General features: G+C 69.4%; 99 protein-coding genes (1 of these 99 running past the window's edge). 49 read left to right on the top strand and 50 right to left on the bottom strand.

The window, feature by feature from the left end; translation table 11 throughout:
• Positions 1-254 carry the 5' portion of a hypothetical protein gene (locus tag ABD866_RS16295; protein ID WP_345067665.1) on the bottom strand. 19 nt of this gene lie to the left of the window's left edge, so only the first 254 of its 273 coding nucleotides appear in the window; the start codon lies at positions 252-254; its stop codon lies off the left edge, out of view.
• A 300-nt stretch (positions 255-554) separates the two neighbouring features.
• Between ABD866_RS16295 and ABD866_RS16290 the strand changes: the two genes are divergently transcribed.
• The 9 genes from ABD866_RS16290 to ABD866_RS16250 all read left to right on the top strand — a co-directional run bounded on the left by ABD866_RS16290 (position 555) and on the right by ABD866_RS16250 (position 5,412).
• Positions 555-941, top strand: a complete 387-nt coding sequence (locus tag ABD866_RS16290) for a VOC family protein (RefSeq protein ID WP_345067662.1) — start codon at positions 555-557, stop codon at positions 939-941.
• A gap of 76 nt (positions 942-1,017) precedes the next feature.
• A complete protein-coding gene (locus tag ABD866_RS16285; protein WP_345067659.1) occupies positions 1,018-1,323 on the top strand; it encodes a hypothetical protein in 306 nt (101 codons plus the stop codon).
• A 180-nt stretch (positions 1,324-1,503) separates the two neighbouring features.
• Positions 1,504-1,854, top strand: coding sequence for a hypothetical protein (locus tag ABD866_RS16280; protein ID WP_345067656.1), 351 nt, complete (start codon positions 1,504-1,506; stop codon positions 1,852-1,854).
• A gap of 132 nt (positions 1,855-1,986) precedes the next feature.
• The gene (locus ABD866_RS16275) at positions 1,987-2,388 is read left to right on the top strand and encodes an MAPEG family protein (protein ID WP_345067653.1); all 402 of its coding nucleotides are present in this window, start codon (positions 1,987-1,989) and stop codon (positions 2,386-2,388) included.
• Between the two features lie 12 nt (positions 2,389-2,400).
• Positions 2,401-2,817: a hypothetical protein gene (locus tag ABD866_RS16270; protein WP_345067651.1), complete on the top strand. Its 417-nt coding sequence runs from the start codon at positions 2,401-2,403 to the stop codon at positions 2,815-2,817.
• A 251-nt stretch (positions 2,818-3,068) separates the two neighbouring features.
• Positions 3,069-3,608 carry a hypothetical protein gene (locus tag ABD866_RS16265; protein ID WP_345067648.1) on the top strand — a complete coding sequence of 180 codons (540 nt, stop codon included), beginning with the start codon at positions 3,069-3,071 and terminating at the stop codon, positions 3,606-3,608.
• A 113-nt stretch (positions 3,609-3,721) separates the two neighbouring features.
• The gene (locus tag ABD866_RS16260) at positions 3,722-4,090 is read left to right on the top strand and encodes a VOC family protein (protein WP_345067645.1); all 369 of its coding nucleotides are present in this window, start codon (positions 3,722-3,724) and stop codon (positions 4,088-4,090) included.
• A 345-nt stretch (positions 4,091-4,435) separates the two neighbouring features.
• Entirely contained in the window at positions 4,436-4,909 is a 474-nt protein-coding gene (locus ABD866_RS16255) for a GNAT family N-acetyltransferase (RefSeq protein WP_345067642.1), read from the top strand.
• Between the two features lie 53 nt (positions 4,910-4,962).
• The gene (locus ABD866_RS16250) at positions 4,963-5,412 is read left to right on the top strand and encodes a YiiD C-terminal domain-containing protein (RefSeq protein WP_345067639.1); all 450 of its coding nucleotides are present in this window, start codon (positions 4,963-4,965) and stop codon (positions 5,410-5,412) included.
• Between the two features lie 216 nt (positions 5,413-5,628).
• On the opposite strand, the gene ABD866_RS16245 is transcribed toward ABD866_RS16250, so the two are convergent.
• Positions 5,629-7,221 (bottom strand): ABC transporter substrate-binding protein, encoded by a 1,593-nt coding sequence (locus ABD866_RS16245; protein WP_345067636.1) that lies wholly within the window; start codon positions 7,219-7,221, stop codon positions 5,629-5,631.
• Between the two features lie 278 nt (positions 7,222-7,499).
• Here ABD866_RS16245 and ABD866_RS16240 point away from each other — a divergent pair, with 278 nt between their 5' ends.
• From ABD866_RS16240 to ABD866_RS16225, 4 genes are all read left to right on the top strand, one after another.
• Positions 7,500-8,591 carry a ligase-associated DNA damage response exonuclease gene (locus ABD866_RS16240; RefSeq protein ID WP_345067633.1) on the top strand — a complete coding sequence of 364 codons (1,092 nt, stop codon included), beginning with the start codon at positions 7,500-7,502 and terminating at the stop codon, positions 8,589-8,591.
• Positions 8,588-10,285, top strand: a complete 1,698-nt coding sequence (locus tag ABD866_RS16235) for an ATP-dependent DNA ligase (protein WP_345067630.1) — start codon at positions 8,588-8,590, stop codon at positions 10,283-10,285. The genes ABD866_RS16240 and ABD866_RS16235 overlap by 4 nt, the downstream gene beginning before the upstream one ends.
• A 134-nt stretch (positions 10,286-10,419) precedes the next feature.
• Positions 10,420-10,836: a hypothetical protein gene (locus ABD866_RS16230; RefSeq protein ID WP_345067627.1), complete on the top strand. Its 417-nt coding sequence runs from the start codon at positions 10,420-10,422 to the stop codon at positions 10,834-10,836.
• Between the two features lie 35 nt (positions 10,837-10,871).
• Positions 10,872-13,484 (top strand): ligase-associated DNA damage response DEXH box helicase, encoded by a 2,613-nt coding sequence (locus ABD866_RS16225; protein ID WP_345067624.1) that lies wholly within the window; start codon positions 10,872-10,874, stop codon positions 13,482-13,484.
• Between the two features lie 180 nt (positions 13,485-13,664).
• On the opposite strand, the gene ABD866_RS16220 is transcribed toward ABD866_RS16225, so the two are convergent.
• Positions 13,665-17,993, bottom strand: coding sequence for an IPTL-CTERM sorting domain-containing protein (locus ABD866_RS16220; protein ID WP_345067622.1), 4,329 nt, complete (start codon positions 17,991-17,993; stop codon positions 13,665-13,667).
• 305 nt (positions 17,994-18,298) lie between these two features.
• Positions 18,299-21,853: an IPTL-CTERM sorting domain-containing protein gene (locus ABD866_RS16215; RefSeq protein WP_345067619.1), complete on the bottom strand. Its 3,555-nt coding sequence runs from the start codon at positions 21,851-21,853 to the stop codon at positions 18,299-18,301.
• 279 nt (positions 21,854-22,132) lie between these two features.
• On the opposite strand from ABD866_RS16215, the gene pdeM reads away from it, so the two are divergent.
• A complete protein-coding gene (gene pdeM / locus ABD866_RS16210; RefSeq protein WP_345067616.1) occupies positions 22,133-22,840 on the top strand; it encodes a ligase-associated DNA damage response endonuclease PdeM in 708 nt (235 codons plus the stop codon).
• Positions 22,841-23,017: 177 nt separating this feature from the next.
• Here the strand turns inward: pdeM and ABD866_RS16205 are convergent, their stop codons facing one another.
• The 3 genes from ABD866_RS16205 to ggt all read right to left on the bottom strand — a co-directional run bounded on the left by ABD866_RS16205 (position 23,018) and on the right by ggt (position 27,485).
• Positions 23,018-23,566, bottom strand: coding sequence for a DUF3455 domain-containing protein (locus ABD866_RS16205; protein ID WP_345067613.1), 549 nt, complete (start codon positions 23,564-23,566; stop codon positions 23,018-23,020).
• A 277-nt stretch (positions 23,567-23,843) separates the two neighbouring features.
• On the bottom strand, positions 23,844-25,271 hold the full coding sequence (locus ABD866_RS16200; protein WP_345067610.1) for a hypothetical protein: 1,428 nt from the start codon (positions 25,269-25,271) through the stop codon (positions 23,844-23,846).
• 336 nt (positions 25,272-25,607) lie between these two features.
• Positions 25,608-27,485 carry a gamma-glutamyltransferase gene (gene ggt / locus ABD866_RS16195; RefSeq protein WP_345067607.1) on the bottom strand — a complete coding sequence of 626 codons (1,878 nt, stop codon included), beginning with the start codon at positions 27,483-27,485 and terminating at the stop codon, positions 25,608-25,610.
• A 214-nt stretch (positions 27,486-27,699) separates the two neighbouring features.
• Here ggt and ABD866_RS16190 point away from each other — a divergent pair, with 214 nt between their 5' ends.
• A complete protein-coding gene (locus tag ABD866_RS16190) occupies positions 27,700-28,161 on the top strand; it encodes an Lrp/AsnC family transcriptional regulator (RefSeq protein ID WP_345067697.1) in 462 nt (153 codons plus the stop codon).
• Between the two features lie 16 nt (positions 28,162-28,177).
• Here ABD866_RS16190 and ABD866_RS16185 read toward each other — a convergent pair whose 3' ends face one another.
• Positions 28,178-29,455 carry an MFS transporter gene (locus ABD866_RS16185; protein WP_345067604.1) on the bottom strand — a complete coding sequence of 426 codons (1,278 nt, stop codon included), beginning with the start codon at positions 29,453-29,455 and terminating at the stop codon, positions 28,178-28,180.
• A 91-nt stretch (positions 29,456-29,546) separates the two neighbouring features.
• Between ABD866_RS16185 and ABD866_RS16180 the strand changes: the two genes are divergently transcribed.
• From ABD866_RS16180 to ABD866_RS16170, 3 genes are all read left to right on the top strand, one after another.
• Positions 29,547-30,533: an AraC family transcriptional regulator gene (locus ABD866_RS16180; protein ID WP_345067601.1), complete on the top strand. Its 987-nt coding sequence runs from the start codon at positions 29,547-29,549 to the stop codon at positions 30,531-30,533.
• An 85-nt stretch (positions 30,534-30,618) separates the two neighbouring features.
• Positions 30,619-31,236 (top strand): flavin reductase family protein, encoded by a 618-nt coding sequence (locus ABD866_RS16175; protein ID WP_345067599.1) that lies wholly within the window; start codon positions 30,619-30,621, stop codon positions 31,234-31,236.
• A 276-nt stretch (positions 31,237-31,512) separates the two neighbouring features.
• On the top strand, positions 31,513-32,592 hold the full coding sequence (locus tag ABD866_RS16170) for a calcium/sodium antiporter (protein WP_345067597.1): 1,080 nt from the start codon (positions 31,513-31,515) through the stop codon (positions 32,590-32,592).
• Positions 32,593-32,596: 4 nt separating this feature from the next.
• On the opposite strand, the gene ABD866_RS16165 is transcribed toward ABD866_RS16170, so the two are convergent.
• From ABD866_RS16165 to mnmG, 15 genes are all read right to left on the bottom strand, one after another.
• The gene (locus ABD866_RS16165; protein ID WP_345067594.1) at positions 32,597-33,640 is read right to left on the bottom strand and encodes an alpha/beta fold hydrolase; all 1,044 of its coding nucleotides are present in this window, start codon (positions 33,638-33,640) and stop codon (positions 32,597-32,599) included.
• 355 nt (positions 33,641-33,995) lie between these two features.
• Positions 33,996-34,964 (bottom strand): hypothetical protein, encoded by a 969-nt coding sequence (locus tag ABD866_RS16160; protein ID WP_345067591.1) that lies wholly within the window; start codon positions 34,962-34,964, stop codon positions 33,996-33,998.
• A 166-nt stretch (positions 34,965-35,130) separates the two neighbouring features.
• Entirely contained in the window at positions 35,131-35,745 is a 615-nt protein-coding gene (gene lpoB / locus ABD866_RS16155) for a penicillin-binding protein activator LpoB (RefSeq protein WP_345067588.1), read from the bottom strand.
• Positions 35,746-35,925: 180 nt separating this feature from the next.
• A complete protein-coding gene (locus ABD866_RS16150) occupies positions 35,926-36,333 on the bottom strand; it encodes a YcfL family putative periplasmic lipoprotein (protein ID WP_345067585.1) in 408 nt (135 codons plus the stop codon).
• Positions 36,334-36,358: 25 nt separating this feature from the next.
• Positions 36,359-37,903, bottom strand: coding sequence for a COG3014 family protein (locus ABD866_RS16145; protein ID WP_345067582.1), 1,545 nt, complete (start codon positions 37,901-37,903; stop codon positions 36,359-36,361).
• 260 nt (positions 37,904-38,163) lie between these two features.
• A complete protein-coding gene (locus ABD866_RS16140; RefSeq protein WP_345067694.1) occupies positions 38,164-38,898 on the bottom strand; it encodes a class I SAM-dependent methyltransferase in 735 nt (244 codons plus the stop codon).
• Between the two features lie 460 nt (positions 38,899-39,358).
• Entirely contained in the window at positions 39,359-40,282 is a 924-nt protein-coding gene (locus ABD866_RS16135; protein WP_345067579.1) for a ParB/RepB/Spo0J family partition protein, read from the bottom strand.
• Positions 40,283-40,324: 42 nt separating this feature from the next.
• Complete coding sequence (locus ABD866_RS16130; RefSeq protein ID WP_345067576.1) at positions 40,325-40,621, bottom strand: cupin domain-containing protein; 297 nt, start codon at positions 40,619-40,621, stop codon at positions 40,325-40,327.
• A 25-nt stretch (positions 40,622-40,646) separates the two neighbouring features.
• Positions 40,647-40,931: a hypothetical protein gene (locus ABD866_RS16125; protein WP_345067573.1), complete on the bottom strand. Its 285-nt coding sequence runs from the start codon at positions 40,929-40,931 to the stop codon at positions 40,647-40,649.
• A complete protein-coding gene (locus ABD866_RS16120; protein ID WP_345067570.1) occupies positions 40,928-41,479 on the bottom strand; it encodes an RBBP9/YdeN family alpha/beta hydrolase in 552 nt (183 codons plus the stop codon). Before ABD866_RS16120 ends, ABD866_RS16125 begins: the two co-directional genes overlap by 4 nt.
• Positions 41,480-41,542: 63 nt before the next feature.
• Positions 41,543-42,358, bottom strand: coding sequence for a ParA family protein (locus tag ABD866_RS16115; protein WP_345067567.1), 816 nt, complete (start codon positions 42,356-42,358; stop codon positions 41,543-41,545).
• Between the two features lie 85 nt (positions 42,359-42,443).
• Entirely contained in the window at positions 42,444-43,058 is a 615-nt protein-coding gene (locus tag ABD866_RS16110) for a LysE family transporter (RefSeq protein WP_345067565.1), read from the bottom strand.
• A gap of 161 nt (positions 43,059-43,219) precedes the next feature.
• On the bottom strand, positions 43,220-43,909 hold the full coding sequence (gene rsmG / locus ABD866_RS16105; protein ID WP_345067563.1) for a 16S rRNA (guanine(527)-N(7))-methyltransferase RsmG: 690 nt from the start codon (positions 43,907-43,909) through the stop codon (positions 43,220-43,222).
• On the bottom strand, positions 43,899-44,141 hold the full coding sequence (locus ABD866_RS16100) for a helix-hairpin-helix domain-containing protein (protein WP_345067560.1): 243 nt from the start codon (positions 44,139-44,141) through the stop codon (positions 43,899-43,901). Before ABD866_RS16100 ends, rsmG begins: the two co-directional genes overlap by 11 nt.
• The gene (gene mnmG / locus ABD866_RS16095) at positions 44,122-46,098 is read right to left on the bottom strand and encodes a tRNA uridine-5-carboxymethylaminomethyl(34) synthesis enzyme MnmG (protein ID WP_345067558.1); all 1,977 of its coding nucleotides are present in this window, start codon (positions 46,096-46,098) and stop codon (positions 44,122-44,124) included. The genes ABD866_RS16100 and mnmG overlap by 20 nt, the downstream gene beginning before the upstream one ends.
• A 137-nt stretch (positions 46,099-46,235) precedes the next feature.
• On the opposite strand from mnmG, the gene ABD866_RS16090 reads away from it, so the two are divergent.
• The 6 genes from ABD866_RS16090 (at position 46,236) to gstA (ending at position 49,801) form a co-directional block, all read left to right on the top strand.
• Entirely contained in the window at positions 46,236-46,820 is a 585-nt protein-coding gene (locus ABD866_RS16090; protein ID WP_345067555.1) for a Crp/Fnr family transcriptional regulator, read from the top strand.
• Between the two features lie 54 nt (positions 46,821-46,874).
• Positions 46,875-47,402, top strand: coding sequence for an anthrone oxygenase family protein (locus ABD866_RS16085; protein WP_345067552.1), 528 nt, complete (start codon positions 46,875-46,877; stop codon positions 47,400-47,402).
• Positions 47,399-48,046: a LysE family translocator gene (locus tag ABD866_RS16080; protein ID WP_345067549.1), complete on the top strand. Its 648-nt coding sequence runs from the start codon at positions 47,399-47,401 to the stop codon at positions 48,044-48,046. The genes ABD866_RS16085 and ABD866_RS16080 overlap by 4 nt, the downstream gene beginning before the upstream one ends.
• Positions 48,047-48,093: 47 nt before the next feature.
• On the top strand, positions 48,094-48,690 hold the full coding sequence (locus tag ABD866_RS16075) for an NADPH-dependent FMN reductase (RefSeq protein ID WP_345067546.1): 597 nt from the start codon (positions 48,094-48,096) through the stop codon (positions 48,688-48,690).
• A 9-nt stretch (positions 48,691-48,699) separates the two neighbouring features.
• Positions 48,700-48,954, top strand: a complete 255-nt coding sequence (locus ABD866_RS16070; protein ID WP_345067544.1) for a YkgJ family cysteine cluster protein — start codon at positions 48,700-48,702, stop codon at positions 48,952-48,954.
• Positions 48,955-49,195: 241 nt separating this feature from the next.
• Entirely contained in the window at positions 49,196-49,801 is a 606-nt protein-coding gene (gene gstA / locus ABD866_RS16065; RefSeq protein ID WP_345067540.1) for a glutathione transferase GstA, read from the top strand.
• A gap of 9 nt (positions 49,802-49,810) precedes the next feature.
• Here gstA and ABD866_RS16060 read toward each other — a convergent pair whose 3' ends face one another.
• Complete coding sequence (locus tag ABD866_RS16060; protein ID WP_345067536.1) at positions 49,811-51,058, bottom strand: YbfB/YjiJ family MFS transporter; 1,248 nt, start codon at positions 51,056-51,058, stop codon at positions 49,811-49,813.
• Between the two features lie 316 nt (positions 51,059-51,374).
• Between ABD866_RS16060 and ABD866_RS16055 the strand changes: the two genes are divergently transcribed.
• The gene (locus tag ABD866_RS16055; protein ID WP_345067534.1) at positions 51,375-52,487 is read left to right on the top strand and encodes an alkene reductase; all 1,113 of its coding nucleotides are present in this window, start codon (positions 51,375-51,377) and stop codon (positions 52,485-52,487) included.
• On the opposite strand, the gene ABD866_RS16050 is transcribed toward ABD866_RS16055, so the two are convergent.
• The 3 genes from ABD866_RS16050 to ABD866_RS16040 all read right to left on the bottom strand — a co-directional run bounded on the left by ABD866_RS16050 (position 52,460) and on the right by ABD866_RS16040 (position 57,279).
• The gene (locus tag ABD866_RS16050; protein ID WP_345067531.1) at positions 52,460-53,116 is read right to left on the bottom strand and encodes a hemerythrin domain-containing protein; all 657 of its coding nucleotides are present in this window, start codon (positions 53,114-53,116) and stop codon (positions 52,460-52,462) included. The two genes, ABD866_RS16055 and ABD866_RS16050, sit on opposite strands and share 28 nt — an antisense overlap.
• A gap of 122 nt (positions 53,117-53,238) precedes the next feature.
• Positions 53,239-54,876 carry a methyl-accepting chemotaxis protein gene (locus ABD866_RS16045; RefSeq protein WP_345067528.1) on the bottom strand — a complete coding sequence of 546 codons (1,638 nt, stop codon included), beginning with the start codon at positions 54,874-54,876 and terminating at the stop codon, positions 53,239-53,241.
• A gap of 105 nt (positions 54,877-54,981) precedes the next feature.
• On the bottom strand, positions 54,982-57,279 hold the full coding sequence (locus tag ABD866_RS16040; RefSeq protein WP_345067524.1) for a heavy metal translocating P-type ATPase: 2,298 nt from the start codon (positions 57,277-57,279) through the stop codon (positions 54,982-54,984).
• 149 nt (positions 57,280-57,428) lie between these two features.
• Between ABD866_RS16040 and ABD866_RS16035 the strand changes: the two genes are divergently transcribed.
• Together ABD866_RS16035 and cueR are read left to right on the top strand one after the other, a co-directional pair.
• On the top strand, positions 57,429-57,632 hold the full coding sequence (locus ABD866_RS16035; RefSeq protein ID WP_345067521.1) for a heavy-metal-associated domain-containing protein: 204 nt from the start codon (positions 57,429-57,431) through the stop codon (positions 57,630-57,632).
• A 10-nt stretch (positions 57,633-57,642) separates the two neighbouring features.
• Positions 57,643-58,071, top strand: coding sequence for a Cu(I)-responsive transcriptional regulator (gene cueR / locus ABD866_RS16030; RefSeq protein WP_345067518.1), 429 nt, complete (start codon positions 57,643-57,645; stop codon positions 58,069-58,071).
• Here the strand turns inward: cueR and ABD866_RS16025 are convergent.
• Positions 58,060-58,830, bottom strand: coding sequence for a TetR/AcrR family transcriptional regulator (locus ABD866_RS16025; protein ID WP_345067516.1), 771 nt, complete (start codon positions 58,828-58,830; stop codon positions 58,060-58,062). The two genes, cueR and ABD866_RS16025, sit on opposite strands and share 12 nt — an antisense overlap.
• A gap of 392 nt (positions 58,831-59,222) precedes the next feature.
• Here ABD866_RS16025 and ABD866_RS16020 point away from each other — a divergent pair, with 392 nt between their 5' ends.
• Together ABD866_RS16020 and ABD866_RS16015 are read left to right on the top strand one after the other, a co-directional pair.
• Positions 59,223-60,410, top strand: coding sequence for an acetyl-CoA C-acyltransferase family protein (locus ABD866_RS16020; protein ID WP_345067513.1), 1,188 nt, complete (start codon positions 59,223-59,225; stop codon positions 60,408-60,410).
• 92 nt (positions 60,411-60,502) lie between these two features.
• Entirely contained in the window at positions 60,503-61,669 is a 1,167-nt protein-coding gene (locus tag ABD866_RS16015; RefSeq protein ID WP_345067510.1) for an acyl-CoA dehydrogenase family protein, read from the top strand.
• A 28-nt stretch (positions 61,670-61,697) separates the two neighbouring features.
• On the opposite strand, the gene ABD866_RS16010 is transcribed toward ABD866_RS16015, so the two are convergent.
• From ABD866_RS16010 to ABD866_RS16000, 3 genes are all read right to left on the bottom strand, one after another.
• Positions 61,698-62,159 (bottom strand): hypothetical protein, encoded by a 462-nt coding sequence (locus tag ABD866_RS16010; protein WP_345067507.1) that lies wholly within the window; start codon positions 62,157-62,159, stop codon positions 61,698-61,700.
• 128 nt (positions 62,160-62,287) lie between these two features.
• Positions 62,288-62,539, bottom strand: coding sequence for a DUF3297 family protein (locus ABD866_RS16005; protein WP_345067504.1), 252 nt, complete (start codon positions 62,537-62,539; stop codon positions 62,288-62,290).
• A gap of 44 nt (positions 62,540-62,583) precedes the next feature.
• Positions 62,584-63,678: a recombination-associated protein RdgC gene (locus ABD866_RS16000; RefSeq protein WP_345067501.1), complete on the bottom strand. Its 1,095-nt coding sequence runs from the start codon at positions 63,676-63,678 to the stop codon at positions 62,584-62,586.
• Between the two features lie 300 nt (positions 63,679-63,978).
• Here ABD866_RS16000 and ABD866_RS15995 point away from each other — a divergent pair, with 300 nt between their 5' ends.
• Positions 63,979-64,497: a Spy/CpxP family protein refolding chaperone gene (locus ABD866_RS15995; RefSeq protein WP_345067499.1), complete on the top strand. Its 519-nt coding sequence runs from the start codon at positions 63,979-63,981 to the stop codon at positions 64,495-64,497.
• A gap of 1,241 nt (positions 64,498-65,738) precedes the next feature.
• Here ABD866_RS15995 and ABD866_RS15990 read toward each other — a convergent pair.
• The 4 genes from ABD866_RS15990 to phnF are packed head-to-tail and all read right to left on the bottom strand — an operon-like array spanning position 65,739 to position 68,574.
• On the bottom strand, positions 65,739-66,494 hold the full coding sequence (locus tag ABD866_RS15990) for an endonuclease/exonuclease/phosphatase family protein (RefSeq protein ID WP_345067497.1): 756 nt from the start codon (positions 66,492-66,494) through the stop codon (positions 65,739-65,741).
• Between the two features lie 34 nt (positions 66,495-66,528).
• Positions 66,529-67,101, bottom strand: a complete 573-nt coding sequence (gene phnN / locus ABD866_RS15985) for a phosphonate metabolism protein/1,5-bisphosphokinase (PRPP-forming) PhnN (protein WP_345067495.1) — start codon at positions 67,099-67,101, stop codon at positions 66,529-66,531.
• Entirely contained in the window at positions 67,098-67,790 is a 693-nt protein-coding gene (locus ABD866_RS15980) for a DUF1045 domain-containing protein (protein WP_345067494.1), read from the bottom strand. Before ABD866_RS15980 ends, phnN begins: the two co-directional genes overlap by 4 nt.
• Positions 67,791-67,797: 7 nt before the next feature.
• Positions 67,798-68,574 carry a phosphonate metabolism transcriptional regulator PhnF gene (gene phnF, locus ABD866_RS15975; protein ID WP_345067491.1) on the bottom strand — a complete coding sequence of 259 codons (777 nt, stop codon included), beginning with the start codon at positions 68,572-68,574 and terminating at the stop codon, positions 67,798-67,800.
• A gap of 75 nt (positions 68,575-68,649) precedes the next feature.
• Here phnF and phnG point away from each other — a divergent pair, with 75 nt between their 5' ends.
• From phnG to ABD866_RS15915, 12 genes are all read left to right on the top strand, one after another.
• Positions 68,650-69,165, top strand: coding sequence for a phosphonate C-P lyase system protein PhnG (gene phnG / locus ABD866_RS15970; RefSeq protein WP_345067488.1), 516 nt, complete (start codon positions 68,650-68,652; stop codon positions 69,163-69,165).
• A complete protein-coding gene (phnH, locus tag ABD866_RS15965) occupies positions 69,162-69,800 on the top strand; it encodes a phosphonate C-P lyase system protein PhnH (RefSeq protein WP_345067486.1) in 639 nt (212 codons plus the stop codon). Before phnG ends, phnH begins: the two co-directional genes overlap by 4 nt.
• A gap of 2 nt (positions 69,801-69,802) precedes the next feature.
• The gene (locus ABD866_RS15960; protein WP_345067482.1) at positions 69,803-70,915 is read left to right on the top strand and encodes a carbon-phosphorus lyase complex subunit; all 1,113 of its coding nucleotides are present in this window, start codon (positions 69,803-69,805) and stop codon (positions 70,913-70,915) included.
• Positions 70,912-71,820 (top strand): alpha-D-ribose 1-methylphosphonate 5-phosphate C-P-lyase PhnJ, encoded by a 909-nt coding sequence (locus tag ABD866_RS15955; RefSeq protein WP_345067480.1) that lies wholly within the window; start codon positions 70,912-70,914, stop codon positions 71,818-71,820. The genes ABD866_RS15960 and ABD866_RS15955 overlap by 4 nt, the downstream gene beginning before the upstream one ends.
• A complete protein-coding gene (locus ABD866_RS15950) occupies positions 71,817-72,278 on the top strand; it encodes a GNAT family N-acetyltransferase (RefSeq protein WP_345067477.1) in 462 nt (153 codons plus the stop codon). The genes ABD866_RS15955 and ABD866_RS15950 overlap by 4 nt, the downstream gene beginning before the upstream one ends.
• Positions 72,275-73,063, top strand: a complete 789-nt coding sequence (gene phnK, locus ABD866_RS15945) for a phosphonate C-P lyase system protein PhnK (RefSeq protein WP_345067474.1) — start codon at positions 72,275-72,277, stop codon at positions 73,061-73,063. Before ABD866_RS15950 ends, phnK begins: the two co-directional genes overlap by 4 nt.
• On the top strand, positions 73,060-73,773 hold the full coding sequence (gene phnL, locus ABD866_RS15940) for a phosphonate C-P lyase system protein PhnL (RefSeq protein ID WP_345067471.1): 714 nt from the start codon (positions 73,060-73,062) through the stop codon (positions 73,771-73,773). The genes phnK and phnL overlap by 4 nt, the downstream gene beginning before the upstream one ends.
• Positions 73,770-74,927, top strand: a complete 1,158-nt coding sequence (locus ABD866_RS15935) for an alpha-D-ribose 1-methylphosphonate 5-triphosphate diphosphatase (protein ID WP_345067468.1) — start codon at positions 73,770-73,772, stop codon at positions 74,925-74,927. The genes phnL and ABD866_RS15935 overlap by 4 nt, the downstream gene beginning before the upstream one ends.
• A 105-nt stretch (positions 74,928-75,032) precedes the next feature.
• Positions 75,033-75,890 carry a phosphonate ABC transporter ATP-binding protein gene (phnC, locus tag ABD866_RS15930; RefSeq protein ID WP_345067465.1) on the top strand — a complete coding sequence of 286 codons (858 nt, stop codon included), beginning with the start codon at positions 75,033-75,035 and terminating at the stop codon, positions 75,888-75,890.
• Positions 75,891-75,935: 45 nt separating this feature from the next.
• Positions 75,936-76,880, top strand: a complete 945-nt coding sequence (phnD, locus tag ABD866_RS15925; protein ID WP_345067462.1) for a phosphonate ABC transporter substrate-binding protein — start codon at positions 75,936-75,938, stop codon at positions 76,878-76,880.
• A gap of 28 nt (positions 76,881-76,908) precedes the next feature.
• The gene (gene phnE, locus ABD866_RS15920) at positions 76,909-77,712 is read left to right on the top strand and encodes a phosphonate ABC transporter, permease protein PhnE (RefSeq protein ID WP_345067459.1); all 804 of its coding nucleotides are present in this window, start codon (positions 76,909-76,911) and stop codon (positions 77,710-77,712) included.
• A 9-nt stretch (positions 77,713-77,721) separates the two neighbouring features.
• On the top strand, positions 77,722-78,297 hold the full coding sequence (locus ABD866_RS15915; protein WP_345067456.1) for a phosphonate degradation HD-domain oxygenase: 576 nt from the start codon (positions 77,722-77,724) through the stop codon (positions 78,295-78,297).
• 34 nt (positions 78,298-78,331) lie between these two features.
• Here the strand turns inward: ABD866_RS15915 and ABD866_RS15910 are convergent, their stop codons facing one another.
• The 9 genes from ABD866_RS15910 to dinG all read right to left on the bottom strand — a co-directional run bounded on the left by ABD866_RS15910 (position 78,332) and on the right by dinG (position 97,327).
• A complete protein-coding gene (locus ABD866_RS15910; protein ID WP_425549604.1) occupies positions 78,332-83,209 on the bottom strand; it encodes an EAL domain-containing protein in 4,878 nt (1,625 codons plus the stop codon).
• A gap of 211 nt (positions 83,210-83,420) precedes the next feature.
• Positions 83,421-84,527 (bottom strand): 3-deoxy-7-phosphoheptulonate synthase, encoded by a 1,107-nt coding sequence (locus tag ABD866_RS15905; protein ID WP_345067450.1) that lies wholly within the window; start codon positions 84,525-84,527, stop codon positions 83,421-83,423.
• A gap of 100 nt (positions 84,528-84,627) precedes the next feature.
• Positions 84,628-85,137 (bottom strand): C40 family peptidase, encoded by a 510-nt coding sequence (locus tag ABD866_RS15900; protein ID WP_345067447.1) that lies wholly within the window; start codon positions 85,135-85,137, stop codon positions 84,628-84,630.
• Between the two features lie 50 nt (positions 85,138-85,187).
• Positions 85,188-89,216, bottom strand: a complete 4,029-nt coding sequence (locus ABD866_RS15895) for an IPTL-CTERM sorting domain-containing protein (protein WP_345067691.1) — start codon at positions 89,214-89,216, stop codon at positions 85,188-85,190.
• 243 nt (positions 89,217-89,459) lie between these two features.
• Positions 89,460-92,579 carry an EAL domain-containing protein gene (locus ABD866_RS15890; RefSeq protein ID WP_345067444.1) on the bottom strand — a complete coding sequence of 1,040 codons (3,120 nt, stop codon included), beginning with the start codon at positions 92,577-92,579 and terminating at the stop codon, positions 89,460-89,462.
• Entirely contained in the window at positions 92,579-93,574 is a 996-nt protein-coding gene (locus ABD866_RS15885; protein ID WP_345067441.1) for a TRAP transporter substrate-binding protein, read from the bottom strand. Before ABD866_RS15885 ends, ABD866_RS15890 begins: the two co-directional genes overlap by 1 nt.
• Positions 93,575-93,665: 91 nt before the next feature.
• Positions 93,666-94,247 (bottom strand): NnrU family protein, encoded by a 582-nt coding sequence (locus tag ABD866_RS15880; RefSeq protein WP_345067438.1) that lies wholly within the window; start codon positions 94,245-94,247, stop codon positions 93,666-93,668.
• A 199-nt stretch (positions 94,248-94,446) separates the two neighbouring features.
• A complete protein-coding gene (locus tag ABD866_RS15875) occupies positions 94,447-95,058 on the bottom strand; it encodes a 3'-5' exonuclease (protein WP_345067435.1) in 612 nt (203 codons plus the stop codon).
• Positions 95,059-95,134: 76 nt separating this feature from the next.
• Complete coding sequence (dinG, locus tag ABD866_RS15870; RefSeq protein ID WP_345067432.1) at positions 95,135-97,327, bottom strand: ATP-dependent DNA helicase DinG; 2,193 nt, start codon at positions 97,325-97,327, stop codon at positions 95,135-95,137.
• A 122-nt stretch (positions 97,328-97,449) separates the two neighbouring features.
• Here dinG and ABD866_RS15865 point away from each other — a divergent pair, with 122 nt between their 5' ends.
• Positions 97,450-98,820 (top strand): hypothetical protein, encoded by a 1,371-nt coding sequence (locus ABD866_RS15865; protein ID WP_345067429.1) that lies wholly within the window; start codon positions 97,450-97,452, stop codon positions 98,818-98,820.
• A gap of 33 nt (positions 98,821-98,853) precedes the next feature.
• Here the strand turns inward: ABD866_RS15865 and ABD866_RS15860 are convergent, their stop codons facing one another.
• Together ABD866_RS15860 and pdxR are read right to left on the bottom strand one after the other, a co-directional pair.
• Entirely contained in the window at positions 98,854-100,779 is a 1,926-nt protein-coding gene (locus ABD866_RS15860; RefSeq protein WP_345067426.1) for a B12-binding domain-containing radical SAM protein, read from the bottom strand.
• 27 nt (positions 100,780-100,806) lie between these two features.
• Complete coding sequence (gene pdxR / locus ABD866_RS15855) at positions 100,807-102,321, bottom strand: MocR-like pyridoxine biosynthesis transcription factor PdxR (protein WP_345067423.1); 1,515 nt, start codon at positions 102,319-102,321, stop codon at positions 100,807-100,809.
• 97 nt (positions 102,322-102,418) lie between these two features.
• Here pdxR and ABD866_RS15850 point away from each other — a divergent pair, with 97 nt between their 5' ends.
• Together ABD866_RS15850 and ABD866_RS15845 are read left to right on the top strand one after the other, a co-directional pair.
• Complete coding sequence (locus ABD866_RS15850; protein ID WP_345067421.1) at positions 102,419-102,904, top strand: OsmC family protein; 486 nt, start codon at positions 102,419-102,421, stop codon at positions 102,902-102,904.
• A gap of 1 nt (position 102,905) precedes the next feature.
• Positions 102,906-103,634, top strand: coding sequence for an FMN-binding negative transcriptional regulator (locus tag ABD866_RS15845; RefSeq protein WP_345067418.1), 729 nt, complete (start codon positions 102,906-102,908; stop codon positions 103,632-103,634).
• 133 nt (positions 103,635-103,767) lie between these two features.
• On the opposite strand, the gene ABD866_RS15840 is transcribed toward ABD866_RS15845, so the two are convergent.
• The 3 genes from ABD866_RS15840 to ABD866_RS15830 all read right to left on the bottom strand — a co-directional run bounded on the left by ABD866_RS15840 (position 103,768) and on the right by ABD866_RS15830 (position 107,678).
• A complete protein-coding gene (locus ABD866_RS15840) occupies positions 103,768-105,186 on the bottom strand; it encodes a homoserine dehydrogenase (RefSeq protein ID WP_345067415.1) in 1,419 nt (472 codons plus the stop codon).
• Positions 105,187-105,480: 294 nt separating this feature from the next.
• Entirely contained in the window at positions 105,481-105,735 is a 255-nt protein-coding gene (locus tag ABD866_RS15835) for an ATP-binding protein (RefSeq protein ID WP_345067412.1), read from the bottom strand.
• Positions 105,736-105,737: 2 nt separating this feature from the next.
• On the bottom strand, positions 105,738-107,678 hold the full coding sequence (locus tag ABD866_RS15830; protein ID WP_345067409.1) for a sigma-54-dependent Fis family transcriptional regulator: 1,941 nt from the start codon (positions 107,676-107,678) through the stop codon (positions 105,738-105,740).
• 290 nt (positions 107,679-107,968) lie between these two features.
• Between ABD866_RS15830 and exaC the strand changes: the two genes are divergently transcribed.
• From exaC to ABD866_RS15810, 4 genes are all read left to right on the top strand, one after another.
• Positions 107,969-109,489, top strand: coding sequence for an acetaldehyde dehydrogenase ExaC (gene exaC, locus ABD866_RS15825; protein ID WP_345067687.1), 1,521 nt, complete (start codon positions 107,969-107,971; stop codon positions 109,487-109,489).
• A 37-nt stretch (positions 109,490-109,526) separates the two neighbouring features.
• Positions 109,527-109,925 (top strand): DUF779 domain-containing protein, encoded by a 399-nt coding sequence (locus ABD866_RS15820; protein WP_345067406.1) that lies wholly within the window; start codon positions 109,527-109,529, stop codon positions 109,923-109,925.
• 57 nt (positions 109,926-109,982) lie between these two features.
• Positions 109,983-110,294: an acylphosphatase gene (locus ABD866_RS15815; protein ID WP_345067403.1), complete on the top strand. Its 312-nt coding sequence runs from the start codon at positions 109,983-109,985 to the stop codon at positions 110,292-110,294.
• A gap of 89 nt (positions 110,295-110,383) precedes the next feature.
• Positions 110,384-111,352: a class I SAM-dependent methyltransferase gene (locus ABD866_RS15810; protein WP_345067400.1), complete on the top strand. Its 969-nt coding sequence runs from the start codon at positions 110,384-110,386 to the stop codon at positions 111,350-111,352.
• On the opposite strand, the gene ABD866_RS15805 is transcribed toward ABD866_RS15810, so the two are convergent.
• On the bottom strand, positions 111,342-111,764 hold the full coding sequence (locus tag ABD866_RS15805; RefSeq protein ID WP_345067398.1) for a GreA/GreB family elongation factor: 423 nt from the start codon (positions 111,762-111,764) through the stop codon (positions 111,342-111,344). The genes ABD866_RS15810 and ABD866_RS15805 overlap by 11 nt on opposite strands.
• Between the last annotated feature and the right edge of the window lie 597 nt (positions 111,765-112,361).

Genomic DNA, 112,361 nt, shown 5'->3' with positions numbered 1-112,361 from the left:
AGCCCGGCCAGGCTGACCAGCACACCGGCCTTTTGCATGGGCATGCCGAAGGTGAGGTGGGGGGCTTTGCCGTCGTCGTCGGTGTCGTCCCCGTTGAGGCGGTTGCCCACCACCCACACGGTGATCGCGGCCAGCACAAAGGCCACGCGGAATGCGCCAAACGCCATGTGCCCAAACAACACGGCCGCGAGGCCCCAGAACGCAAACGGGATCATGAACCCGAGGTAGCCAAGTCGTCGCCAGGTCAGTGTCATGTCGCCCTCTCCTTGTCGTGCTCCGCATGGTATCCGGGCTGGGGCCACGGTCTTAAGCTACGGCGGTATCGCTGATGCCAGCGCGCTACAGCACCTGGCCGCTGCGCCGCCGCCGTGCGCGGGTCGCCCGGTGCGCTGCGGACACGCGCATGCCCGCAGCGCGGCAAAGGCCAAACCGGCTGCCTGGGCATGGATTCAAGGCATTTGGGCTGCTCATGTAGCAAAATCAAGCACGAGCCGCTACGATTTCAATAGCAAAAGCAGCCGTTACTGCCCCAGTTGACAAACGGACTCCCGCCCATGCACATCGACCATCTGGACCATCTGGTGCTCACCGTTGCAGACGTTGACGCAAGCTGCGACTTCTACGCCCGTGTGCTGGGCATGACCCCGATCACCTTTGGCGCGCAGCGCCGGGCGCTGGCGTTTGGGGCGCAAAAGATCAACCTGCACCCGCATGGGCGCGAGTTCGAGCCCAAGGCCCACCGGCCTACGCCCGGCTCGGCCGACCTGTGCTTCATCACGTCCACACCCATTGAGGCGGTGCTGGCGCACCTGCAGACCTGCGGCGTGCCAGTGCTGGAGGGGCCTGTGCCCCGCACGGGCGCCACCGGGCCGATTCTGTCGGTGTACTTCCGCGATCCGGACGGCAACCTCATCGAGGTGTCGAATGCCGCCCAGGCCTGACTGCTGCAGCCACCCGCGCCACTGCGCAGACACCTGCACCGCCAGCACCGCAGGCCATCCACCCACCGCAGCTGCCATGCCACAACACCCCTGGACAGCCGGCCTTGCGCGTGACCGCTGGCTGGTGGTGGCCGCCTTCTTGACGCTGGCGCTGTACGCAGCGTTGCTGGCCATGCGCGCCACCGGCGAGGGCTGGGGCCGGGGCTGGAACCTGGTGGCCTTCTGGCTCTACGCCAGCCCCAGCGCCCTGGTGCTGGCCGGCGTGTGCGCATGGCGGGCGGTGCGGGCGTCGGGCGCGCACCGCCTGTGGGCCGCTGTGGTGGCGGGCCTGGGCGCTGTGTTTCCGCTGGTGGCGATGCTGGTGATCCGGGCCAAGGGCTGAGCACAGGCGCATCGCCAGCAGGGTACGCCACCAAAACGCTTGCCAACCGGCATCGCGGGTTTTATGGTGCGGTCGGCTGGCGGCCGTGCTGCCGCGTAGATCGCCTCGCGCAGCCGTCGCCCTGCCCTGGCATTGCCTGACACCGTGGCACCCGCCACATCGCCCCAAGGACCCGTTGGCATGAACACCACCCCCCACCCCGCCAAAGACCTGGCCAGCGCTGCGGCGGGATTTGGGTTGTCGTTTATTGGCCTTGGATTGTTGTGGGCGGGCGTGCCCTGGAGTGGGCAGTTTCTGATGGCGCTGCCCATGGCGGGCGCGGGATACCTGTGCCAGCGCTGGGGAGGTTCTGCCGCGGCGGTGGTGGTGGGCGTGCTGCCGCTGAGTCTGCTGCTGGTGCAGTTTCGCGACGCCAGTGGATCGCACGCCATGCCGATCGCGCTGGTGCTGAGCTGGGCGGCCGCCATTGCACTGGGCGGCTGGCGCGCCTGGCGGTCGGCCGCCCGCACAGACCCGGCGCAGGGCCGCTGACGCGTGCGCGGCCGACATCGGCCCGGCTGGCCCTGCGCCGCCCGCACAAGGCCCCCACGCGCACGCTTACCATCGGGCAGCGCCGCTGCACCGTTGGCTGCGTCTGGTTGCACCTGACAGGACCTTCACCCCATGCCATCCATCCACCCCCTTGCCGTGGCCTGCGCGTGTGCGCTGGGTCTGTTGCTGTTTGGCCTGGGCACGGCCGTGTCGCTGGCGCGCATCCGCAGCCAGCGCCTGATCGGCGTGAGCGACGACCCCGACGCCTGGCTCAACCGCCTGGTGCGCGCGCACGGCAACACCGCTGAATACGCGCCCATGCTGGCCCTGCTGTGCCTGGCCCTGGGCATGCTGGCTCCCAGCACCCCGGCCCTGGTGGCCATGGTGCTGGCCACGCTGGCGCGTGTGCTGTTTGCGGTGGGCATGCTCACTGCAACCACGCTCTCGCGCCCCAACCCCATCCGATTTGCCGGAGCCCTGGGCACCTACGTCGCGGGTGTGGCGCTGGTGGTACTGCTCGCGCTGGCGGTGTAGGGACTGCACGCCATGCTCCACCTGCGCCGCGCGCTCATCACCACAGCCTGCTACCTCCTGTCGGCCTACGGGCTGCTGGGCTCGCTGGTGGTGGTGGGCACGTCGGGCGCCCATGGGCTGCCCGGCGTGCTGGCGGGCCTGACCGTGCTACTGGCCTGGGTCTGCCACGCGCTCATGGGCCTGCGCTGGGTGCTTGATGCGCCTGCGCCACGGTGGATGCCGGTGCTGGGCACCGCTGCGGGGTGTGCGGGCCTGCTGCTGTGGCCGCTGGCGGCCCCGGGCGGTGGTGCTGTCGCATGGGCCGACCTGCCGCGCGCCGCAGCGGTGGGGCTGGTGCTCACGCTGCCCTGCGTGCTGCTGGCGGTGTACCTGGTGCGGTTTCACATGCGGCGGGCAGCACCTGGGGCCACCATGCCTGCGGCAATGTGACGGGCGGCCTCGCTGCCGCACAATGCCACGGCCCCATCGGACAAGGCCCACCACGATGCTGTTTTCGATTCCTTCAGTCGCACCGTATGAATGCTGATGCACACCCGGCCCGCGGTGCGAGGATGCCGCACCACAGACGGCCGCCGTGGGCGACCCCTGCGCGCGCGGCGTGCGTACTGTGGGCGCTGCTGGGGGCCGTGGGGGGCGCAGGCACTGCGGGCGCTGCCCACGCGGCCCCGCTTTGCTATCTGGTGACCTGCGCCCAGGGCGAGACCTGCGACATCAGCCCGCCCGGCGTGACGGCGGCGCTGCCGCCGGGCCTGCGCCTGCACCTGCTGCGCGGCTTTACCAAGGTGTACCCGGGCGAGGAGGCAGAGCCCAACGGCTGCACCCGCGTGCTGCGCCTGCCGCAGACCGTGTCGCTGGACGTGGGGCACCTGTACGGCGGGCTGGCCATCACCGGGCGGCTGCAGGTGCCGGGCGTGCTGCGGTACGAGCCCAACGACGGCGGCGAATGGATGTTTGTGCCCGATGCGTCGGCCCTGGCCGGGGGCGGGCGCTTCTTCCGGGCCAAGTTTGCGCAGATCAAGCTCGACGAAGCCCTGCCCGCACGGCCGGTGCCGCCCACGGCGGCCCTGCGCCAGGCCGATTGCTGGCAGGCGCGCGGCCAGCTCGATGCGACCGACTTCGACGTGGTGGTGGGCGACACCTCGGCCGCGGGCACCTATGCGCGCCGGGCGCGTGTGAGCGGCCTGCACGGCTTTGCGGCCTGCCGCTGGGGCGGGCCTTAAGGGCCTGCGGTGCGCACTGGGGTACTGCCCTGGGCGCAGCCAGACGCCGCTGGGCAAGCGCTGCGCAAACCGCTACGCTGTGCGGCATCCCTTGTCCACTGGAGCGCCTTGCCATGGCCCATACGCTGAACTGGTTCGAGATCCCTGTGACCGACTTTGCCCGCGCCAAGCGGTTTTATGAGGCGGTGCTGGGCACCGAGATCGGCACCGTGTCGATGGGCGACAGCACCATGGGCATGCTGTCCAGCGACCCTGAAGCGGTGGGCGGCGCGATCGTGCAGGGCGAGGGCAGCCGCCCCGCGGCCGACGGCACGATGGTGTACCTCAACGGCGGGGACGACCTGGCCCCGATGCTCGCCCGCGCAGCGGCAGCCGGTGGCACCGTGGTGGTGCCCAAAACCGAGATCGGCAACGGCTACGGCTACTTTGCGCACTTCATCGACACCGAAGGCAACAAGGTGGGCCTGCACTCCATGGCATGACGGCGGGCTCACGGCCCCCCCGCCTTGCGCCCCCGTGGCCGTGCGCACTGGTCCCGGCAGCCCACCGGCCCGCAGCCCAGCAGGGGCAAGCACAAGCAGCTCTGTTTTTTATAGCAACTGCGCACGGTTTCCCGGCTTTTGGGGGCCATGCCGCAAGGCACGCCCTGCGGCCGGCGGGCCCGCTGGCGCCGCTTGCTGTTCCATGCACGAACGCAAGCCCCCGGCCCGGTTCATGGCCGCCGCGCTGGCTGAAATCGTCGGCTGCTGCCTGCCCGGGCCTTGCCAGCCGTGCCCGGCCTTGCCGGCCCGTACCGTCTCTGGCTCACCCCCCTCCACATTCCTCCCATGACCGCACCCTGCACCATCCGCCCCGCCACCGCGGCCGACCTGCCCGCTGCTGCGCAGCTGTTCGACCTGTACCGGCAGTTTTACGAGCAGCCGCCCGACGCCGCACGCGCGCTGGCCTTTTTGCAGGCGCGGCAGGCGCGCGGCGAGTCGGTGCTGCTAGTGGCGCAGGGCAACGCGCAACAGCTCGTGGGGCTGTGCCAGCTCTATCCCAGCTTCTGCTCGGTGGAGGCGCAGCCCATCTATGTGCTGTACGACCTGTTCGTGCACCCGGCGGCCCGGCAGCAGGGCGTGGCCCGGCAACTGCTGCAGGCCGCCGAGGCGCGCGCAGCAGCCGACGGCATGGCACGCATGGACCTGACCACCGCCCACACCAATACCGCCGCCCAGGCGCTGTACGCCGCCATGGGCTGGGTGCGCGACACGGTGTTTTGCACCTACACCCGACGCGTGGCCGCTGCGCCGCGGGCCTGAGCCACCGACAGCGCCTGCGCACCACCCCACACCACGCCCCGAAAGCCCTGCCCATGCACGCCGACGCCCTTGCCCAGTATCTGCACGACCACATTCCGCTGTCCCGCGCCATGGCGGTGACGGTGCAGACCGTGGAGCCCGACACCGTGGTGCTGGCCGCGCCGTTGGCGCCCAACATCAACCACCGCGACACGGTGTTCGGCGGCAGCGCGTCAGCGGTGGCGATCCTGGCGGCGTGGTCGCTGCTGCACACGCGGCTGCGCCGCGAGGGGCTGGCGAGTCGGCTGGTCATCCAGCGCAACCAGATGGAGTACCTGCAGCCCATCGTGGGCGACTTCAGCGCGCAGGCCACGCTGGATGCGGACACGCCCTGGCCAGGCTTTGTGCGCATGCTCGCGCGCAAGGGCAAGGCGCGCGCCACGGTGCGCGCGGTGCTGCGCTGCCAGGGGCTGGTGGTGGGGGAGCTGGTCGGGGAGTTTGTCGCGCTGGACGTGGGCGGCTGAAGCCCTTCACCGGTCTGGCCTCACTCAGCGGGCTGCACCGGCAGGCTGCGCGGCCCCTGCAAAGCTTCAGGCCATTTTTGGCTGCTCGTGCTTAATAATCAAGCACGAGCAGCTATCAAAATAATAGCAATTGCCCGGCAGCATCTCGCGGCCGAGGGGCGCACATCACGCCAGCGCTGCGCGGCACCGGGCACCGCGCAGCGCGGGCGCGCGGCCTCAGTTCACCTTGATCAGCCGCCAGTCGATGCGGTTGTCCGGGCGCTGCACGAGGTCGATGTTTTTCTTCATCGCCCAGGCCAGCATCTGGTGGTGCAGCGGAATGTGGGCCACGGTGTCGCTGTGCAGCTGCAGGCCTTCGGTGAGCAGGCGGTTGCGCACGGGCAGGTCGGTTTCGGTCTTCACACGGTCCACGATGTAGTCCATGCGCTCGTTGCTGTAGCGGCCCAGGTTGTAGTTGCCGTCGGCGCCGCTGGTTTTGGTGCGCGCGAGCGACTGCAGCGTGTAGAGCGCATCAAACGTGGGCACGCCCCAGCTCAGCAGGGCAATGGTGGCCTCGTGCCGCTGGGCCATGGGGTAGTAGCTCACGGCGGGCATGGTGCGCAGCTTGGCCTTGACGCCCACGCGCGACCACATCGACGTAATGGCCTGGCAGATTTCCTCGTCCTGCACGATGGCGTTGTTGCTGCAGGCAAAGTCCACCTCGAAGCCGTCTTTGTAGCCGGCCTCGGCCAGCAGGTTGCGCGCGGCGGTGGCGTCAAACGGCAGGCGCTTGTCCACGGCTTCGGTCCAGCCGTTGACCAACGGCGACACGATGGCCCCAGTGGGCTTGGCCATGCCGCGCATGGTCACGCGCTGCAGCGTGGCGCTGTCGATGGCCTGGTACAGGGCCTTGCGCACGCGCAGGTCTTTGAGCGGGTTCTTGCCCTTGATGTTGCTGCCCGGCAGCTCGTCGCGGAACTGGTCGAGCGCCAGGTACACGGTGCGGTTTTCCACCATCTCCATGACCTTGAGGTTGGGGTTGCTCTTGAGGCGCCCCAGATCCTGGATGCTGGTGTCGCGGACCATGTCCACCTCGCCCGACAGCAGCGCGGCAATGCGCGTGGCCTCGGACTTGATGGGCGTGTAGGTGATCTCGGTCACGTTGCCCTCAACCTTGCCCGCGTTCCACCAGTGGGGGTTGGCGGCAAACACCAGCTTCTGGTCGGGCACCCATTCCTTGAGCACGTAGGGCCCGGTGCCCATGGCGTTGCGGTGCGAGAAGGTTTCGTCCTTGCTCTTGATGTCTTTGGGCTCTACCGCGTTGTGCTTTTCGGCCCAGGCCTTGCTCATCACGCGCAGCTCGGTCAGCTGGTTGAGCAGCACGGGGTTGGGGTTCTTCAAGAAGATGTCCAGCGTCTCGGCGTCCACCCGGGCCACGCGGTCGATGCCCTGGGTGTAGATCGAATACGTGGAGGTGCGCGCCATGGCCCGCTGCAGCGAGAACACCACGTCGTCCACGGTCATGGTCGAGCCGTCGCTGAACTTCACGCCCTGGCGCAGCTTGAAGCGCATCTGCGTGGGCGAGACTTCCTTCCACGACACGGCCAGCAGCGGCTCGACCTTGAGCGTACGGCTGTTGAACATGACCAGCGACTCGTACACCGCGGCGTGGATGCCGTTGCCCAGAGCGCTGTTCTGCGAATGGATGTCCATGGTCTGGATGTCGGACGAGCCGGCCCAGCGGAACGATTTGGCGTGGGCCGGGGCGAAGGCCGCGCACAGGGCCAGAGTGAGGGCGCTGGCGCAGGAGAGCAGATGCTTGGTGGGCATGGGAGCATTCAAATCAGTTGTGAAGCGGCCGACGATGCCCGAGCCGCGCGGCCACGGCAAGCGGTTTGCGGCCTGGTTGTGGCATGGAGCGCACGCCCGCAGGCCGTGCAGGCTGGGCATTTGCAACCGGTTGCAACCGCACCCCGACCTGCGCAGGGTGCGCAGCGCAATCCCGGCGCTGGCACCCCGGTATCGCGCAGGCCTGCAGCAGCGCGCGGCGCGCCTGCGTACGATGCCCCCCAGCGCTGCGCCCATGCCCGGGCCGCCGCACCCACCGCATGCCTGCAGACCTGATCGTCCTGCGCCCGCAGGGGCTGTACTGCCCCGTGGGCGACTTCTACATCGACCCCTGGCGGCCCGTGGACCGCTGCGTGATCACGCACGCGCATTCCGACCATGCACGCCGCGGCTCGGGCCATTACCTGGCCCACACCGACAGCGCAGGCACGCTGCGCGCGCGCCTGGGCGAGGGCATCGCGCTGCAGACGCTGGCCTACGGCGAGGTGGTGGAGCACCAGGGCGTGCGCATTTCGCTGCACCCGGCCGGGCATGTGCTGGGCTCGGCCCAGGTGCGGCTGGAACACGGCGGCCAGGTCTGGGTGGCCTCGGGCGACTACAAGCTCGAAGCCGACGGCACCTGCCCGCCGTTTGAGCCCGTGCGCTGCCACACCTTCATCACCGAATCCACCTTCGGCCTGCCGATTTACCGCTGGCCCGCCCGCGCCGAGCTGGAGGCCGAGATCAACGCCTGGTGGCAGGTCAACGCCGCCGCAGGCCGCGCCAGCGTGCTCTACGGCTACGCCTTCGGCAAGGCCCAGCGCGTGCTGCGCGGGGTGGATGCAGGCATCGGCCCCATCGTGGCGCATGGCGCGGTGGAGCCGCTCAACGCCGTGTACCGCGCAGCCGGCGTACCCCTGCCGCCCACGCTGCGCGCCACCGACCCATCGCTCACCAAGACCGACCTCAAGCGCGCGCTGGTGATTGCGCCGCCCTCGGCCGCGGGCACGCCCTGGCTCAAGCGCTTTGGCGAGCATTCCGACGCCTTTGCCAGCGGCTGGATGCTGGTGCGCGGCGCGCGCCGCCGCCGTGGGGTGGACCGCGGCTTCGTGATGAGCGACCACGCCGACTGGCCGGGCCTGCAGCGCGCCATCGGGGCCACCGGGGCCGAGCGCATCATCGTCACCCACGGCAGCACCGAGGTGATGGTGCGCTGGCTGTGCGAACAAGGCCTGGATGCCCAGGTGTTTGCCACCGAGTACGGCCAGGACGACGCCACCGAAGACGCCGATGCTGCAGCGCCCGACACGGCCACACCGGCCGCCGCACCGGAGCCCACCCCGGACCCCGCCGCGCCGGAGGCCGCGCCATGAAGGGCTTTGCCGCGCTGTTCCAGCAGCTCGACGCCACCACCTCGCAAAGCGCCAAGCTGGCCGCGCTGGTGGCCTACCTGCGCAGCGCCGACGCAGCCGATGGCGCCTGGGCCGTGTACTTTCTGGCTGGCGGCAAGCCGCGGCAGATGGTGCCCACGCGCCAGCTCAAGGCCCTGGCCCAGGCCGCCGCAGGACTGCCCGAGTGGTTGTTTGAGGAAAGCTACCAGGCCGTGGGCGACCTAGCCGAAACCCTGGCGCTGTTGCTGCCCCCGCCCACCGCACCCGATCCCGACCTGCCCCTGGCCGCCTGGATGCAGCGCCTGCTGCCGCTGCGCGCCCTGCCGCCTGACGCGCAGGCCGAGGCCCTGCGCGCGCAGTGGGCGGCGCTCGTGCCCGGGCAGCGTTTTGTGTACTTCAAGCTCATCACCGGCAACTTCCGCGTGGGCGTGTCGCGCCTGCAGGTGGTGCAGGCGCTGGCCCAGGTGAGCGGTGTGGACGCCAAGCGCATCGCCCACCGGCTCATGGGCTACACGCAGGTGGGCCGCCAGCCGGCTGCGCACGACTACGCCGCGCTGGTGGCCACCGAAGCCGACACCCTGCCCGGCATGGAGGCCAGCAGCCCCGAGCTGGCCAGCCAGCCCTACCCGTTCTTTCTGGCCCACCCGCTGGCCGCGCCGGTGGACGCGCTCGCCGCGCAACTCGGCCCGCCCGGCGACTGGCAGGTGGAATGGAAGTGGGACGGCATCCGCGCGCAGGTGGTGCGCCGCGCAGGCGGCGTGTGGATCTGGTCGCGCGGCGAAGAACTGGTGACCGACCGCTTCCCCGAACTGGCCGCCGCCGCCCAGGCCCTGCCCGACGGCACGGTGCTCGACGGCGAGATCCTGGTGTGGCCCGGGGGCAGTGCCCTGCCCCGCCCCTTTGCCGACCTGCAAAAGCGCCTGGGCCGCAAGACGCTCTCAGCCGCCCTGCTGCGCGATCTGCCCGTGGCGCTGGTGGCCTACGACCTGCTCGAACACGCGGGGCAAGACCTGCGCGGCCAGCCCCAGCATGTGCGCCGCGCGCTGCTGGAAGCCCTGTTGCCGCCCCCTGAGGCCATCGCGGCAGCACCCGAGGGCACCCTGCGCCTGAGCCCGCTGCTGCACGGCCCCGACTGGCAGGACCTCGCCCGCCAGCGCGAGGCCGCGCGCAGCCTGGGCACCGAAGGCTTCATGCTCAAGCACCGCACCGCCGCCTACGGCGTGGGCCGCACCAAAGACGTGGGCGTGTGGTGGAAGTGGAAGATCGACCCCATGAGCGTGGACGCCGTGCTCCTCTACGCCCAGCGCGGCCATGGGCGGCGCGCGAGCCTCTACACCGACTACACCTTTGCGGTGTGGAGCGGGCCGCCCCAAGATCCCGCACGCCAGCTCGTGCCCTTTGCCAAGGCGTATTCGGGGCTCACGGACGCCGAGATCGCACAGGTGGACGCGATCATCCGCAAGACCACGCGCGAGACCTTCGGCCCGGTGCGCAGCGTGGAGGCCACGCTGGTGTTCGAGCTGGGCTTTGAAGGCATTGCCCGCAGCCCGCGGCACAAAAGCGGCATTGCGGTGCGCTTTCCGCGCATGCTGCGCTGGCGGCAGGACAAACCCGTGGCCGAGGCCGACACGCTGCAAACGCTGGCGGCATTGCTCCCACCCGAGGCGAGCGCATGAACGGCCTGTTGCGGCCCTCCCGCGCGGCGCTCACTGCCCTGCAGCGCCAAAGCATCAGGGTTTCCACGGGGATTCTGGGCACCGCCGCCGCAGGGTGCGATGCTTGGCGCACCCCGTTGAACCGGAGACCCACCATGCCCCGCAGCCGCAAGACCTGGACCGAGAAAATGTGCGCCAAGCCCCCGCATACGGTGGTGCTCGACAAGGCCTTTGCAGGCGTGCCACAAGGCGCTCGCCTGCTGATCTCCAGCCCCCAGGAGATCGACGCCTTCGTGCGCACGCTGCCGCCAGGGCGCAGCCTGCCCATCCAGCAGCTGCGGCGCGAACTGGCCGCACGCCACGGGGCAGATGCCGCCTGCCCAGTGTCGACCTCGCTGTTCCTGCGCATCGTGGCCGAGCACGCGTTCGAGCGTCTGCAGGCGGGCGACGACATCTGCCACATCGCCCCGGTGTGGCGCGTGATCGAGCCCGACTCGCCACTGATGCGCAAACTCAGCTTTGATGTGCGCTGGATCACCGAAAGGCGCCAACTCGAAGGCCTCCCTGCCTGATCGACCGGCCGACTCCCCACGACCTGCCGCCGCGCATGACCGACCATCGCCCCATCGACGCCGCCGCCTGGATGGCTGCGCGCGGCTGGCAGCCGTTTGCCTTTCAGCAAGAGGTGTGGGATGCGCTGGCCCAGGGCGCCAGCGGCCTGCTGCACGCCACCACCGGATCGGGCAAAACCTATGCCGTGTGGCTGGGCGCCCTGCAGCACCTGGCCGCCGCGCCCGCCGACCCCGCCACCGCCCCGCCGCTTGCGGTGCTGTGGATCACGCCCATGCGCGCACTGGCCGCCGACACGCTGCAGGCGCTGCGCGTGCCCCTGGCCGCGCTGGCCCCGCACTGGAGCAGCGGCCTGCGCACCGGTGACACCGCCAGCAACGAACGCGCCGCGCAGGACAAGCGCCTGCCCACCGTGCTGGTGACCACACCCGAAAGCCTGTCGCTGCTGCTGGCGCGGGCCGACGCGCGCGAGCGCCTGTCGCGCGTGCGCCTGGTGGTGGCCGACGAATGGCACGAGCTGCTGGGCAACAAGCGCGGCGTGCAGGTGCAGCTGGCGCTGGCCCGGCTGTCGGGCTGGAACCCGCAGCTCCAGGTCTGGGGCATGTCGGCCACGCTGGCCAACCTGGACGAAGCCCTGGCCACGCTGGTGCCCGCCCCGGCTGTGGGCGCGTGCACACCGGCTGCCCCGCCGCCGCGGCTGGTGCAGGGCCGTATCGACAAGCCCCTGGCCGTGCAGGTGCTGCTGCCCGAGCGCATCGAGCGCTTTCCGTGGGCCGGGCACCTGGGCCTGGCGCTGCTGCCGCAGGTGGTGGCCGCCATCGGGCAGGCCGCCACCACGCTGGTGTTCACCAACACGCGCTCGCAGGCCGAGCGCTGGTACCAGGCCCTGCTGGAGGCGCGTCCCGACTGGGCCGGGCTCATTGCGCTGCACCACGGCTCGCTCGACCCGGCCGTGCGCGCCTGGGTGGAAGACGGCCTCAAGCACGGGCAGCTCAAGGCGGTGGTGTGCACGTCCAGCCTGGACCTGGGCGTGGACTTCCTGCCCGTGGAGCAGGTGCTGCAGATCGGCTCGGCCAAGGGCGTTGCGCGGCTGCTGCAGCGCGCCGGGCGCTCGGGCCACGCGCCCGGGCGCAGCTCGCACATCACGCTGGTGCCCACGCACAGCCTGGAGCTGGTCGAAGCCGCCGCCGCGCGCCTGGCGCTGGCCGGTGGGCGGGTGGAGGCCCGCCACAGCCCGCGCGCGCCGCTCGACGTGCTGGTGCAGCACCTCGTCACGGTGGCGCTGGGCGGCGGGTTTGAGCCCGCCGCGCTGCTGGCCGAGGTGCGCCGCGCCCCGGCCTATGCGCGCCTGAGCGACGCCGAATGGCAGTGGGCGCTGCAGTTCGTGCGCCAGGGCGGGGCCTCGCTTGCGCAGTACCCCGACTTTCACCGCGTGGTGCCCGACGAGGACGGCGTGTGGCGTGTGCCCGATGCGCGCCTGGCGCGGCGGCACCGCAGCAACATCGGCACCATCGTGAGCGATGCGAGCCTGCGCGTGCAGTTTGTGGGCGGGGCCACGCTGGGCACGGTGGAAGAAAGCTTTGTGGCGCGGCTGCGCGCAGGCGATGTGTTCCTGTTTGCAGGCCGCCTGCTGGAGCTGGTGCGCATCGAACAGATGACCGCCTACGTACGCCGCGCCGCCAGCGGGCAAGCCGCCGTGCCGCGCTGGAGCGGCGGGCGCATGCCGCTGTCCAACACCCTGGCCGATGCCATGCTGGTGCAGTTCGAGCGCGCCGAGCAGGGCCTGTTCGACAGCCCCGAAATGCGCTGCGCCCAGCCGCTGCTGGCGCTGCAGGCCGCGTGGTCGGCCCTGCCCACGCCCGGGCGGCTGGTGGCCGAAACCCTGCACACGCGCGAAGGCTGGCACCTGTTTCTGTACCCGCTGGCCGGGCGGCTGGTGCACCAGGGCCTGGCCGGGCTGCTGGCCTGGCGCGCCGCGCAGCACGAGGCCAACACCTTCTCCATCGCCGTCAACGACTACGGGCTGGAACTGCTGTCGGCACGCCCCATCGACTGGGCGGCGCTGCTGCCCCGCCTGCTGGCCGCACCGCCCGACACCGCCGCGCTGCAGACCGAGGTGCTGGCCAGCCTGAACGCCACCGAAATGGCCCGGCGGCGCTTTCGCGAAATCGCACGCATCGCGGGCCTGGTGTTTCAGAGCCACCCGGGCGAGCAGCGCAGCAGCCGGCAGCTGCAGGCCTCGGCCTCGCTGTACTACGACGTGTTTGCGCAGTACGACCCGGACAATCTGCTGCTCACACAGGCCCGCACCGAACTGCTGGCCCACGAGCTGGACCTGGACCGCCTGCACCGCACCCTGGACGCCTTGCACACCCGCAGCCTGGCGTTACACGCACTGCAACGGCCCACACCGCTGGCCCTGCCGCTGATGGTGGAGCGGCTGCGCGAGCGCCTGTCCACCGAATCGCTGGGCGACCGCCTGGCCCGCATGGTGCAGGCCCTGGAACAAGCCGCCGACGCCACCATGGGCACGCAGCTGGCCGGCACACTCACCACCGCCCACTGGGACCTGGCCCGCGACGCACCCGACACACGCCCCAGCGCCCGGGCCCGCCGGGGCCGCACGCCACGCCCCCCGCGCGCCGGGTGAGGGGCCGCCCGACACGCAACCCGGGCCTCTGGCGCATCAGACATCAAGCCATCGAATGCTATGCATTTGATAGCTGCTCGTGCTTGACTTTGCTGCACGAGCGGCCAGTTGGGCTTGGGCTTGGGCTTGGGCTTGGGCTTGGGCTTGGGCTTGGGCTTGGGCTTGGCGCCCGCACCCGCCTCACACGCCGCGCCTGCGCAGCGCCCCCATGCCCAGCGCCGCCGCCAGCAGCGACATCAGCATCAGCCCCCACTGGCTGAGCGTCGGGATGGCCGCCGCACCACCCGGCGCAGGCACCAAGAGCGGCGCAAACGGGTCGCTGATGCTGCCGCTGGCCGCGTCGTTGTCGCCCACGCCGTTGTCGATAACGGTGTAGCTCACGCTGTCGCCGCTGACGCTGCCGTGCGCAAACCAGGTGGCTGCCGCGCCCGCGGTGGCCGGGCCGAACTTGTAGGGCGTGAGCCCGGCCAGACGGCCTGCAGGGTAGTCGATGCGCACGGACAGGCTGGCCGTGCCGCAGCCCGCACCCGAGGCCGTGAAACGCAGCACCCCGGCCGGTGCCGTGGCGCCTGCGGGCGCACCGGCGGGCACGGTGCTGTTGATGCTCACACTGCCCACGGTGCAGCCCGGGGGGGTGCCGATCTGCACGCTGGCGGTGCCGCCGCCGGGCAGGGCGATGCCGCTTTGGCTGTAGGGCTGGGGGGTGGCCGACGCACTGGTGCTGGCCGTACTGTCGCCCACGGCGTTGGTGGCTTTGACGGTAAAGCTGTAGGCGGTGCCGTTGGTCAGGCTGCCGATGGTGCAGCTGGTGGCCGGGGCGGCCACGGTGCAGCTGCCGCTGGGGCTGCCGGTGACGGTGTAGCTTTGGAGGGCGCTGCCGCCGTTGCTGGCCGGGGCGCTCCACGACAAGGCCACGGCCCGGTCGCCTGCGGTGGCCGTGAGGCCGGTGGGGGCGCCGGGGGCGCCCAGCGGGGTAGCGCTGGCGCTGGCCGAGGCGGGGCTGTTGCCCACGGCGTTGGTGGCCTGCACGGTGAAGCTGTAGGCGGTGCCGTTGGTCAGGCTGCCAATGGTGCAGCTGGTGGCCGGGGCGGCCACGGTGCAGCTGCCGCTGGGGCTGCCGGTGACGGTGTAGGTCTGGAGGGCGCTGCCGCCGGTGTCGGCCGGGGCGCTCCAGCTGAGCTGCACCTGGCCGTTGCCCGCCGTGGCGGTGAGGCCCGTGGGGGCGCCGGGGACCGTGGCCGGGGTGGCGCTGGCGCTGGCCGAGGCGGGGCTGTTGCCCACGGCGTTGGTGGCCTGCACGGTGAAGCTGTAGGCGGTGCCGTTGGCAAGGCTGCCAATGGTGCAGCTGGTGGCCGGGGCGGCCACGGTGCAGCTGCCGCTGGGGCTGCCGGTGACGGTGTAGGTCTGGAGGGCGCTGCCGCCGTTGCTGGCCGGTGCGCTCCAGCTGAGTTGCACCTGGCCGTTGCCCGCCGTGGCGGTGAGGCCGGTGGGGGCGCCGGGGACCGTGGCCGGGGTGGCGCTGGCGCTGGCCGAGGCGGGGCTGTTGCCCACGGCGTTGGTGGCCTGCACGGTGAAGCTGTACGCGGTGCCGTTGGCCAGGCTGCCGATGGTGCAGCTGGTGGCCGGGGCGGCCACGGTGCAGCTGCCGCTGGGGCTGCCGGTGACGGTGTAGGTCTGGAGGGCGCTGCCGCCGGTGTCGGCGGGTGCGCTCCAGCTGAGTTGCACCTGGCCGTTGCCCGCCGTGGCGGTGAGGCCGGTGGGGGCGCCGGGGGCGGTGGCCGGGGTGGCGCTGGCGCTGGCTGAGGCGGGGCTGGTGCCCACGGCGTTGGTGGCCTGCACGGTGAAGCTGTACGCGGTGCCGTTGGCCAGGCTGCCGATGGTGCAGCTGGTGGCCGGGGCGGCCACGGTGCAGCTGCCGCTGGGGCTGCCGGTGACGGTGTAGCTTTGGAGGCTGCTGCCGCCGTCGCTGGCCGGTGCGCTCCAGCTGAGCTGCACCTGGCCGTTGCCCGCCGTGGCGGTGAGGCCGGTGGGGGCTGCGGGGGCGGTGGTCAAAAAGAGTTGGCGCACCGATTGGACGACCGACGTCGCGTTACTCGCCAACCCGGCTGTCGCGATGCCTTGCGCTCGCACCCACAGGCGCTGACCCGATGGCAAGGACAGCCCGTCCAGTGCCCACCCACCCGGCACGCGGGTGGCAGCGCCCAGGTCTGTCCAGCTGCCTGCGGGCGCGTCTTCGGTCAGCGCGTAGGCAAAGCGCACCTGCTGCACCTCGGGGCCTGCGCCGCTGCGCTGCCAGCGCAGGCCGTCGGCACTGGCGGTGGCCTGCAGCGATTGCAGGGCGGACTCGGGCACGCTCAGCCGCCCGATGTAGTTGCGTGACTGCCCTCCCAACATGGTGAACCACCCGGCAACCAGCACCTTGCCGTCGGCTTGCACGGCGATGCTATCGACCCGGTTGTTGGCGCCTGGATTGAAAGCGGTGTCCAACGTCCCATCGGCATTCAGGCGGGCAATGCTGTCGCGCGTCTGCCCGCCCACGGCGGTGAAATTCCCCCCCACCAGCACTTTGCCATCGACCTGCAAGGCCACAGTGCGAATTTGCGCGTCGAACCCAGGGTTGGTGAAGCCCGTATCCACCACCCCGTCGGCGTGAAGGCGCGCGATGTAACGGCGTGGATCCCCCCCCAGGTTGATGAAAAAGCCGCCCACCAGAATCTTGCCGTCTGGTTGCACCACAAAATTGCGCACAGTGCCATTGGCGCCCGGGTTGAAGCTGGTGTCGAGCGTACCGTCTGCGTGCAGTCGCCCCACTCTGCTCCGCGGCTGCCCATTCAGGCTTGTGAAATCGCCCCCGACCAGAATCTTGCCGTCGGGCTGCACGGCCAGGCCGTAGACCCAGTCGTCAGCGCCCGGGTTGAAGCCGGTGTCGAGCGTACCGTCGGCATTCAGCCGCGCGATGCGGTCGCGAGGCTGCCCAGCCAGGGTGGTGAAATTGCCTCCCACCAGCACCTTGCCGTCGGGCTGCAGGGCCAGGCTGTAGACCACATTGTCGGCCCCCGGGTTGAAGCTGGGATCCAGCGTGCCATCGGCGTTCAGGCGGGCAATGCGGTTGCGCGGCTGTCCGTTCGCGGCGGTGAATGCCCCCGCCACCAAGATCTTGCCGTCGGGCTGCACGACGATGCTGAGCACGCCGATAACCGCCACGGAGCTAAAACTGGTGTCTAGCGTGCCGTCAGCGTTCAGTCGGCCCAGGCCGTTTTGCGGCTGCCCGCCCAGGCTGCTGAATAAGCCTGCCACAAGAATCTTGCCATCTGCCTGCACCGCGACGTTGTCGAGGAAGCTGCTGGCCCCCGGATTCAGGTTGGCGTCGGCCGAGCCATCGGCGTGCAGACGCGCCACCCGGCTACGTGGCAGTCCGTTCACCCACCGGAAGTCACCACCTAGCAATACCTTGCCATCTGCCTGGACCGCCAAGCCAGAAACCCCAGCATCGACGTTCGGATTGAACCCCATGTCGAGCGTGCCGTCGGCGTTCAGGCGAGCGACGCTCGTGCGCGACTGCCCGGCAACAGTCCCGAACTGCCCCGCCAGCAGCACTTTGCCATCGGGCTGTACCGCCATCGCATTCAGAAAACCAAGCAGGCCCGGATTGAAGCCCGCGTCGAGCGATCCGTCCGCGTTCAGCCGTGCCACACGCTCGCGGGTCTGCCCACCCAGGCTGGTAAACCACCCGCCTGCCAGCACCTTTCCGTCTACCTGCACGACCAGATGGGACACCACGTCATTGGCTCCAGGATTGAAGCTGGCATCCAGCGTTCCATCGGCATTCAGACGCGCCAGCCGATTGCGTGCCTGACCGTCCACACTCGTGAACTCCCCCCCCACCAGGATCTTGCCATCGGCCTGCACGGCCACGCTGTACACGCGATTGCTGAAGTCCGGGTTGAAACTGCTGTCAACGCTGCCGTCGCTGTTCAGGCGTACCAGATAGCTGACCGGCCTGCCGCCCACACCGGAAAATGCGCCTGCCACCAGCAGCTTGCCATCGGCCTGCAGAGCCAGGGCTGCGACCTCACTGCCCAGGCTGGGATTGAAGCCGGTATCCAGCGTGCCATCGGGATGGAGTCTGGCCAGATAACTGCGCGGCTGACCAGACAGGCTCGTGAATGCCCCACCGACGATCACTTTGCCGTCGGACTGCAACAGCAGGCTCGTCACGGCAGCATTGGCGGCCGGATCGAAGCCCGTGTCCAGGCTGCCATCGGCATGCACGCGCGCAATCCGATCGCGAGGGGTAAGGCCTACTGCGCTGAAGGTGCCTGCCAGCAGCACCTTGCCATCGGGCTGCACCACCAGCTGTAGGACCGACGAGTTGGCATTTGGATTGAACCCGTCGTTCACGTTCTGCGCCCCAGCAGACACCGCGACGCAGGCGCACCACAGTACCACCGCCGCCTGCAGCAGCGGCCGCCCGAGACGCTGCCAGCAGGCAGTCAGCGAAACCAACAAGACACAAGGCAGAAAGGCAACAGGGTGTGGGCAGAGGGTAGCGCGCATGAAACAGCAAACAAGCAAGACCAGGCCATGCGAAGCCAGTACCCGCAGGCACGACCGCGCATGCACCAAAAGGAGGCCGATGCTACGGGAACTGTGCGCGCCTGTCGCGTCCCAAATGACCACGGCGGCGCCACTCCGCCGTCAGAGACTCAGCCCACTCAACCGCTATGCATTTGATAGCTGCTCGTGCTTGACTTTGCTGCACGAGCGGCCAGTTTGGCTTGGGCTTGGGCTTGGGCTTGGCGCCCGCCCCCGCCTCACACGCCGCGCCTGCGCAGCACCCCCATGCCCAGCGCCGCCGCCAGCAGCGACATCAGCATCAGCCCCCACTGGCTGAGCGTCGGGATGGCCGCCGCACCACCCGGCGCAGGCACCAAGAGCGGCGCAAACGGGTCGCTGATGCTGCCGCTGGCCGCGTCGTTGTCGCCCACGCCGTTGTCGGTGACGGTGTAGCTCACGCTGTCGCCGCTGATGCTGCCGTGCGCAAACCAGGTGGCTGCCGCGCCCGCGGTGGCCGGGCCGAACTTGTAGGGCGTGAGCCCGGCCAGGCGGCCTGCAGGGTAGTCAATGCGCACGGACAGGCTGGCCGTGCCGCAGCCCGCACCCGAGGCCGTGAAACGCAGCACCCCGGCCGGGGCCGTGGCGCCTGCCGGTGCGCCTGCGGGCAGGGTGTTGTTGATGGTCACGCTGCCCACGGTGCAGCCCGGGGGGGTGCCGATCTGCACGCTGGCGGTGCCGCCGCCGGGCAAGGCGATGCCGCTTTGGCTGTAGGGCTGGGGCGTGGCAGACGCACTGGCGCTGTCGGTGCTGTCGCCCATGCCGTTCGTAGCCTTGACGGTGAAGCTGTACGCCGTGCCGTTGGTCAGGCCGTTGACGGTGCAGCTGGTGGCCGGGGCGTTCACGGTGCAGGTGCCGCCGGGGTTGCCGGTGACGGTGTAGCTTTGGATGCTGCTGCCGCCATTGCTGGCTGGGGCCGTCCACGACAGGGCCACGGCCCGGTCGCCTGCCGTGGCACTCAGCCCGGTGGGGGCGCTGGGCACCGTGGCCGGGGTGGCGCTGGCGCTGGCCGAGGCGGGGCTGTTGCCCACGGCGTTGGTGGCCTGCACGGTGAAGCTGTAGGCGCTGCCGTTGGTCAGGCCGCTGATGGTGCAGCTGGTGGCCGGGGCGGCCACGGTGCAGCTGCCGCTGGGGCTGCCGGTGACGGTGTAGCTTTGGATGCTGCTGCCGCCGGTGTCGGCGGGTGCGCTCCAGCTGAGCTGCACCTGGCCGTTGCCGGCCGTGGCGGTGAGGCCGGTGGGGGCGCCGGGGGCGGTGGTCAGGTACAGCAAGCGCACCGATTGCACCAGGGACGACGAGCCATTGAAGTACCCCCCGGTAGCTACCCCCTGGGCGCGCACCCACAGGTTCGTCCCCTTGGGCAGGGCCAGGCCATCGAGCGCCCAGCCCCCGGCCACGCGGGTGGCAGCGCCCAGGTCTGTCCAGCTGCCTGCGGGCGCGTCTTCGGTCAGCGCGTACGCGAAGCGCACCAGGTTCACTTCGGGCCCTGCGCCACTGCGCTGCCAGCGCAGGCCGTCGGCCCCTGCGGTGGCCTGCAGCGATTGCTGCGCCGCCTCGGGCACGCTCAGGCGGCCCAGGTAGGCGCGGGCCTGTCCGCCCAGGGTGGTGAATTGCCCCCCCACCAGCACCTTGCCGTCGGACTGCACAGCCAAGCCGATCACTGTGTTGTCAGCCCCCGGGTCGAACCCGGTATCGAGCGTGCCGTCGGCATTCAGGCGCGCGATGCGGTTGCGGGCCTGCCCGCCCAAGGTGGTGAAAGCGCCCCCCACCAGCACCTTGCCATCGGGCTGCACGGCCAGGCTTACGACGAAACTGGAAGCCCCCGGATTGAAACCGGCATCCAGCGTGCCGTCGGCATTCAGCCGCGCAAGTCGGTCGCGCGGCTGACCGCCCAAGGTCGTAAATTGTCCTCCCACCAGCACCTTGCCGTCGGGCTGCAGGGCCAGACTGGCAATCACGCTGTCAGCCCCGGGGTCGAAGCCCGTGTCGAGCGTGCCGTCAGCGTTCAGCCGCGCAATGCGGTTGCGCGGTTGTCCGTTCACGGTAGTGAATACCCCCCCCACCAGCACCTTGCCGTCGGGCTGCACGACCACGCTCCCGACGTTGCCATCGAGTACTGGGTTGAAGCTGGCATCGAGCGTGCCGTCGGTATTCAGGCGCGCAAGACGGCTGCGCGCTTGCCCGTTCACGGTGCCAAAGAAGCCGCCCACCAGGACTTTGCCGTCGGGCTGCAAGGCCAAGCCGACTACTGTGTTGTCAGCCCCAGGGTTGAAAGCGGTATCGAGCGTGCCGTCAGCGTTCAGGCGTGCAATGCGGTTGCGCGCCTGCCCCGCCACGGTAATGAATTCCCCCCCCACCAGCACTTTGCCGTCGGGCTGCACGGCCAGGCTGTAGACAACGTTGTCGGCCTCAGGGCTGAAGCCCGTATCCAGCGTGCCGTTGGCATTCAAACGCCCGATGTTGCTGCGCGGCTGCCCACCCAGGGTGGTGAATTGACCTCCCACCAACACCTTGCCGTCCACTTGGGGCACCAAAGTGACGACCGGTCCGCTCGCGCCCACATTCATCGTGTCGTCCAGCGCACCGTTGGCATACAGCCGCCCGATGCGGTTGCGCGTCTGCCCGCCCAGCGTGGTGAATTGGCCGCCTACCAGCACCTTACCGTCGGGCTGTACGGCAAAGCTGATGACCGTATTGCCCGCCCCCGGGTTGAAGCCCGTGTCGAGCGTACCCTCGGCGTTCAGGCGTGCAATGCGGTTGCGCGTCTGCCCGGCCAGGGTAGTGAACTGCCCCCCCACCAGCACCTTGCCGTCGGGCTGCACGGCCACGCTAAAGACCAGGCCATCAGCCCCTGGGTTAAAGCCCGTGTCGAGAGTACCGTCGGCGTTCAGTCGCGCGATGCGACTGCGCGACTGCCCGCCCAGAGCAGTGAAGGCGCCGCCCACGAGCACCTTGCCGTCGGGCTGCACGGCAAGGTTGAGGACGGTACCGTTGGCCCCCAGATTGAAGCCTGTATCGAGCGAACCGTCGGCGTTCAGCCGCGCGATGTTGCTGCGAGGCTGCCCGCTCAGGGTGGTGAAATCTCCTCCCACCAATACCTTTCCATCAGGCTGTACGGCCAAGCTGTAGACGACGCTACCACCACCCGAATTGAACCCAGTGTCGAGCGAGCCGTCGGCATTCAGCCGTGCAATGCTATTGCGAGGCTGCCCACCCAGGATGGTGAAAAAGCCGCCCACCAGTACCTTGCCGTCGGGCTGCACGGAAAGGCTGTGGACGGGCCCGTTGGCCCCCAGGTTGAAGCCGGTGTCCAGCGTGCCGTCGGTGTTCAGGCGCGCAATGCGGTTGCGCGTCTGCCCGCCCAAGGTGGTGAACAAGCCCCCTACCAGCACCTTGCCGTCGGGCTGCACGGCCAAGCTGAGGACCGCGTTATCAGCCCCTAGGTTGAAGGCTGTGTCCTGCGTGCCGTCGGCGTGCAGCCGCGCAATGCGGTCGCGGGGCTGCCCACCCAAGGTGGTGAATTCGCCTCCCACCAGCAACTTGCCGTCGGGCTGCACGGTGATCGCCCGCACCAGGCCGTTGGCATCGGGATTGAACCCGTCGTTCACGTTCTGCGCACGTGCGGGCAGCGCCCACAGCAGCATGCACAGCATGGCCAGGGCCAACGCCCACCAGCGCCGAACGGCACTGCGGGCAGGCTGCGGCTGCAGCGGAGTGGCCCGCAGCGGGGCGGAGGCAAAGGCGGAAGGAAGCATGGCCATGGCGAGAGGATCGGAAACGTGTCGAAACATGCTATCGAATAATCAGGTCCATAGCATTCAACAAATTACCAATTCCCAGTGCGCCGCTCGCCCATCGGCACAGGCAACGCGGGGCACCGTGCTGCCAGGGCAGGCCCTTCGGCCCCTTGCTACAAGATTCATAGCTGCTCTTGCCTGATTCTGCAGCGCGAATCGGCCCAAAGCCCCCAATCCTCTCGATTGCCACCGCAGCCCGGTATGCTCGCCGCGCCGCCAGCGCCCTGGCCCGACGTCATGCCGCCCACCACCCCACCCCCACCCGGCGCCTGCGCCCTCACCCTGCCCTGCGGCACAGCGCTGTGGCTGCTGCCCGGGCGCGGCGTCTGGTGGCCGCAGGCGGGCTGCCTGCTGGTGGCCGATGTGCACTTTGGCAAGGCGGCGAGCTTTCGGCACGCGGGCCAGCCGGTGCCCACGGGCACCACGGCCGACAACCTGGCGCGGCTCGATGCGCTACTGGCCACCACCGGCGCGCAGCGGCTGGTGTTTTTGGGGGACTTTTTGCACGCGCGCAGCGGCGCGCAGCCCGCGCTGTGGCGGCAGCTGGAGGCCTGGCGCGCGCGGCACGCCGCTGTGGCCATGGACCTGGTGCTGGGCAACCACGACCGCCACGCAGGCACGCCGCCCGCGGCGCTGCAGATCGCGCTGCAGGAGGAGCCCTGGGCCCCGGTGCCCGGCGTGCCGGTATGCGCCGCGCACCACCCGCATGCCGTGCACGGCCACACCGTGCTGGCGGGCCACCTGCACCCCACCGTGGCCTTGCAGGGGCCCGCGCGCGACCGGCTGCGCCTGCCCTGCTTTGCCTGGCAGGCGGCCCTGGGCTTGCTGGTGCTGCCCGCGTTCGGGGCCTTCACGGGCAGCCATGCGCAGTCGCTGCCAGCGGGTGCGCAGGCCTATGCGATTGCTGGGCCGCGCGTGCTGCCGGTGCCCGCGCCGCTGGCCTAGGGAAGCTCTGCCTGGCGCCCTGCGGTCTGCAGAGCCTCCCTAAGCGCGGCGCACAGGCGCACCGCCGCGCAAGCCCGCAAGACGCAGGCTGGGTGCAGGCACGGCGCACACGGCGACAACGCACCGGCCTGCCACCGGCGCGCTGTGGCCGCCGGGTCGATCGCGCCTGGCGTGCGCTTACTGTGCGGCCCAGAAGATGTAGTCGGCCTGGTACTTCACGATCTGCTTCTGGCCGGCATTGCCCGCCGCGCAGGCCGTGGCCGGGGCCACGCCGCCCTTGGTGTCCACGCGCTGGATGTAGGCCACGCCCTGCATCGCCCCCATGCCCATGGCGGGGTTGGCCTTGACCAGTTGCAGCGGAATGTTGCCCATGCCGCCCGGTGCCACGGCCAGCTGGGTGGCGGTGAGCTTGGAGCCGTCGTTCGACGCCCAGGTGGCGGGCGGGCCGTAATACGTGCCGACCTGCTTGCCCCCGCGGTCGAGCAACTTGGCATCGGGGCCGACAAACGCCCATTCAAACTGGTCGGCCATGTCCTTCTTGGCACGGCATTCGTAGGTGATCTCGCCCACGCCCACGGTTTCCATGGTGACCTTGTGGCCAGCGGGTACCTTCACGGCATCGGGCAGGCTGGTCTGGTCGAACGCGGCCTGCGCGAGCGGCGCGGCCAGCAGCGTGGCCGCGGCCACAACGGAGGACAGAAGAACGGGGGAGCGGAGAGCGTGCATGGGATTCCCTTGGAGGTTGGCAATGAAACAGTCACCAGGCCTGCTGGGGCCTGATGCAAGGGAATACGCGGCGAAGCGGCGGGTGGATGCAGGGGGCTTCTGTAAAGTTGTGTGAAGGGGGTGCGCGGCGGGGCCGCAGGCGGGCACTGTCGATGCTGCGTGCTGCGAGCACCTGGACACACCCGCGGGAATGACCCCGAACCGCCCGCACATCCGCGCTTTACTCCGCGCCGGATGGGCCACGCCGCAGCCCGAGCGCACCCTCCGGCCTGCGCCCTCAAGGCCGTTCGCGCCGCGCCACGCGCGACTCCAGTGGCGCGGGCGTGTAGTCGGGCACAAAGGCGCAGCCCTGGCCAAAGCGGGCCTCGGCCGCGGGGCAGGCGGCGGCGATGCCTGCGGGGGTGGGCTTGTCGCCCCGCTCCACCCAGCGCAGCAGCGCGTCGAACAAGGTGGCGTAGGTGGCGTCGCTCAGGTAGCTATGGCCGCTGTGGCGGGTGAAGGTCTGCACCAGGCGCTCGCCGTTGCCGGCGGCGTGCACCGTCTGGCGGAAGTGGTGGTCCAGCTCGACAAAGGCGATCGGGTCGTCGATGCCTTTGGTGGTGAGCATGGGCACGGGGATGCGGCCCGTGGGGTCGGTGTCGTGCGCGAAGCGGGCCACGGCGGCCGGGTCGGCGCGGTAGCGCAGCACGGCGGCGTTCAGCGCTTCGTCGTCGCCCGAGCCGGTGTAGCGCGCGCCCAGGTTGCCAAACGGGCTGGCCCCGCCCGTGCGGTGCTGCACCACGTCGCGGAAGTGGAAGGTGGCCCAGGCCATGTGGCCCTGGATGCTGCTGGCCGGAATGCGGATCACGTCGGTGATGCGCTGCACCTTGCGCTGCTGCTCGGCGCTGCGCTGGGCGGCGGGCTTGTCCAGGCCCAGGCATTCGTTCACGCGGGCCTGCAGGTCGGCGCTGGTCATCTGGGCGGTGGCGGGCAGGCCGATGTTCAGCGGGTACGCGGGCTCGGTGGGCCGTGGGTGGTTGCCGCACAGGTGCTGGTACACCACGCGCAGGTCGGTGCGGAAGTCGTACGAGCGCGTGCCCCCAGCCAGCACGCCGCTGGTAAGCAGCACAGCGTCGTAGGGCCGCTGGCCGGTTTCGGTGCGGGTGAACATCTCGGCCCCCTTGGCGGCCACGCTCGCGCCCCACGACTGCCCGTGCAGCAGCGTGCGCTGCGGCGTGGCCACATGGCGCACAAAGATGCGGCGCAGGCGCTCGGTGTCTTCGGCGGCGGCGCGCACCTCGACCCCGCCCTGGCGGAAGGTGCTGCCCGCCCAGGCGTAGCCCGCGCGCACGGCGATGGACCAGCGCTCCAGGTCTTCTACCGCGCGCTCGGGCCGGGGCGCGCCAAGCGCCGGGCCGCCGTGGGCATGCAGCATGAGGTGGCCGTTCCAGGCCTGCGGCACGGCGATCAGGTAGTACGCGCCCTGCCGGTCTTCCCCGGCCAGGCAGCGCGCGATGGGCGCCAGCGCCGCCGGGCAGGCCGTGGGCTGGGGCGCGGGCTCGGTGGCGGCGTCCACCATCGGCGGCACCGGGGCCTGCGGGGCGCTGGCACAGCCCGCCAGGGCCACCGCCAGCAGCAGCCAGGGCGTGGCGCGGGCGATGGATGGGTGTGCAGGGCCGCGCGCGGGGGCAGTGGTGGGAGCGGTGGGAGCGGCGCAAGCAGTCATGGCGGGCCTTTCGCGTGGGGGCGGTGGGGTTGTGCGGCAGCGCAGTGCGATGCTACGCGCGGGGCGCACAACGAGCACGTCGTGTACGTCGCACAAGCGGCAGTGCATGCCCGGCGGTGTGGCACGTGGCGGAGCCTGCAGGCTCTTGTCGGCGGGCCAGATGCTATTAATTTAGTAGCTGCTCGTGCTTGATTTTGAAGCACGAGCACCGGTTTTGACTGCCGTCCACCGCCACGGCCTGCCCATAAAAAACCCCGCAGCGCGGGCGCATGCGGGGCCGTGTGGCGGCCCATGCACCGGGCCGGGGCCAGGCGCATGGGCAGGGGGCGGGCTGCGTCAGTCGTTGCCCTTGGCAATGCCTTCGCGGCGCGGGTCGGCGCCACCGGCGTAGGTGCCAGCGCCGGGGTTGCGCGACAGCAGGCCGGCCTGGCCGTTGGCGCGCAGGCCGTTGTAGACAACGCCGTGCAGGCCGCTGGTGAAGGTGTCGGTCTGCGCCACGGTGTGGCCGCGGGCGCGCAGGCCGTCGCGGATGGCGGCGGTGTCGATCAGCGAGCCTTTTTCGAGCGAGGTGGTGGCATTGGTCTGCGCGCCGAAGTTGGGCAGGTTGATGGCCTGCTGCACGTTCAGGCCCCAGTCGATCATGCCGATCAGGCTCTTGGCCGTGTACTGGATGATGGCGCTGCCGCCGGGCGATCCGATCACGGCTTCGACGTCACCCGTGCTGGCGTTGAACACCACCGTGGGCGCCATGGAGCTGCGCGGACGCTTGCCCGGCTGCACGCTGTTGGCAATGGGCTTGCCGGCGGCGTCGGTGGCGGTGAACGAGAAGTCGGTGAGCTGGTTGTTGAGCAGGAAGCCGCGCACCATCTGCAGGCTGCCGAAGCCGTTTTCGATGGTGGTGGTCATGGACACCACGTTGCCGTTGCGGTCCACGATGGACAGGTGGCTGGTCGAGGGCAGGTTCAGCGAGTTGTCCTGCCCGCGCGCGGCGCTCACGCCTGGGGGCGTGCCGGCGGTGGGCGTGCCGATGGTCTGGTCCATGCGGATGAGCTTGGCGCGCTCCTTGAGGTAGTCGGCATTCACCAGGCCGGCCTGGGGCACGCTCACGAAATCGGGGTCGGCCACATACAGGGCGCGGTCTGCGTAGGCCAGGCGGTAGGCCTCAGACACCAGGTGCACCGAATCCAGCGTGTTGGGCTTGAGCGCCGCCACGTCGAAGTTCTGCAGCAGGCCCAAGGTCTGCAGCACGGCAATGCCGCCCGAGCTGGGCGCGGGCATGCCGCAGACGCGGTACTGCACGCGGTAGGTGCCGCACACGGGCTCACGCACCTTGTGGGTGTAGTTGGCCAGGTCGGCCTCCGACAGGCGGCCCGGGTTGGTGGGGTGCTTGGTGACCTTGGCGACGATGTCGCGCGCAATGTCTCCCTTGTAGAAGGCGTCGGCCCCGCCCGCGGCAATGGCGCGGAAGGTGGCGGCCAGCTCGGGGTTCTTGAGCAGCGTGCCCGCCGCCTTGGCTGTGCCGTCGGCGTTGAGGAAGTAGCTCGCCGCGGGCTCGCCCTGGGCCTTGATGCGCGCGGCCGAGCCGGCAATCGACACGCTCATGCGCGGCGAAATCGCAAAGCCGTCCTCGCTGAGCTTGATGGCGGGCTCGAACAAGTCCTTCCAGGGCAGCTTGCCGTGGGCCTTGTGCGCGGCTTCGAGCATGCGCAGCAAGCCCGGCGTGCCCACCGACAGGCCGCCGTCCACCGCGGCCAGAAAGCCCAGCGGGCTGCCGTTGGCGCCGATGAACAGGTTGGGCGTGGCGGCTGCGGGCGCGGTCTCGCGGCCGTCGTAGGCCAGCAGGCTGTTGGCCCCCTTGTCAAAGTGCAGCAGGAAGGCCCCGCCACCGATGCCCGAGGACTGCGGCTCCACCAGGTTCAGCACCATCTGCACGGCAATCGCGGCATCCAGTGCCGAGCCGCCCTTGGCCAGGATGTCCACCCCCGCCTGTACCGCCAGCGGGTTGGCGGCCGAGACCATGTCTTTTTGCGCGTAAGTGATGGCCTTGGGCGTGTAGCCCGACGGCGGCTCGGGCGGCACGTACTGCTCGGACGGCTCGGGCGAGGCCACCGGGCCGCTGTTGCTGCCGCCGCAGGCAGACAGCGCCGCAACAAGGGCCAGGCTCAGGGCCGCCAGCAACGGATGCCGGCGTGTGACAGAAGAGGACAGGGTCATGGCAGAACACAAGCAAAGAGGAATCGGAACCAGCGACCCGGCGCACACGCCCGGCCGCCGTGCGGCACTTCACAGCGGTTACGGAGCGCCAATGCCCCCAAACGCTGTAAGGAGTCATCAGTATGAAACGAAGCCGTGGGAAGCGCATTGCTTTGAAAGCACGGATGCGCTACGTTTGAAGAAACGATTTCTACCAACCGGCATGAAACAGCAACTGGATTCCATTGACCGGCAGCTGCTGGCCCTGCTGCAACAAGATGCCGAGACACCGCTGGCCGTGCTGGCCGAGGCCGTGCACCTGTCCACCACCCCCTGCTGGCGGCGGGTGCAGCGGCTGCGCGAGCGCGGCTACATCACGCGGCAGGTGGCGCTGGTGGACCGCCAGCGCGTGAACCTGGGCGTGACGGTGTTCGTGTCGGTGCGCACCAACCAGCACCGCGCCGACTGGCTCGAGCGCTTTCGGGCCACGGTGGCCACCATCCCCGAGGTGGTGGAGTTCTACCGCATGGCCGGCGAGGTGGACTACCTGCTGCGCGTGGTGGTGCCCGACATCCAGGCCTACGACTCGGTGTACCAGCGCCTGATCCGCGGGGTGGACCTGTCGGACGTGAGTTCGAGCTTCGCCATGGAGGAAATCAAATTCACCACGGCCGTGCCGCTGGACTACGCCGACTGAAGGCGGGGCGGCGCCCTCAGCGCGCGCCCACGGGCTGCATGCGCACGGCCCGTGCCGCCACGCCCGCGCCCACGAGCGTGGCCGAGCCCACGCCCAGCACCATCGCCAAGGCAGCACCATAAAAAATCGCGCCGTGCACCCCACGGTCGAGCAGCGCGCCAAACACCGGCGCCGCCAGCGAGAAGCCCAAATCCAGCCCCGAATACACCGTGCCGTACACGCGGCCCGTGGCGCCCGGGGGCGCGGCGCGCTTGATGAGCATGTCACGCGAGGGCCCGGCCAGGCCGGTGCCCAGCCCCGCCAGCGCCGCCACCGACAGCGCGGCCATGCCCGGCAGCCAGCCGGTGCCGGCCAGCGCCAGCAGTGCGGCCGCGGCTAGCATGCACACGGCAATCACACGTTCGAGGCGCTGCACGCGGCCCACCAGAAAGCCGCCCACAAACATGCCCGCCGCGCCAAACAGCATGTAGCCCGTGACCACCATGGCTGTCATGGCCAGCGGCAGGCCGTACATCGCCTGCAGCGCCGGGCTGGCAAAGCTCTGGATGGCGCTGAGGCCGCAGGTCGTCCAGAAAAAGAACGAGAAGCACAGCCACACCGAGGGCAGGCGCAGAAAGGCCAGCGGGTGTTCGGCCGCGTGCGCATGCGCCGCGGCGCTGGCCGGGGCGGCGGCGGTGCCGGCCGCCCCCTGGGCGCCCTGGCGGTCGTCCAGCGCGTCGCGGTTGAACCACATCACCGCCAGCACGGTGGCCGCCAGCAGGCCACCGCACAGGCAGGCCACACGCCACGACCCGGTGGCCGCGGTGATGCCCGCCATGAACACCGGCGCTGTGGCCCAGCCCAGGTTGCCGCTGATGCCGTGCACCGAAAAGCCATGCCCCAGCCGCTGGGGCGACACGCGCTTGTTGAGGATGGTGAAGTCCACCGGGTGGAAGGGCGCATTGCCCAGCCCGGCCAGCGCCGCAGCCGCCAGCAAGCCGGTGTAGCCCTGCGCGAGCGAGGCCACCACGCCTGCGGCGGTAAAGCTCGACAGCGCAAAGAACAGCACCGGCCGCGCGCCAATGCGGTCCACCACAAAGCCCGACAGCGCCTGACCCACGCCCGAGATCACGAAGAACACCGACACCAGAAAGCCCAGCTCCGAATAGCTGAAGCCGAAGTCGCGGATCAGCCACGGAAACAGCGGCGGCAGCAGCATGTGGAAGAAGTGCGAACTGCCATGCGCAAGGCCAATGAGGCCAATGGTGCGCGCGTCCTGGCGCAAAGGCACAGGCGAGGAAGGGGATTGCGTCATGCCCGCATGGTAGGCACGACGCGCGCGGCAGGTTTACGATAGCCGGACAAGTTTTGTCGCCAAACTGCCAAGTGCACGGCAGCTCTCCGCCATGCCCCACCCCCCTGCCCCCACGCACCTGGCACCGGCCCGCCGCTCGCCACCGCAACCCACGGCTGCCGCGGGCCCACCGCCCCGCGAGACCCGCCCCACCGAGGCCGCACCCCGCAGCACGCCGCCCGCCCGGCGCACGCTGCCCGCGCTCACACCGCACCTGTTCGTGCCCAGCCGCGAGCGTCCGGTGCGCGCCAAAACCCGCCAGCTGGCCGCGGCCACGCAGGTGCTGCCGCACCAGCACCCGTGGGCGCAGGTGGCGTTTTCCACCACCGGGGTCATCCGCCTCACGGCCGACCGGGGCACCTACATCGTGCCGCCCACGCGCGCGCTGTGGATTCCGCCCGGGGTGGAACACGCCGTGACCACGGTGGAAGACGCCGAGGTGCTCACGCTGTACGTGCACCAGCCGCGCGGGCGCTGCGGACCGGGCGCTGCCTGCGCGCACGACACCGCCTGGCGCCAGTGCCGCGTGCTGGAGGTGTCCGAGCTGCTGCGCGCGCTGGTGCGCGAGATGCCCACCACGCCCGACGACGGCCCGCCGCTGCCCGCTGCCGAGCGCACGCGCGAACGCCACCTGAGCGCGCTCATCTGCGACGAGCTGGCCCGCGCGCCCGCGGTGCGCCTGGGCGTGGACCTGCCACACGACAAGCGCCTGCGCCACCTGTGCGAAGCCGTGCTGGCCGACCCCGCGCGCCACGAAACCCTGGCCGACTGGGCGCAGGACACGGGCGCGAGCCCGCGCACCGTGGCGCGGCTGTTCCGGCAGGAGCTGGGCTGTACCTTCACCCAGTGGCGCCAGCAGGTGCTGCTGGCACGCGCCGTGGCGCTGGCCGCGGGCGGGCGCCCCATGGGCCACATTGCCAACGAGCTGGGCTACAGCGCCAGTGCCTTCAGCGCCATGGTGCGCCGCGCCGTGGGCCAGCCGCCCGGGCGCTTTCTCGCACCCCATGCGCACAGCGCAGCGGGCCCGGCGCGGGCCTGACACCGGCCGTGCGGTGCCCGAGCGCGGCAGCGGGCTGTCGCGTGCGCAGCGCACGGCGCGCCCGGGGCTGCGCTAAGGTGGTGCCATGACACGCGACACCCACAGCTACGAACCCCGCCTGGGCCACGGCCTGCCGCACGACCCGTTCAACGCCATCGTCGGGCCGCGGCCGATTGGCTGGATCTCCACACGCAGCGCGGACGGGGTGCTCAACCTCGCGCCCTACAGCTTCTTCAACGCCTTCAACTACGTGCCGCCGATCATCGGCTTTGCCAGCATCGGGGCCAAGGACACGCTGCGCAACATCGAGGCCACGGGCGAGTTCGTGTGGAACCTGGCCACGCGCCCGCTGGCCGAGGCCATGAACCAGAGCTGCGCCGCGGTGGGCCCCGAGGTGGACGAGTTTGCGCTCGCGGGCCTCACGCCGCTGGCCTCCACCCGCGTCGCGCCACCGCGCGTGGCCGAAAGCCCGGTCACCATGGAATGCCGCCGCACGCAGGTGCTGCAGCTCACCGGTGCCGACGGCCAGGCGGTGCCCACCTGGCTGGTGCTGGGCGAGGTGGTGGCGGTGCACATCGACCGCACGCTGCTTACCAACGGCCTCTACGACACCGCCGCCGCCCAGCCGGTGCTGCGCGGCGGTGGCGCGGGCGACTACTTCATGCTGGGCGAGCGCTTCCAGATGTTCCGCCCCGGGCTGTAACGTGCGCAGCACAGGGGAAAAATAGGCTGTGAGCCAGCAAAGTTGAGCACGAGCAGCTATTAAATTAGTAGCGTTCAGTGCTGGGGTCCGGGCCTGACCGGAGCCTCCTGTCGCGGTGGCGGGTCTGGCGGCATCCATGCACAAGCCGTGGCGCGGGCAGCGCCCTTCCATCCGCGCGGGTCTTGGCGATGCCCCACGGCGGGCAACGCAGCACAATGTGCAGACCCCCCTCTTTTGCGCGGCACCGCGCGCCTGTTGTTTGAACTGGAGATGCCCATGCTGACCCTTGCCATGTTCGTTGGTGGACTGATCGCCCTGGTGGCGGGCGCAGAGCTGCTGGTGCGGGGCGCCTCGCGCATGGCGCTGGCGCTGGGCATTGCGCCGCTGGTGGTGGGCCTGACCATCGTGGCCTTTGGCACCAGCGCTCCCGAGGTGGCGGTGTCGGTGGGCGCGGTGCTGCAAGGCCAGACGCAGATGGCCATCGGCAATGTGGTGGGTAGCAACATTTTCAATGTGCTGTTCATCCTGGGCCTGAGCGCGCTGATTACCCCACTGGCGGTACACCTGCAGGTGATCCGGCAGGAGGTGCCGATCCTGATCGGCAGCTCCGTGCTGCTGCTGGTGCTGTCGCTGGACGGGACGGTCGGCTTGTTCGACGGCGCTCTGCTGCTCGGGCTGCTGCTTGCGTACACCGTGTTCCTGATCGTGCAGTCGCGCAGCGCTGGCAGCGACACCAACGACTACGACCGCGAGGCCCCGGCCCCAGGCGGCTGGGACGCCCGGCTGCCCGTGCAGATCGCCATGATCGTGGCCGGGCTGGCCCTGCTGGTGCTGGGTGCGCAGTGGCTCGTGGATGCGGCGGTGGTCTTCGCACGCGCCCTGGGCGTGAGCGAGCTGGTCATCGGCCTGACCATCGTGGCCGCAGGCACCTCCATGCCCGAAGTCGCCACCTCGGTCATGGCGGCGATCAAGGGCGAGCGTGACATTGCCGTGGGCAACGTGGTGGGCAGTTGCACCTTCAACATCCTGGGCTGCCTGGGCCTGTCGGGCATGGTGGCGGGTGCGCAGGGCGTGCCCGTGCCCCCAGCGCTGCTGGCCTTCGACCTGTGGGTGATGCTGGCCACCACCCTCGCCTGCCTGCCCATCTTTCTGTCGGGCCGCGAGATCGCCCGCTGGGAAGGCCTGGTGTTTCTGGGCTACTACGCGGCGTATGTGGCGTACCTGATCCTTGCGGCCCAGCAGCACGCCACCCTGCCGGCGTTTTCGTCGGCCATGCTGGGCTTCGTGATTCCGCTGACGCTGGTCACGCTGGTGGTGTCGCTGATCCGCCGCCCTGCCGGCACCGGCCCAGGCTGAGGCCTCACGGCGCTGGCACCGGGGCGCACAGGCCGCGCGCGGGCGCGCGGGCCCAGGCTTCCAGCCGTGCCCACACACGCTGCACACCGTCGCCCGCCGGGCCTTGCAGGCCGTGGTCGGCCCCGGACAGGCGCAGCACGCACCAGGGCGCGGCACGGCCTTGCATGCGCTGGGCAAAGGCTTCGTAGGCGGCCGGGGGCACCAGCGCGTCGGCATCGCCCCAGGTCTGCAGCAGCGGCCAGGGGCCGTCGCGCAGCGGCTGGGCAAGCGGCCAGGCCCACAGGTCGCGCCAGTAGCCCAGGCTGCGGCCTTGCAGCGCCTGGCTGTCGGGCGCGGGCGATGCCACGGCCTGGCCGATGCGCCGCCAGTCGGCGCTCGCGCCCAGGCGCTCGGCCTGCAGCGCCCCGGCCTCGCGCGGGTCCAGCCCGCTGCCCGACAGCAGCACCAGCGCGGCCACCGGGGCCGTGCCCTGCACGGCGGTCGCCAGGCTAGGCAGCAGCTCGGCCCCTTCCGAAATACCCACCAGCACCAGCGGCAGTGCAGGCTCGCCCTGGCGCTGCACCGCGTCGGCGCGCAGCGCCGCGCGGGCGTGGGCCAGCCAGGTGGACAAACGGTCTTGCTGCACGAAGCCACGCGTGCAGTCGCCCGGCGCAGTGCGGGCGCGCGGATCGACACCGGGTTTGTGCAGCACCAGCACCTGGGCATGCAACAGGCCGGCGAAGTAGCGATCGGCGATGGGCGCCAGGCCCGCACAGCCCGAGCCGGGCACCACGACAACGCGGTAGCGCAGGGGCGGCGTGCGCTCGGCCCGCTGCAGGGCCTGTAGCACGGCCCCGTCGGTGCCCGGCAGCGGACGGAGCATGAACGAGGTGGCGTCCGCTGGCGCGCCCTCCTGCCCGGGCGCGCGCACATGCACATCGGCCACGGATGCGGCGGGGGGCGCTGCGGAGAAGGCCGGCGGCCGCGCGCAGCCCGCCAGCAGCAGGGCCGCAACGCAAAGGGCCAGCGCAGGGCCGACCCGGGCGTGCGCCGGCGCAGTGGAGGTCAATCGGAGCTTCAGAGCAAACACCCACCGAAGTCTGGCAGGAATACAGCGCGCCCTCGGACGCCGTGAATCCGCCACGCCCCTGGGGAGCCTCTGCACGATTCGCGCGGCACGTGTGCGCTGCGGATCGGGATGGGCTGCACGGCGCAAAGCGCAGCAACAGCCATCGCTATTGCGAGCATTTGCAACGCCGCAGGCCGCCCGAGTCGCAGATGCACACGGCGCGGGAATGGTGCAGAGGCTCCCCGGCCAGGGATGCCAAGCAAGGGCCGCCGCGCAGCGAGGGCATCGTCCCCCTTCCCGCATCGCGCCAGCGATGCGAGAGAAGGGAGAAGGCGCGCAGCGCCCCAGGGGGTTGCTACTTCAGGATGATCACCTGCTCGGGCTGCTGGGGCACCGGCACGGGCATGGGCTGGCCCTGCATCACGGGCATGGGCTGGCCGCCCGGGCGCACGCCGCGCGAGAGGTTGGGGTCCGAATAGCCGAGCTGCGTGGCAAGCTGCTGGTACACGTCCTGCGCGAGGCTGACCGAGGTTTCCTTGATCACCTTGGCGCGGTTGGGCGGGGCGATGTCGCCGCGGGCCGAGAGGATCTTGGTGTCGTTGCCCTGGCCCTGGGCCGAGAATGCGGCCTTGATCTCGTAAGTCTTGGTGTGGATCAGCGAGAAGTCGGCCAGCAGCTGCAGGCCGTACTGGCGCGTGGCGCTGCTCGTGCCCTGCAGGGGCGAGAGCGCGTCGGTGAACTCGATGCTGGAGACCACGCCGAACAGCACGTAGTCGGCCCCGGCGAATTCGCCCTTCTTGATGCGGGCGATCACGTCCGTCACGCTGGGCTGGCGCACGGGCTGGGCCATCTTGCCGCCCTGCACCTGGTTGAGCACTTGCTCGGCCTTGGTGGGCTGGGGCGCACCCGCGTCAAAGCCCTTGCCCTGCACGAGCCTGAAGTACGTGCCCTGCAGCAACGCGCCCTTGATGTCGTTGGTGTAGCCGCCCAGCTCGCGCTGCTCGATGTAGCTGTAGCGCCCGGCCACGTAGGTCCCGCTGGCCTGCTCGGAGGCTTGTATGGACTGGCTGCCCGAGTGCGAACCCGAGCCGCCGTAGGGCCCGTGGCTGTAGCCGCCGCTGTGGCTGCCCTGCGCGCTCATCTGGCTGCTGCGCTGGTAGGTGCCAGCCACAAAGTATTCGGACACGCGCTGGGCATAGGCCAGGTCGGTCACGGCGATGCGCGGGGCCTGGCCCGCGGGTTGTGCCTGGGCCAGCGCACCCCAGCCCAGGGCGGTGGTGGCCAGCACGGCCGCTGCGGCGGCCAGGGTGGTTCTGCGTTGCATGGTGGCTCCTTGTGAGCTTGTTCAATCAATCCAGGGCGATGCCGTCGATACCGGCGCGGCCCGGTGCGCGAGACGCCGAGCAAGGGCCGCCCCGCAGCAAGGGCGTCGTCCCCCTTCCCGGCGAAGCCGAGAGAAGGGGGAAGGCGCGCAGCGCCTCAGGGGGATGTCACCTCTTACTCGTCTTGCGGATCTCTTTCTCGTCCTGCCACTCGATCGTGCCTTCCTGCACGTCGAACATCTTGAGCGTGAACTTGTAGAACACGTCCTTGGTCGTGTTGTTCTGCTTGACGATGCTGGTCAGCTCGCCTTCGAGCTGGTACTTGGCCGCCGTCATCTGGCCCACTTTGGCGGTGGTGCCCTGCTTGTACAGACCGCTCTGGTTCTGGCGCTGCAGTTCGTCCACGCCAGCCTGCATTTCGTTGATGGAGCGCGTGAAACGCACCTTGCCCGACTTGACCAGCGCGGTCTGGATCGAGTTCATCACGTTGGTGGTGTCGATGTACTCGCTGGTCTTGTTGCGCACCGTGGAGATGGTGACGGTGGGGCGGCCCTGAAAGATGCCGGTTTCCAGCAGGCTGCCGACCATCTTCTCGGCAATCATTTGCAGGTCGGTGGAGCCGAATTCGTTGGTCACCAGCTCGACGGCCTTGGCGTCGCCGTAGTTGACCTGTCGGTCAAAGCGCACGGTGGGCGAGGACAGGTTCTGACAGGCCGACAGGGCCAGGGTGCCGGCCGCCAGGGCCAGGACGAGCGCGGTGCGGTGGAGAGGGTGTTGGTTCATGGTGTTGGTTTCCTACGGACTGATCGAATGCGCTTCACGTGGCCTCGTACGGTCGAAACTGGCGCGTGCCAAGCGCGGGCAGCCGAGCAAGGGCCGCCCCGCAGCGAGGGCTGCGTCCCCCTCCCACGCGCAGCGTGAGAGAGGGGGAAGGCGCGAAGCGACTCAGGGGGTGTTGCATCGCTAGCGCGGCTCGACATTCATCTCCAGGCGCAGATCCACCGCCGCGCCCGTGGGCGCGACGCTCTTGACGGTCTGCTGGCCGAGGCCGAGCACGGTCATCTGCTTCCAGACCTCGCCGTCGCCCACCTGGTTGCCCACGCTGTCGAGCCAGCGGAAGCGGTAGAACACGGTGCGGTCGGTGCGGCCCATGTTGGCCATGTCGGCCTGCACGCTCAGGATGTCGTTGCGGCGCACGATGCGCATTTCGCGCACGGCGATGCCGTTGGCCTCGCCGCGCAGCGCGATCTTGGACGCCACGGTGGGCGGGGTGGCCGGGTCGTGGGTCTGCGCTGCCGCGGGGCCGGCAGCCGCCAGCAGCGCCACCAGCGCAGCCGCGGCCAAGGAGGTGTGAAAGGTCTTCTGGGTCATGACAGGATCGGTTGCGTTGACAGGGTCAGTTCTTGGGGGCCGCAGCTGCGGGCTTGGGCGATGCCGGTGCCGCGGCCGTTGCCGGCTTGGCCGGAGGGCGCGGGCGGACAGCGGCCTTGGCAGGCTGCGGCGCAGCGGGGGCCACCACGGGCTCGGGCGGGGGTGTCACGGCCACGGCGGCCAGCTGGCCCAGCGAGGCCACGTCGCCCACCAGCACGCGGTTTTCATACAGGCGCAGCGGCACCAGCGCGTACTGCCCGTCGATCTTGATCGCGCCTTCGATGGGGCGACCGTTGATGCTCACCACATGCTCGCCGGGCGGCAGGTAGCCACGGGCCACGTACACACGGCCGGGCAGCATGCGCCACATGCGGTCGTCAGCCTGTTCGGTGGCCGCCGAGGCCACGGCCCCGATCAGGCCGCCCACAAGGCCGCCGCGCTTTTGCAGCTCGTTCTGCATCACGCCCTTGGCCACGGCGCGGGTGAAGCCGCGCAGCACCATGCCGGGCATTTCGTCCTTGAGCGCGCGGCGGGCCATCACGTTCACGTCCACCACTTTCTCGAGGCGCAGGTCGGTGCCTGCGGCCGACAGCGTGGTCAGCAGCGCGTCGCGCGAGGGCTCGATCACCGGGTACGAAATGCTGGCCGTGACCATGCCGCGGCCCGTGGGCACGGGGAGGGTGAAGGCCTTGGGCTTGCGCGCCGGGGCATCACCGGCCTCGACGATGAACAGCACGTCGGTCATGCGCTGGCGGCGCTTCCAGGTGAAGCCCGTGCGCTGGTCGAGCCCCCGCAGGCCTTCTTCGAGCAACGGCGTGTCGGGGCGCAGCTCGATGGCCTTGCGGTAGCCGGGCGCGGCCAGGCCGGGCTCGTTCAACACTTCGTACAAGAAGCCCGCCAGGTAGTGCGACAGCGCGTTGGAATAGCCGTTCTTGAGCGCCAGCACCTCGGGGTCGTTCAAGGTCTCGACCGGGTAGCCATTGAGCTCCTTGCCGCCCGCGGTGGCGCCCTTGGCTTTGGCCTCTTCCTCGGCCGCCAGCGTTTCCTGGGCGCGGAACTCGGCAATGATCGCCTCGCGCTCGTGCGTGCGCTTGATGTCCACGCGCGCATTCTCGAAATCGCCCACGGCCATGCGGTTGAGCGCCAGCCGCGTGGTCAGCCAGACCTTTTCGTAGTCCTGGCCTTCATAGGGCTTGAGGCGCTCGCTGATCAGCGCCGCGCCCACGTTGCCCAACAGCTTCTGCGGGTTGGTCTTGGCGGTTTCTTCCCATTCCTTGACCCGGTTGTCGGCCAGCAGCCAGGCGTTGGTGCTGTCGGCGTAGCGGCGGTCCATGCGCAGCAGCTCGCCGCGCTCCAGGTTGTAGAGCAGCGCGGTCTTTTCTTCCGGCGTTTTGGCCGTGGATTCGAGCTGCGCAAGCGCCGCCGGGATACCGCCCGAACGGCTGGCGTTCTGCACGTCGGTGGCCACCTTGTCATGGCTTTGCATGGTGGCGCAACCCGTCAGGGCCGCGCTCAAGGCCAGCGCCCAGACCAGGCGTGGGCGGAAACGGGGGGTTGGAGTGTGTGGCATGCGGTGTCCTCGCAGGTGTTCAGGTTCTCACCCCGGCGTGGGGGTGCGCCTGCACCGGCGCCCGCATGGCAGCCCGCGTGCTGGGGGGCTGGCAGTGGCAATGCATGGATCTCCCTCGCTCGGTGCCGCGGCCTTGCCCCTGCGGGCCGGCGGCGGTCTGTGGTGTCGGTCTGGCACATGCCGCTGGCATGGCCCGGCTGGCAATGTAGCAAACCTGGCCGCTGCTGCGCATCCGTTTGACCGCCTGCATCTGCCTCATGTCAACCCTCCGCACGCAGGGGCAGGCGGTACACCCACACCGGACGGCTGCCCGCGAGCAGCTGTGCGTCGGGCACGCGGCCGGGCACGGCGAATTCGAGGCTCACGAGCCACGCGCCCGCGGCCAGTTCGGCCTGCGCCTTGGCGGCGGCGCGCTCCATGCTTTCGGGGCGCTGGAACAGGTACACCAGGTCTTGCCCACGCCAGTCGGCCTTCCACATGTCGGCGCGGCGCACCTGCGCCCAGGGGCAGCGCAGCGCGCACAGCGCCCACAGCGGCACGCTCCATTCGATGCCCGCCAGCCGAGCCTGCGGATAGACCGCACGCAGCGCCTGCAGGCCGTGGCCCAGGCCGCACCCGGCGTCGAGCACACGCGCCCCGGGGGGCAGCGGGGCCACGGCCGCCAGACCCGCCAGCGCGTCGCGCGGGGTGGGGAACAGCGGCGCGTCGCGCCAGGCATTGAGCGGGTACAGCAGCATCAACAGCGCGAGCGGCAGCAGCCAGGCCCAGGCCGGCAACGCCACCACGCCCGAGAGCGCCAGCGACAGCGGAAAGCCCCCGGCCACCAGCGTGCGCCGCCACCAGCCCGCGGCCCAGCCGCTGGCCGCCACGCCCAGCGCGCTGGCCAGGGCCAGCGCGGCCACCGGCGGCAACACCCGCAGCAGCAGCGCAAAGGCCCCCCAGCACAGTGCCCAGGCCAGCAGCGCGGGCAGCGGCCAGGGCCAGCGGCGCGGCATGTTCAGCATGCACCGCCTCCGCAGGCACGCAGCGTGGCACGGCCCGCGCGGGGCGCGCAGGGCATGGGGGCGGACAGCGGGCAGACCAGGGCAATCACCGTCGAATCAGGGCTTGGGCCAGGGGGGTGGACAACATCCCGCACGGGCCGCGCGGCAGGCGCGGCCGTGGGGTCTGCCCGGCAGTGTAGGCCGCGGCGGCCGGCGCAGGCACGGGCGCTGCGCCGACGCCGGGGTGGGTGTGCGCTTTGTCACAACCCGACCACCGGCGGGGGGGCCGTGGTGTGGCGCGCGCGCATCGCACACCAGGGGCCGCAGCGGGGCGCTTTGCTGTGCCGGGTGCCCGGGCATCGAGCGCTTGGCACAGCCCGGCGGCAGCGCGGGCAGCGCCAGTGCACGCCCGCCCTGCCCCGCCCCGCACATGGACGTGGCGGCAGAGGTTGAAAGTGCCCTGGGGCTGCGTTCAGGCCGTATTGCGCAGGCGCTCGATCAGGCCGTTGAGCGCCTCCAGCGAACCGAACTGGATCGCCACCTCGCCCATTTCTTCGACGCGGCCGTTGCGCTTGGCGCGTTTCTTCACGCGCACCTCGACCTCGGCGGTCAACAGGTCGGAGAGCTCTTCCTCGACGCGTCGCAGGTCGCGTGACTTTTCCTTTTTGGGCTTTTGCGGCACCAGGCTGAACTCGGCCCCGATCTTCTTGACCAGGGCCTCGGCCTCACGCACCGACAGCGTCTTGGCCGCGATCTGGTGTGCGGCCGTGATCTGCGCGGCCCGGTCGAGCGCCAGCAGTGCGCGCGCATGGCCCATGTCGATGTCGCCGGCCATGAGCATGGTCTGCACCGGCTCGGCCAGGTTCAAGAGGCGCAGCAGGTTGCTGGCCGCGCTGCGCGAGCGGCCCACGGCCTGCGCGGCCTGCTCGTGCGTGAGGCCGAATTCGCGCACCAGGCGCTGCAGGCCCTGCGCTTCTTCGAGCGGGTTCAGGTCTTCGCGCTGGATGTTCTCGATCAGCGCCATGGCCGCGGCGGCCTCGTTGGGCACGTCGCGCACCAGCACCGGCACCTCGGCCAGGCCCGCCAGGCGCGAGGCCCGAAAGCGCCGCTCGCCCGCGATGATTTCGTACTTGCCTGCGTGCTCGCCTTCGGCCAGGCGCCGCACCAGGATGGGTTGCATGATGCCCTGGGCCTTGATGCTCTCGGCCAGTTCGTACAGCGCGCCTTCGTCCATGCGGGTGCGAGGCTGATACACGCCGGGCACCAGCTCAGAAAGCGGCAGGCGGCTGGGCAGGCCCGCTTCGGCCGCCTGGGCCTGCTCCACTTTGTCTTCGACCTTGGGGCCGAGCAGGGCTTCGAGGCCGCGGCCGAGGCCCTTGGGTTTTTTGGTGACCATGCGATGTCTTCTTCTCGAAAAGGAATGGGGAGCGGGAAATCTTCAGCGGTCGATGATGACCAGCGTGCCGTGGCTGCCGGGCGCCACGGCGTGGGGGACGCCCGCCGGGACAATGAACACCTCGCCCGCATGCACCTCGGTGACCTGCCCTTGCAGGGCGAGGCGCATGCAGCCGTCCAGTACCAACAGGGCCTCGTCAAAGTCGTGCGATTCGTCGGGGTAGGCCGCATCGTCCATGCGCAGCACCTTGAGGTTGGCGCCTGCGGCCTGGCCCACCACCGTGGAGTTCCAGGCGCGCGGCAGTTGGTCGGCGATGGCGGCGAGAGCGATTTTGGACATGGATACGAAACGGAACAGGGGGGTTTCAACGCGGCGCACGGCCCATGGCACGGCGCTTTTTTCGGCTGCGCCACAGGCGCAGCCACACACCGAACGCCACTGTGAGCAGCACCACGGCCAGCATGAACTGCCCCAGCGCGCCCACCACCACCGCACCGCTGGGCAGCAGCCAGGCCAGCATCGTCGGGATGATGTCCAGCAGCGGGTCGTTTTCATTCCATCGCCACCAGCGTCGGGTGGGTGCCGCGCTCGGCGCAGCGCCTGCGGTGGGTGCTGGCGACCGCTTGCGCCAAACAGCCCAGCGGCTCATGCCGGGGTGGCGAGCTGCATCAGCCAGCCCCGCCCCTCGTCCCAGTCGCCCAGGCCCGAATCGGCATTGATGTGCCCGCGCGCGCCGTAGTCCACACACCGCGCGCCCCAGGAGCGGGCCAGGCCCTCGGCGCGCTCGAAGCTGCAGTACGGGTCGTCCTGGCTGGCCACGAGCACGGCCGGAAACGGCAGCGGGTGGCGCGCAATCGGGGCCCAGCCGCGGATCTGCGCGGCCAGGTCGGGCCGCTCGACATCGCCCGGGGCCACGAGCAGCGCGCCGCGCACCTTGCCCGCGTGGCGGCTGTGCGCGGCCCACCAGGCGGTGAGGATGCAGCCCAGGCTGTGCGCGGCCAGCACCACGGGGCCGGGCAGGTCGGCCACCACCTCGTCGAGTCGGGCCGTCCAGTCGCCGCGCAGCGGGCGCATCCAGTCGTGCTGTTCGACGCGGGTGTCGCCGTAGCGCTGCTCCCAGCGGCTTTGCCAATGGGCGGGGCCGGAGTTCTGCCAGCCCGGCAGCAGCAGCACGGTGGGGGTGGAGGTGTCGCTCATGCGGTGCGGGGGTGGGCGAAGCGCCGGGTTGCTATGAATTCAGTAGCTGCTCGTGCTTGACTTTCAAGCACGAGCGGCCGATTTGGCACTGGATTCGGTGGCGGCGGCGTCCATGTGGACCACGCGCTCGACCATCTCCTGTGCAAACTCCACAAAGGCCTGGCTGCCCTTGGCGGCCGGGTCGAACACCACGCCGGGCAGGCCGTAGCTGGGCGCTTCGGCCAGGCGCACGTTGCGCGGAATGACGGTGTTGAACACCTTGTCGCCAAAGTGGCCCTTGAGCTGCTCGCTCACCTGCTGCTGCAGCGTGATGCGCGGGTCGAACATCATGCGCAGCAGGCCGATGATCTGCAGGTCGCGGTTGAGGTTGGCGTGCACCTGCTTGATGGTGTTGACCAGGTCCGTGAGCCCTTCGAGCGCGAAGTATTCGCACTGCATGGGCACGATCACGCCGTGCGCGCTGCACAGGCCGTTGAGCGTGAGCATGGAGAGGGACGGTGGGCAGTCGATGAGCACAAAGTCGTAGTCGGCGTCCACCGCGGCCAGCGCGGTCTTGAGGCGGCGTTCGCGCCGCTCCAGCTCCACCAGCTCGACCTCGGCCCCGGCCAGCTCGCGGTTGGCACCCAGCACCTGAAAGCCGCACTTGTCGGCCAGCACGGCAGCCTCTTGCACGCTGGCCGATTCGAGCAGCACGTCGTACACCGAGAGCTTGAGCGCCCGCTTGTCCACGCCCGAGCCCATGGTGGCGTTGCCCTGCGGGTCCAGGTCCACCATGAGCACGCGCTGGCCGATCTTGGCCAGGCCCGCGGCGAGGTTGACGGTGGTGGTGGTCTTGCCCACCCCGCCCTTCTGGTTGGCAATGCAGAAGATCTTGGCCATCAGGAAGTAGCTCCGGGAAAACGTTGCGGGGCCGAGGGCCCGGCGGCAATGCGGATGGGTGCGGGAACGCGCATGGCGAGAGGGGTCACTTGGCAATGGCCAGCTTGATGCCAAAGCCGATCAGGAACATGCCTGCGAGCTTTTCGAGCGCGCTGGCGATTTTGGGGTTGGCGCGCATGCGCTCGGCCAGATGGTGCGTGAGCAGCACCACCCCCAGCCCGTAGGCCAAGGTGAGCACCGCAATCGTGGCCGCCATCACGCCAAACGTCAGCAGGCCCTGGTGGTGCGCCGGGTCCACAAACAGCGGAAAGAACGCCATGTAGAACACGATGGCCTTGGGGTTGAGCAGCGTGATGAGCCCCGCCTGCTTGAAGTACTGGCGCGGCTCGATGTGCAGCACCGGCACGTCGCCTGGTTTGGCCGTGAGCATCTTGAAGCCCAGCCAGGCCAGGTAGGCCGCGCCCAGCCACTGCACCGCGTGGAAGGCCGCCGGGTACGCGGCCAGCAGCGCGGCCACACCGGCCACGGCCATCCACATCAGCACCTGATCGCCCGCGATCACGCCCAGCGTGGCGGCCAGCCCGCCGCGGATGCCGCCCTTGCCGGTGGAGGTGATCAGGGCCAGATTGCCCGGCCCGGGAATGGCCAGAAACAGAAGGATGGCGGCCACGAAGGCGCCGTAGTCTGCAATGCCGAACATGCGCAAATCCCGTCTCGGACACAAGAAGATACGGAGCGGATGCGCCAGATGCCGGCCTGCCAGACCCACCTGCGCCACCCCGTGGGCGAGGCGCAGAGTGTACGCGAGCCCCCTCGCCCGCGACAGGGGGCAGCGCTCGAAAACGCGCTGCGCGCAGCCGCTCAGCCCGCCGCCGCGGGCCGTATCCAGACGATGCAGCGCTCGGCATCCAGCCCCGGCACCTGCAAAGGTTCCACGTGAAACACCTGCACCTGCGCGGCATCGAGTGCGGCCATTTCCTCGGCGGGGTGCTTGCCCTTCATGGCCAGCCAGACGCCGTGCGGAGCCGCTACTGCCCCGCGCGACCATGTCACAAAGTCCGAAAGGGAGGCAAACGCACGGCAACTCACCACATCAAAAGGCTGCGTCAGACTCTCGACCCGCGCATGCACACCGCGCAGATTGGGCAGCGCCAGCGTGACCGCGGCCTGCTGGATGAAGGCCGCCTTCTTGCCCACCGTGTCTACGCAGCTGACGTCCACCTCCGGGCAGCAGATGGCAAACACCACGCCGGGCAACCCGCCGCCAGACCCCACATCCAGCAGACGCAGCCCACCCTGCCCCACCCCACGACCCAGCAACTCTGCCACGTGGCGACGCAAGGGCGAAACGGCTGCCAGACTGTCCAGCAGGTGATGGGTCAGCATGTCGTGCGGCTCGCGCACTGCGGTCAGGTTGTAGACCTTGTTCCACTTTTGCAGCAGCGCCAGAAAATCCAGAAGCCGCTGGATCTGCAGCTCACTCAACGACAAGCCCAGTGCGTGGACGCCCGAACGCAGCGACGCTGCCAGCGCTTCGGTTTCAGTGTGCATGGTGTGCTCGCGCCGCGTCGAGTGCCGCACCAATCGCGGCACGGGCCTGGGGACTGTTTTTCCAGCAGCTCGACCCACTCAGCTGCGCACCCGCATCCAGAACGTCCAGCACATTGGCCTTGGCCAACTGCGCCAGGGACAGGTAGCCCATCTGTTCAAGGCGCGCCACCACGGTCGGCCCGACCCCTTTGCACGCAAGCAGGACTTTGCGCTCATTCAGCGGAAACGGCATGCTGCTCCTCCTCGTTGCGGCCAAACCCCTTGAAACCGCCTTTCTTCAAATGCACGAGCAGCAGCGAAATGGCGGCTGGCGTAACCCCCGAAATGCGCGAAGCCTGACCCAGCGTCTCGGGCCGGTGCTTCTGCAGCTTCTGGCGCACTTCGATCGACAGCGCCGCCACCTGCAGGTAGTCCAGCTCGGGCGGCAGGCGCAGGTTTTCGTAGTACGCGGCGCGCTGCACCTCGTCACGCTGCCGGTCGATGTAGCCCGCGTACTTGGCAGCAATCTCCACCTGCTCCAGCACGGGCGCACTCAGCTCGCCCAGCGTTTCACGTGAAACCGCGGGGGATGCGTACTTGCCGCCGTCCAGCGTCATCAGGCTGGCGTAGCTCACGTCGGGTCGGCGCAGCAGATCGAACAGGTGGTACTCGTGCTCAATGGCTTTTCCCAGCACGCGCTCGGCCTCGGCCGCCGGCAGGTTGCGGGGGTTCACCCAGGTGGACTTGAGGCGCTCTGTTTCACGTGAAACCGCATCGCGCTTGCGGCAAAACGCATCCCAGCGCGCATCGTCTACCAGGCCCATCTGCCGCCCCACTTCGGTCAGGCGCATGTCGGCGTTGTCTTCGCGCAGTTGCAGGCGGAACTCGGCCCGGCTGGTGAACATGCGGTAGGGCTCGGTCACGCCCTTGGTAATCAGGTCGTCCACCAGCACGCCCAGGTAGGCCTGGTCGCGCGCAGGCACCCAGGGCGCTTCACCCTTGCACTGCAGTGCGGCGTTGATGCCTGCAAACAAGCCTTGGGCTGCGGCCTCTTCGTAGCCCGTGGTGCCGTTGATCTGCCCGGCAAAGAACAGGCCCTGGATCTGCTTGGTCTCGAAGCTGCTCTTGAGCGAGCGCGGGTCGAAGTAGTCGTATTCGATGGCGTAGCCGGGCCGCAGGATGTGCGCGTTCTCCAGCCCGCGCATTGAGCGCACCAGTGCGTACTGGATGTCGAACGGCAGGCTGGTGCTGATGCCGTTGGGGTACACCTCGTGCGTGGTCAGGCCCTCGGGCTCCAGAAAGATCTGGTGGCTGTCCTTGTCGGCAAAACGGTTGATTTTGTCTTCCACGCTCGGGCAGTAGCGCGGGCCCACGCCCTCGATCTTGCCGGTGAACATGGGGCTGCGGTCGAAGCCGCTCTTGATGATTTCGTGCGTGCGCTCGTTGGTGTGCGTGATCCAGCACGGCACCTGGCGCGGGTGCATGGCCGCGCTGCCCATGAAGCTGAACACCGGCACCGCGCCCTCGTTCACGCCGCCGGGCATGCCGTCGCCCGGCTGCTCGGTGCACTGGCTGTAGTCGATGCTGCGGCCGTCGATGCGCGGCGGCGTGCCGGTCTTGAGACGCCCCTGCGGCAGCTTCAGCTCCTTCAGGCGTGCGCTCAGGCTCACGGCCGGCGGGTCGCCCGCGCGGCCGGCGGCGTAGTTGTTCAAACCCACATGAATCTTGCCGTCCAGGAAGGTGCCCGCCGTCAGCACCACCGTGCGGCCGCGAAAGCGGATGCCCACCTGCGTGACCGCCCCCACCACGCGGTCGCCCTCGACCATCAGGTCGTCCACCGCCTGCTGGAAGAGCCACAGATTGGGCTGGTTCTCCAGCATGCGGCGGATGGCGGCCTTGTAGAGCACCCGGTCGGCCTGCGCGCGGGTGGCGCGCACGGCCGGCCCCTTGCTGCTGTTGAGGATGCGGAACTGGATACCGCCCTCGTCCGTGGCCAGCGCCATCGCCCCGCCCAGCGCGTCCACCTCTTTCACCAAGTGACCCTTGCCGATGCCGCCGATGCTGGGGTTGCAACTCATCTGGCCGAGCGTCTCGATGTTGTGGGTGAGCAGCAGCGTCTGGCAGCCCATGCGGGCAGCCGCGAGCGCGGCCTCGGTTCCGGCGTGGCCGCCGCCGACCACGATGACGTCGAATTCCTGGGGATACAACATGTGAGAGCGCTCCAAGGCTGCGGCCGTCCCGGCCCGCCCGACAATGCGAAGGCTGTTTCACGTGAAACAGCAGCTGCAGGCCTGCCCCGGCCTGCGCGAACCGGATATTGTCCCACCAAGCCTTTGCACCTGCAGCCATGCCCCCAAGCCACCGCCTGCTCGAACACCTGACGCCAGCACTTGGCCCGCTGCCCGCTGCCGCGGCCGAGCGCTGCCAACAGGCGCAAGCCAAGCATCTGGCCAAGGGTGAGGCCTTGCTGCGCGCAGGCGAACACTGGCAACACCTGTGGTGGCTGGAGCGCGGGGCACTGCGCCTGTACTACCTGGACCGCGACGGGCAGGCGTCCAACAAGAACTTCTACCTGGACGGCGCGATGGTGTGGCCCATCACACACGCCCTGCGCGAACAACCGGTGCACTTCTGGGTCGAGGCGCTCGAACCGAGCCGCGTCTGGGCCCTGCCCTGGAGCGGCTGGTCCGCCGCCGTTGCGAACTTCGCGCCGTGGCAAGCGCTGGAGCACCGCACGCTCGCGGCATTGCTGCAGGACAAGATGTCGCGCGAACAGGCCTTTCTGCAGCACACCGCCACCGAGCGGTATCTGGCGCTGCAGGTCGAACACCCGGACTGGCTGGCCCGCATCCCCCTGAGGCACCTGGCGTCCTGGCTGGGCATCACCGACGTCGCGCTGTCGCGCATCCGGCGACGACTGAACCGGGGTTAAGGCACGGCCGACCCGGTGCCGGCACAGTGAGGCGTCCCCACACCGGAGCCTGCCATGCCTTCACACCTCCTGCCCCGCCTCTCGCTGACCGCTCAACTGCTGACCGTGCTGCTGCTCGGCCTGATGGCCGGCTTCTTCACCACCTACAGCGCCAACGTCAACCTCGCCACCCTCGAACTGGATGGCCCGACCTACGCACTGGTGCAATCGGCCTTCAACCGCAACGTGCGACACGCCGGTTTCTTCGCCTGCTTTTTCGGGCCGCTGCCGCTGGGCCTGATCGCGCTCGCGGCAGCCTGGTCTGACCGGCAGACCGCCTGGTGGCGGCTGCTGGCGCTGAGCGTGCTTGCCTACGGCGTGGGCATCGTGCTGTTCACCCGCCAAGTCAACCTGCCACTCAATCACCTGACCGAGTCCTGGACAGCGGCCACATTGCCGCCCGACTGGGCCACCGTGCGCACCGCCTGGAACCAAGCCAACCTGTGGCGCAGCGGCCTGAGCGGGGCACTGTTCGTGGCCGGGCTGATTGCTCTGGTGCTGCGCCTGCAAGGCGGCGCCCAAGCCACCAAGGCCCGACCATGAAGGAAAGCCTGCTGCTGTTTGGTGGACTGGCGCTGGTCACGGTGGCCACGCCTGGCCCCACCACCCTGCTGGCCCTGCAGCAAGGCGCGCGCCACGGGGTACCAGCGGCCCTGCCCGGCATGGCCGGTGCGGTGCTGTCAGACGCGGTGCTGATCGCCGCCGTGGCCGCCGGGCTGGGCGGCCTGCTGGCCGCCTCGGCCACCGCCTTCGAATGGTTGCGCTGGGCCGGGGTGCTCACCCTGGCCTGGCTGGGCTGGCGCCTGCTGCACGCGCCAAAGAGCGGAGCGGATGCCGCATCCGCCACCACCAACCAGGCCGCCGCCGCGACCCGCCGCGAGCGCCCCGAAGCCGTGTTCCGCCGCAGCTTCACTGTCGCCGTCACCAACCCCAAGGGCTACCTGTTCTTCTCGGCCCTGCTGCCCTCCTTTGTCGACCCGGCCGCCCCGCTGTGGCCGCAGTACGCGCTGCTGGCCACCGTGTTCGCCGCCATCGACGGCGCAGTGCTGCTGGGATACGCAGCAGCCGGTACAGCGGGCGCCCGCCGCTTGGGGCCTGGCATCCAGCGGGGCATCGACCAGACCAGCGGCCTGGTGCTGATCGCCCTGGCGGCGGCCCTGGCGCTGTGGCACCGGCCCACCCCCTGAAACCCCATGCAGGAATCCTGTGCACAGCCGCTGACACAATCGGCCGCATGAGCACCTCCACCCCCCTTCTCGTCTTCGCGGGCAGCACGCGCGCCCAGTCCCTCAACCGCCAACTGGCCGCTGTCGCCGCCGACATCGGGCGGGACGCTGGCGCTGCGGTGACGCACATCGAGCTGGCCGACTTCGACATCCCGCTCTACAACGCCGACCTCGAAGCCCAGGGCACGCCGCGCGACGTGGTGCGCCTCAAGGAACTCTTCTTCGCGCATCCGGCGTGGATCGTCTGCTCACCCGAGTACAACGGCAGCTACACCGCCCTGCTGAAAAACGCCCTCGACTGGGCATCAAGCCCGGTGGCCGGCCACCCCGAGTGGCAGGACGGGCTCAAGCCCTTCCGCGGCAAGGTGGTGGGCATGCTCAGCGCATCGCCCGGTGCGCTCGGTGGCCTGCGCTCGCAAAGCCACCTGGCCCCGCTGCTGGTCAACCTGGAATGCTGGCTGGCCCCCAAGGCCTTTGCACTGGGCGGCGCGGCCAGCGCGTTCGATGCCAACGGCCAGCTGGTACAAGCCGCCCATCAAGAGCGCGTACGCGCCGTGGTCGAGCAGGTGCTGTGGGCGGCTGGCCGCCTGCACGCACCGGCCTGAGCCCCGCCCATGCAGTGCCGCAGCGGCTGCGGGGCCTGCTGCATCGCGCCGTCGATCAGCAGCCCCATTCCGGGCATGCCGCAGGGCAAGCCTGCGGGCGTGCGCTGCGTGCAGTTGGGCGACGACGCACGCTGCCGCATTTTTGGCCACCCGGGCCGCCCGGCCGTGTGCGCAGGCCTGCAACCCAGCGCCGAGATGTGCGGCACCAGCGCGGCCGAGGCGCTGCACACGCTCACGCGGCTGGAGCGGCTCACGCAGCCCTGACGGCCTGCCGCACTGCGGTGCCTGGGCGACTTCAAGCCAAAATGACCTGCGACCCAGCAAAGTCAAGCACGACCAGCTATTAAATCAATAGCGCTCCAGGCCTTGTACAAGCCGCCCGCAGGCATGGGCCGCACAGGCGCATGGCGGCCCCGCTGCGCCAGGCCCCGCGCCAGCACGGAATGCGGCAAACGCATACGATCAGCAGCCTGTTGTCCCTCAGACCCACCAAGGAACCTTGTCCATGAAGCTCTACTACAGCCCCGGTGCCTGCTCGCTGTCGCCCCACATCGTGCTGCACGAAGCCGGCCTGCCCTTCACGCCCGTGCTGGCCAGCACCAAGACGCACAAGCTGCAGGACGGCACGGACTTCTACACCATCAACCCGCTGGGCTACGTGCCGGTGCTCGAACTCGACAACGGCGAGCGCCTGCGCGAAGGCCCGGCCATCGTGCAATACATCGCCGACCAGGTGCCCGCCAAGGCGCTGGCCCCGGCCAACGGCACCATGGGCCGCTACCGCGTGCAGGAATGGCTGACCTTCATCGGCACCGAACTGCACAAGGGCCACAGCCCGCTGTTTGCCCCGAACACACCCGACGACTACAAGCCCCTGGTGCGCGAGCGCCTGCTGGCCCGCTTTGCCTGGGTGAACGAGCAGCTCGCGGGCAAAGACTACCTGCTCGGCGAGTTCAGCGTGGCCGACGCCTACCTGTACACCGTCTCGCGCTGGGGCCAGTACGTGGGCGTGGACACCAGCGGCCTGGCACACCTGCAGGCCTTCCGCCAGCGCATGGAAGCGCGCCCCGGCGTGCAGGCCGCCCTCAAAGCCGAAGGCTTGATGAAGTAAGCCCCGGCATCACGGCAGCAGGCCCGGCGCGTTGGGCCGCTGCCGCGCGGCGCTGAACGCCCCCAGCCACAGCGCCGCAGCCGAAAACACCAGCCCGCGGGCCAGGCCCCCGGGGCCGTCGGCAATCCAGCCCACCACCGTGGGCCCCGCGATCTGCCCGGCCGCAAACACCGTGGTGAAGGCGCTGATGCCCGCCGCCCACTGCGCGGGCGGCAGGTGGTGGCGCACAAGCGCCGTGGTCGATGCGACCACCGACAGAAACACCCCGCCAAACAGCAGGCCCGAGGCCAGCACCACCGGCCACCACGCCGTGAGCGCGGGCAGCACCGCCGCCACCCCCAGCAGCGCATTGAGCCGCGCCAGCGCCTGGCCGCCGCGCGCGCGGTCCAGCAGGCCCGCCCACAGCCGCGACGACGCCACCACCGCCAGGCCCAGCAGCGCATAGAACACCGTGATGGCCGTGCCGCCTGCGCCCTGCTCGCGCAGCAGCGCCACCACGAAGGTCATGTAGCCGATATAGCCCACACCAAACAGCGTGTAACCCGCCAGCGCCGGCCCCAACGCGCGCCAGGGCACGGGCACCACGGCGGTGGCAACAGGCGGGGCCACCGCAGCGGCCTGCGGCGGCGCGGGGTCTTGCAGCGCGCGCACCGGCCAGCACAGCACCAGCGCCGCGGCCGCACACACCAGCGCCAGCGCCCACCAGGCTGGGGCCCAGGTGTGCGGCCCGGTGGCCTGCGCCATGGCCCAGGGCACCAGCACCGCACTGGCCGCAATGCCCCAGCCCGTGCCACCGTAGTACAGGCCCAGCAACAGGCCCGCGCGCTGCGGCCACTGCGCGCCCAGGCGCGCGGCCAGCAAGCCGCCCGCCACAAACAGCAGCGCGCTCGCCACCCCGGCCAGCAGGCGCAGCGCCATCAGCGTGGGCGTATCGGCCACAAAGCCTGAGCCCGCCATGCACAGCGCCGCAGGCACGGTGGCCCAGCCCAGCACGCGCGTGGCGGGCCAGCGGCGCAGCAGCATCGGCGCAGCCAGCGCCCCCAGCAGGTAGCCCACGGCATTGGCGGTGTTCATGCCGCCAGCCAGCGCAAAGCTCCAGCCCAGGTCGTCGCGCATGGGCGGCAGCAGCAGCGCGTAGGCAAAGCGCGTGATGCCCAGTGACACCGCAGCCGCCAGCGACAAAGCCAGCGCCAGCAGCAACGCGCGCAGCGCCGGACCGCGGGGGCCGGGTATCGTGGCGATCGGAGTCAGGGCCATGCAGACAACGGGCCACAGCGCCGGGCGGCGGCCCACACAAGCAACGGAAAGCCCCAGTCTGCCGCAAGGCCGCGCACTGCGACAGCCCTGCCGCGTCCCCCATGCGCCACCAGGGCCACGACCGCCGTGGCTGCCGCACGAGGGGGCCCTGAACACCCCATGCGCCCAAAGCGGCCCGCGCGGTTAGCACAAAAGCCCAACCCGCGCAGCCGCGCGCGTACTGCACGTTTTGCAGCGCAGCATTACGCTGCGGGGTGCATGCGCCATGCCCGCTGCGGCACGGCGACACCATCCCGACCCGTTTTCAAGGAATCCCATGAGCCTTCTGACCCAACCCCTGCAAGCCGGCGCGCTGCAGATGACCAACCGCATTGCCATGGCACCGCTCACGCGCAACCGCTCGCCGCGAGCCGTGCCGACGGCCCTGGTGGCGACCTACTACCGCCAGCGAGCCACAGCCGGGCTGATCATCAGCGAGGCCACGGCCATCAGCCACCAAGGCCAAGGCTACGCCGACGTGCCCGGCCTGTACGCACCCGAGCAGATCGAAGGCTGGAAGCAGGTCACACAGGCGGTGCACGAGGCCGGCGGCCGCATCGTGGTGCAGCTGTGGCATGTGGGCCGCGTCTCGCACACCGACCTGCAACCAGGCAACGGCGCGCCCGTGGCCCCGTCGGCCATCCAGGCCAAGACCAAGACGGTGCTGATCAAGGACGGCGTGCCCACCTTCACCGAAACCTCGATGCCCCGCGCGCTCGAACTGTCCGAGATTCCGGGCATCGTCGAGGACTACCGCCGCGCGGCCCGCGCTGCGCGCGAGGCCGGATTTGACGGCGTCGAGATCCATGCCGCCAACGGCTACCTGATCGACCAGTTCCTCAAGGACGGCGCCAACCACCGCCAAGACGCCTACGGCGGCAGCATCGAGAACCGCGCCCGCCTGCTGCTGGAGGTAACGCGCGCCGTCGCGGCCGAGATCGGCGGTGACCGCACCGGCATCCGCCTGTCGCCCGTGACCCCGGCCAACGACATCCACGACAGCCAGCCGCAACCACTGTTCGATCACGTGGTGCGCCAGCTCGCGCCACTGGGCTTGGCGTATGTGCATGTGATCGAGGGCGCCACCGGTGGCCCGCGCGAGGTCGAGGGCCGTCCGTTCGACTACGTGGCGCTGCGCCAGGCCTACCGCGACGCAGGTGGCCGTGCCGCCTGGATGGTCAACAACGCCTACGACAAGGCACTGGCCGAGGCAGCCCTGGCCAGCGGTGCGGCCGACATCGTGGCCTTTGGACGTCCGTTCATTGCCAACCCCGACCTGGTCGCGCGGCTGGTGCAGGGCGCTCCGCTCAACGAGGTGCAGCGCGCCACGCTGTACGGCGGCGGTGCCGAGGGCTACACCGACTACCCCGCCTTGAACGCTGCCGCCTGAGCCTGGGGCCGCAGCGCGGCCTGGGTACGGCTGGCCTGGCCTGCGGCATCCCGCAGGCCGAATGGTCCGGGCGCGCGCAGCACGATGCGCGTGAACAGCCGGTCGTAGGCCGGATCGCGCCCCGGATGGCCCGACAGCGGATGCACATGCGCGGCAAACGCCGCGTCGGCGGCCGCCCAGTCCTCGGGTGTCAAATGCGCCAGCGCGGCGGGAAGCAGCTCGGTTTCTTCGCGCCGCATGTGGTCCAGGTAATGGCCCACGTAACGCTGCAGGCCCTGCGCAAACGCGGGGCGACGGCTTTCGCCCAGCAGCTCCCAGGCCAGCAACTGTTGCTGCAGCGCGCGCACCTGTTGCTCGCCGTGACGATGCTCGGCCTCCAGCCGCTCCAGCGTCGCAGCGACCTCAGGGGCACGCTGTGCCAACGGTTCAAACAGAAACTGGGTTTCGCGCGGGTGGTGCTGGCGCTCCGGGAACTCGTCGATGTAGAACAACATCGCACGCATGGCGTCGAAAAAGGCGGCACCGGCGTGATCGGGGCCTTCTTCCATCAGGGTGCGCAACGAATGCAGCACAGCCGTGAGCGAAGCATGCTCCTCGCGCAGGATGCGCACACTCAGGGGCAAAGACATGGCAGGCGGACAGCGAAATGCGGAAGCCCGCAGCGTGCCACACCGCAACGGGCCCAGTCTTGAGGCGGATCAAGCTCTCCGGGCCTTGGCATGCCCCCGGGGCACGCCGCGCGTCGCGGCCCTCAGCGCAGGAGTGCCGTCGGCGCGGCCGAGCCGGCCAGGCGCGTGCCGGAGTCGGCACGGGCGTGCACATACGCATCCGACAGCCGGAACTGCTGCACCACCTGCGACAGCAGCGCGGCCTGCTCGCGCAGCGACTCGGCCGATGCGGCCGACTGCTCCACCAGCGCTGCATTCTGCTGCGTCATGCGGTCGATTTCGCCCACCGACTGGTTGACCTGCCCGATGCCGGCCGACTGCTCGGTGGCGGCCGCTGAGATCTCGCCGATGATGTCGCTGACCCGCTGCACGCTGGCCACGATCTCTTTCATGGCCGCACCCGCGTCTTCGACATGGCGCACCCCGCCGTCCACAGCCGCCACGCTGGTGCTGATCAGGCCCTTGATCTCGCTGGCCGCTTGCGCGCTGCGCTGTGCGAGGCTGCGCACCTCGCCCGCCACTACGGCAAAGCCCCGGCCCTGCTCGCCCGCACGCGCAGCCTCCACCGCCGCATTGAGCGCCAGGATGTTGGTCTGGAAGGCAATCGAGTCGATCAGGCCGATGATGTCGCTGATCTTGCGGCTCGACGCCGAAATCTCGTGCATGCTGGAGACCGCCTGCTCCACCACCGAGCCACCACGTGTGGCCGTGCCCGATGCCGACGCCGCGAGCTGGTTGGCCATCTGGGAGGACGATGCGGTCTGCTGCACCGTGCCCGTGAGGCGGGCCAGCGAACCCACGGCTTCCTGGGCATTGCTGGCCGTCTGCTCGGTGCGCGACGACAGGTCCTGGTTGCCCGATGCGATTTCCTGACTGGCCGTGGCGATGCTGCCGCTGGCGTCGCGTACCTGGGCCACCAGGGCGCTCAAGCCCTGCTGCATCTCGGCCAACGCGCGCTGCAGGTCAGACACCTCGTCGCGCCCTTCGGCAGCAATCGTCTGGGACAGGTCGCCACCCGCAATCGCGCGCGCCATGCGCTGCGCTTCGGCCAGGGGCTTGCAGATGGACTGCATGTTCAGCAAGGTGAGCGGCACCACCACCACCACCGTGATCACCACCGCCAGGGCAAAGAGCCACTTGGTCTGGTCAGAAATGCGGCGCTGCTGCGCCACCGACGCCTGCACCTCTTTGCGCAGCACCTCGTCGAGCTGCACCATCAGCTTGTCGGCCTCGGCAAACTCTGCGACGGCCTTGCCGCTCATCCGGTTGGCAATCGTGGCGGTGTCGTAACCACCGGCTTCCAGCTGACGGGCCACGGGCGCAAACAGGTCGCGGTAGCTGTCCAGCCGTTTGACGATGTCCAGGGCCAGGGCATTGTCCCCGTCGTCTTCACCGCCCAAGAAACGCTGCGCAGACTTTTTGGAGTCGTCCAGACTGCTCAGCCACTTGGCATGCGCTTCCTTCACCGCCTCGGGCTTTTCGTACTGGATGATCATGTCCTTCTCGTGCTGGCGCACCGCACCCATCTGGCCGCGCAGGTCGGCCAGATAGCCCACCTCGGCAAACGAGTGGGCCATGAAGTCGTCACTCATCGCATGGATGCGCAGCATCCCCATCATGCCCGCACTGCCCAGCAGACCGAGCAGGCCCAGCACCACGCCAATGGCCCCCAGCATGCGCAGCCGGATGGTGAACTGGCGCATGAGCAAAAACACATTCATGACGGTCTCCCTTGTATGAACAGGTGACGGCTTCTACAGTACCGACGACCCCAAAGTGCCAAGCGCTGAGTGTGACAGAAGGTATCCCTTCCAGACACCTGTTTATCACACACGCCAGCGCCTTAGAAGCAGGGCATTCGCCATGACGCTCACCGAACTCAGCGCCATGGCAGCCCCCGCCACCACCGGGCTCAGATAGCCCAGAGCGGCCAGCGGAACGCCCGCCACGTTGTAAACAAACGCCCAGAACAGGTTCTGCCGGATCTTGCGCACCGTGCGCCGGGAAATGTCGAGCGCAGCCGCGACCAGGCGCGGGTCGCCCCGCATGAGCGTGATGCCCGCGGCGTGCATGGCCACGTCGGTCCCGTTGCCCATGGCCAGGCCCACGTCGGCGGCCGCAAGGGCTGGCGCATCGTTGACGCCATCGCCCACCATGGCCACCACGGTCGCGCGGCCCTGTGCGGCAGGGTTCAGCCCCGGCGCGCTTGCGCCGGCCTGCAGCGCCCGCACCACGCGCGCTTTGTCTTGTGGCAGCACCTCGGCCCAGACCTCACCGGCTGCTGGGTCCAGGCCCAGGCGGCGCGCCATGGCCTCGGCCGCGCCGCGGTTGTCGCCCGACACCATGACGCAGCGCACACCGCGGGCACGCAGCGTCGCCAGCGCCTCGGCCGCGCCAGGCTTGGGCTCGTCTCCAAAGGCCATCAGCGCCTGCACAACCCAGGGGCTGTCCTGCCCTGCGGACCGCTCGGCCACGGCCGACACCGTGGCGCCATCCTGCTGCAGCGCCTGGGCCTGCGCTGCCAGACGCCCCAGATCAGCGCCCATCGACTCCATCCACCGCAGACTGCCGATGCGCAACACCCGGCCCAGCGCACAGCCTTCGGTGCCGCTGCCGGGCACAGCCCGCACCGCTTCGGCACCAGGCAGTGCCAGGCCGCGCTCCTGAGCCGCTTGCACCACCGCGCGCGCCAACGGATGCTCGCTACCGCCCTGCACGGCCGCCACCGCCTGCAGCAATGCGGCTTCGTCCACGCCCGCCGCCAGCTTCAGGGCCGTCAGCCGGGGCCGTCCTGCGGTGAGCGTGCCGGTCTTGTCGAATGCGACCACACGCACCCGGTGCGCCGTCTCAAGCGCCTGGGCGTCCTTGATCAGGATGCCGTGGCGGGCCGCAGCGCCCGTGCCCACCATGATGGCGGCCGGTGTGGCCAGACCCAGGGCGCAAGGGCAGGCAATCACAAGCACCGCCACGGCGTGGATCAGCGCAGCCTCCAGGCCATGACCGGCCACCAACCAGCCCGCCAGCGTGAGCAGCGCGATCAGCAGCACCGCGGGCACAAACACGGCCGAGACCTGGTCCACCATGCGCTGGATCGGTGCCTTGGCGGCCTGCGCGTCCTCCACCAGGTGGATGATGCGGGCCAGCACGGTCTGCGCACCCACGGCGGTGACCTGCATCACCACGCGGCCGTCGCCGTTGATGGAACCCCCAGTGAGCGCCGCACCGGGCTCGCGCGGCACCGGCAGCGGCTCGCCAGTGAGCATGGACTCGTCCACCTGCGTGCGCCCCTCGGCCACCGTGCCGTCCACCGGAATGCGCTCTCCCGGCCGTACCACCAGGCGATCGCCCACCAAGACTTCGGCCACCGGCACATCCACCTCGCCGTCCGGGGTGAGCAGGTGCGCGCGCTCGGGCCGCAGCGCATGCAGCGCGCGGATGGCCGCGGTGGTCTGCTGCTTGGCACGCGCCTCCAGCCACTTGCCCAGCAGCACCAGGGTGATGACCACGGCCGAGGCCTCGAAGTACAGATGCGGCTCGTGGCCCGGATGCGCCGTGGCCCAGAGCCACACCGACAGCCCCCAGCCCGCCGTGGTGCCCAGCGCCACCAGCAGATCCATGTTGCCCGACAGCGCCCGCGCGGCGTGCCAGCCAGCCTTGTAGAAGCGCGCGCCCAGAATGAACTGCACGGGCGTGGCCAGCGCACACTGCACCCAGGCAGGCGGCATCCAGTGCAGGCCGAACAGCCCGGCCAGCATGGGCAGCACCAGCGGGGCCGACAGCAGCAGCCCCAGCGCTACGGGCCCGAAACCCTGCCAGGGCGATGAGGCAGCGGCATCTACTGCAGCCGCCGCGTCGCGTGGCTCATAACCGGCGTTGCGCACGGCACGGCGGGCGCGTGCCTCGGGCGTGGCACCATCCTGCAAGCCCGCATCGGGCGCAAACACAATGCGCGCCGACTCGGTGGCCAGGTTCACCGTGGCCTCCTGCACACCGGGCAGCTTGCGCAGCGCGCGCTCGACGCGGCCCACGCAGCTCGCGCAGGTCATGCCGCCGACGCCAAGGTCCAGCACAGCACCCGCGGGCTGGGCCGCGGCAGGTTGGAGGGAAGTGGGAGAGGGGTTCATGGGCGAGACCGTAATCCTTGACGCAATGGCAAGGTCAAGCCTTGAGCAAGATCAAGCCTCATGCCGCCGCGGGCATCTTCGGCGCTTGACTCTGACACCGTGTCAGGCTTCATCATCTTCCCGTGCCATCACATTTCCAAGGAGCTTGCATGCAATACCGTTTTGATGTCCAGGGCATGACCTGCGGCCACTGTGAGCGCGCCGTGCGCCAGGCGCTTGTGCAGGTGGACCCGAATGCCCAAGTGCAGATCGACCGCGCCCAAGGCCGCGTGGACGTGACCAGCGACGCCCCGCAAGACACGCTCGCCCGGGCCATCGCCGAAGAGGGCTACCAGGTGGCGGCTGCCGCCTGAGCCTGTGGCCATGGCGGCCTCCCACCCCACGACCACGCCTGTGGCGATTGGCGTGGCAGCACAGCGCGCAGGCATTTCGGCGCGCATGGTGCGCCACTACGAGGCGCTGGGCCTGCTGCCCGGAGTGGCCCGCACCGACAGCGGCTATCGCCAGTACACGGCGGCCGACGTGCACACGCTGCAGTTCATCCGCCGCGCCCGCGACCTGGGCTTTTCAATGGACGAGATCGCCGAGCTGCTGGCGCTGTGGCGCAACCGCCGCCGCAGCAGTGCGAGCGTCAAACGCATCGCACAGGCCCACATCGAAGACCTGGACCAGCGCATCGCCGCCATGCAGGCCATGCAGCGCAGCCTGCAAGCCTTGGTGGCCTGCTGCCAGGGCGACGACCGGCCGGACTGCCCGATCCTGGACGACCTGGCGACTGGCTCAGCGCCTTGAGGCCAAAGGCCCCCGCCGTGTGCGCTTGATGGCTGGCTGGGCCGCGGTACGCCGCAGCACGCCCTGCAGCAGCGGGTCGATGCACTGCTGCGCCACCTCGTCGGGGGTGCAGGGGCCGTCAGGCCGGTACCAGCGGCCGATCCAGCTGAGCGCACCGGCAATCACAAAAGCCGTCATCTTGGGGTCGCAGGGTTGCAGCGAACCCTCGGCCACGCCCGCAGCCACCAGGCGGCGGAACGCCTGGTCGATCTCGGACTTGAGGCGGCGCAGCTCTTTGCGGCTTTCGGGCGGCACCTGCTCGTCGCCCACGCGGATCAGGCACATGCCAAAGTCCTGCATGACGATGCGCGCATACACGTGCATGCAGGCCAGCAGCTGATCAAGCGCCTGGCCGCCGGCCGCGCGCGAGGCCTCGATGCCCTCGCGCATCATCTGTAGCCCCTGGCGCACGCACTGCAGCAGGATTTCGTCCTTGCTCTTGACGTAGTAATACAGCGTAGGCTTGCTCACGTTCAGCCGCGCAGCAATGTCATCCAGCGAAGTGGCATGGAAACCGCGCTCGTTGAACAGCTGCGCCGCCGCCTGCAGCACGGCCTGGCGCTTGGCCTCGCGCTGCTGCTCACGGTCTGCCACCGGGGCCCAGGGCGAGGCTGCCGCACCGCCGGGGGCCAGCGGCATAGCAGGCGCCGCGCGGCGGCGGCGTGCGGCAGGTGCGCCGGCCGATGCCGGTGCGGGTGCAGTGGTCAAAGTCTTGGGCATGGAACAGCAAACCCCTGGGTGGATGCGGGTGCAGGCACCGCACGAACGCATCCAACTCTACTCGCGGGTAAATAATTTACGCACCAGTAGTATTCTTGGGCCTGATCGCGTGGCGCACAGGTCGCTATTAGAAGGCCGGCGCTGGCAATCCCTGCATCAGACGGGGTTGCCATCGCCGGGCCCAGTTGTGCGCTCCTTTTTTGATAGCGGCTTGTGCCTGATTTTGCTCATTCTTGGAAGGTGAACCGTCTGAAGATAAGCTGAATCAAGCACGAGCAGCTCCGTTTTTTATAGCAAACCAAACGCCCCAGACCTGCGCCTGCGGAGGCTCGGCCACCAGGCCGCGCGCCCGCTGACCCCCTTGTTGCCCACCACTGCCGGAGCCCCCCACCATGACACACCGCGACGTGTTTGTCGTCAGCACCGCCCGCACCGCCATCGGCACCTTTGGCGGCAGCCTGAAGGACGTGCCCAACACCCAGCTCGCCACCACGGCCGTGAAAGCCGCCATTGCGCGCGCGGGCCTCGCGCCCGACGCGGTGGGCCATGTGGTCATGGGCAACGTCATCCCCACAGACACGAAGGACGCCTACCTTGCACGCGTGGCCGCCATCGATGCAGGCTGCCCCATCGAAACCCCGGCCTTCAACGTCAACCGCCTGTGTGGCTCGGGCCTGCAGGCCATCGTGTCGGCCGCGCAGGCCATTGGCTATGGTGACTGCGACGTGGCCGTGGCTGGCGGTTCCGAATCGATGAGCCGCGGGCCCTACTTTGACCAGGGCGCGCGCTGGGGCACCCGCATGGGCGACAGCAAGAGCATCGACTACATGCTGGGCATCCTGCACGACCCGTGGCAGAAGATGCACATGGGCATCACCGCCGAGAACGTGGCCGAGCGCTACGGCATCAGCCGCGCCATGCAAGACCAGCTCGCACTGGAAAGCCAGCGCCGCGCCGCCGCGGCCATCGCGGCCGGGTACTTCAAGGAGCAAATCGTCCCCGTGGAAATCGCCACGCGCAAAGGCACGGTGCTGTTTGCCGAAGACGAGCATGTGCGCGCCGCTACCACGCTGGAGGTGCTGGCCGGCATGAAGCCCGCGTTCAAGAAAGACGGCGGCACCGTCACCGCGGGCAATGCCTCGGGCATCAACGACGGCGCCGCCGCCGTCACGCTGGTGGCGGGCGACCGCCTGGCCGCGCTGGGCGTGAAGCCCCTGGCCCGCCTGGTGGGCTATGCCCACGCCGGGGTGGAGCCCGCCTACATGGGCATCGGCCCCGTGCCCGCCACACAGAAGGTGCTGGCGCGCACGGGCCTCACGGTGCACGACCTCGACGTGGTCGAAGCCAACGAAGCCTTTGCCGCCCAGGCCTGTGCCGTGATCCAGGAACTGGGCCTTCAGCCATCCAAGGTCAATCCCCATGGCTCGGGTATCTCGCTGGGCCACCCGGTGGGGGCCACCGGGGCCATCATCACCACCAAAGCCATTGCCGAGCTGCACCGCACCGGCGGGCGCTATGCGCTCGTGACCATGTGCATTGGCGGCGGGCAAGGGATTGCGGCGGTGTTCGAGCGGGTGTAACCCCCCCCCAGGATCGACCATGCCGCCCCGGCCCTGACCCGACCCCTGTTCCACCCTCCCACCCACACCGCTGCTCTGCTGCCCATACCACCATGCTGCCCAACCACCACCTGAGCGACGACGCCCGCGCCGACCTGGCGCTTTTCACCGAATCGCTGGAGCGCTTTTGCGACACCGAGATCGAACCCCACTACCGCGACTGGGAGCGCGCAGGCCAGGTGCCGCGCAGCCTGTTTGCGCGCATGGGCGCGCAAGGCTTTCTGTGCGCCGACGTGCCCGAGGCCTGGGGCGGCCCGGGTGCGCCGGTGGACTTTTCCTTTGCCGTGGTCGAAGTGCTGTCGCGCCGCGGCTATGGCGGCTTTGTGGGCGGGCTGCAGGTGCACAACGACATCGTGCCGCCCTACCTGCTGCACTACGGCACCGACGCCCAGCGCCGCCACTGGTTGCCGCGCATGGCCCGCGGCGACGCCATTGCCGCCATCGGCATGACCGAACCCGGCGCGGGCAGTGATCTCAAGGCCCTGCGCACCACGGCGCGGCGCGACGGTGACCACTACGTCATCAACGGCAGCAAGATCTTCATCAGCAACGGCCAAAACTGCGACCTGCTGGTGCTGGCCGCCAAAACCGACCCGGCCGCCGGGGCCAAGGGCGTGAGCCTGTTCCTGGTAGACACCACGGCCCCCGGCTTTTCGCGCGGGCGCAACCTCGAAAAAATCGGCCAGCACGCGGGCGACACGTCGGAGCTGTTCTTCAACGACCTGCGCGTGCCGGCCGACGCGCTGCTGGGCGGCACCGAAGGCCAGGGCTTTGTGCAGATGATGCGCGAGCTGCCGCGCGAGCGCCTGATCATCGGCGTGCAAGCCGTACACGGGGCACGAGGCGCACTCGATGCCACCGTGCGCTACGTGCAGGAGCGCCAGGCCTTCGGCCAGGCGGTGGCGCAGTTCCAGAACACCCGCTTCACCCTGGCCCAGGCCGCCACCGACGTGGCCGCGTGCGAAGCCTTCGTGCGCGCAGGCACCGAGGCACTGCGCCGCGGCGAACTCAGCCCCGAGGCCGCCTCGGCCATCAAGCTGCACGCCAGCGAATGCATGGGCCGCGTGGCCGACCAGTGCCTGCAACTGTTTGGCGGCTACGGCTACATGGCCGAGTACCCGATCTCGCGCTTCTGGACCGACGCGCGCGTGCTGCGCATCTACGGCGGCACGTCGGAGGTGATGAAGGAGCTGGTGGCGCGCGGCCTGCTGGGGCGGTGAGCAGTGGGGAGCCTCAGGCACAGCGACGTCAGTCCACTCGACGCTGTATCTGGACAGTTGGTGGTGGAGCCGTCTGTCCCAACGGCTGGTACACGTAGCGAACCATCAGCTCACGGACCAGCCCCATCGACAGCTCCAAGAGAGCAATGCTGTTCTCATGGGCCGTGAACGCACCGGTGCTATGCGCCAAGCCTTTGTTAGCGGTCCACAAGAGATACGCAAGAGCCTCCTCAGCGGGTTTCTCGAGCACTTGTAGACCGGAGAACGCATCAGGCAGTACCGGCCAGGGCACCTCCACATGGCCCAGATGCCGGTCGTCCTTGCGAGACGGCTTCTCCATCGCCAAGGCATGGCAACTGCCTTTCTTCAGCTTGAAGCCGAGGAACTCCAGCAACGCTCGCCCATGGATGACCCCGGCCTCAATGGCAGGATTGGTAAACACCGTCGCTTTGCCAACCACCACCGTTTTGCCGTCGAAACGGATGTCCACGGCGGGTACATCGCCTTGCCACGTAGATCGCAGTCGCAAAGCCACCTGGGCTACGCACAGCACGTCCAGCCGATAGCGCAGCCATTCGGTCAGTTCTGGGTCCAGTGGTCTCACCACTGCTCACCCGCTCAGTCTTTGTAAAACGCCTCCACGCTCCCCTTGAGCGTGAGCAGCAGCGGCCGGCCGCGGCGGTCCACCGTCTTGCCGGCGGGCACCTTGATCCAGCCTTCGCTCACGCAGTACTCCTCGACATCGAAGCGTTCCTTGCCGTTGAAGCGGATGCCGATGTCGTGCTCGAACACGGCGGCCACATGGTGCGGGCTGCGGGGGTCAATGCTCAGGCGGTCGGGCAGTGCGGGGCGGGTGGATGCGTCGGTCATGGCAGTCGGTAAGTGTCGGGAATCAGAATCAACAAAGGGAGCGCTCAGAACGGCGCGGAATCCGGATCGGTGTCCACCGGCACACTGGCCGGGCCGGTGACCACGCCGCCGCCCTGGGCGCGCACCGGGCGGTGCGGGGCGGCTGGGGCGGCCTGCGGGGCCTTGGGCGCAGAGGGGGCTCCAGCGCTGGAGGCCGTCGTTGGTGAGGTGCCGTTGCCACCGGCCTCGGCCGCTGCGGCCAGGATGCCGCTGTCGGCTTCGCCGCCCAGCGCCTCGATCAGGTCGGGGATCAGCTTGCCCAGCTCGCCCGTGGCAATGGCCACGTCGGTGTCAAAACCGCCGTCGTCCTGGCTGGTGCCTTCGAACACCGTGTCTTCAAAGGCCACTTTCTTGATCTGCAGGCCTTCGGTCAGCACGAAGTGCACGCGGTCGTCCCAGCCCAGCGCGAGCTTGGTGGGCAGCTTGCCGGCCGCAATGTGGGCCTGGATTTCTTCGATGTCGAGCGGATGGCGCGCATAGCGCACCACCGACTTGGCTTCGTCGCTGGCCTTGAGCTCGCATTCGCGGCCCAGGCTGAAGCCCGCGGGCGATTCCTGCGTGCTCAGCCAGTGCGACATGGCCGCCTGCGCGCTGGTCTGCGTGTGCAGCAGCGCCACGGCAAAGCCCGGGGGCAGCAGCTCGACGAGCAGGCTCACCACCTCGTCGGCGCGACCCTGGCTGCCGGTGTCGATGACGAGCCAGCGTGCGCGCGGGTCGATCCACACCCAGGTCGAGCCCTGCTTGGTGAAGGCCATGGGCAGCAAATCGAGCCGCGCCTCGTCCTTGAGCTCGCGCTGCTCCTTCTTGCCCGGCTTGCGGCCGGTCTGGGACTCGATCTGCGCGGCCTTTTCCTTCACTTTGCGCGCCAGCACCGAAGCCGGGAGCATCTTGGATTCGGACATCAGCCGCAGGATCCACTGCCCGTCCACCGACTCGGCCAGCGGGCCGTGCGCATCGCCGCGCGGCGGCACCCAGCCGATGGATTTGTCTTGCGTGGCACCGCACTCGGCAAACGGCGCTTTCTGCAGCGCCTCCTCCATCTGCTCCAGCGTGCACTGCCACTGCGGCGCAATGCGGTACACGATCATGTTCTTGAACACGGCAACACCTCAACAAAACGGAACACGCCCGCCCTGGGGGCGGCAAGGGGGGCCATTGTCGTTCAAGCCCGGGCAGGTGGTGGACAAAACCGGGTTTGCTATCAAAAAATGAGCTGCTCGTGGTTGATTGATAAGCACGAGCAGCCTATTTGGCTCCAATCTTTGAAAGCCGCGAACTTTACACAAGCGCAGCAAAGCCACATGCGGGCGATACATGCGCGGCCGACACTGGCTTCCATCGCAACAGGTGCTGCGCCGCAGCCCTGGCAACCGATGAACCCACCACCGAAAGGAAGCCTCATGAACCCCTGGACCACCCGCCTTGCCGCCACCGCCCTGCTGGCCGCCCTGGCCGCCCCCGCCTTTGCCCAAACGCCTGCGGGCCCCGGCCCCGACAGTGGTCGCATGGGCATGGGCCACGGCCATGCGGGCAAGGGCGGATCGCCCGAAGGAGCGCAGCAGCGCCGCCAGGAGCGCATGCAGCGCCACCTGAACGAGCTCAAGAGCAAGCTGCAGCTCAGCCCCGCCCAGGAACCGGCCTGGACGGCCTTCACCACCGCGCTGCAACCGGCGGCCAAACCCGAGCGCCCGAGCCGCGACCAATGGGCGCAACTGACCACGCCCCAGCGCATCGACCGCATGCAGGAGCTGCGCCAGCGCCACGCCGCCGAGGCCGACCGCCGCGCCCAGGCCACCAAGAGCTTCTATGCGACGCTGAACCCCGAGCAGCAAAAGACCTTTGACGCCCAGAGCCTGCGCATGATGGGCCACGGCGGCCCGGGCGAAGGCCACGGACGACACGGCCGCCACCACGGCTGACACCCGCCCTGGCCTGGCAGCGCACACCGTGGCCATGCCCTCCGGCACCGGCCCACTGCCGTTGCTCCCCTCTCCACCCGCCGCTGCCTTCGGGCCGCCGGCGGGTTTTTTCATGGTGCCAGCCGCACGATCCATCGCCTGTGGACAAAGCCGTGCACAAACAGCGGAACAAGAACGACTTGTCCACACCGCAGAGCGCTTTTCTAGAGTTGTTGTCGGCTTCCAAGCCGTCGGCTCCCGTGTTGGCACACAGGGTTGAAAGTTCTGCAAGCTTTTGATTTGAAACGATTTTGTCAGCTTGTCCACAACATACAGGGCACTCTACTACCTACTACTACTTCAAGATATTGCATTCAAGGAAGAAAAATGTCCCCGCTTCGCGGGCAGCGCGGCGGCGCTTGTGAAAAAACCCGTGGTCTGGGGCACGCCGCCGGGAGGCACGCCCGGCGGGGCCTGAGGATCAGCACACGTGGGGCCGGCGGGCGCTTCGGCACCGTGGCTTGGTGGGCCAGCTGGGACCCGAGCAACCCGTGCTGTCGCCGCGATGAAAGCTCTGCACAACCCTGGCGAGGATGCACGGGTGCGGGTCGGGATGAACCGCAAGGCGTTGTGCAGCGCTTCCCAAGGCCCCTCCGTCCATGCCTGATGCCCTGCGTTACCGAATGACCGATGACCCGGTGCCGCGCGCCGGAAGTTCCCAACCACCGTCTTGCCGTCGGCACATGCCTGCACACACCGGTCGCCTGAGCCGACCGGCACGCCTGCGCCCCACGCCCAGGCCACCACCGCCGCCGTGGACGGCACGCCGAGCACAACATACAAGGCCTGCCTCCCTTGTCTGCCCCGGGGGGTAGCCGGTCTGCCGCAGGCCCGTTGCGGTGCACAACTGTGGGGACAGAAGGCGCACAACGGCCGGTTTGTCCACACCAACCCTGCCATTTGGCAAGTTGTCCCCGAAACGGGTGCAGCCGCACCCGGGTGCCATACCCAAGGATGTCATGCACGCAAGTGTTTGATTTTTCGAGGATTTATCAGCTTGTCCACAGACTGGGGGCGCCTCTACTACTCCTACTATTTCAAGATAAAGCCATCAATGAACAACCAAAGCCCGAGGCATGGGGACTGGCTCCGTAGCCGCTGGGCTGTGGACAACTTTGTGCAAAAGCGCGTGGAGCGTACGCCGCCGCGCCAAGCCTGGCGCGGACTGAGCGCGTCGAATGGGCCTGCGGGCCCGCGCCAGATCAGGCGTTTGGGGGCAAAAGTTCCGCCAGCAGCCCGCTGTGGTCGCTGGCCAGGCCCGCCGGGTCGCCCAGCAGGCCTTGCAACACAGGCTGCACCGTGTGGGCTTGCCAGCCTGCAGCGCCGGGACGCAGCCACCAGTGGTCCAGCGCCAGGCCCTGGCCCTGTGCGTTCCACCAGGTGGCGGGTGTGGGCCCCTGCCCAGCAAGTTGCCAGCCTGCGCGCAGCGGGGCCAGGGCGGGGGCCTGGGGTTCGGCGTTGAAGTCACCCCCCAGCACCGCACTGTCGGCCTGTGCCAGCGCCTGCAGGCGGTCGGTGAGGTGCTGGCACTGCTGCAGCCGCGCGGCACTGGCGTCGGCCCCGGCGGCCAGGTGCACATGGCCGATCCACAGCGCAGGTCCTGGGCCGCGCCAGCGGGCGATCTGGGCCACCCGTTCGCCATCGTGGGGGTGGGGTGGCAGCGCCAGCGCTTGTACCGGCTCGCAGTCGCCCAGCAGTGCCAGGCCCGCATGGCTGTGCACCCCATGGCCTTGCCACAGGCGCGGCTTGGCGCGAGCAGGGGTCTCCCACAGGGGCAGACCCAGCGCGTCGGCCAGGGCACGGGCCGTGTGTGTGCTGCCATCGGCAGTGGCAAAGCATTCCTGCAGCAGCACGATGTGGGGCTGGAGCGCGGCCAGGCCCGCTGCCATGCGCGGCAGGCGCTCGCGGTACGCGCCGTCGCATTTCCAGGTGTTGAGCGTGACCAGGCGCAGCCGCATGGGAGAAGGCCGATGCCGTGGGGACGTCGGGACTTCAGGCTGGCAGGGCGGTGCTGGCCTGTGCGTCCAGTGCCTGCAGTGCGCGCTGCAAATTGGTGGCCGCGTCTTGCAGCAGGCCGGTGTTGTGCACGGTGACGGCGTCGGGCGGCAGCGGCCAGGCCTCGGCCCGTGCCAGGCGGGCGGCGATCTCGGCAGCGCTTTCCCGGCCGCGGGCGGCAAGGCGCTGGGCCAGCACTTCGGCCGGGGCGGTGATGTGCACCAGCGTGGCCTGCGGCCAGCGGTGGCGCACGGCCGACCAATGTGCGCGCGAGCCGTTGAGGAACACCCAGCGGCCGGTGGTCAGCGGTGCCAGCTCGGCCCAGCGGATGCCATAGCCCAGACCGTGTGCCTCCCAGTGCAGGGCAAACGCACCGGTGTCGCGCAGGAAGTCGAAGGAGGGCCGATCCAGGGCCTCGTGGGCTTCGCCCCCCGCCGTGGCCGGCCGCGTGATGCTGCGACGCACCCAGTGTGCGCGTTCGGCATCAGGCCATTGCGCCCGCAGAGCGGCCAGCACGCTGTCCTTGCCGACCCCCGAGGGGCCCATGATGCAGACGAGGCGATGGCTCATGCGGTCAGTCCGTGTTGAGAGTGCAGCATCAGGTCGGCACCAGGCGCGGGCTCGATGAAGACCGACACGCGGTCGAAGGTACAGGGCGGCAAGTCGTGAAAATGCCGGGCCGCGGCTTCCATCAGCCCCTGCAGCGCGACCGGAGGCAACGCACCCAACGGCCCTGTGAGCGAGAAGTGAAAGCGGAACTGCGACAGCACCCAGGGGTAGCCCCAGGCCTGCAACAGGGCATCCTGCTCGGGGGTGAGCGGTGCTCGGCGGCGGCGTGCGAGTTCGGCCGCATCCAGCGGTGCGGCCAGGGGGTGCAGGGCTTGCACGGTGTCGGCGGCCAGGCGGTCGAGTGCCCGCTCAGCACGCGCAGGCCGCAGCGCCAGGAAGCCATCCATGCAGGTCACCTGCAGCGCAGGCAGTTCAAAGCGGTGGTGGCGGGTGCACAGGGCGTCCACCGCCGCAAGCACCTGGGGCAGGCCCACCCCCGGTGCGCAGCGAAACGGCGGCTTGAGCGTGGCGTGCCAGCCGTAGCGCCGCGGGTCGGCCACCAGTGTGTGCCAGGTGCGGGCATCAAGGCCGTCCACGGCAGGCGCGGCGCCCGGGGTGTGCCCGGCGGCACACCGCCCCAGCCAGGCACTGCCTGCGCGGCCCCAGGCCGATGCGGGGTCGGGCGCGAAGTACAGCGCGACGCGGTGCATGGCGGGCTCAGGCATCGCGGCCATGGTCCACCGTCAGACTCACGCGGTCGCCCGCGAAGCAGGTGCGCGCAAACTCAATCGGCAGGCCCTGCAGGTCCACGTTCACGCTGCTGACCTGCAGCACGGGCCGTGCGGCGGGCTGGCGCAGGTGCGTGGCCACTTCGGCATTGGGCAGGCGGGCCGAGATGCGACTTTCGGTACGCGTGTAGTCGGCCACACCCAGGCGCGCAAACGCGGTGGTGATGGAGCCGCTTTCCTGCAGGTGCACGTCGAGCCCCGCAAAGCGTGGCAGCGGGAAGTAACGGTCGCTCACGTGCAGCGGCTGGCCGCCGCCGTCGCCGAGCACCACCAGGTGCAACACGCTGCTGCCCGTGCGCACGCGCAAGGCCTGCGCCACGCCAGCGTCGGCCCGCACGCGCGCTGCGGCCAGCACCTGCAGGCCGCCTTTGAGCCCGGCCTGCGCGAGGTTTTGCCGGTGGCGCGTGCGCTTGCCCAGCACCAGGTCCACCGCAAAGTCTTCGACGTAGGTGCCACTGCCCTGGGTGGAGCGCACCAGGCCGATCTGCCCCAGCGTGGACAACGAACGCCGGATGGTGTGGCGGTTCACGCCGTACTGCTGCGCCAGTTCGTGCTCTGAGGGCAGGCGGTCGCCCGGTGCGTAGATGCCGTGGCGGATCGCGTCGGCGATCTCGTGGGCGATGCGCGCCCAGAAGCTGTGCCCCGGGTCGGGCAAGGCCAGTGCGGCGTCTTCAGGCGCTGCGGTGCGGATCGTGGTGGTTGTCATGAAAGCTACACAAGCGCTGCCTAAGCTGGAGGCCATTCGCAAAGTTGTCTACACAACCTGAAGGGTAGCACCGACATGTTTCAAGCGTTTTACAGCGCCGGCCCGGGCCAGCGCAGCACCCGTCCGCAGTGGATGGCGTTGCTGGCCCGCGCTCCGCTGCCGTTGCTCGAGCAGGCGCTCGCAGCGCACCACCGGCCCGAGCGCACCGAATGGCTGCGCAAGCCGGAGACCGGGCTCACGATGCTGCAAGGCCGTGCAGGCGGCACGGGCGAGCGGTTTCTGCTGGGTGAGATCACCGTGACGCGCTGCGCGCTGCGCAGCACCGATGCCGAGGGCAGCCCTTCGGCCGTGGGCGTGGCCTATGTGCTGGGCCGCAACCACCGCCAGGCCACGCTGGCCGCACTGGCCGATGCGCTGCTGCAAGACCCGGCCCAGCAGGCGGCGCTGGAAGGCAGCCTGCTCGATCCCATTCGCCACTACCTGACCCAGCGCGCTGCCGAGCGCAACGCGCGGGCGCGCGCCACGCAGGTGGACTTCTTCACCGTGGCCCGCGAAGCCGGGTCCGACAACGACGACGAGGACGCCGCATGAAACACGATGAGCTCCAACGCGTGCGTCCGGGATTTGACGATCTCGCGCATGGCAGCCAGGCGGTGTTCCGCTGCGCGCTGGACGCGCTGTCGCGGCCCGGTCGTGCGGTTGCCGTACCAGCGGTGGCCCCACATCCCGGGGTCGGCCACACGGCTGCTGCCTTGCTGCTGCTGGCCTTGCTCGACAACGACTGCACGCTGTGGTTGTCGCCCCACCTCGCGGGCAGTGACGCCGAGGCCTGGTTGCGCTTTCACACCGGCTGCCGTGTGGTGGCCGACCCGGCGGCCGCGCGCTTCGCGTGGCTGGCCGCGGGCGATGCCTGGCCCCCACTGGGCGCCTTCCACGCGGGCACCGATCTGGACCCCGACCAGGCCGCTACCTGCGTGATTGAGGTGGATCTTCCGGCCGCCGCATCGGCCGGTGCCCAGACCTGGAACCTGCAAGGGCCGGGCATCCAGGACATCCAAACCTTGCACACCCGCGGCCTGCCGCCCGCCTTTGAGGCCGAACGGGCCGCCTTGCAAAGCGCGTTTCCCCGCGGTGTGGACGTGTTCCTTGCGAGTGATACCCACCTCGTCGGCCTGCCCCGCACCACAGCCCTGCGGGCCGAGCACACCCTAGCACAGGAGGCCTGAGCATGTATGTGGCCGTCAAAGGCGGAGAAACCGCCATCCTCGCCAGCTACCGACTGCTCGATGCGCAGCGCCGTGGCGACCCGCAGCTGCCCGAGCTCAGCGTGGCCCAGATTCGCCAGCAGTTCAAGCTCGCGGTGGACCGGGTCATGACCGAAGGCTCGGTGTACGACCCCGATCTGGCTGCGCTGGCCCTCAAGCAGGCTGCGGGCGATGCGGTGGAAGCCATCTTCCTGCTGCGGGCCTACCGTGCCACGCTGCCGCGCCTGGGCACCAGCCTGCCCCTGCGCACCAGCGAGATGGCGCTGTCGCGCCGCATCTCGGCCACCTTCAAGGACCTGCCGGGTGGACAGATTCTGGGCCCCACCTACGACTACACGCAGCGCCTGCTGGACTTCCGCCTGCTGGCCGAGGGGGGCACGCCCGTTGCTGCTTCGGCCCCCACGGAGACCGTGCCACCGGGAGCACCCGCGCCGCGGGTGGTGGACCTGCTCAACCACGAGGGCCTGATCGAGACCCACCCCGTGCCCGAGGGCGACCCGGACCCGCGCGACCTCACGCGAGAGCCGCTGCGCTTTCCGGCGCCGCGCGGCACACGCCTGCAGAACCTGGCCCGCGCCGACGAGGGCTTTCTGCTGGCCATGGCGTATTCCACACAGCGCGGCTATTCGCACAGCCACCCGTTTGTGGGCGAGATCCGCCTGGGCGAGGTGGCGGTCGAGATCGCACCCGAAGAGCTGGATTTCACGCTCTCCATCGGCGACATCGAGCTGACCGAGTGCGAGATGGTCAACCAGTTTGCGGGCAGCAAGACCGAGCCGCCGCAGTTCACGCGTGGCTATGGCCTGGCCTTCGGCCACAGCGAGCGCAAGGCCATTGCCATGAGCCTGGTCGACCGCGCCCTGCGCGCCGAAGAGCTGGGCGAGAGCGTCGAATCGCCTGCGCAGATGCAGGAGTTCGTGCTCTCGCACAGCGACAGCCTCGAAGCCTCGGGCTTCGTGCAACACCTGAAGCTGCCGCACTACGTGGATTTCCAGGCCGAGCTGGAACTGGTGCGCCGCATGCGCGCCGATGCCGGCCAGGCGCCCGCACACGATACCCCCGAGGAGACCGCATGAACGCCCCGCTCGACCCCGGCCTGCTGCAGGCCCCGGCCCAGCCCGATGCGCCGGAGCGCGCCGAGGCCGTGAACTTTGCCTACCTGGACGAGCGCACCAAGCGCATGATCCGCCGCGCCTTGCTCAAGGCCGTTGCCATTCCGGGCTACCAGGTGCCTTTTGGCTCGCGCGAGATGCCGCTGCCCTATGGCTGGGGCACGGGCGGCATTCAGGTCACGGCCGCAGTCATCGGCGCCCAAGACACACTCAAGGTGATCGACCAGGGCTCGGACGACACGGTGAACGCAGTCAACATCCGCCGCTTTTTCCAGCGCACCACCGGTGTGCCTGTAACCACCCGTACCCGCGAGGCCACGCTGATCCAGACGCGCCACCGCATCCCGGAGACGCCCCTGCGTGAAGGCCAGATCATCGTGTACCAGGTGCCGGTGCCCGAGCCCCTGCAGCGCCTGGAGCCGCGGGACAGCGAAACGCGCCTGCTGCACGCGCTGGCCGAGTACGGGCTGATGCACGTGAAGCTCTACGAGGACATCGCGCGCTACGGCCACATCGCCACCACCTACGACTATCCGGTCATGGTCAATGGCCGCTACCTGATGGCGCCCTCGCCCATTCCGAAGTTCGACAACCCCAAGATGCACATGAACCCCGCCCTGCAGCTGTTCGGCGCGGGCCGTGAAAAGCGCATCTACGCCGTACCCCCCTACACGCGGGTGGAAAGCCTGGGCTTCGACGACCACCCATTCGAGGTCCAGCGCTGGGAAGCCGCCTGCGCGCTGTGCGGTGCCACCGATTCGTTTCTGGACGAAGTCATCACCGATGACCAGGGCGGTCGCATGCATGTGTGTTCCGACTCCGACTACTGCCAGGAACGCCAGTCCACGCCAACCGGGGAGGCCGCATGAGCGCCGTGCAACTGCGCGAGGCGCATGAGCGCGATCTGCCCCAGGTGCTGGCGCTCTATGCGCAGCCCGGACTGGACGACGAGCAGGTGCTGGCGCTGGACGAAGCACGCGCGCTGTTTGCCCAGTTCGCACGCTACCCGCACTACCACCTGTATGTGGCTTGCGAGGCCGACAGGCCGCAGGCCGTGCTGGGCAGCTACGCCCTGCTGGTGATGCACAACCTGGCCCACCGGGGTGCGCCGTCCGCGGTGGTCGAAGACGTGGTGGTCGATGCAGGCCACCGCGGCCGCGGCATTGGCCGCCAGATGATGGCCCACGCCATGGCCCAGGCCCGCGCTGCGGGCTGCTACAAGCTCGCGCTGTCGTCCAACCGCCGCCGGGCGGCCGCGCATGCGTTTTACGAATCCCTGGGCTTTGAACGCCACGGGGTCAGTTTTGTGATCGAGACCACCGCATGACCGGCATTGCCTCCACCCCCCCCTTGCTGCGCGTGCGCGGCATCTCCAAGCGCTTTGGCAGCTTCACGGCGCTGCACGAGGCATCGTTCGACCTCTGGCCTGGCGAGGTGCTGGCCATCGTGGGCGAATCCGGCTCGGGCAAGAGCACGCTGCTCAATGCCGTGGCCGCGCGCCTGCAGCCCGACGCGGGCGAAGTGGCGTACCACCTGCAGGGTACCGGCCTGGCCGATGTGCACGGCCTGAGTGCCGCACAGCAGCGCCTGCTGGCCCGCACCGACTGGGGCTTTGTGCACCAGAACGCGGCCGACGGCCTGCGCATGGACGTGTCGGCCGGTGCCAACGTGGCCGAGCGCCTCATGGGCCTGGGCGATCGCCACTACGGCCAGTTGCGCACGGCGGCCGAGGAATGGTTGCGCCGCGTGGAGATTGATCCGATCCGCATCGACGATGCGCCGCGCACCTTCTCGGGCGGCATGCGCCAGCGCCTGCAGATCGCGCGCAACCTGGTCACGCGGCCGCGCCTGGTGTTCATGGACGAGCCGACTTCCAGCCTCGATGTGTCGGTGCAGGCGCGCCTGCTCGACCTGCTGCGCGCGCTCACGCAAGAGCTGCAGCTGGCCGTGGTCATCGTCACGCACGACCTCGCCGTGGCCCGCCTGCTGGCGCACCGCATGGTGGTGATGCAGCGCGGCCGCATTGTCGAGACAGGCCTGACCGATCAGGTGCTGGACGACCCCCAGCACCCCTACACCCAGCTTCTTGTTTCTTCCGTTCTACAGCCATGACCGAAGCCGTCCTTTGCATGACCGGTGTTGCCAAGCGCTTCACCCTGCACCACCAGAACGGGGCCGAGCTGTCGGTGCTCCAAGGCGTGGACCTTGAGGCCCATTCAGGCGAATGCCTGGTGCTCGACGGCCCGTCGGGCATGGGCAAGAGCACGTTGCTCAAGCTCGTGTACGCCAACTACCGCGCCAGCAGCGGCCGCATCACGGTGCAGCACGGTGGGGCGGTGACCGAGGTCACCACGGCCGACGCGCGCGCCCTGGTGGCCCTGCGCCGCGACACCGTGGGCTATGTGAGCCAGTTCCTGCGCGTGATTCCGCGTGTGGCCGCACTCGATGTGGTGGCCGAGCCGCTGCTTGAAGGCCGCGAGCGCAGCGACGCCGCCCGCACCGAGGCGCGGGCCGAGGCGGCGCGCTGGCTCACTCGCTTGCGCATTCCCGAGCGGCTGTGGGCCCTGCCACCCGCCACGTTTTCGGGCGGGGAACAGCAGCGCATCAACATCGCGCGCAGCCTGATCCGCCCGCGTCCGCTGCTGCTGCTGGACGAACCCACCGCCTCGCTCGACCCCGCGAACACCCGCACCGTCGTCGAACTGATCCATGAAGCGGTGGCTCGCGGCGCAGCGGTGCTGGGCATCTTCCACGACCCCGAGGTGGGGGCCGAAGTGGCCACCCGCCGCATCGATATGAGCCGTTACCGGAGCGCCGCATGACCCCCCCACTCACCTTCCGCAATGGCCGCATCGTGCTGGCCGACGACGTCATCACAGGCAGCCTGCGGGTCGAGGACGGCCGCATCGCCGCCATCGACAGCGGCGCCGCGTCCAGCCTTGTGGGCCACGACCTGGAAGGCGACTACCTGCTGCCGGGCCTGGTCGAGATCCACACCGACAATTTCGAGCGCCACCTGATGCCCCGCCCCAAGGTGCAGTGGGCCGAAATGCCTGCGCTGCTCGCACACGATGCCGAAATTGCGGCCGCCGGCATCACCACGGTGTTCGATGCGCTGGGCGTGGGCGATGCAGACCCGGACAGCCTGCGCGGCAGCACCTGGCATGGCGTGGTCGAAACGCTGGACCACTGCGCCAAGTCAGACCTGCTGCGCGCCGACCACCACCTGCATGTGCGCTGCGAGTTGCCCGCGCCCAACACGGTGGACCTGTTTGCGCCCTTTGACGGCCACGACCGTCTGTCGCTGATATCGGTGATGGACCACACGCCCGGACAGCGCCAGTGGGAAAACATTGAACAGGCCCGCGTGTACTACACAGGCAAGAAGGGCTGGAGCCTGGAGAAGTTTCTGCGCCAGGTGGAGCATGCGGCCGAACTGCAGGCCCGCTACGCCCAGCCGCACCGCAGCTACTTCGTGGACTATTGCCGCACGCACGGCATTGCGCTGGCCAGCCACGACGACACCACCGAAGCCCATGTGGAACAGGCCCATGCCGAGGGCGCGACGGTGTCGGAGTTTCCGACCACCGTGGTGGCTGCGCGGGCGGCGCATGTGCGCGGCCTATGCACCGTGATGGGCGGGCCCAACGTGGTCCGCGGCGGTTCGCACTCGGGCAACGTGGCAGCGGCGGAGCTGGCGCGCCTGGGACTTCTGGACATTCTGTCGTCGGACTACGTGCCGGGCAGCCTGCTCAGCGCCGTACTGCGCCTGGTGGACGACGGCGTGCTCACGCTGCCGCAGGCGGTGGCCACCGTCACGCGCAACCCGGCGCAGGCCTGCGGGCTGACCGACCGCGGTGCGATTGAGCCCGGTCTGCGGGCCGATCTGGTGCAGGTGCGCTGTGTGGACCTGCCGCGCGGCGGCCGCCAGGCCGTGGTGCGGGCGGTGTGGCGCGAAGGCCGTCGCGTGCTTTGAAGCGGACGCCAGCCTTCACAAAAGCTTCCCCAAGTTGTCAACGCACTTTCACACACGGGCCCGACACTGCCCAAGCTGTCTAGACAGATTGACCGGAGACGATCCATGGCCCTTCGCATTGAAAAACTGAGCAAGCGCTTTGCCAACGGCAAGACCGCGCTGTCGAACATCGATCTCGACATCCGCCAGGGCGAGATGGTGGCGCTGATTGGTGCCTCCGGCTCTGGCAAGTCCACCTTGCTGCGGCATGTCGCCGGGCTCATGGCGGGCGACGCCGTGCAGGGCTCCCGCATCGAGGTGGCCGGCCAGTGCGTGCAGCGCGATGGCCGCATCCAGCCCGAGGTGCGCCGCATCCGCTCGCAGGTGGGTTTCGTGTTCCAGCAATTCAACCTGGTGGACCGCCTGCCCGTACTGGTGAACGTGCTCGTGGGCTCGCTGCACCGCCTGCCCTGGTGGCGTGGCTGGACGCGCTGGTTCCCGGCGCAAGAGCGGCGGCGTGCGGTCGAGGCGCTGGCGCGCGTGGGGATTGCCGAGTGCGCCCCTCAGCGGGCATCCACGCTGTCGGGCGGCCAGCAGCAGCGCGCAGCCATCGCACGGACCCTGGTGCAGGGTGCCAAGGTGGTGCTGGCCGACGAGCCGATTGCCTCGCTCGACCCTGAATCGTCGCGCAAGGTGATGGAGATCCTGGCGCGCATCCACCGCGAAGACGGCTGTACGGTGGTCGTCTCGCTGCACCAGATCGACATGGCGCTGCGCTACTGCCCGCGCGTGGTGGCCTTGCACCAGGGGCGGGTGGTGTACGACGGCCCAGCCCGCGAACTGACCCCGGCCCTGCTGCGCAGCCTGTATGGCATGCAGGCCGACGAGATCCTCAATGGCAGCGCTTCCCTGCATGGGGCTGCCCCCGCCCCTGCACCGGTGGCGGCGCCCGTGGCCGCGTGGCCGCAGCCTGTGGCGGCCTGACACCGGTCGATTCCTTTCCTTCTCTTTGCTTTCCGGAGTCTCTTCATGATCAAACGCATCGCTGTTGCCCTGGGCCTGGCCCTGGGCCTTGCTTCTGCCCATGCCCAGGACATCCACTTCGGCATCATTTCCACCGAGTCCTCCCAGAATCTCAAGTCCGATTGGCAACCCCTGCTGGACGACATGGCCAAGCAGACGGGTCTCACCGTCAAGGCGTTTTTCGCGCCCGACTACGCGGGGGTCATCGAAGGCATGCGCTTCAACAAGGTACACGTGGCCTGGTTTGGCAACAAATCGGCGATGGAGGCGGTGGACCGCGCCAACGGTGAGGTGTTTGCACAGATGGTCAACGCCGACGGCACCGAGGGCTACACCTCACATCTGATCGTGCACCGCGAAAGCCCGATCCGTACGCTGGACGATGTGCTCAAGAACGGCAAGTCCCTGAGCTTCAGCAACGGGGATCCCAACTCCACGTCGGGCTTCCTGGTGCCCGGCTACTACGTGTTTGCGCAGAACAAGATCGATCCGAAGGCCCACTTCAAGGTCGTGCGCAATGCCAACCACGAGGCCAATGCCTTGGCGGTGGCCAACCGCCAGGTGGACGTGGCCACCAACAACAGCGAGAACCTGGACAAGATCAAGGAGCGCCAGCCCGAGAAGTTCAAGGACATCCGCATCATCTGGACGTCGCCCCTGATCCCGCTGGACCCGCTGGTCATGCACAAGCAGTTGCCCGAGGCCACCAAGGCCAAGATCCGCAACTTCTTCTACAACTACGCCAAGACCGATGCGCGCGAGAAGGAGATCGTCATGAAGATCTCCAAGCTCAGCGGCTTCAAGCCCTCGAGCAACGCCCAGCTCAAGCCCATTCGCGAACTGGACCTGTTCTCCAAGCGCAACCGTGTGGAAGGCGATTCGACGCTGTCCGCTTCGGACCGCCAGACCCGGCTGGCCGAGATCGATCAGCAACTGGCTGCGCTGAAGTAAGCCCGCCCCTCCACGCGAGTCCGACGCCATGACTTCGACCACGACTTCTCCGTCCGCCATGGCCCTGGCGGACATGCCCCGCCGCAGCTGGGCCTGGTACGCTGCCTGGGCTGTGGTGGCCATGGTGCTGGCCGGCTCCTGGGAAGGGGCGGACATGCGCCCCATGGAGTTGCTGCGCGACTCGGGCAACATGGCCACGTTCGCAAGCGAGTTTTTTCCGCCCAACTTTGCACAGTGGCGCCTGTACGTGGCCGAGATGCTGGTCACGCTCCAGATCGCGGTCTGGGGCACGGCGCTGGCCGTTGTGACAGCGGTGCCGCTGGCCCTGCTGGCATCGTCCAACATCGCGCCCTGGTGGGTGAACCAACCGGTGCGCCGCCTGCTCGATGCCTTCCGTGCCATCAACGAGATGGTGTTCGCCATGCTGTTCGTGGTGGCCGTGGGACTGGGGCCGTTTGCGGGGGTGCTCGCGCTGTGGATTCACACGGCGGGCACACTGGCCAAGCTGTTTTCAGAGGCGGTGGAGGCCATCGATCCCCAACCGGTGGAAGGCATCCGGTCCACAGGGGCCTCGGCCCTTCATGAGATCGTCTATGGCGTGATTCCCCAGGTCATGCCGCTGTGGATTTCGTACGCCCTCTACCGCTTTGAAGCCAACGTGCGTTCGGCTTCTGTGGTGGGCATGGTGGGTGCCGGTGGCATCGGCGTGGTGCTGTGGGAGATCATCCGCGGCTTCCAGTACGCCGAGACGGCCGCGGTAATGCTCATCATCATCGTCACCGTGAGCGCTATCGACCTCGTGTCGGCGCGCATCCGCAAACTGCTGGTCTGAGGACGCACCATGGCCCTGGACCTGGACACCATCGAGCGTTTGCTGCGTGAGCAGGGCGCGCGCCAATACGGCCGCGAGGCCGTGAGCCAACTGGACCATGCGCTGCAATGCGCCCACAGGGCCGAGCAGGCCGGTGAAGGCGATGTGCTGGTCGTCGCGTGTCTGCTGCACGACCTGGGCCATCTCATCGCGGCCGAACGCGCGGCAGAGCGGCCTGCGGGCGTTGCAGCCGATGCCGACGATCTGCACCAGTACACCGTGATGCCCTTCTTGCGGGGGCTTTTGCCAGAGGCGGTGCTGGAGCCCATCCGCCTGCATGTGGAGGCCAAGCGTTACCTGTGCCACGCTGAGCCTGGGTACTTCGCCTCCTTGTCTCCGGTATCGGTGCACAGCCTGGCGCAACAGGGCGGTGTGTTTTCGGCAGCAGAGGCCGCGGGTTTTCTGAAGCACGCGTATGCGGCCGAAGCAGTGCGACTGCGCCGCTACGACGACCATGCCAAGGTGCCGGGGCGGGCCACGCCCGACCTTGCTCACTATCTGCCTCTGGTGGAGCGTTTGCGGCAGCAGGCCCTGGCGAACGTTTGATCAGGCGCCGCAGCGTGCTTGTTGACGACCCTGTTCAGGTCTGCATGGCCGATTTGATCGAGGCTTCGACAGCGGCCGCTGCAGCGGGTTGGCCATACAGGTAGCCCTGGTACAGCACACAACCCGCTGCTGCCAGCACGGCGCGCTGCTCAGCGGTCTCCACGCCCTCTGCAATCACTTCCAGGCCCAGGCTGCGTGACAGGCCGATGATCGTGTCCACGATGGCCGCATCGTTCGGATCGGTCATGAGATCGCGCACGAAACTCTGGTCGATCTTGAGCTGGTCGAGCGGCATGCGCTTGAGGTAGCTCAGGCTGGAATATCCCGTTCCGAAGTCATCCAGCGAGAAGCCAACGCCCAGCCCTTTGAGCTGCCCCATGGTGGCAATGGTGGCCTCCATGTCTTCGACCAGCAGGCTTTCGGTCAGCTCCAGCTTGAGCTGTCCTGGTGGTGCTCCGGTACTGACCAGCACGCGCGCCACGTCGTCCACAAAGCCGGCGTGGCGGAACTGGCGCGAACTGACGTTCACCGCCATCGTGAGATGCGACAGCGTCGGATCGGACTGCCAGCGTGCCAGCAGGGTGCAGGCGCTTTGGAGCACCCAACGCCCCAGGGGCAGGATCAGTCCGGTTTCCTCTGCCAGGGGAATGAACTGCCCGGGCGAGACCATACCCCGTTCTGGGTGCGCCCAGCGCACCAGCGCCTCGACGCCGACACAACCGCGCTGTGCATGCATCTGGGGCTGAAAGTGCAGCAGAAGTTCGTTCTGCGCCAGCGCATTGCGCAAATCGACCTCCAGGGCGGCGCGCGTGGTCACCACAGCCTGCATGTCGGGGTCAAAGAAGCGCAAGGTGTGCCGGCCGGCTGTCTTGGCCTGATACATCGCCAAGTCGGCCTGCTTGAGCAGTTCCCCCACATTGGTGTGATCGCCATGGAACGGTGCGATGCCGATGCTGGGGGTGCTGCGGTACTGGTATCCGGTCAGGGCATACGGGATGGACAGCATGCCCAGGATTTTTTCGCCGACGCTTCGCGCCTGAAGCGCCAACTCGTGGGGCTTGGCACTCAGTTCTTCCAGCATGACCACGAACTCGTCGCCCCCCAGTCGCGCCACGGTGTCGACGTTGCGTACGCAGGTGTTCAGGCGTTGGGCCACCTGTTGCAGCAGAAGATCGCCCTGGTCGTGCCCGAGGGTGTCGTTCAGGGTCTTGAAGTTGTCGAGGTCGATGAACAGCAGCGCCCCGCCCCGGCGGTGTCGCTGGGCCGAGGCCAGCGCCTGGTGCATGCGCTCCATCAGCAGCACCCGGTTCGGCAGGCCTGTCAAAGGGTCGTAGAAGGCCAGCCGCTGGATCTCGCGCTCGATGGCCTTGCGGTGGCGGATGTCGGTGTTGATCGCAAGGATGGACTGTGGCCGCCCGGCATCGTCGCGTACCAGCGTCCAGCGACCCTCCACCTCGATGGTGCTGCCATCCCGGTGGCGCTGCACGATCTCGCCGGTCCACTCGCCCTGTTCGAGCGTGATGGCCGTCGCGCGCATGAACGGAGCCGCATCTTCATACAGCAGCTTGTCGATGGGCTGGCCCAGAACCTGCAGTTGGCTCCAGCCGTACAAGCGCTCCGCACTTTTGTTCCAGTAGATGATGCGGTGATCGAGATCGCGCACGATGATCGCGTCCTGGGCCTTGTCGAGCAGCGAGGCCTGGTGGCGGATGCGCAGGTCGGCGTTTTGCCGGTCGATCTCAGCGGAGGCACGCGCGGCAAAGATCTGCAGCGTGGAGGTGATGAAGTCCGGGTCTTCCAGTGGCTCTCGGAACAGCACAAAGATCAGTCCGACGACATCGCCATCGGCGTTACACAGCTGCTGGCCGACATACGCCTCGGCTTCGACCAATCGCAGCACCGGGGCATCGGGATAGGACAGGCGGATCTGCCGCGTTACTACATGGTGGCGGTGCGTGAGCAACTGAAGGCTCGGGGTGCCGTCGAGCGCATACTCGGCATTGGGCAGCAATTGGCCCTGGACCATCGTGGCCACCGTCATGGCCCGTGCAGGCTCTCCTTGCCGTGAGGGAAGCAGCCGCGCAACGCAGCCGGCTTGGGCGCCAAGCGCTTCTTCCATGTTGCGCACCAGCTGCACAAAGAACTCGGTGCCTGTGCTGGCCGACACGGCAGCAGCCACCTTGACCACTGCGTTCTGCAAGCGCTCCCGTGCCTGTTGCGCGCGCAGGCTGGTGATGCCGAACGCCAGATCGTTCGCCAACTCCTGCAGCAGCGCGGCTTCCTCAGAGCTGATCTGCAGAATCTCAGGGGCATACAGGTACAGCAGCCCGAATGTCCGCTCCCGCTCGCGCAGCGGCAGACAGATGATGGCGTGAAAGCCATGCTGCAGCATCCGCTCCATCCAGCCCCCCATGTCGGGCCGCGTGCGGATGTCTTGCACGATCACTGGTTGCCCAGTCCGTACGGCGATGCCCGCGGGGCCCTGGCCAGACGGATGGTCAGCCGACCAGCTCAGTTGCAGCGATTGCAGATACTCCTGGTAGGGGCCTGCGAATGCGGCTGGTTCGATGGACTTGCGCTCATCGTCTCGCGCGAACCCCACCCAGCCCATGCGGTAGCCACCAATGTCCACGGCAATCTGGCACACCGAGCGCAGCAGTGCGGCTTCGGAGGTGGCGCGCACCAGTGCCTCGTTGCAGGCCCCCAGCAGTCGCTGGGCACGTCCCATGCGCGCCAGCTCACGCTCTGCCCGCAGTCGTTCCGTGACATCGGTGGCCAGCACCTGGCAGGCTGGTCGGCCGTCAAAGCTGATGTGCCCAATCGACACCTCGACTTCGATCTGGCTGCCGTCCCTGCGGCGATGGCGCTGTACGCCCAGCCGTCCGGTGCGTCCACCAGGCACCGCCAGCAACTGCTGCTCCAACGCGTGGGCCTCAGCCTCCGGAGCCAGATCGGTCATGCGCAGTGCGAGCAACTGGGCCTCTGTGTACCCATAGTGCTCAACCATGGCACGGTTGGCCGCCAGGAGTCGCAAGCTCTGCTGGTCGTACACCCACATCGGATGCGGGTGCGCGTCGAACAGCATCCGGTACTGGTGTTCTGAGGCGTGCAAACGTCCAGCCACATGGCGCAGCTTGACCATGGCACCCAGCGACTCAGTCAGGATCTCCAGGCGCTCTACATCCCGCCGTGAAAAGGCATTCACCTCGTCGGAGGTGACCTTCAGCGAGCCCACTACCTCGTGGCCATCCCGCAGCGGAACTGCCATCACGGATCGCACGCCGTGTCGGTGCGGCATGGATTCCATGTCCCATCCGGCCGCCCAGGTGTCGTTGCAGACCACGGTCTCGCCGCGGTGCAGGGCAGGCCACAGAATGCTCTTGTCGACCGGCAGCATGTTGCCTACGGGACGCACCAAGTCTCCTGCGGACGCCTGCGCCACCAGTTGTCGTCCCTGCAGCAGCTCCACCATCGCGCCACGGGCGCCCGTCTGCTGCTGCACGGTTTGGGCGACCAGCTCCAGCACTTCGGGCAGGGCCAGGTCCAGCGACGAGAGGCGCTGCTGCACGCGCAGCAACTCTGCGTGGTAGGTGGCTTCTCGCAGGGCCTCCAGCGCTGCCAGTTTTTGGGCGCTGATGTCGGTCATGCCGCCCACCATGCGCAGGGGGCGTTGTTGCGCATCGCGGATGACGAAGCCCCGGTCCAGCACCCATGCATAGCTTCCGTCGTAGCGGCGGAAGCGGTACTCGGCCGACCAGTGGTTGCGGGTTCCCTGGATCACCGATTCGATGCTGTGCACGACCGAACGCCGTTCTTCGGGATGCAGGCGTTCGGTCCAGGAACGACTGTCGGGCTCCAGCGCATCGGGCGGGATGCCGAACAGTGTCTGCATGCCATCGCTCCACCAGATGGCATCCGATTCAAGATTCCAGTCCCAGATGGCATCGGCGGTGGCACGGGCGACATGGTGGAAGCGCTCTTCACTCAATCGCAGCGCCGTCTCGGCCGCATGCCGCTCCGAGACATCCTGGAACGCTCCCTGGATACGGGCAATGCGCCCATTCGCCTCGCGCACCGCCTGGCCCACCGTTCGTACCCACAATGCCCCGGCGCCAGGCACTTCTACTTCGGCTTCCACATCGAATGCGCGGCCACTGCGCATGCACCCCTCAAAGGCTTCCCGCATTCGGCCGCGGTAGGCCGGGGCAAACAACGCCAGGATCTGGGCCACCGAACCAACCCGGCGCAGCAGTCCGAAGTCCTGGGCAATGTCCTGAGACCAGGTCAGTTGCATGCTGGGCAACTCCACAATCCAGCCGCCGATACGGGCAATGCGTCCGGCAACCTGCAGTGCCTCGCCCTGTGCCCGCAGTTCGGCGTGCATCTGGTCTCGCTCCCGGACGAGCTGGGCCAGCAGTCTCTGCTGGCGGCGCAATTCCAGCTGAACCATGACTTGGCGTGCCAGGATGGCCAGTCCCTGGGTCTGCCCGGGCTGCCAGACCCGGGGCACCGTATCCATCACGGCCAGGGTACCGACCACCTCGCCTTCGGGGCTGCGCAGCGGAGCGCAGGCATAGGCCCGCAGGTACGGCTCGCCCAGCACCAGCGGGTGCGAGGTGAACATCGGGTGTTGATGGGTGTCGGACACCTCCACCACCGGCTCGGCACTGTGCATGAGGTGGGTGCAGAACGACATCCACCGTTCGGTCTCTGCCATCGGCACGCCGACCGAAGCCTTGAACCACTGGCGATGCTGGTCGATGAAGCTCACCACGGCCATCGGCGTGCCGCACAGGCCCGAAGCCAACAGCACCAGTTGGTCAAAGCTGTCCTCTGCCGGGGTGTCCAGAATGGCGTAAGACCGCAAGGCTTCCAGCCGGCGGAGGTCCTGCGATGCCTGGAGGTCACCCATGGTCAGGCTCTGGCCGTCAGGCGGATGCATGGAGCAGTGAGGGTGGTACGCAAGACAGGCATGGGCGCGGTGGGGGCTGTGCGGTCACATGGGCACATGCCGCCCCATCGGTTGTACGGTGAATCTGCATCCGCGGCAATCGCAAAAGCACCGATTCCCGGTTCTGCCCGGGTCGCATGCGCGACGTGTGCGAAGGCAGCTCGCCAATCGATCACAAACTGCCCATGGCAGCACGCCGGGTGCGCACTGCTTTTGCCAGGTTCTCCAGCACGGGTACGGTCTGTTCAAACGCAATACAGGCATCGGTGACCGACACCCCATGCCGCAGTGGTTGCCCGGCAACGATATCCTGCCGCCCCTCTTCCAGGTGGCTTTCAATCATGATGCCGGTGATCCGCGCATCGCCCTGGGCGATCTGTTCGGCCACCTCGGCTGCAACGGCAATCTGGCGCTGATGCTGCTTGCTGCTGTTGGCATGGCTCACATCCACCATCACCTGCTCACGCAGGCCTGCCGCGGCCAGCAGTGCGCAGGCGGCGGCCACGTCCTGCGGACCGTAGTTGGGCTGCTTGCCACCTCGCAGAATCACATGGCAGTCCCGATTGCCGCGCGTCTCGAAAATCGCAGCCTGGCCCATCTTGGTCATGCCCATGAAAGCGTGTGCCGCCTGGGCGGCCAGAATCGCATCGGCCGCGACCTTGACGCCGCCGTCGGTGCCGTTTTTGAAGCCCACGGGGCATGACAGGCCGCTGGCCAATTGCCGATGGCTTTGGCTTTCCGTGGTGCGGGCGCCAATCGCGCCCCAGCTCACCAGATCGCTGATGAACTGCGGTGACAGGAGGTCCAGGAACTCAGTGCCCACCGGCAGGCCCATCGACAGCACATCGATGAGCAGCTTGCGGGCCATCTCCAGCCCTTCGTTGATCGCAAAGCTGCCGTCCAGATGGGGGTCGTTGATGTAACCCTTCCAGCCCACTGTTGTGCGCGGCTTTTCGAAGTACACGCGCATCACGATCAGCAAGTCGGCCGCCAGGGCATCGGACTGCTGCTTGAGCCGCTGCGCGTACTCCAGGGCTTGTCCGTGGTCGTGAATCGAGCAGGGCCCCACCACGACGACCAAGCGGTCGTCCTGGCCGTGGAGCACGCGGGAGATGGCGGTACGGCTTGCTTCGACCAAGGCCTGCACCTCGGCCGGCGCAGGGAGCCACTCCTGCAGCAGCGCGGGGGTGATCAAGGGGCGTACCGCCTTGATCCGCGTGTCGTCGATGCGGGTGGTGTCAAGGGTGCTCAGGGGCGTGGCAGGGTGTGGGACGTGCATATGCAGGCGGGGCAACCGGGGATACAACCTCCGATTGTCGCCAATACACGGCACTGCAGCACTACAGCACCCCGGGCGTGGCGGTCATGCCGCGCGGCCCTCAGGGCCTGCGAAAGCCTGCGAATTCCCGCGCCCAGTGTCGGGCACGCAAATGGTCGAGGCGCACCGTGCCGCCCGTGGAAGGCGCATGGACAAAGCGCCCCTCTCCGACATAAATGCCCGCATGGGTGGGAACCGGGTTCCCAAAGAGCACAAGGTCACCGGTACGCACGGACTGGGCGTCCAGGGCCTGGCCGAACTGCCCGAGAGCCGCCACGGTGCGCGGCGGGGCCATGCCGGTACGCTGGCGGAACACATAGTGGATCAGACCGCTGCAGTCGAAGCCGCCTTCTGGCGTGTTGCCGCCAAATCGGTACGGCGTGCCGACCAGGCCCAAAGCGTGGATGGCCACGTCATGGGCTTGTTCATCGCTGAGATGCGGCACCGCCAGCGGCGGTAACGGCTGCGATGGACTGGGCTGGGGCGCCGTGCTGCAGGCGCCCAGCAGCAGCAGGGACACCAGGCCGGCCAGAACATAGGTCATGCGCATGGCCTGGAAAGGGTAGCGCATGCGGGCCTGAGCGGAAAGAACGGCCAGTGCCTGTGGGGCCTTTGACCACCTCAACCCAGGCTGCGCCCTTGGCGGGTCCGCGCAAGGCCTGCCAGTGCGACCAGAGCCGACAGGAGAATGAGACTCCACTGGCCCAGCGTTGGAATCGCGGCGGTGTGCAAGGCACCCGCCACGGCGATGGTCACCGTCAGGTTGGCGGTGTTGTTGCCTGCATTCGCATCGCCAGTGGCGCCGGTGGTGCCGCTGCTGCCAAAGCTGCCGGCGGCCGATGGCGTGCCCGCAACTGTGCAGCGGACCGTCTGCCCTGCAGGCACTGCACTGCCGGCCGTCCATGCGGTGTTGCCCGGGCTGATGGTGCAGCCCGTGACGCCGACACCGGTCGGCAGGCCTGCGGCGCTGCACTGTCCGCCAGCTGCGGTTTGGTTGCCGTTGTTGGTGCAGGTGAAAAAGCCGCTGTAAGGGGTGCCCACCGATCCCGACGTCGGTAGGCCCGCCAGGTTTACAGCCATGTCCACCAGCCCGATTGCGGTCGAGGCCGTGGCCGAGTTGTTGGTGATGTTGCTTTCGCCGCTGGTGGTCGAGACGTTGCTGGTCACCCCGACATTGCCGCTGGCGGGGGCCGTGTAGCTCAGCACGAGGTTCAGCGCCTGGCCCGGAGTCAGGGTGGACGGCAGGCCGCAACCCGTAATGGCGCCCGTGCCCCCGTTATAGGTACAGGCCACGCTGTTGTAAGTGACCGCAACCCCGGTGGGCGAGCCGGTCAGTTGCACGGTGTAGCCCAGGTTGGAAGCGCTGGCCCCCCCCACATTGGAAAACTGCAGGGGCACTTGCACGGTCGTTCCTGCCAGGGCTGTGCTTGGTGGGGCTACGCTGGTCGTCACATCGGCCTGCACGCCCGCAGACGCCACGGTGGTGGTGCCTTGCGCGGTGTTGTTGCCGGTGTTCGTGTCCAGGCTCGTGCTCGAGACCGAGGCCTGCACTGCCACCTGACCATTGCCAGGTGCGGTGTAGAGCAGCGTGAAGGGTTGGGACTGTCCAGCCGTGAGCGTAGCCGGCAAGCCGGTGACCGTGACCGCGCCGGTACTGTTGTTGTACGCGCAAGTGGCACCACCGCTGCACGATACGCCGGTCAGACCTGGCGGCAGCGTAAGCGTGTAACCCACCCCTTGCGCATCCAGCGGGCCGAGGTTGGATACCGTGACGGACACGGCAACGGCAGCACCTGGGGCGACCGTTGCTGGCGGCGAGACCGTGACCGTCACGTCGGCACCGGCAGCCCCTGTGACCACCGTGGTGTGGCCTGACGCCGAGTTGTTCGTCGTGTTGGTCTCACCGGCGGTGGTGGTGGAGACCGTCGCATTGACATTGACCACGCCTTGCGCCGGACTCGTGTAGCGCAGCGTGAGGTTGGCCCAGGCGCCCGCCGCGAGGCTGGCAGGCAGCCCAGTGACGGCGACTGCGCCGGTACCCGCCGTGTAGGTGCAACTCACGGGGGCTGCGCAGGACACACCTGTGAGACCCGTCGGCAGTGTCAGGTTGTAGCCCATGCCTGCAGCGGTCACATCGCCCGCGTTGCTGAAGCGCACGGGCACTTCCACCAGGCTTCCCGGGGCCGCAGTCACGGGGGCGGACAGGGTGGCGAGCACATCCGGAGCCGTTGCCGTGCTGGACGTGGTTGTGGCACTCTGGGCCGTATTGTTGGCCGTGTTGGTTTCTGTGGCGGATGTGGCCACGCTACCGTTGACCGTGACGGTCGATCCTGCAGCCGGCGCGGTGTAGGACAGCGTGAAGCCTAGCGACTGCCCGGCGGTCAATGTGGCTGGTGCGCCATTGACGGTCACTGTTCCCGTGCCCGCGTCGTACGTGCAGGTGATCCCCGAGCCGCTGCAGCCCACCCCGCTCAGGCCCGCAGGCAGTTGCAGCCCGTAGCTGGTGATGGGGGCAGCCGAGGCCCCCACGTTCGCGAACTGCACTGGCACCGCCACGGTGCCGCCCTGCACTGCCGTGGCCGGCGCGGCCAGCGACACGAGGACATCGGCACTGGTGGTGCCACCCACCAAGGTGGTGGCACTCGCCGTATCAGGTGCGAGATTGGCTCCCTGGCTGGAGGTCGTGGTCACGGTGGCCTGGGTGGCTACGCTGCCCGTGGCGGGCGCGGTATAGCGCAGGCCAATGTTCACTTCCTGTCCTGGCGACAGCGATCCCGGCAGACCGCTGATGCTCACGGCGCCCGTGGTGGCGTTGTAGCTGCAGGTCGCGCCCGTGCACGAAACATCACCGAGGCCCGTGGGCAGCTGCACCGTGAACACCGTTGCAGTGGCGGTCTGGGACCCCACGTTGGCAAAGCCCACGGCCACATTCACCGTACCGCCGGCCGGCGTGCTGACCGGAGCCGACACGGTAGCCCGCACATCGGCGTTGTCCACGATGCTCAGGGTGTTCGATTGCGGCGTGGTGGTCTGGTAGGTCCAGAGGTTCAGGGCTTTGGTATCGCCGAAACCCTGGGTAGCGCTGGCGCAGTCGGAGTTCGGATTGCCGATCTGCCGCCAGCTGCGGGCATATGCGGTATTGGGTCCGGTGCCGTTGTCGTAGACCCGTGCCGAGGAGTCCACCCCTTGCAGCGCCTGCACCGGGTTGGTGTTGTCGTAGGTGGCGTTGCCGCAGATGTGGCCGTTGAGCGTGCCCACGGCGGTGCCACCCCGTGTCACATACCCACGGTCGTCGTAATAGATCAGCGAGTCGGTCACATTGCCGTTGAGCTTGGTGACCGTGGGGCCGCCAAAAATGTTGGCTTCGGCATCGACGAAAGGAAAGTGCACTTCGCCGTTGCGCCCGGTGATGCGGAACTGGTAGTTGCTGCCGGCCGGGAAGTTGTTGCCCGCGTTGTCCTTGCCGTCCCAGACCACCGAGTATTCCCCGGTACCGGACGTGCCGGTGAGCACCCGGTTGGTGGGCGTGGCGGGGTCCCAGTCAGTGCCGTCGCGGCTGATGACGATCTGGAACGAGAGCGTGTCGGTCACATAAAAGCGAAACACGCCACCCTGCCCCACATAACTGGTAGACGAATTGACGGGCGGGTACCGAAAGCTGAACGAATTGACCTGTGGAGGCTTCGGCGTCAGCGGAATGCCCAGCGCCGTGAGCGTGCGCTCGGCCTCTACGTTCCCGGGCGCGATGTTGCTGAAGAAGATCGGGTACTGCGGTGGGTCGGCGCTCACGCCAGCCGGGATGCCGGTGGACACCGGCTGGTTGGTGCCGCGGATGTTCTTGTACAGAGGGTCTCCGCTGTCCACAAAGCCGCGTGCGTTGGCAAAAAAAGTACCGCCGTTGAGGTCCAGACCGGTCAGCGTCTGGCGATAGCGGTAGCCATCGCTGGTGGCGTAGAACAAGTCGGAGTACAGCCGCCGTGCGGGCCCGTTGCCACCCGTGAACGCTGTCCAGGCGTAGGTGAAGACCCGGCCGTTGAGATCCACCGTGGAGGTGGTGTCGCTGGAGCGCACGGTCACGTCCCAGGCCGAAACCGTGGTGTTCGACACGGCGGGTGTGCTGACAGAGCCGTCCGGTCCGCCGCCAGTGTTGCTGGGGCTGAACAGCACACCGTAAACCCCATCGACCGGCGCCTGGTACACACAGGGCACGAAGCCCCCAGCCACGCCACCGCCGGCGACCGCCTGCGGGCCGGCCAGTTCTTCGCTGCGATTGGCAATAAGGCCCGTTGTGCCACTGCTGCAGGTGAAGTCGGCCGTGGCTGGAATGGTCTCGTTGCCGCGCGTCCCGAAGCTCTGGGGCTGGTACACGTTGATCGCACCCACGCCGTTGGCGGTGCGGTTACGAGACCCCAGCAGGATGTACTCGTTCTGCCGCGCATACACGTACACGAAGGTGCGCCGCGCGACCACGCCCAGGTAGCGGCTGTTGGGGTCGGTCAGGTCGAGGTTGGCGCGGCCGTTGTTGCCGCCATCAATCGCCTCGTAGTTCAGCGGGTACAGAGAGCGGCTGCCTTCGGCGAGCACAGCCGTGCTGGTGGCAGCCAGCATCAGGGCGCCGGCCACCCAGGCCAGCCCCCGGTTCAATCGCATTTGCACAGTGGGAATCCCTCTAACGGCGTCCGGTCTGACCGGCCGGGCGCACCGTGGGTAGAAGCCCGCTTGTGCGCCACTATTCTTGTTGACAACTCGTCACATTTTAGGTTGGCGTGGGCTGGTTTGGCTATCGCCCTTCCCCGATCGATGGGCTTCCTTGAAGCCTGTCGGGTCGGAGTCGACCCGACAGGCCTCGCAGTGATCGAGTCCATGCCGTTGCGCCGCGTCGGGCGCAGCGGCTTATTGCAGTGGCATTGAGGGTGGGGTGGCCACGCCACCGTACCGCTGCAAAAACGCCACGAGCTGTGGCGCATCCAGCGGTGGGCTGAACAGGTAGCCCTGATAGGCCCGGCACCCTCGCTGGCGCAAGGCGTCGCGCTGGGCCTCCGTCTCCACGCCTTCGGCGATCACAGGCAGGCCCAGGCTCTGTCCCAGGGTGATGATCGCGGTCACGATCGACGCGTCGTTGGTGTCGGTCAGCAGATCGCGCACAAAGCCCTGGTCGATCTTGAGCTGGTCCAGTGGCAGACGCTTGAGGTAGGCCAGGCTGGAGTAGCCCGTGCCGAAGTCGTCGAGCGAGAACTGCACCCCATGCCGTTTGAGCCGTGCCATTTTGTCGATCAGGCTCTCGACGTCGTGCACCAGCATGCTCTCGGTCAGCTCGAGCTTCAGGTGTCCGGGATCGGCCCCGCTCCACGACAGCGCGTCCAGCACCTGCTGCTCAAACCCGGGGCTGCGAAACTGCTGTGCGCTCACGTTCACGGCCAGCGTCAGGTGGGCCAGCGCGGGCTGGGCGTGCCATGCGGCCAGCTGCTGGCAGCCCCGCTGCAGCACCCACTGGCCCAACTCCAGGATCAGGCCACTCTCTTCAGCGAGCGGGATGAAGAGGGCCGGCGAGATCGGCCCGCGCTCCGGATGCCGCCAGCGCAGCAGCGCCTCGAAGCCCAGCAGGCGTCCGCTGTCGTCAAACTGCGGCTGGTAGTGCAAAGCCAGTTGCTGCTGTGCCACGGCCATGCGCAGATCCCCAATCAGTGCCGCGCGCTCTGTGATGGAGGCCTGCAGCGCTGTGTCGAAGAAACGATGCTGCCGCCGGCCCGACGCCTTGGCTTCGTACATGGCCATCTCGGCCTGTGCCAGCAGGGTGGCGGCCGATGCGGGCTGGCCCGCTTCAAAGGGCACGATCCCGAGGCTGGCCGACACCGAGTACTCCTGCCCATCCGGCCGAAACGGTGCCTCGAACAGGCCGAGCACCTGCTGTGCGATCTGCTCACACTGCGTGCTGGCCACGGCGGCGTCTGGGCCGAGCTGCTCGATCAGCAGTACGAATTCGTCGCCGCCAATCCGCGCAACCGTGTCGCCAGGGCGCGCCACGCGGCGCAGGCGCTCGCCCACCTGGACCAGCAGCCGGTCGCCAGCGGCATGGCCTCGGGTGTCGTTGAGCAGTTTGAACCGGTCGAGGTCCAGCATGAGCACCGCCGCTCGCTGACCCGACCGCTCTCCGGCACGCAGGGCCCGGTCGATGCGCTCGGTGATCAGGCGACGGTTCGGCAGGCCCGTGAGCGGGTCATAAAAGGCCAGGTGCTCGATCTCGGCCGCGGCGCTGCGTTGTTCGGTGATGTCGCGCACCAGACCGATGTACAGGGGCGCGCCCCGCTGCTCTGTGCGGGTGATGGACAGGTGCACCGGAAACTCATGCCCATCCTTGTGCAGCGCCGACTCTTCGCGGCCGGCGCGCGCACGCACGGTGCGCATGGCCTCGCTGCCGGCCTGCAGGCCGCGCAGGGCCCCGGGCATCAGCTCCTGCATGTTGCGGCCGATGATCTCTTCGGCCGACCACCCGAAGATTCTCGTAGCCGCACGGTTGAACGATGCGAGCGTGCCGTCAGCGTCCATGGTGAAGATGCCTTCGGCCACGTGGTCCAGGATGGCCTGGTTGTGCTGGGCGGCCTCGTCCAGGCGCATGCTGGATTCCTTGCGATCGGTGACGTCCTGCGCGATACCGAACATGCGCAGCGCCTGGCCTGCGGGGTCGCGCTCGGTGCTGCCAAACAGGTGCACCCAGCCCATGCGCCCGGTGCCGCGGTCCACCTGGCACTCCAGATCGACATAGCCGCCGTGGTCGCGGCAATGCACCAGCGTTTTCAGAACGCGCTCGCGCTCCGCATCCGGCAACCCGGCAACAAAGTCTTGCGGTGTGCCTTCGCTGGCGCCGTTGGAGGCTGTCACCCCCAGGAGGGGCGGAACCTGCTCGGACCAGAACAACCGCTCCCGTGGGCAGTCCCATTCCCACACGCCGACCTGCACGAACGCTAGGCTGCGCGCAAATCGGGTTTGTTCGCGCACCAGTGCCCGCTGATAGCGCTGCAGCGTGCGCACCAGCAGCACCGCCAGACTGGACCAGAGCACCAGGAACACGAGCCCCCCACCCAGCCAGAGGTTGGCATGCCCGCGCAGGTGCGGCAGCACAGTCGCCCAAATCGGGTACACCACCTGAACGTGCAGCGGCGTGCCGGCCACACGGTCTGACACGCCCGACAGCCGCTCCCCGCTGCGCAAGTCCACCCACTGCGCGGGCACGATGCGCTGCGCAGCCGGGGCGGTGGACAGAAAGCTCGGGAACTCCGGGGGGAGACCGGCCTGCTGGTCGAGCGCGCCCTGCAGCAGCACGGTGTAGTCGCTGAGCACCAGCCGGTAGTGGGCCAGTGGCACCGTGCCCGGCAGGCTCTCAAAGAGCTGGCGCCGCAGGCGGTCGGGATGGACCAGCAGCCACAGAGAGCCCTGGTGGATGGACTGCAAGGCCGGGTGTTGGAACACGATCACCACGGTCTCAGGCGCTGGGCAGCGGTTGCCACCCGCTTCGGCCGGCATGCTCCAAAGGCCCAGCGATTCAATGCGTGTGCGCTGCTGTGCCAGCACCGGGCACAAGCCTTCCAGCGCTTGCGGCTCGGGCCGCATCTGCGAAGCGGCTACCACCGTCCCATCCTGGCGCACCAGCATCAGGTCCTCGCTACCCTCCGCCAAGCCATGGAACTGGCGCAGCAGGTCGTGTGGCTCCATGCCCGAACCCAGGGCGCGTGCCTCGTTGAGACGGTTGCTCAGTTGCCCGAGCACGAACTGCGCGTTCTGCAGGAGGTCGCCAATGGCGATCACCTGCTCCCGGGCGGCCATCGACAGGGCCTGGTCGGCCTTGTCCACCTCGCTCTCAAAATCGCCCATCGCATGCAGCGCCACAGCCGCCAGCGTGCCCAGGCCGATGAGCACGTGCAGCACGAGCACGATCATCACCGGCGTGGGCTGCAGGCGCTGCTTCAGCGTGCGGTCTGGAGCCTCTGGCAACGGGGCAGTCGGCGGTACAGCCATCAGCGCGTCTGCTGGATCTGCTCGTACACGGCCAGCGCCGCAGGCCCGCCGAGCGAGCGGGCCACGCCGGGCAGCAAGGCCGCGATGCCAGAGGCATCGAACGCCACCTTCTGCATCCCCCCCTCGCCCACCAGCCAGGCCAGGTCGGACTCGTGTTCCGTCTGGGCGGTGCCCACAGCCCAGGCCGATGCTTCGGTCGCAGCGGCCTCGACGGCGCTGCGTTGCGCCCGGGTCCACTGCGCCATGCGGGGGCCCGAGGCCAGCACCAGCTGCCGCTGGGGCATGTGGGCGGTGGTCATGAGGCAGCGCTGGTCTTCGTACAGCCGCCCGGTGCGCACAAAGTTCGGCGGATTCTCCTGCGCGTCGACCTTGCCCAGGCGCAGCGCGGTGGGCAGTTCGGTGAACGGCAAGGGCACCACGGTGGCCCCCAGGGCACGCCACACCGCGCTCCAGGCGGCATCGGGGGGCAGGCGCAGGCGCAGCCCGCGCAGCTCTCGCACCCCCGGCACCGGGCGCTGCGCGGTCAGCATGCGTGTCCCTACGTGGTGCCAGGCCAGCACCTGCAGCCCACCGTTCCCCAGCTTGTTGCGCAGGCTCTGACCCAGCGGCCCGCTGTAGATGGCCAAGGCGTGGGCCACGTCGCGGTAGGCAAACGGCATGTTCACCGGCAGGTACTCATCGCCCAGGCTCGTCACCACCAGATCGCCGGTGATGGCCAGGTCCAGCGCGCCCCGCCGCAGCAGCGACAAGTGCTCGCGCTCGTCGCCGAACGCGGCATTGGCGAACACCTCGACCCGCAAGGCCCCCCGCGAGTGGGTTTGCACGGCTTCGGCCAGCCGCTGGGCCACGCGGTCTGGAATGCTGCCGCTGCTGAACTGGTGCCCGAGCTTGAGCACCGCCGGGCCCTGCGCCCGGGCAGCCCGGGGCACCACCGAACCGGCGGCCAGGGCGGCAGCCGATGTGAGCCAGAGGCGACGCGTTGCGGAATGGGACATCTAGGCAAGTCTGGGGGTCTGGGTGACACGCCCCAACTGCCTTTTTAGCATCTTTGTAACCAGTCGAAACAGAGATGCCCCCGTGCGGCACTCAGCGGCCCATCGGAGCGACACCGATCAGCGCAGCATGCGCCCAGAACGCAAAGGCTGCCCAGGCGCCGATGCCCAGCACCACCGTGGCCACCGTGGCGGGCATGCGAGCGGGGCCGTACACCGTGCCATCGCGGCGGTCGCGCTGGCGGGCGGCGCGAAAGCCCAGCACCGCCCACAGCAAAAAGCCGCCAAACAGCAGCACATCGGCCAGCGTGCCGTTGGACAGCAGGTGCGCCAGCGCCCAGACCTTGGTGCCCAGCAGCATCGGATGGTGCAGGCGCGCCTTGATCGCGTTGCCCGGCACATAGGCCGCCACCAGCAGCACAAAGGCCACCAGCGTGAGCAGCGCCGCGGCGTGGCGCATGCCGATGGGTGGCATCCACAGCACCATCGGGTCTTGTCGGGCCAGGCCGTAGCCCCACACGATCAGCGCCAGGCCCAGGGCCGACACCAGCGAATAGACCACCCGCCACGACACCGGGCCCAGGCGCTCGCGCAGGCCGTCGCGCAGCGGCTCCGACACGATGCGCAGCGAGTGCATTCCCAGAAACACGACCAGACCGAGCACCAACACGAGCATGGCATTCCCCTTTGAATCAAGCATGGCCCACCTGGGCCCGCCGCCGGATTATGGGCAGACCCGGCAAGACCCGTGGCCGCGCAGGGCGGCTGGCCGCTGCAGCGGCCGCGCAGCCCGATGATTTGAGGGCCAAAATGGCCACTCGTGCTTCAAAAACAAGCACGAGCAGCTATCACTTTAATAGCGAGCAGGCGTCGGCTCAGGCGTCTGCGTACCGCGCCAGCAACGCGGGCAGGGCGGGCTTGGCGCAGCGCTGCAGCGCGCACAGCAGGGCGTGGTCGGGCCGGGCCACCTGCCAGCGCTCGCGCAGCGTGGCCAGCATGCGCTGCAGCAGCGCGGCGGTCATCTCGGCGTCGGCCAGCGCCCGGTGGGCGCGGCCCGTGGGCGGCAGGCCGTGAAACGCCGCCAGCGCTCCCAGCCGGTGGCTGGGCGCTTCGGGGTACAGGCGGCGCGACAGCAGCACCGTGCAGGCAAAAGGCTGCGCCGCCGGCAGGTCGGCGCGGGCCAGCTCGGCCTCCCAGAACTTGCGGTCGAACGCGGCGTTGTGCGCCACCAGTGGCGTGTCGCCCACAAAGCGGGCGGCGTCCTGCATCACCTGCCCGGCCGCGGGCGCGGCCTGCACCATGGCATTGCCGATGCCGGTGAGCTGCGTGATGAAGGGTGGAATCCACACGCCGCCGTTCATCAGGCTCTGGAAGCGGTCCACCACCCGGCCGTCTTCCAGCAGCACGATGGCCACTTCGGTGGCCCGCGCGCCCTGCTGGGGCGTCATGCCCGTGGTTTCAAAGTCGATGACGGCGATGCGGGACATGGCAGGACGGTGTGCAGGCGGCCCGCCATTGTCTGCGACGTGCGGCGGGCCTGTGCCCGGGGCCTTGTGCGGTGCGCTACACCCGCGCCAGCGGCCCGCGCTGCACCAGCGCAAAGGGCGGCAGCCCGCGCAGCAGGCGCTGGCCGTAGCTGGTGCGCGTGAGCCGCCGGTCGTAGCAGTACACGTGGGCCTGGTCTTCTTCGGTGCGGATCGCGCGGCCCACCCACTGTGCCAGGCGGATGGCGGTGGCCGGCACCACGAGTTCGCTGAACGGGTCGCGCCCCACCGAGCGCAGCCATTCGGCGCGGGCGTCGTCCACCGGCGCGTCGGGCGGGGCAAACGGCAGCTTGGTGATGAACAGCGACTCGCACAGCGCGCCGGGCAGATCCAGCCCTTCGCCAAACGACTGCAGCCCGAACACGATGGACGGCTCGCCCGCGGCCACGCGTTCGCGGTGGCGGGCCAGCAGCTGCCCGCGCGGCAGCGTGTTCTGCACCAGCACGCGCGGGCGCAGTACCGTGGGCAGCGCGTCGACGGCCTGGCGCATCTGGTCGCGCGAGGTGAACAGCACCAGCGCCCCGGCCTGTACCTGGGCCAGATCGTGCAGCAGGGCTTCCACCATCTCTTCGGTAAAGCGCGCGGCCTCGCGGGGGTCGGCCGCGGTTTCGGCGGCCACCAGCGTGCCTTGGGCCGCGTAGTCGAAGGGGCTGGGCACCTCCAGCGTGGTCACGGCCGCATCGCCGGCCAGGCCGGCTTCGCGCAAAAAGAAGTCAAAGCTGCCGCAGCCCATGAGCGTGGCCGAGGTCAGCACCGCGCCGCGCGTGGCGTTCCACAAATGGTGGCGCAGCGTGGGACCGGGCATCACCGGGCTGGCGTGGGCGCGCAGCACGATGAATTCGCCGTCGGCATCGAGCGTGAACCACTTGGCCGCCGGGGCCGCGCCGTCGGGCGCCTCCTGCAGCAGCAGCTGCGCTGTGGCGTGCACGCCTTCGAGCCGTGGGGCCAGCGTACCGAGCTGTGCGTACAGGGTGGACAGGCGGCGCGCCTCGTCGGGCTGCTCGCGCATGGCCGCGCGCAGCGCCTTGGAGATGGCGCGCAGCACTTCCAGAAACCCGTCGGCGCTGCTGGCGAGCTGCGCCACGGGCGCCATCAGCGCTTCAGGCAGGCGGCCGCCGGGCAGGCGCACCCGGCCCTGCACACGCCCCTGGGCCGCGCGCCGCCAGCCGCCGCCGTCGTCGCCGGCCTTCAGCGCCGTGCCGTAATGCTCCAGCACCAGCCGCTCCAGGTCGAGCAGGGCCTGGCGCAACTGGGCGGCGTGGCGCGGCAGGTCGGCGATGTCTTCCACCTCCATCAGCCCGCCCACGCGCAGCGCGCGGCTGGAGAGCCGGTCGATCCAGCCCAGGCGGCTCAGGTCCATCTGCCCGGCAAACTGCTCCAGCGCCGTGGCGGGCAGGTGGTGGGCTTCGTCCAGCACCAGCAAGCAGTTGTCCAGCTCGGGCAGCACGCGCGCGCCCAGCGTGGCCAGCAGCAGGTCGTGGTTGACCACGATGACCTGCGCGCCCACCAGCTCCTTGCGCCGCTCGTAGTAGGTGCACTGGCTGAAGGCCGGGCAGTGCTTGCCGGTGCAGCTGGCGCTCTCGGCCGCCACGGGGCTCCACACCTCGGGCTCGGGCGGGGTGTCCAGCGTGTCGCGGTCGCCGTCCCAGCGGCCGCTGGCCAGGGCCTCGCCCATGCTGGCGTAGAACTGCACGCGCGCCTGTGCCTCCTGGTGCGATCGCGCACCGCGCCGGGCCTCGGCCTCCTCGTCGGCAAACAGATCGTCGCCGTCGAAGTCGTCTTCCACCGCGCCCGACAGGCGGTCCAGCTTGAGCTTGCACACATAGCGGCCCCGGCCCTTGGCCAGCGCAAACCGGAACGGCTGCGCCATGCGCGCAGCCAGCGCGGGCAGGTCTTTGGTGACCAGCTGCTCCTGCAGCGCCACCGTGGCGGTGGAGACCACCACCCGCGTGCCGCGCGCCAGCGCCAGTGCCACGGCCGGGGCGCAGTACGCGAGCGACTTGCCCACGCCCGTACCCGCCTGGATCACCGCAATCGCGCGCGTGGGCTCGGGCTCGCCCTCTTCCACCTTGCCCAGCGTGGCCGTGCTGAACGTGGCTGCTACCTGCTCGGCCATGCGCCGCTGGCCCGCGCGGCTGCGAAAACCCTCGGTGGCTTGCACCACCGCATCGAACGACTCCAGGGCCTGCGCGGCCCAAACCTGTTGAGACATACAGTAGTGTCGCACGCGGGCGCACCGCGCCTGCCCGGCTGCGCCCGGGGCTGGATGGACGGCCTGCCACCCTGCACCGCCGACCCGACAATGCCTGCCATACCAACCGAGGGAGGATCACCATGCACATGACCGCGGTGCGCGCCCGCCCGTGGGGCCACACGTTCTCCGGGCTCCGCCTGGGCCTGCGCGCCTGGGCGCTGGGCCTGCTGCTCGGCCTGGCGGCAGCGGGGGTGTGGGCGCAAAAAGCGGCGACCCCGGCGGCGAGCGGCCCGTCCGGTCCCTCGTGGCGCGAGCAGACGCTGGAGCCCGGCGATCCGACGCGCTACGCCTGGATGCGCGTGGCCGACGCCCGTGGGCAGGCGTCCGAGGCACTCCACCTGCGGCGGGCCCTGCTCGATGCCTGGCTGCTGGCCCTGGAAGGCCGCCCCCAGCACGCTTCGCGCACCGTCGAGGCGGCCATGGCCCAGGGCCGCGAGGTGGCGGCCGACGACCTGCAGCGCCGTGCCCAGGCCGTGTGGCCCGGCGTGCTAGCCACGGGGGTGCAGGCGCTGTGGGATGCCGACGGGCCCGACGTGCCCCTGCCGCCCGAGCTGGAGGCGCTGGGCGCCGACCTGGTGGCGGAGGCCCCAGGCTTCTGGGTCCATCGCAGCCGGGACGGCCAGCCGCGCGGCCTGTACCTGTGGCTGGGCGTGCGCAACGCGTTGGCCGAACCGCTGCCCCTGCCCGAATTCACGCTGCGCCTGGGCCGCCCCGGTCAGGCCCCGGCCGCCCCGCTGATGCAGTGCAGCCTGCCGCGCTACAGCACCCGCTTGGCGGTAATGCCCCAGAGCACCCAGTTCTATCTGTGCCGTGCGGCCGACGGCAGTTTTGGCTCGCTGCCGGCGGGCGTGGGCTGGCGTGCGCAGATGGGCGCGTGGTGGCGGCTGGGGGCCGCGCTGCAGACCGAGATTCCCCAGCACGATCAGGCGCTGTCGCGCACCGCGCGCATCCTGGCCCAGGTGGAACACCCGGGTGTGGACGCCCTGCTGCGCGAGGCGAAGGCCCGCAGCCGCCCACCGGTGGCCGAGACGGCACCGCGCGAGCGCGCAGCCGCCGCAGCACCGGCCGGGGCGTCCTCGCGTTCGTCCGGCGCTTGGTGGAAGCGCCTGCTGCTCATCGCAGGGGTGGTGGCGGCCATCGGGCTGTATGTCCTGGTGGCGCAGCACGCCAGCGTGGCGCTGGCCTCGTTCCTGATGTGGACGGGGCTGGCCATTCCGTGCGCGATCTTCGTGCGCTCGCTCTGGAGCACCAATTGGGCCGACAGCTGGGGCGGGCTGGTCGTGATTCCGGCCACTCTGGCGGCCTTTGCCGCGCCCTTTGTGGGCACGGGGGTCGCTTACGCGGCCTACCGGCTCGTGGTCAGCGAGGAGGCACGCCGCAAGGCGCTGAGCGCCATGCTGGTGCTGTTTGCCATCGTGGTGCTGAACATCCTGGCCACGCGCTTTTTCTGAGGCACGCGCGCGGCCGCTGGCAGCACCGCCGCCTCAGCCGCGCTGCGCGAGCGCCTTGGCAATGCGCTGGCGCGCCACCGTGGTCTTGGGCACCTTGAAGGGGAACCACATGCGCACGTCCTCTTCAAGCCCGATGCCGTGCATGTAGTTGTAGATCGCTTTTTTGAGCCCCATGCCCAGCGCGTCGTGGTCCACGCCCGTGGGGTCGGTAAAGCCCACGTCGTTCTTGGCAAAGCCGCCGGGCGGCAGCGGGTGCAGGGTGATGCCGTAGTCCTGCGGGTTCAGGCCCACGGGCGAATGCACGGTGCAGGCAAAGCGGTGGAAGAACCCGCTCTGGATGCAGCCGTTGGCAAAGAGCTGGCGCACGAGTTCGAGCGCGTCCACCGTGTCTTGCACCGTCTGCGTGGGAAAGCCATACATCAGGTACGCATGCACCAGAATGCCGGCGTCGCTGAAGGCCCGCGTCACGCGCGCCACCTGGTCCACCGACACGCCTTTTTGCATGAGCGCGAGCAGCCGGTCGGAGGCGACTTCGAGCCCGCCCGAAATCGCAATGCAGCCGCTGTCGGCCAGCAGCTGGCACAGCTCGGGTGAGAAGGTCTTCTCGAAGCGCACATTGCCCCACCACGAGATGCCCGTGCCGCGCGCGAGCAGCTCCTGCGCGAGCGCCTTGAGCGCCTTGGGCGGCGCTGCCTCGTCCACGAAGTGAAAGCCGGTCTGCCCGGTCTCGGCCACGATGGCCTCGATGCGGTCGGCCAGCACGGCAGCGCTCGCGCCCTCGTAGCGGCCGATGTAGTCCAGCCCCACATCGCAGAAGCTGCACTTCTTCCAGTAGCAGCCGTGGGCCACGGTGAGCTTGTTCCAGCGCCCGTCGCTCCAGAGCCGGTGCATGGGGTTGAGCATGTCCAGCAGCGACAGGTACTCGCGCAGCGGCAGCCCGTCCCAGGTGGGCGTGCCCACCTCGGCAAACGCCACGTCGGGCTCCTGCCACTGCTGCAGGCGCACCTGGCCGTCGGCGTCGCGCACAAAGGTGCGCACCAGGCGCTGGCGGCTGCGGCGGCCGGCCACATGGTCCAACAGGGCCAGCAGCGGGCGTTCGCCCGCGTCCAGCGTCACAAAGTCGAAGAAGTCGAACACGCGCGGGTCGGACAGTTCGCGCAGTTCGGTGTTCACAAAGCCGCCACCCAGCACGGTGACCACGCCGGGCGCATGCTGGCGGATCGCCTGCGCGATGCGGAAGGCCCCGTACACCGAGCCCGGAAACGGCACCGACAGCAGCACCACCGCGGGCCGGTGGCGCTCGACCGCGGCCACCGCCAGCGCTTCGAGCGTGCGGTCCACCCGCGTGGGGGGCGCGGCCAGCGCCTGGGCCAGCGGGTCAAAACTCGCCTGGCTGCCGGCCAGGGATTCGGCGTAGCGCACGAACTCGAAACGCGGGTCCACCACGTCGCGCAGCACGTCGGCCAGGTCGTTGAGGTACAGCGTGGCCAGGTGCTTGGCCCGGTCGTGCAGGCCCAGCGCGCCAAAGGCCCAGCCCAGCGGGTCGCCGCCGTCGTCGTCCACGTACACGTCGAGCGAGGCAAAGCGCGGACCTTCGGGCAGGTACTGGCGGCCCACGATGCGGTGCGCCAGCGTGGCGTCGCGCCCCTGCACGAAGGCAATCACGGGGGCGATGGTGGCGCGGTAGCGCGCCGCGTGCTCGATGAAGTGCCACACCACCGCGCTGCGCTCGGCCTCGGGCACGGCGCGTGCCTCATCGGCCAGTGTGTCCAGCGCCTCGGGCGTGAGCAGGCGCAGCACCAGCGCCAGGGCCAGGTCTTCCTGCGCCGCGTCCACCCCGCGCGAGCGCAGAAACCCCGTCAGGTAGGCGGTCGACGGGTACGGCGTGTTGAGCTGCGTCATCGGCGGGATGAGCGACAGCACGCGCGGCAGGGCGCTTTCGGCAGGCAGGGCAGACATGGTGCAGGGTGCGGGGCGGTGTGCGGATTATCCCGCCCGCCCCACCCGCCCCGGGTGTGCGCGCGCCCATGCCCGCGCCAGCGCTGGGCCGATGCGCTGGGCGGCATCGTCCAGCAGCGCAGCGTCGTAGCCCGCAAAGCCGAACAGCCAGCCGCGGCGCGGTGACGCGACGGCATAGCGCGACAGTGGCGCCAGCATCACCCCACAGGCCTGGGCATGGCGCGACAGCGCGGCGTCGTCGGTGCCCGGCGCGGCTTCGAGGAGCAGCTGCATGCCGCGCTCGCTGCCCTCCAGATGCACCACGCCGCCGGTGGCGCGGGCCAGCGCACAGCGCAGCGCCCACTGTCGCTCGGCGTACAGCTCGCGCATGCGCCGCAGGTGGCGCAGCAGGTGCCCGTCGGCAATGAAGCGTGCGAGCACGGCCTGCGCGTCGCCGGGCGCATGCCGGTCGCTGAGCGCGCGGCCCATGGCAAAGCCTTCGGCCAGCGCAGCTGGCACCACCACATAGCCCAGGCGCAGGCCCGGGTGCAGCGTCTTGGAGAAGGTGCCCACGTGCAGCACGCGCTGCGCCCCGGGCAGGCTGCACAGTGCGGGCAGGCGCTGCGCGCCCCATTGGAATTCGCCGTCGTAGTCGTCCTCCACCACCCAGGCGTCGTGCGCCTGCGCCCAGTCGAGCAGCGCCCGCCGCCGCGCCAGTCCCATGGCCGCGCCCGAGGGGAACTGGTGCGTGGGCGTGACCACGGCCATGCGCGCCTGCGGCCATTGGCGGGCCGCGGTGTCCACGCACAGGCCATCGCCATCGAGCGGCACCGGGCACACCTGCGCGCCGTGGGCCTGCAGCGCCAGCCGCACGCCCGGGTAGCCCGGGTCTTCCACCACCACAGCGTCGCCCGGGTCCAGCAACAAGCGTGCGATCAGGTCGATCGCCTGCTGCGAGCCTGCGCACACCACCACCTGCTGCGCATCGCAGCGGATGCCGCGCGACGCCCACAGCCACTGCGCAATGGCCGAGCGCAGTTGCGCATCGCCCGCCGGGTCGAGGTACTGCGCCCGTGCCACGCGCTGCGCGCGCGAGGCCTGGCGCGCGATACGGTCCCACACGGCCCACGGAAACTGCGCCACCTCGGGCGCGCCGATGCGAAACGGCCGCGCGGCCACCGCCGGTGGCTGCCACTGCGCGGCCATGGCCGCCAGCCGCGCACCGCGCTGCGACAGGCCCCGCGCGGGCAGGGGCGCGGCCACAGCACTGCTGCGCACCCCGGCCAGCGCCAGCGGCACATAGGTGCCATCGCCCACGCGGGCTTCGAGGTACCCCTCGGCCTGCAGGCGCTGCACGGCCCAGAGCACGGTGTTGCGCGACACGCCCAGCACCCGCGCATGCTCGCGCGAGGGCGGCAGGCGTGCGCCAGGCGGCAGGCTGCCGCGTTCGATCGCGGCGCGCAGGTCGGCGTACACGCGCTGGCGCAGCGCCGGTTCTGTCGCACCCTGGGCGCGCTGTGCGGGGGCTTGGGTGGGGGCGGCATTGGCCCTGCGGGCGGGCATGCATTGGCTCCTTGATGCGGTACTGATGTGCCTAGACTGAGGGGCCATTGTAGAAACCCCTCGGGCTCATGCCCGCCCCTTTTCAGGAGACCCCGCCATGGCCCACCACACCGCCACCGTCGACTGGCAGCGCGGCCCCGATGCCTTTGTGGACCGCCGCTACCACCGCAGCCACGCCTGGCAGTTTGACGGCGGCCTGCAGGTGCCCGTCTCGTCGTCGCCCCAGGTCGTGCCCGTGCCGATGTCCGACCCTGCCGCGGTGGACCCGGAAGAAGCCTTTGTCGCGGCCCTGGCCAGTTGCCACATGCTGTGGTTTCTGGACCTGGCCTGCCGCGACGGCTGGCGCGTGGACCGCTACCGCGACCAGGCCGAGGGCCTGCTCGCGCCCGACGCCGAAGGACAACTCGCCGTCACCGAGGTCTGCCTGCGGCCCACCGTGTGGTTCGACCCGGCCCGCACGCCCACGCCCGCCGAGCATGCGGCCCTGCACCACCGTGCCCACGAGGCCTGCTTTCTCGCCCGCTCGGTGCGCAGCACGCTGCGCTGCGAACCCGTGCTGGGCACACCCGGCCAGGAGGACTGACATGCCCATTGCCAACCCGCTGTTCCACCACGCCGATCCCGTCACGCTGCAGGCCCTGGTGCGCGCCCATCCGTTGGCTACGCTGGTGCTGGCGCAGGGCGGCACGCTGTGCGTGAACCATGTGCCGCTGTGGTGGCCCGAGGCGTCTGCGTCTGCGTCTGCGTCTGCGTCTGCGTCTGCGTCTGCGCCTGCGTCTGCGCCTGCGCCCGATGCGGGCGATGCCACCGCTGCTGGCGAGGACGAGGCCGACGGCAGCGTGCTCTGGGGCCATGTGGGCCGGGGCAATGCACTGTGGCATGCGCTGCCACAGCCGGTGGTGGCGGTGTTCCACGGGCCCGATGCCTACGTGTCGCCGTCGGACTACCCCTCCAAAGCCGAACATGGCCGCGTGGTGCCGACCTGGAACTACCGTGCCGTGCATGCACACGGCACGCTGCACGCGGTGCACGACCGTGCGGTGCTGCGCCAGTTGCTTGCGCGGCTCACGCACACGCACGAGTCAGCCCGCCCCGTGCCCTGGACGCTGGACGACGCGCCGCCCGGCTACATCGACACATTGCTGTCCGGCATCGTGGGCGTGCGGCTGCAGGTGGCGCGCTGGGAGGGCGTGGACAAACTCAGCCAGAACCGCAGCGCCGCCGACCGCGCCGGCGTGGTGCAAGGCCTGCAGCAGCGCGGCGACCCGTACAGCCGCGCCGTGGCGCTGGCCATGCAGGCACGCGAGGGTTGAGCAGCTGATTGCTATGAAATCAGTAGCGTACTATTTAGAATATATAAGCACAAGCCTTGGTTTTCGCTCAAGGCTTGCACCACTTCTGCGGGAGGGTCTCGGAGCGTACCGTCGTGGCTTAGACCTCCCCCGCTCAGACCAGATCGGCCAGCGTGCCCAGCACGGGCAGCGCGGTGCAGGGCCCGGCCACGCCGGGCAGCGTGGCGATCTGTGCCGCCGCGGCCTGCACGGCGGCGGCGCTGCAGGCCCGGGTGCGCAGCAGCCAGTGCAGGCGGCCGCCATGCGCCAGCCGCTGCAGGCGCAGCAGTGGCACCCCTGCCGCCTCCAGCGCGGCCAGCACGGCGGGCAGCAGGCTGCGCGCGGCGCGCTCGTCGGCATGGTCGAGCGGCACGCGCAGCAGGTGTGGCTCGGCCGCCAGCGGGGCGCTGGCGGCGGGCTGGCCCTGCTGGGATGCGGCCCAGGCGTGCGCGCGGGCGGTGTGGCCCCGGGCCAGGTCCACCAGGTCGGCGACCACGGCCGAGGCGGTGGGCCCGGCACCAGCGCCCGCGCCCGTCAGCAGCACGGGGCCGCAGGCGTCGCCCGTGATCTGCACTGCATTGCGCACGCCGTGCACCGCGGCCAGCGGCTCGGCCTGCGCCACCAGCACGGGCTGTACCGACAGGCGCAGCGCCTCGGGCGGGGTGTCGGGCTCGGCCTGCGGGTGCGCGCACAACAGGGTGCCCAGGGGCTCCGCCCGCGCCAGCAGGCGCAGGCGCCCGCCCAACAGCGCGGCCGCGGCCGCATCGGCGGCCTGCAGGTGGGCAATGCCTTGCACCGCGATGTGCGCCAGGGGCACGGGCACGCCCCAGGCCAGCGACGCGAGCACGGCCAGCTTGTGCGCCGCGTCGCCGCCGCCCACATCAAGCGCCGGGTCGGCCTCGGCATAGCCCAGGGCCTGGGCCTCGGCCAGCGCGGCGGAAAAGTCCAACCCGGCGTCCTGCATGCGGCTCAGGATGTAGTTGCTCGTGCCGTTGACGATGCCCTGCAGCGCCAGGATGCGGTTGCCCGCGAGCCCTTCGGCCAGCGCCTTGAGCACCGGGATGCAGCCAGCCACGGCGGCCTCGCACAGCAGCGGCGTGCCGTGCGCGCGGGCCAGTGCGGCCAGGGCCGGGCCGTGTTCGGCCAGCAGCGCCTTGTTGGCTGTGACCACGGGCTTGCCCGCGGCCAGGGCGGCCTGCACCCACTGCAGGGCGCCCGTGGTGCCCCCGGCCACTTCCACCAGCACATCCACCGACGGGTCGGTGGCCAGCGCCAGCGGGTCGGCATGCACAGCCACGCCCGCGGGCACAAGGCTGCGGGCCCGGGCCACGTTGCGCACCGCCACCTGGGTGACGGCCACGGGCCGGCCCGCGCGCCGCGCCACCAGCGCGGCCTGGCGGGCGAGCAGCTCCAGCGTGCCCAGGCCCACGGTGCCCAGGCCAATCAGGCCCACGCGCAGCGTCGAAATGCCCATGCCATGGGTGGCGGCGGGCAGCGGGGCTGGTGCGGGGTGCAGGTCGGGGTCGTGGTACATGCTGTCTTCTCCTTGGGCAGGGCCCGGAAACAAAAAAACCCAGCGGCCGGGGCTGGGTTTGCTTCAGGGGGAGAGACAACACCAGGGGGCCGCCAGTGCGGCCACCCAACGCGAGGCTAGGTCGCCGCGGTGGTCATGGTGGTAATCATTCGGGCCCCTGCCATCGTCGCGCGCAGGCACACGCCGCTGGCTTGGCCAGCGCGCGCTGCGGTCGTCGACAAGGAGCAGAGGCACGTCATGAGGCGGCCAGTGTAGCGCAGCCGCGCCGTCTGGCAAGCCCGGCGTTGGGCCGGTTCAGTGGGCCGCTGGCGCGGAGGGGATGGGGGCCGCCGGCTGGCGCTGCATGGCAATCGCGTCGAACGGGCAGCGCAGCGCACACAGCGCGCAGCCGGTGCAGCCCCCCGCGTCGTGCAGCACCGACTGCTTGCGCCCCCAGCCCTGCGGGCCTTGGCTATGCAGCGACAGCACGCGCGGATCGCACACGGCCACACACCAGCCGCAGCCGGTGCAGCGTGCGGGGTCGATGCGGGGCAGGGCCTTGGCGGGCATGGCTAGGCTGGCGGGGTGCGGCGCTGCGCAGCCAGCTTGCGGTACACCGTCTGGCGGCTGACGCCCAGCGTGCGGGCGGCCTGGGCAATGTTGCCGCGGCAGCTTTGCAGCGCTTGCTGCAGGGCCGATTGCGACAGCTCCTGCAGGTTCTGGGGCGCACGCGCCATGGAGGGCGTGGTGGCCAGACGCGTGCCGCGCCGCAGCTCGGCCGCAAAGTCGTCGCACAGGTGGTGCCAGTCGAGGGTGTCTTCGTCCTCGTCGAGCAAGGCGCAGGCGGTGCGCAGCACGCTGGCGCACTGGCGCAGGTTGCCGGGCCAGTGATGGCGTGCCAGCGCGGCCAGCAGCGAGGGGCTGATCTGCAGCGCGCGTCCGGGCTCAAAGCTTTGCAGCATGCGCTGCGTGAGCGCATCAAAATCGCTGCGCTCGCGCAGTGCGGGCAGTTCCACCGTCAGGCCGTTGATGCGGTAGTACAGGTCGGCCCGAAAGCGCCCGGCCTCGACCTCGTCGCGCAGCACGCGGTGCGATGCGCAAATGAGCGCAAAGTCCACCGCCACCGCACGGCCACCGCCCAGGGGCGTGACCTCGCGCTCCTGCAACACGCGCAGCAGCCGCGTTTGCAGTGCCAGTGGCATGTCGCCAATTTCGTCGAGGAACAGGGTGCCGCCATGCGCTTCCCGCAGCAGGCCGGGCCGGCCCTCGCGCCGCGCGCCGGTGAAGGCGCCCGCGCTGTAGCCGAACAGCTCGGCTTCGATCAGCGACTCGGGTAGGGCCGCGCAGTTCACGGCCACAAACGCCCCGCTGCGGCGCGGGCCGCTGTCGTGTGCGGCGCGGGCAAACCATTCCTTGCCCACGCCCGATTCGCCCTGCACCAGCACCGCAATCGGCTTGCCCAGCACGCGGCGCACGCGTGCGGCCGCGGCGCTCCAGCGGGCGTCGCCCGTGTCCTGCTGCGCCAGCGCATCGGCAGGCACGGCAGCAGGGCGCGCGGCCGGCGTGCTGCGGGGGCCGGCGGGCAGGGTGCGCGCATCGGCAAACAATTGGCCGAACAGCACGGCGCCGTGGCGCAGGCGCAAGGCCTGCGGTCGGTCCGGGTGGCGGTGGTGGGCGGCCAGCAGATCGACAAAGCGCAGGTCCAGCAGGTCTTCCAGCGCCACGCCGCCCAGTTGTGTGGGGCGGATTTGCAGCAGCGCCAGCGCGCTGCGGTTGGCACCCAGCACCCAGCCGTCTTCCGACAGCAGCACGATGCCCTCGCCCACCGAGGCAATGCCCTCGGGTTGCGCATGCAGGTGCAGCCGCAGGTGCCGCTGCCCGGGCGCGGTCAGCAGGCGGTTTTCGATCATGCAGGCCGCGGTGCTCACCAGGCCCAGCGTGTGGGCCTGCCCGCGGCCGTGTTCGCCCGAAATGTCGAGGATGCCCAGCAGCTCGCCCGTGCCCGACAGGATGGGCGCAGCCGCGCAGGTGAGAAAGCCGTTGCGCTCCAGAAAGTGTTCGGCCCCATGGATTTCGGTGGGCGCCAGTTCGGCCAGGGCTGTGCCGATGGCGTTGGTGCCGCGCTGTGCCTCGTGCCACGAGGCCCCGCTGGTCAGTGCCACACGGGCGGCCTTGTCGAGAAAGTACGGGTCGCCGCAACTGTCCACCAGCGTGCCGCAGGGGGCCGCCAGCACCACCACGCTCTGGCTGTGCCGCACTTGGGCAAACAGGTATTCCATGACGGGGCGCGAATGCGCCAGCAGCGCCGGGTGGCGGCTGCGCAACTGGGCCAGCGCGGCCTGCTCCAGGTTGTCGGGGGCACCCAAGCCGCCCGTGGGCCGCAGGCCGGCGGCCAGGCTGCGCTGCCACGAGCGGGACAGGCGCGCATCGATGAGCCCGCTCGCGCAATCGCCATGCGACAGCAGTTGCTGCCGCGCCTGGCGCAGCGCAGCGCCCTGGGCGGTGGTTTTCATCCTTGTCTCCTGCCGGGTCTGTCGCCCGGGATGGACAGCCAGTATCCGCCGTGCCGGACGCAGGGGGCAACGGCGGGGCGGGCAAGCCCTGCGCAAGTGTCACATTCTGGAACAGGTGTCCGCGCGCCGGACGTTGCGTGGAACACGGCCACGCCCGGTGGTGCAGGCGAAAAATCCTTGTGTATCAGCCACTTGGCGCATTCGGCCTGGCTGGCACGCTTGTTGAGATGACGGTGCTGCCTTTGGGCACTGTGTTCCACACCATCCACAACGAGAGCGAGGACGACACCATGATCTATGCAGCCCCTGGCACCGCCGGTGCCCCGATTGCCTACCAGTCGCAGTACGACAACTTCATTGGCGGCCGGTTCGTGCCCCCTGTCAAAGGCCAGTACTTTGACGTCATCACGCCCGTGAGCGGAAAGGTCTATACCCGCGCTGCGCGCTCCACGGCCGAAGACATCGAACTCGCCCTGGACGCCGCCCATGCCGCGGCCGACGCCTGGGGCAAGACGGACGCGGCCACGCGCGCCAACATCCTGCTCAAGATCGCCGACCGCATCGAGCAGAACCTGGAGCGCCTGGCCTACGCCGAAACCGTGGACAACGGCAAGGCCATCCGCGAAACGCTGAACGCCGACATTCCGCTCACGGTCGATCACTTCCGCTACTTTGCAGGCTGCGTGCGCGCGCAGGAAGGCGGTATCAGCGAGATCGACGAGAACACCATGGCGTACCACATCCACGAGCCGCTGGGCGTGGTGGGCCAGATCATTCCGTGGAACTTCCCCATCCTGATGGCGGCCTGGAAGCTGGCCCCAGCCCTGGGCGCAGGCAACTGCGTGGTGCTCAAACCAGCCGAGTCCACGCCGATCTCCATCTTGATCCTGGTGGAGCTGATTGCCGACCTGCTGCCGCCCGGCGTGCTCAATGTCGTCAACGGATTTGGCCGCGAGGCGGGCATGCCGCTGGCCACCAGCAAGCGCATTGCCAAAATTGCGTTCACCGGCAGCACGAGCACCGGCCGCGTGATTGCGCAGGCCGCCGCCAACAACCTGATCCCCGCCACGCTGGAGCTGGGCGGCAAGAGCCCCAACATCTTCTTTGCCGATGTGATGGACAAGGACGATGCGTTTCTCGACAAAGCCATCGAAGGCCTGGTGCTGTTTGCCTTCAACCAGGGCGAGGTCTGCACCTGCCCTTCGCGCGCGCTCATTCAGGAATCGATCTACGACCGATTCGTGGAGCGCGTGCTCCAGCGCGTGGCCGCCATCAAGCACCAAAACCCTCTGGACACCGACAGCATGATGGGCGCGCAGGCCAGCAAGGAGCAGCTCACCAAGATCCTGAGCTACCTGGACTTGGGCAAGCAGGAAGGTGCCGAAGTGCTGGCCGGCGGCGGCCAGGCCCACCTGGGCGGTGACCTGGACGGCGGCTACTACGTGCAGCCCACGCTGTTCAAGGGCCACAACAAGATGCGCATCTTCCAGGAAGAAATCTTCGGCCCTGTGCTGGCCGTGACCACCTTCAAGGACGAGGCCGAAGCGCTGCAGATTGCCAACGACACGCTGTACGGCCTGGGCGCCGGGGTGTGGACGCGCAACGGCAATCTCGCCTACCGCATGGGCCGCGCCATCAAGGCCGGCCGCGTGTGGACCAACTGCTACCACGCCTACCCGGCCCATGCGGCCTTTGGCGGCTACAAGGAGTCGGGCATCGGCCGCGAGACCCACAAGATGATGCTCGACCACTACCAGCAGACCAAGAACCTGCTGGTGTCGTACTCGGAAAACAAGCTGGGGTTCTTCTGAGCGAGCGCGGTCGGCATTGCCCCACCCGGAGGTCATCATGGTCGAACGCGTCATTGCCACCGACGCTGCCCTGGCGCTGATCGCGCAGTTGCAGGCCCAGCACGGGCCCGTGATGTTCCACCAGAGCGGCGGCTGCTGCGACAACAGCGCCGCCAACTGCTACCTGCCCACCGACCTGGCCATTGGCGCGCAGGACGTGCTGCTGGGCCAGGTGGGTGGGGCGCCGTTCTACATCGGCAAGGCGCAGTACGCGTACTGGCAGCACACGCAGCTCATCCTGGATGTGGTGGAGGGCCAGGGCGGCACCTTCTCGCTCGAAGGGGGCACGGGGCTTGCGTTTCACACGCGCTCGCGGCTGTTCACCGAGGCCGAATGGGCCGTGGTGGAAGCCCAGGTGGCGCGCGATCTGGCCCAGGTCTCGGGCCCGGCCCTCTGAGCGGGGACAGAGCGCAGCCCGCACAATGCGGGCTGCCTTTGCCACCGCTGCCTCGCCATGACGCATCCTGCCGATCCGCCGCTTCGCACCATCCACCTGCAGATCGAGGGCCGGGTGCAAGGCGTGGGCTACCGCTGGGCCACCGTGGAGGCGGCCACGCGCCTGGGCCTGCGGGGCTGGGTGCGCAACCGGCGCGACGGCAGTGTGGAAGCCCTGGCCCAGGGCCCGGCCAGCGCCGTGCAGGCCTTGATCGACTGGGCCCACCGGGGCCCGCCGCAGGCGGTGGTGGCTGTGGTGCAGGTGCAAGACATCGATATGCCGAAGGGCGATCTGCCGGCTTCGGGCTTCGAGCAGCGCGCCACGGCCTGACATTGCCGGCCCTGGTGCCCGCCGCTGCGTACACTGCGGCCCCTGGCGCGGGTGCGCCGCGTTTCGGCCCCGTGGGGCCTGCCCTGTTCATGCAAGCCCTGATCGACGCCATTGCCACCGCCACGCCCTCGGGCGACGAAGCCCGCCGCATCTTCCACGGCCGTGGGGGGCGCCATCCCGGGTGCGAACACCTGGCGCTGGATGCGTGGGGGCCGGTGTGGCTGCTCACCAGCTTTGCGCCGCTGCCCGCAAGCGACGGGGCCGCCGTGCACGCCGCGCTGCAGCAGTGGCACGCCCGCCACCCCGAGGCCCCGCCGCTGTGCTGGGTGCTGCAGATCCGCCACGAAGGCCGGGCCGAGACCACGGTGATGGCCGGGCAGGTGCCCGAGCCGCATGTGGTCACCGAGGCAGGCGTGCGTTTTCGCGTGCACCTGCTGCGCGGGCAGAACCACGGCCTGTTCCTCGACATGGCCGAGGGCCGCGCCTGGGTGCGCGCGCACCTGGCCGCGCGGCCCGGCGCGCGGGTGCTCAACCTGTTTGCCTACACCTGCGCGTTTTCGGTGGTGGCGCGGCAGGCCGGTGCGGCCGAGGTGGTCAACGTGGACATGAGCGCGGCGGCGCTGTCGACCGGGCAACACAACCACCGGCTCAACGGCATCGCAGGCGGCGCGAGCTTTCTGGCGCACGACCTGTTCAGCAGCTGGGGCAAGGTCACGCGCAGCGGCCCCTACGACCTGGTCGTGGCCGACCCGCCGAGCTACCAGAAGGGCAGCTTTGTCGCCACCAAGGACTACGCGCGCCTGCTGCGCCGCCTGCCCACGTTGCTGGCACCGGGCGGGCATGCGCTGCTGTGCCTGAACGCGCCCGAGCTGGGGCCCGACTTCCTGGCCGCGCAGGTGGCCGAGCACGCGCCCAGCCTGCAGCCGCTGGGCCGCTTGCCCAACCCGCCGGTGTTTGCCGACGTGGACGAGGCGCGCTCGCTCAAGGTGCTGGTGTACCGTGCGGCCGATGTGGCAGCCGGTGCCGATGGCCGCGCTGCGGCGGCACTCAGCGCGTGAAGTCGCCTGCGGCCTCGGGCTGGTAGAGCACCTCCAGCACCTGCACCGCATGCGCGCGGCCCTGCAGGTCGCGCCAGCGGGCGGTGCCGCCGCAGTGCACGCCCAGCAGCCCTGCCCCCGCGGGCGACAGCACCGACCAGCGGCCCGCGGCCGGGTCGGCATCGGCCGGATAGCACAGTCGTACCGTGTGCTGCGCGCCCGTGGCCAGGTCCTGCACGCGGCACTCGGCGTTCATGGTCACCACATCGGGTGCGATGTCGGTGTGGTCCACCACGTCGGCGGTGTCCAGGCATTCGGCCAGCGCGGGCGGCAGGCCGCGCGGATCGAGCCGCGACAGGCGCAGCAGATCCAGTTGCGTGAGGGTGCGCTCGATAGGAGGCAGCGTGGTGGGCAGAGTGTCAGAAAGGGTCATGGAAATCTTGGGGACAGCGGGCAAGGCCCGCAGGGCCATGGAAAGCCAGGCCACAGGCGGCGGCACAACGCGGCCAGCCGAAATGCGACCAGGACAATGAAACAGGCACCAGCTGGAAGGGGCCCGGCGATCGCGGCGGTGCGCGACACAAAAGGGAGGGGGATCGCCGGGCTTAGAGGTCTGCAGCGGGCAGACCGTGGGCGCTCAGGTGGTGGCATTGCGGCCCGCGCGCACGGGCCCATGCGTCCGTGCGGAACGCGTGTCGGTGCAGTGCGGTGTGTGCCGGGGCCATGGCGGCACTGTAGGTGGCGGGGCGGTGGGTGTCAAACCCCTGCACCCGTGCTGCCTTGGCGTGCCTGGCGGCGCAGCCCCGCATGGTCGGCGGATGCCGGCGATTGCGGGATGGGCCGCGGCCGTGTGGGCACGGTCGCCAAGGTGCAGAGAGCACCTGGCCAACAAAATGCTATCAATTTAATAGCTGAGAATTCAGCGTTGAAAAGGGCGGTTTCAAGTCCAAGCGCAACACTTGTATTGGTTCAATGCACCGAATCAGGCTGCTGCGTCAGGCGCTGCAGATGTTGGGCATACACCTCCAGC

Origin of the sequence: Acidovorax lacteus, from assembly GCF_039540375.1 — a bacterium.
GTDB classification, from domain to species: domain Bacteria; phylum Pseudomonadota; class Gammaproteobacteria; order Burkholderiales; family Burkholderiaceae_C; genus Acidovorax_G; species Acidovorax_G lacteus.
Note: the sequence above shows the minus strand (reverse complement) of the source record. Positions and strands in the feature narration are given on the sequence as shown.

What these genes read in the sequence shown, in the direction of transcription:
- ABD866_RS16290 (WP_345067662.1), top strand. Translation starts at nt 555, where the DNA reads ATGCACATCGACCATCTGGACCATCTGGTGCTCACCGTTGCAGACGTT.
- ABD866_RS16285 (WP_345067659.1), top strand. Translation starts at nt 1,018, where the DNA reads ATGCCACAACACCCCTGGACAGCCGGCCTTGCGCGTGACCGCTGGCTG.
- ABD866_RS16280 (WP_345067656.1), top strand. Translation starts at nt 1,504, where the DNA reads ATGAACACCACCCCCCACCCCGCCAAAGACCTGGCCAGCGCTGCGGCG.
- ABD866_RS16275 (WP_345067653.1), top strand. Translation starts at nt 1,987, where the DNA reads ATGCCATCCATCCACCCCCTTGCCGTGGCCTGCGCGTGTGCGCTGGGT.
- ABD866_RS16270 (WP_345067651.1), top strand. Translation starts at nt 2,401, where the DNA reads ATGCTCCACCTGCGCCGCGCGCTCATCACCACAGCCTGCTACCTCCTG.
- ABD866_RS16260 (WP_345067645.1), top strand. Translation starts at nt 3,722, where the DNA reads ATGGCCCATACGCTGAACTGGTTCGAGATCCCTGTGACCGACTTTGCC.
- ABD866_RS16255 (WP_345067642.1), top strand. Translation starts at nt 4,436, where the DNA reads ATGACCGCACCCTGCACCATCCGCCCCGCCACCGCGGCCGACCTGCCC.
- ABD866_RS16250 (WP_345067639.1), top strand. Translation starts at nt 4,963, where the DNA reads ATGCACGCCGACGCCCTTGCCCAGTATCTGCACGACCACATTCCGCTG.
- ABD866_RS16245 (WP_345067636.1), bottom strand. Translation starts at nt 7,221, where the DNA reads ATGCCCACCAAGCATCTGCTCTCCTGCGCCAGCGCCCTCACTCTGGCC.
- ABD866_RS16240 (WP_345067633.1), top strand. Translation starts at nt 7,500, where the DNA reads ATGCCTGCAGACCTGATCGTCCTGCGCCCGCAGGGGCTGTACTGCCCC.
- ABD866_RS16235 (WP_345067630.1), top strand. Translation starts at nt 8,588, where the DNA reads ATGAAGGGCTTTGCCGCGCTGTTCCAGCAGCTCGACGCCACCACCTCG.
- ABD866_RS16230 (WP_345067627.1), top strand. Translation starts at nt 10,420, where the DNA reads ATGCCCCGCAGCCGCAAGACCTGGACCGAGAAAATGTGCGCCAAGCCC.
- ABD866_RS16225 (WP_345067624.1), top strand. Translation starts at nt 10,872, where the DNA reads ATGACCGACCATCGCCCCATCGACGCCGCCGCCTGGATGGCTGCGCGC.
- ABD866_RS16215 (WP_345067619.1), bottom strand. Translation starts at nt 21,853, where the DNA reads ATGCTTCCTTCCGCCTTTGCCTCCGCCCCGCTGCGGGCCACTCCGCTG.
- pdeM (WP_345067616.1), top strand. Translation starts at nt 22,133, where the DNA reads ATGCCGCCCACCACCCCACCCCCACCCGGCGCCTGCGCCCTCACCCTG.
- ABD866_RS16205 (WP_345067613.1), bottom strand. Translation starts at nt 23,566, where the DNA reads ATGCACGCTCTCCGCTCCCCCGTTCTTCTGTCCTCCGTTGTGGCCGCG.
- ABD866_RS16200 (WP_345067610.1), bottom strand. Translation starts at nt 25,271, where the DNA reads ATGACTGCTTGCGCCGCTCCCACCGCTCCCACCACTGCCCCCGCGCGC.
- ggt (WP_345067607.1), bottom strand. Translation starts at nt 27,485, where the DNA reads ATGACCCTGTCCTCTTCTGTCACACGCCGGCATCCGTTGCTGGCGGCC.
- ABD866_RS16185 (WP_345067604.1), bottom strand. Translation starts at nt 29,455, where the DNA reads ATGACGCAATCCCCTTCCTCGCCTGTGCCTTTGCGCCAGGACGCGCGC.
- ABD866_RS16180 (WP_345067601.1), top strand. Translation starts at nt 29,547, where the DNA reads ATGCCCCACCCCCCTGCCCCCACGCACCTGGCACCGGCCCGCCGCTCG.
- ABD866_RS16175 (WP_345067599.1), top strand. Translation starts at nt 30,619, where the DNA reads ATGACACGCGACACCCACAGCTACGAACCCCGCCTGGGCCACGGCCTG.
- ABD866_RS16170 (WP_345067597.1), top strand. Translation starts at nt 31,513, where the DNA reads ATGCTGACCCTTGCCATGTTCGTTGGTGGACTGATCGCCCTGGTGGCG.
- ABD866_RS16160 (WP_345067591.1), bottom strand. Translation starts at nt 34,964, where the DNA reads ATGCAACGCAGAACCACCCTGGCCGCCGCAGCGGCCGTGCTGGCCACC.
- lpoB (WP_345067588.1), bottom strand. Translation starts at nt 35,745, where the DNA reads ATGAACCAACACCCTCTCCACCGCACCGCGCTCGTCCTGGCCCTGGCG.
- ABD866_RS16150 (WP_345067585.1), bottom strand. Translation starts at nt 36,333, where the DNA reads ATGACCCAGAAGACCTTTCACACCTCCTTGGCCGCGGCTGCGCTGGTG.
- ABD866_RS16145 (WP_345067582.1), bottom strand. Translation starts at nt 37,903, where the DNA reads ATGCCACACACTCCAACCCCCCGTTTCCGCCCACGCCTGGTCTGGGCG.
- ABD866_RS16140 (WP_345067694.1), bottom strand. Translation starts at nt 38,898, where the DNA reads ATGCCGCGCCGCTGGCCCTGGCCGCTGCCCGCGCTGCTGGCCTGGGCA.
- ABD866_RS16135 (WP_345067579.1), bottom strand. Translation starts at nt 40,282, where the DNA reads ATGGTCACCAAAAAACCCAAGGGCCTCGGCCGCGGCCTCGAAGCCCTG.
- ABD866_RS16130 (WP_345067576.1), bottom strand. Translation starts at nt 40,621, where the DNA reads ATGTCCAAAATCGCTCTCGCCGCCATCGCCGACCAACTGCCGCGCGCC.
- ABD866_RS16125 (WP_345067573.1), bottom strand. Translation starts at nt 40,931, where the DNA reads ATGAGCCGCTGGGCTGTTTGGCGCAAGCGGTCGCCAGCACCCACCGCA.
- ABD866_RS16120 (WP_345067570.1), bottom strand. Translation starts at nt 41,479, where the DNA reads ATGAGCGACACCTCCACCCCCACCGTGCTGCTGCTGCCGGGCTGGCAG.
- ABD866_RS16115 (WP_345067567.1), bottom strand. Translation starts at nt 42,358, where the DNA reads ATGGCCAAGATCTTCTGCATTGCCAACCAGAAGGGCGGGGTGGGCAAG.
- ABD866_RS16110 (WP_345067565.1), bottom strand. Translation starts at nt 43,058, where the DNA reads ATGTTCGGCATTGCAGACTACGGCGCCTTCGTGGCCGCCATCCTTCTG.
- rsmG (WP_345067563.1), bottom strand. Translation starts at nt 43,909, where the DNA reads ATGCACACTGAAACCGAAGCGCTGGCAGCGTCGCTGCGTTCGGGCGTC.
- ABD866_RS16100 (WP_345067560.1), bottom strand. Translation starts at nt 44,141, where the DNA reads ATGCCGTTTCCGCTGAATGAGCGCAAAGTCCTGCTTGCGTGCAAAGGG.
- mnmG (WP_345067558.1), bottom strand. Translation starts at nt 46,098, where the DNA reads ATGTTGTATCCCCAGGAATTCGACGTCATCGTGGTCGGCGGCGGCCAC.
- ABD866_RS16090 (WP_345067555.1), top strand. Translation starts at nt 46,236, where the DNA reads ATGCCCCCAAGCCACCGCCTGCTCGAACACCTGACGCCAGCACTTGGC.
- ABD866_RS16085 (WP_345067552.1), top strand. Translation starts at nt 46,875, where the DNA reads ATGCCTTCACACCTCCTGCCCCGCCTCTCGCTGACCGCTCAACTGCTG.
- ABD866_RS16080 (WP_345067549.1), top strand. Translation starts at nt 47,399, where the DNA reads ATGAAGGAAAGCCTGCTGCTGTTTGGTGGACTGGCGCTGGTCACGGTG.
- ABD866_RS16075 (WP_345067546.1), top strand. Translation starts at nt 48,094, where the DNA reads ATGAGCACCTCCACCCCCCTTCTCGTCTTCGCGGGCAGCACGCGCGCC.
- ABD866_RS16070 (WP_345067544.1), top strand. Translation starts at nt 48,700, where the DNA reads ATGCAGTGCCGCAGCGGCTGCGGGGCCTGCTGCATCGCGCCGTCGATC.
- gstA (WP_345067540.1), top strand. Translation starts at nt 49,196, where the DNA reads ATGAAGCTCTACTACAGCCCCGGTGCCTGCTCGCTGTCGCCCCACATC.
- ABD866_RS16060 (WP_345067536.1), bottom strand. Translation starts at nt 51,058, where the DNA reads ATGGCCCTGACTCCGATCGCCACGATACCCGGCCCCCGCGGTCCGGCG.
- ABD866_RS16055 (WP_345067534.1), top strand. Translation starts at nt 51,375, where the DNA reads ATGAGCCTTCTGACCCAACCCCTGCAAGCCGGCGCGCTGCAGATGACC.
- ABD866_RS16050 (WP_345067531.1), bottom strand. Translation starts at nt 53,116, where the DNA reads ATGTCTTTGCCCCTGAGTGTGCGCATCCTGCGCGAGGAGCATGCTTCG.
- ABD866_RS16045 (WP_345067528.1), bottom strand. Translation starts at nt 54,876, where the DNA reads ATGAATGTGTTTTTGCTCATGCGCCAGTTCACCATCCGGCTGCGCATG.
- ABD866_RS16040 (WP_345067524.1), bottom strand. Translation starts at nt 57,279, where the DNA reads ATGAACCCCTCTCCCACTTCCCTCCAACCTGCCGCGGCCCAGCCCGCG.
- ABD866_RS16035 (WP_345067521.1), top strand. Translation starts at nt 57,429, where the DNA reads ATGCAATACCGTTTTGATGTCCAGGGCATGACCTGCGGCCACTGTGAG.
- cueR (WP_345067518.1), top strand. Translation starts at nt 57,643, where the DNA reads ATGGCGGCCTCCCACCCCACGACCACGCCTGTGGCGATTGGCGTGGCA.
- ABD866_RS16025 (WP_345067516.1), bottom strand. Translation starts at nt 58,830, where the DNA reads ATGCCCAAGACTTTGACCACTGCACCCGCACCGGCATCGGCCGGCGCA.
- ABD866_RS16020 (WP_345067513.1), top strand. Translation starts at nt 59,223, where the DNA reads ATGACACACCGCGACGTGTTTGTCGTCAGCACCGCCCGCACCGCCATC.
- ABD866_RS16015 (WP_345067510.1), top strand. Translation starts at nt 60,503, where the DNA reads ATGCTGCCCAACCACCACCTGAGCGACGACGCCCGCGCCGACCTGGCG.
- ABD866_RS16005 (WP_345067504.1), bottom strand. Translation starts at nt 62,539, where the DNA reads ATGACCGACGCATCCACCCGCCCCGCACTGCCCGACCGCCTGAGCATT.
- ABD866_RS15995 (WP_345067499.1), top strand. Translation starts at nt 63,979, where the DNA reads ATGAACCCCTGGACCACCCGCCTTGCCGCCACCGCCCTGCTGGCCGCC.
- ABD866_RS15990 (WP_345067497.1), bottom strand. Translation starts at nt 66,494, where the DNA reads ATGCGGCTGCGCCTGGTCACGCTCAACACCTGGAAATGCGACGGCGCG.
- phnN (WP_345067495.1), bottom strand. Translation starts at nt 67,101, where the DNA reads ATGAGCCATCGCCTCGTCTGCATCATGGGCCCCTCGGGGGTCGGCAAG.
- ABD866_RS15980 (WP_345067494.1), bottom strand. Translation starts at nt 67,790, where the DNA reads ATGCACCGCGTCGCGCTGTACTTCGCGCCCGACCCCGCATCGGCCTGG.
- phnF (WP_345067491.1), bottom strand. Translation starts at nt 68,574, where the DNA reads ATGACAACCACCACGATCCGCACCGCAGCGCCTGAAGACGCCGCACTG.
- phnG (WP_345067488.1), top strand. Translation starts at nt 68,650, where the DNA reads ATGTTTCAAGCGTTTTACAGCGCCGGCCCGGGCCAGCGCAGCACCCGT.
- phnH (WP_345067486.1), top strand. Translation starts at nt 69,162, where the DNA reads ATGAAACACGATGAGCTCCAACGCGTGCGTCCGGGATTTGACGATCTC.
- ABD866_RS15960 (WP_345067482.1), top strand. Translation starts at nt 69,803, where the DNA reads ATGTATGTGGCCGTCAAAGGCGGAGAAACCGCCATCCTCGCCAGCTAC.
- ABD866_RS15955 (WP_345067480.1), top strand. Translation starts at nt 70,912, where the DNA reads ATGAACGCCCCGCTCGACCCCGGCCTGCTGCAGGCCCCGGCCCAGCCC.
- ABD866_RS15950 (WP_345067477.1), top strand. Translation starts at nt 71,817, where the DNA reads ATGAGCGCCGTGCAACTGCGCGAGGCGCATGAGCGCGATCTGCCCCAG.
- phnK (WP_345067474.1), top strand. Translation starts at nt 72,275, where the DNA reads ATGACCGGCATTGCCTCCACCCCCCCCTTGCTGCGCGTGCGCGGCATC.
- phnL (WP_345067471.1), top strand. Translation starts at nt 73,060, where the DNA reads ATGACCGAAGCCGTCCTTTGCATGACCGGTGTTGCCAAGCGCTTCACC.
- ABD866_RS15935 (WP_345067468.1), top strand. Translation starts at nt 73,770, where the DNA reads ATGACCCCCCCACTCACCTTCCGCAATGGCCGCATCGTGCTGGCCGAC.
- phnC (WP_345067465.1), top strand. Translation starts at nt 75,033, where the DNA reads ATGGCCCTTCGCATTGAAAAACTGAGCAAGCGCTTTGCCAACGGCAAG.
- phnD (WP_345067462.1), top strand. Translation starts at nt 75,936, where the DNA reads ATGATCAAACGCATCGCTGTTGCCCTGGGCCTGGCCCTGGGCCTTGCT.
- phnE (WP_345067459.1), top strand. Translation starts at nt 76,909, where the DNA reads ATGACTTCGACCACGACTTCTCCGTCCGCCATGGCCCTGGCGGACATG.
- ABD866_RS15915 (WP_345067456.1), top strand. Translation starts at nt 77,722, where the DNA reads ATGGCCCTGGACCTGGACACCATCGAGCGTTTGCTGCGTGAGCAGGGC.
- ABD866_RS15910 (WP_425549604.1), bottom strand. Translation starts at nt 83,209, where the DNA reads ATGGGTGACCTCCAGGCATCGCAGGACCTCCGCCGGCTGGAAGCCTTG.
- ABD866_RS15905 (WP_345067450.1), bottom strand. Translation starts at nt 84,527, where the DNA reads ATGCACGTCCCACACCCTGCCACGCCCCTGAGCACCCTTGACACCACC.
- ABD866_RS15900 (WP_345067447.1), bottom strand. Translation starts at nt 85,137, where the DNA reads ATGCGCTACCCTTTCCAGGCCATGCGCATGACCTATGTTCTGGCCGGC.
- ABD866_RS15895 (WP_345067691.1), bottom strand. Translation starts at nt 89,216, where the DNA reads ATGCGATTGAACCGGGGGCTGGCCTGGGTGGCCGGCGCCCTGATGCTG.
- ABD866_RS15890 (WP_345067444.1), bottom strand. Translation starts at nt 92,579, where the DNA reads ATGGCTGTACCGCCGACTGCCCCGTTGCCAGAGGCTCCAGACCGCACG.
- ABD866_RS15885 (WP_345067441.1), bottom strand. Translation starts at nt 93,574, where the DNA reads ATGTCCCATTCCGCAACGCGTCGCCTCTGGCTCACATCGGCTGCCGCC.
- ABD866_RS15880 (WP_345067438.1), bottom strand. Translation starts at nt 94,247, where the DNA reads ATGCTCGTGTTGGTGCTCGGTCTGGTCGTGTTTCTGGGAATGCACTCG.
- ABD866_RS15875 (WP_345067435.1), bottom strand. Translation starts at nt 95,058, where the DNA reads ATGTCCCGCATCGCCGTCATCGACTTTGAAACCACGGGCATGACGCCC.
- dinG (WP_345067432.1), bottom strand. Translation starts at nt 97,327, where the DNA reads ATGTCTCAACAGGTTTGGGCCGCGCAGGCCCTGGAGTCGTTCGATGCG.
- ABD866_RS15865 (WP_345067429.1), top strand. Translation starts at nt 97,450, where the DNA reads ATGCACATGACCGCGGTGCGCGCCCGCCCGTGGGGCCACACGTTCTCC.
- ABD866_RS15860 (WP_345067426.1), bottom strand. Translation starts at nt 100,779, where the DNA reads ATGTCTGCCCTGCCTGCCGAAAGCGCCCTGCCGCGCGTGCTGTCGCTC.
- pdxR (WP_345067423.1), bottom strand. Translation starts at nt 102,321, where the DNA reads ATGCCCGCCCGCAGGGCCAATGCCGCCCCCACCCAAGCCCCCGCACAG.
- ABD866_RS15850 (WP_345067421.1), top strand. Translation starts at nt 102,419, where the DNA reads ATGGCCCACCACACCGCCACCGTCGACTGGCAGCGCGGCCCCGATGCC.
- ABD866_RS15845 (WP_345067418.1), top strand. Translation starts at nt 102,906, where the DNA reads ATGCCCATTGCCAACCCGCTGTTCCACCACGCCGATCCCGTCACGCTG.
- ABD866_RS15840 (WP_345067415.1), bottom strand. Translation starts at nt 105,186, where the DNA reads ATGTACCACGACCCCGACCTGCACCCCGCACCAGCCCCGCTGCCCGCC.
- ABD866_RS15835 (WP_345067412.1), bottom strand. Translation starts at nt 105,735, where the DNA reads ATGCCCGCCAAGGCCCTGCCCCGCATCGACCCCGCACGCTGCACCGGC.
- ABD866_RS15830 (WP_345067409.1), bottom strand. Translation starts at nt 107,678, where the DNA reads ATGAAAACCACCGCCCAGGGCGCTGCGCTGCGCCAGGCGCGGCAGCAA.
- exaC (WP_345067687.1), top strand. Translation starts at nt 107,969, where the DNA reads ATGATCTATGCAGCCCCTGGCACCGCCGGTGCCCCGATTGCCTACCAG.
- ABD866_RS15820 (WP_345067406.1), top strand. Translation starts at nt 109,527, where the DNA reads ATGGTCGAACGCGTCATTGCCACCGACGCTGCCCTGGCGCTGATCGCG.
- ABD866_RS15815 (WP_345067403.1), top strand. Translation starts at nt 109,983, where the DNA reads ATGACGCATCCTGCCGATCCGCCGCTTCGCACCATCCACCTGCAGATC.
- ABD866_RS15810 (WP_345067400.1), top strand. Translation starts at nt 110,384, where the DNA reads ATGCAAGCCCTGATCGACGCCATTGCCACCGCCACGCCCTCGGGCGAC.
- ABD866_RS15805 (WP_345067398.1), bottom strand. Translation starts at nt 111,764, where the DNA reads ATGACCCTTTCTGACACTCTGCCCACCACGCTGCCTCCTATCGAGCGC.